Source organism: Acinetobacter sp. ANC 5045, from assembly GCF_004331005.1.
In the GTDB taxonomy this organism is placed as follows: domain Bacteria; phylum Pseudomonadota; class Gammaproteobacteria; order Pseudomonadales; family Moraxellaceae; genus Acinetobacter; species Acinetobacter towneri.
The window spans coordinates 1-115343 of sequence record NZ_SJNS01000004.1 but is presented as its reverse complement, the minus strand read 5'-3'; the positions used below and the strand labels follow the sequence as shown (position 1 = coordinate 115343).

Annotated in this window: 111 protein-coding genes and 3 tRNA genes (1 of these 114 running past the window's edge); 65 read left to right on the top strand and 49 right to left on the bottom strand. The window is 42.6% G+C overall.

Translation table 11 applies throughout. The annotated features are described in order from the left end of the window. On the bottom strand, window positions 1-90 hold the beginning of the coding sequence (locus E0H79_RS05405) for a hypothetical protein (protein ID WP_104852982.1). 1044 nt of this gene lie to the left of the window's left edge; 90 of the gene's 1134 nt are visible here — the first part of the coding sequence; it begins with the start codon at window positions 88-90; its stop codon lies beyond the left edge, outside the window. A 408-nt stretch (window positions 91-498) separates the two neighbouring features. After that, the gene (locus E0H79_RS05400; RefSeq protein ID WP_004975965.1) at window positions 499-2211 is read right to left on the bottom strand and encodes an electron transfer flavoprotein-ubiquinone oxidoreductase; all 1713 of its coding nucleotides are present in this window, start codon (window positions 2209-2211) and stop codon (window positions 499-501) included. 195 nt (window positions 2212-2406) lie between these two features. On the opposite strand from E0H79_RS05400, the gene E0H79_RS05395 reads away from it, so the two are divergent. The 5 genes from E0H79_RS05395 to E0H79_RS05375 all read left to right on the top strand — a co-directional run bounded on the left by E0H79_RS05395 (window position 2407) and on the right by E0H79_RS05375 (window position 6797). Next, entirely contained in the window at window positions 2407-3018 is a 612-nt protein-coding gene (locus E0H79_RS05395; RefSeq protein WP_004975967.1) for a DUF1285 domain-containing protein, read from the top strand. 46 nt (window positions 3019-3064) lie between these two features. Then, window positions 3065-3940 (top strand): glutamate racemase, encoded by an 876-nt coding sequence (gene murI / locus E0H79_RS05390; protein WP_131261086.1) that lies wholly within the window; start codon window positions 3065-3067, stop codon window positions 3938-3940. Between the two features lie 86 nt (window positions 3941-4026). Next, the gene (locus E0H79_RS05385; RefSeq protein WP_096901324.1) at window positions 4027-5055 is read left to right on the top strand and encodes a DUF4062 domain-containing protein; all 1029 of its coding nucleotides are present in this window, start codon (window positions 4027-4029) and stop codon (window positions 5053-5055) included. Window positions 5056-5120: 65 nt separating this feature from the next. Beyond that, the gene (gene hemH / locus E0H79_RS05380) at window positions 5121-6134 is read left to right on the top strand and encodes a ferrochelatase (RefSeq protein ID WP_104852985.1); all 1014 of its coding nucleotides are present in this window, start codon (window positions 5121-5123) and stop codon (window positions 6132-6134) included. An 18-nt stretch (window positions 6135-6152) separates the two neighbouring features. After that, window positions 6153-6797, top strand: a complete 645-nt coding sequence (locus E0H79_RS05375; RefSeq protein ID WP_131261085.1) for an MBL fold metallo-hydrolase — start codon at window positions 6153-6155, stop codon at window positions 6795-6797. A 61-nt stretch (window positions 6798-6858) separates the two neighbouring features. Here the strand turns inward: E0H79_RS05375 and E0H79_RS05370 are convergent, their stop codons facing one another. Next, on the bottom strand, window positions 6859-7038 hold the full coding sequence (locus E0H79_RS05370) for a hypothetical protein (RefSeq protein WP_131261084.1): 180 nt from the start codon (window positions 7036-7038) through the stop codon (window positions 6859-6861). Window positions 7039-7241: 203 nt separating this feature from the next. Next, entirely contained in the window at window positions 7242-7415 is a 174-nt protein-coding gene (locus E0H79_RS05365) for a DNA gyrase inhibitor YacG (RefSeq protein ID WP_004975985.1), read from the bottom strand. Window positions 7416-7501: 86 nt separating this feature from the next. On the opposite strand from E0H79_RS05365, the gene E0H79_RS05360 reads away from it, so the two are divergent. Both E0H79_RS05360 and E0H79_RS05355 read left to right on the top strand, forming a co-directional pair. Next, window positions 7502-8194 carry a tRNA (guanine-N(7)-)-methyltransferase gene (locus E0H79_RS05360; protein WP_228258772.1) on the top strand — a complete coding sequence of 231 codons (693 nt, stop codon included), beginning with the start codon at window positions 7502-7504 and terminating at the stop codon, window positions 8192-8194. 6 nt (window positions 8195-8200) lie between these two features. Then, the gene (locus E0H79_RS05355; protein ID WP_131261082.1) at window positions 8201-9403 is read left to right on the top strand and encodes a TIGR03862 family flavoprotein; all 1203 of its coding nucleotides are present in this window, start codon (window positions 8201-8203) and stop codon (window positions 9401-9403) included. Between the two features lie 6 nt (window positions 9404-9409). On the opposite strand, the gene E0H79_RS05350 is transcribed toward E0H79_RS05355, so the two are convergent. Beyond that, complete coding sequence (locus E0H79_RS05350) at window positions 9410-9964, bottom strand: hypothetical protein (protein ID WP_096901318.1); 555 nt, start codon at window positions 9962-9964, stop codon at window positions 9410-9412. A 14-nt stretch (window positions 9965-9978) separates the two neighbouring features. Then, window positions 9979-10755 (bottom strand): class I SAM-dependent methyltransferase, encoded by a 777-nt coding sequence (locus E0H79_RS05345; protein ID WP_131261081.1) that lies wholly within the window; start codon window positions 10753-10755, stop codon window positions 9979-9981. Between the two features lie 120 nt (window positions 10756-10875). Here E0H79_RS05345 and E0H79_RS05340 point away from each other — a divergent pair, with 120 nt between their 5' ends. Next, window positions 10876-12144 (top strand): hypothetical protein, encoded by a 1269-nt coding sequence (locus E0H79_RS05340; protein ID WP_131261080.1) that lies wholly within the window; start codon window positions 10876-10878, stop codon window positions 12142-12144. Window positions 12145-12262: 118 nt separating this feature from the next. Beyond that, the gene (locus tag E0H79_RS05335; RefSeq protein ID WP_131261079.1) at window positions 12263-12463 is read left to right on the top strand and encodes a hypothetical protein; all 201 of its coding nucleotides are present in this window, start codon (window positions 12263-12265) and stop codon (window positions 12461-12463) included. Between the two features lie 66 nt (window positions 12464-12529). Here the strand turns inward: E0H79_RS05335 and E0H79_RS05330 are convergent, their stop codons facing one another. Beyond that, entirely contained in the window at window positions 12530-13045 is a 516-nt protein-coding gene (locus E0H79_RS05330; RefSeq protein WP_131261078.1) for a hypothetical protein, read from the bottom strand. 342 nt (window positions 13046-13387) lie between these two features. Then, the gene (locus E0H79_RS05325) at window positions 13388-13777 is read right to left on the bottom strand and encodes a hypothetical protein (RefSeq protein WP_131261077.1); all 390 of its coding nucleotides are present in this window, start codon (window positions 13775-13777) and stop codon (window positions 13388-13390) included. Between the two features lie 112 nt (window positions 13778-13889). On the opposite strand from E0H79_RS05325, the gene E0H79_RS05320 reads away from it, so the two are divergent. After that, entirely contained in the window at window positions 13890-14840 is a 951-nt protein-coding gene (locus E0H79_RS05320) for a hypothetical protein (protein ID WP_131261076.1), read from the top strand. Window positions 14841-14861: 21 nt separating this feature from the next. On the opposite strand, the gene glyS is transcribed toward E0H79_RS05320, so the two are convergent. Both glyS and glyQ read right to left on the bottom strand, forming a co-directional pair. Then, window positions 14862-16931 carry a glycine--tRNA ligase subunit beta gene (gene glyS / locus E0H79_RS05315; RefSeq protein WP_131261075.1) on the bottom strand — a complete coding sequence of 690 codons (2070 nt, stop codon included), beginning with the start codon at window positions 16929-16931 and terminating at the stop codon, window positions 14862-14864. After that, entirely contained in the window at window positions 16931-17917 is a 987-nt protein-coding gene (glyQ, locus tag E0H79_RS05310) for a glycine--tRNA ligase subunit alpha (protein ID WP_004976017.1), read from the bottom strand. The genes glyS and glyQ overlap by 1 nt, the downstream gene beginning before the upstream one ends. 201 nt (window positions 17918-18118) lie before the next feature. On the opposite strand from glyQ, the gene E0H79_RS05305 reads away from it, so the two are divergent. Further along, window positions 18119-19222 carry an HPP family protein gene (locus tag E0H79_RS05305; RefSeq protein ID WP_131261074.1) on the top strand — a complete coding sequence of 368 codons (1104 nt, stop codon included), beginning with the start codon at window positions 18119-18121 and terminating at the stop codon, window positions 19220-19222. A 228-nt stretch (window positions 19223-19450) separates the two neighbouring features. On the opposite strand, the gene E0H79_RS05300 is transcribed toward E0H79_RS05305, so the two are convergent. Further along, window positions 19451-19717, bottom strand: a complete 267-nt coding sequence (locus E0H79_RS05300; RefSeq protein ID WP_131261073.1) for a PspC domain-containing protein — start codon at window positions 19715-19717, stop codon at window positions 19451-19453. Window positions 19718-20035: 318 nt separating this feature from the next. Here E0H79_RS05300 and E0H79_RS05295 point away from each other — a divergent pair, with 318 nt between their 5' ends. Next, entirely contained in the window at window positions 20036-20608 is a 573-nt protein-coding gene (locus tag E0H79_RS05295) for a hypothetical protein (RefSeq protein ID WP_131261072.1), read from the top strand. A 261-nt stretch (window positions 20609-20869) separates the two neighbouring features. Here E0H79_RS05295 and E0H79_RS05290 read toward each other — a convergent pair. From E0H79_RS05290 to E0H79_RS05270, 5 genes are all read right to left on the bottom strand, one after another. Beyond that, a tRNA-Lys gene (locus E0H79_RS05290) sits at window positions 20870-20945 on the bottom strand. A gap of 52 nt (window positions 20946-20997) precedes the next feature. Continuing rightward, window positions 20998-21073: transfer RNA gene (locus E0H79_RS05285), tRNA-Lys, on the bottom strand. Between the two features lie 21 nt (window positions 21074-21094). Next, a tRNA-Lys gene (locus E0H79_RS05280) sits at window positions 21095-21170 on the bottom strand. 194 nt (window positions 21171-21364) lie between these two features. Then, on the bottom strand, window positions 21365-23206 hold the full coding sequence (locus tag E0H79_RS05275; protein WP_131261071.1) for a long-chain-acyl-CoA synthetase: 1842 nt from the start codon (window positions 23204-23206) through the stop codon (window positions 21365-21367). 258 nt (window positions 23207-23464) lie between these two features. Next, on the bottom strand, window positions 23465-26893 hold the full coding sequence (locus tag E0H79_RS05270) for an Rne/Rng family ribonuclease (RefSeq protein ID WP_131261070.1): 3429 nt from the start codon (window positions 26891-26893) through the stop codon (window positions 23465-23467). 762 nt (window positions 26894-27655) lie between these two features. Here E0H79_RS05270 and E0H79_RS05260 point away from each other — a divergent pair. The 7 genes from E0H79_RS05260 (at window position 27656) to E0H79_RS05230 (ending at window position 35657) form a co-directional block, all read left to right on the top strand. Then, window positions 27656-28618 carry an RluA family pseudouridine synthase gene (locus tag E0H79_RS05260; RefSeq protein WP_131261069.1) on the top strand — a complete coding sequence of 321 codons (963 nt, stop codon included), beginning with the start codon at window positions 27656-27658 and terminating at the stop codon, window positions 28616-28618. Between the two features lie 353 nt (window positions 28619-28971). Next, window positions 28972-29640: an HAD-IA family hydrolase gene (locus E0H79_RS05255; protein ID WP_131261068.1), complete on the top strand. Its 669-nt coding sequence runs from the start codon at window positions 28972-28974 to the stop codon at window positions 29638-29640. A gap of 429 nt (window positions 29641-30069) precedes the next feature. Beyond that, complete coding sequence (locus E0H79_RS05250; protein WP_004976036.1) at window positions 30070-30867, top strand: 2-keto-4-pentenoate hydratase; 798 nt, start codon at window positions 30070-30072, stop codon at window positions 30865-30867. 25 nt (window positions 30868-30892) lie between these two features. Then, a complete protein-coding gene (locus E0H79_RS05245) occupies window positions 30893-31789 on the top strand; it encodes an acetaldehyde dehydrogenase (acetylating) (protein WP_131261067.1) in 897 nt (298 codons plus the stop codon). 11 nt (window positions 31790-31800) lie between these two features. Then, window positions 31801-32820, top strand: coding sequence for a 4-hydroxy-2-oxovalerate aldolase (gene dmpG, locus E0H79_RS05240; RefSeq protein WP_131261066.1), 1020 nt, complete (start codon window positions 31801-31803; stop codon window positions 32818-32820). 426 nt (window positions 32821-33246) lie between these two features. Further along, the gene (locus E0H79_RS05235) at window positions 33247-34518 is read left to right on the top strand and encodes an OprD family outer membrane porin (protein ID WP_131261065.1); all 1272 of its coding nucleotides are present in this window, start codon (window positions 33247-33249) and stop codon (window positions 34516-34518) included. A gap of 278 nt (window positions 34519-34796) precedes the next feature. After that, entirely contained in the window at window positions 34797-35657 is an 861-nt protein-coding gene (locus tag E0H79_RS05230; RefSeq protein WP_004976044.1) for an alpha/beta fold hydrolase, read from the top strand. A 65-nt stretch (window positions 35658-35722) separates the two neighbouring features. Here the strand turns inward: E0H79_RS05230 and E0H79_RS05225 are convergent, their stop codons facing one another. Both E0H79_RS05225 and hcaR read right to left on the bottom strand, forming a co-directional pair. Beyond that, window positions 35723-36400 carry a DUF1345 domain-containing protein gene (locus E0H79_RS05225; RefSeq protein WP_096901303.1) on the bottom strand — a complete coding sequence of 226 codons (678 nt, stop codon included), beginning with the start codon at window positions 36398-36400 and terminating at the stop codon, window positions 35723-35725. Window positions 36401-36731: 331 nt separating this feature from the next. Continuing rightward, entirely contained in the window at window positions 36732-37634 is a 903-nt protein-coding gene (gene hcaR, locus E0H79_RS05220) for a DNA-binding transcriptional regulator HcaR (protein WP_004976051.1), read from the bottom strand. A 281-nt stretch (window positions 37635-37915) separates the two neighbouring features. Between hcaR and hcaE the strand changes: the two genes are divergently transcribed. The 8 genes from hcaE (at window position 37916) to E0H79_RS05180 (ending at window position 45507) form a co-directional block, all read left to right on the top strand. Continuing rightward, entirely contained in the window at window positions 37916-39283 is a 1368-nt protein-coding gene (gene hcaE / locus E0H79_RS05215) for a 3-phenylpropionate/cinnamic acid dioxygenase subunit alpha (RefSeq protein ID WP_004976053.1), read from the top strand. Next, on the top strand, window positions 39280-39798 hold the full coding sequence (gene hcaF / locus E0H79_RS05210) for a 3-phenylpropionate/cinnamic acid dioxygenase subunit beta (RefSeq protein ID WP_004976055.1): 519 nt from the start codon (window positions 39280-39282) through the stop codon (window positions 39796-39798). Before hcaE ends, hcaF begins: the two co-directional genes overlap by 4 nt. Continuing rightward, window positions 39798-40124 (top strand): 3-phenylpropionate/cinnamic acid dioxygenase ferredoxin subunit, encoded by a 327-nt coding sequence (hcaC, locus tag E0H79_RS05205; RefSeq protein WP_004976057.1) that lies wholly within the window; start codon window positions 39798-39800, stop codon window positions 40122-40124. The genes hcaF and hcaC overlap by 1 nt, the downstream gene beginning before the upstream one ends. Before the next feature lie 2 nt (window positions 40125-40126). After that, window positions 40127-40942: a 3-phenylpropionate-dihydrodiol/cinnamic acid-dihydrodiol dehydrogenase gene (gene hcaB / locus E0H79_RS05200; RefSeq protein ID WP_131261064.1), complete on the top strand. Its 816-nt coding sequence runs from the start codon at window positions 40127-40129 to the stop codon at window positions 40940-40942. A gap of 71 nt (window positions 40943-41013) precedes the next feature. Continuing rightward, a complete protein-coding gene (locus tag E0H79_RS05195) occupies window positions 41014-41979 on the top strand; it encodes a 3-carboxyethylcatechol 2,3-dioxygenase (protein ID WP_131261063.1) in 966 nt (321 codons plus the stop codon). Between the two features lie 4 nt (window positions 41980-41983). Then, entirely contained in the window at window positions 41984-43210 is a 1227-nt protein-coding gene (gene hcaD, locus E0H79_RS05190) for a 3-phenylpropionate/cinnamic acid dioxygenase ferredoxin--NAD(+) reductase subunit (RefSeq protein ID WP_131261062.1), read from the top strand. An 88-nt stretch (window positions 43211-43298) separates the two neighbouring features. Next, window positions 43299-44207: a DMT family transporter gene (locus tag E0H79_RS05185; RefSeq protein ID WP_096902690.1), complete on the top strand. Its 909-nt coding sequence runs from the start codon at window positions 43299-43301 to the stop codon at window positions 44205-44207. A 247-nt stretch (window positions 44208-44454) separates the two neighbouring features. Beyond that, entirely contained in the window at window positions 44455-45507 is a 1053-nt protein-coding gene (locus E0H79_RS05180) for an MBL fold metallo-hydrolase (RefSeq protein ID WP_131261061.1), read from the top strand. A 163-nt stretch (window positions 45508-45670) separates the two neighbouring features. Here E0H79_RS05180 and E0H79_RS05175 read toward each other — a convergent pair whose 3' ends face one another. Both E0H79_RS05175 and E0H79_RS05170 read right to left on the bottom strand, forming a co-directional pair. After that, a complete protein-coding gene (locus E0H79_RS05175) occupies window positions 45671-47191 on the bottom strand; it encodes a catalase (protein ID WP_096902685.1) in 1521 nt (506 codons plus the stop codon). 268 nt (window positions 47192-47459) lie between these two features. Further along, the gene (locus E0H79_RS05170; RefSeq protein ID WP_131261060.1) at window positions 47460-48092 is read right to left on the bottom strand and encodes a TetR/AcrR family transcriptional regulator; all 633 of its coding nucleotides are present in this window, start codon (window positions 48090-48092) and stop codon (window positions 47460-47462) included. Window positions 48093-48173: 81 nt separating this feature from the next. Here E0H79_RS05170 and E0H79_RS05165 point away from each other — a divergent pair, with 81 nt between their 5' ends. Next, window positions 48174-49826 (top strand): acyl-CoA dehydrogenase family protein, encoded by a 1653-nt coding sequence (locus tag E0H79_RS05165; RefSeq protein WP_131261059.1) that lies wholly within the window; start codon window positions 48174-48176, stop codon window positions 49824-49826. Between the two features lie 135 nt (window positions 49827-49961). Here the strand turns inward: E0H79_RS05165 and E0H79_RS05160 are convergent, their stop codons facing one another. After that, window positions 49962-50453, bottom strand: coding sequence for a macro domain-containing protein (locus E0H79_RS05160; protein WP_004976080.1), 492 nt, complete (start codon window positions 50451-50453; stop codon window positions 49962-49964). Window positions 50454-50895: 442 nt separating this feature from the next. On the opposite strand from E0H79_RS05160, the gene E0H79_RS05155 reads away from it, so the two are divergent. Further along, window positions 50896-51087 (top strand): hypothetical protein, encoded by a 192-nt coding sequence (locus E0H79_RS05155; RefSeq protein WP_004976081.1) that lies wholly within the window; start codon window positions 50896-50898, stop codon window positions 51085-51087. Window positions 51088-51102: 15 nt separating this feature from the next. Here the strand turns inward: E0H79_RS05155 and ptsP are convergent, their stop codons facing one another. Next, window positions 51103-53400 (bottom strand): phosphoenolpyruvate--protein phosphotransferase, encoded by a 2298-nt coding sequence (gene ptsP / locus E0H79_RS05150; protein WP_004976082.1) that lies wholly within the window; start codon window positions 53398-53400, stop codon window positions 51103-51105. Window positions 53401-53499: 99 nt separating this feature from the next. Beyond that, the gene (locus tag E0H79_RS05145) at window positions 53500-53982 is read right to left on the bottom strand and encodes an RNA pyrophosphohydrolase (protein ID WP_004976084.1); all 483 of its coding nucleotides are present in this window, start codon (window positions 53980-53982) and stop codon (window positions 53500-53502) included. Between the two features lie 183 nt (window positions 53983-54165). Between E0H79_RS05145 and E0H79_RS05140 the strand changes: the two genes are divergently transcribed. After that, window positions 54166-54816, top strand: a complete 651-nt coding sequence (locus tag E0H79_RS05140) for an HAD family hydrolase (protein ID WP_131261058.1) — start codon at window positions 54166-54168, stop codon at window positions 54814-54816. Window positions 54817-54969: 153 nt separating this feature from the next. Further along, window positions 54970-55215: a DUF2789 family protein gene (locus E0H79_RS05135; protein ID WP_004976087.1), complete on the top strand. Its 246-nt coding sequence runs from the start codon at window positions 54970-54972 to the stop codon at window positions 55213-55215. A 94-nt stretch (window positions 55216-55309) separates the two neighbouring features. Here E0H79_RS05135 and E0H79_RS05130 read toward each other — a convergent pair whose 3' ends face one another. Together E0H79_RS05130 and E0H79_RS05125 are read right to left on the bottom strand one after the other, a co-directional pair. After that, window positions 55310-56170, bottom strand: a complete 861-nt coding sequence (locus E0H79_RS05130) for a LysR family transcriptional regulator (RefSeq protein ID WP_004976089.1) — start codon at window positions 56168-56170, stop codon at window positions 55310-55312. Between the two features lie 208 nt (window positions 56171-56378). Beyond that, window positions 56379-56615: a DUF2061 domain-containing protein gene (locus E0H79_RS05125; RefSeq protein ID WP_131261057.1), complete on the bottom strand. Its 237-nt coding sequence runs from the start codon at window positions 56613-56615 to the stop codon at window positions 56379-56381. A 319-nt stretch (window positions 56616-56934) separates the two neighbouring features. On the opposite strand from E0H79_RS05125, the gene leuC reads away from it, so the two are divergent. The 4 genes from leuC to leuB all read left to right on the top strand — a co-directional run bounded on the left by leuC (window position 56935) and on the right by leuB (window position 60916). Continuing rightward, on the top strand, window positions 56935-58383 hold the full coding sequence (gene leuC / locus E0H79_RS05120) for a 3-isopropylmalate dehydratase large subunit (protein WP_004976092.1): 1449 nt from the start codon (window positions 56935-56937) through the stop codon (window positions 58381-58383). A 97-nt stretch (window positions 58384-58480) separates the two neighbouring features. After that, a complete protein-coding gene (leuD, locus tag E0H79_RS05115) occupies window positions 58481-59131 on the top strand; it encodes a 3-isopropylmalate dehydratase small subunit (RefSeq protein ID WP_131261056.1) in 651 nt (216 codons plus the stop codon). Between the two features lie 102 nt (window positions 59132-59233). Beyond that, entirely contained in the window at window positions 59234-59797 is a 564-nt protein-coding gene (locus tag E0H79_RS05110) for a hypothetical protein (RefSeq protein WP_131261055.1), read from the top strand. Between the two features lie 39 nt (window positions 59798-59836). Continuing rightward, on the top strand, window positions 59837-60916 hold the full coding sequence (gene leuB / locus E0H79_RS05105) for a 3-isopropylmalate dehydrogenase (RefSeq protein WP_004976098.1): 1080 nt from the start codon (window positions 59837-59839) through the stop codon (window positions 60914-60916). Between the two features lie 114 nt (window positions 60917-61030). Here leuB and E0H79_RS05100 read toward each other — a convergent pair whose 3' ends face one another. After that, window positions 61031-61438 (bottom strand): hypothetical protein, encoded by a 408-nt coding sequence (locus E0H79_RS05100; protein ID WP_004976100.1) that lies wholly within the window; start codon window positions 61436-61438, stop codon window positions 61031-61033. Window positions 61439-61596: 158 nt separating this feature from the next. Then, complete coding sequence (gene infA, locus E0H79_RS05095; RefSeq protein ID WP_001284370.1) at window positions 61597-61818, bottom strand: translation initiation factor IF-1; 222 nt, start codon at window positions 61816-61818, stop codon at window positions 61597-61599. A 230-nt stretch (window positions 61819-62048) separates the two neighbouring features. Between infA and E0H79_RS05090 the strand changes: the two genes are divergently transcribed. Further along, window positions 62049-63056, top strand: coding sequence for an AraC family transcriptional regulator (locus E0H79_RS05090; RefSeq protein WP_131261054.1), 1008 nt, complete (start codon window positions 62049-62051; stop codon window positions 63054-63056). A gap of 132 nt (window positions 63057-63188) precedes the next feature. On the opposite strand, the gene truA is transcribed toward E0H79_RS05090, so the two are convergent. From truA to asd, 5 genes are all read right to left on the bottom strand, one after another. After that, window positions 63189-63986, bottom strand: a complete 798-nt coding sequence (gene truA, locus E0H79_RS05085) for a tRNA pseudouridine(38-40) synthase TruA (RefSeq protein ID WP_131261053.1) — start codon at window positions 63984-63986, stop codon at window positions 63189-63191. Window positions 63987-63998: 12 nt separating this feature from the next. Further along, window positions 63999-64979 (bottom strand): asparaginase, encoded by a 981-nt coding sequence (locus tag E0H79_RS05080; protein ID WP_131261103.1) that lies wholly within the window; start codon window positions 64977-64979, stop codon window positions 63999-64001. A 46-nt stretch (window positions 64980-65025) separates the two neighbouring features. Beyond that, the gene (locus E0H79_RS05075; RefSeq protein ID WP_131261052.1) at window positions 65026-66375 is read right to left on the bottom strand and encodes a fimbrial protein FimV; all 1350 of its coding nucleotides are present in this window, start codon (window positions 66373-66375) and stop codon (window positions 65026-65028) included. Between the two features lie 66 nt (window positions 66376-66441). Beyond that, window positions 66442-67860 (bottom strand): FimV family protein, encoded by a 1419-nt coding sequence (locus E0H79_RS05070; protein ID WP_225555799.1) that lies wholly within the window; start codon window positions 67858-67860, stop codon window positions 66442-66444. Between the two features lie 169 nt (window positions 67861-68029). Beyond that, window positions 68030-69148: an aspartate-semialdehyde dehydrogenase gene (gene asd / locus E0H79_RS05065; RefSeq protein ID WP_004976115.1), complete on the bottom strand. Its 1119-nt coding sequence runs from the start codon at window positions 69146-69148 to the stop codon at window positions 68030-68032. A 189-nt stretch (window positions 69149-69337) separates the two neighbouring features. On the opposite strand from asd, the gene E0H79_RS05060 reads away from it, so the two are divergent. Then, window positions 69338-70465, top strand: a complete 1128-nt coding sequence (locus E0H79_RS05060) for an endonuclease/exonuclease/phosphatase family protein (protein WP_104853024.1) — start codon at window positions 69338-69340, stop codon at window positions 70463-70465. 345 nt (window positions 70466-70810) lie between these two features. On the opposite strand, the gene E0H79_RS05055 is transcribed toward E0H79_RS05060, so the two are convergent. The 3 genes from E0H79_RS05055 to E0H79_RS05045 form a co-directional block, all read right to left on the bottom strand. After that, a complete protein-coding gene (locus E0H79_RS05055; protein WP_131261050.1) occupies window positions 70811-71923 on the bottom strand; it encodes a glycosyltransferase family 4 protein in 1113 nt (370 codons plus the stop codon). A 24-nt stretch (window positions 71924-71947) separates the two neighbouring features. Further along, complete coding sequence (locus E0H79_RS05050; protein WP_104853025.1) at window positions 71948-72883, bottom strand: lauroyl acyltransferase; 936 nt, start codon at window positions 72881-72883, stop codon at window positions 71948-71950. A gap of 141 nt (window positions 72884-73024) precedes the next feature. Then, window positions 73025-74932: an ATP-binding cassette domain-containing protein gene (locus E0H79_RS05045; protein WP_004976119.1), complete on the bottom strand. Its 1908-nt coding sequence runs from the start codon at window positions 74930-74932 to the stop codon at window positions 73025-73027. A 35-nt stretch (window positions 74933-74967) separates the two neighbouring features. Here E0H79_RS05045 and E0H79_RS05040 point away from each other — a divergent pair, with 35 nt between their 5' ends. From E0H79_RS05040 to E0H79_RS04995, 10 genes are all read left to right on the top strand, one after another. Further along, a complete protein-coding gene (locus E0H79_RS05040; RefSeq protein ID WP_004976120.1) occupies window positions 74968-75210 on the top strand; it encodes a SlyX family protein in 243 nt (80 codons plus the stop codon). A 127-nt stretch (window positions 75211-75337) separates the two neighbouring features. Next, window positions 75338-76303 (top strand): hypothetical protein, encoded by a 966-nt coding sequence (locus E0H79_RS05035; RefSeq protein ID WP_131261049.1) that lies wholly within the window; start codon window positions 75338-75340, stop codon window positions 76301-76303. Window positions 76304-76564: 261 nt separating this feature from the next. Beyond that, on the top strand, window positions 76565-77014 hold the full coding sequence (locus E0H79_RS05030) for an ammonium transporter (protein ID WP_004976129.1): 450 nt from the start codon (window positions 76565-76567) through the stop codon (window positions 77012-77014). 34 nt (window positions 77015-77048) lie between these two features. Then, window positions 77049-79688 carry a type I DNA topoisomerase gene (topA, locus tag E0H79_RS05025; protein ID WP_131261048.1) on the top strand — a complete coding sequence of 880 codons (2640 nt, stop codon included), beginning with the start codon at window positions 77049-77051 and terminating at the stop codon, window positions 79686-79688. Between the two features lie 11 nt (window positions 79689-79699). Further along, window positions 79700-80668: an NYN domain-containing protein gene (locus E0H79_RS05020; RefSeq protein ID WP_131261047.1), complete on the top strand. Its 969-nt coding sequence runs from the start codon at window positions 79700-79702 to the stop codon at window positions 80666-80668. Window positions 80669-80682: 14 nt separating this feature from the next. After that, window positions 80683-81438, top strand: a complete 756-nt coding sequence (locus E0H79_RS05015; protein WP_131261045.1) for a hypothetical protein — start codon at window positions 80683-80685, stop codon at window positions 81436-81438. Between the two features lie 145 nt (window positions 81439-81583). Beyond that, complete coding sequence (locus E0H79_RS05010) at window positions 81584-83572, top strand: ATP-dependent helicase (RefSeq protein ID WP_131261043.1); 1989 nt, start codon at window positions 81584-81586, stop codon at window positions 83570-83572. A 79-nt stretch (window positions 83573-83651) separates the two neighbouring features. Continuing rightward, window positions 83652-83906, top strand: coding sequence for an RNA recognition motif domain-containing protein (locus tag E0H79_RS05005; RefSeq protein ID WP_004976139.1), 255 nt, complete (start codon window positions 83652-83654; stop codon window positions 83904-83906). A 176-nt stretch (window positions 83907-84082) separates the two neighbouring features. Further along, complete coding sequence (locus E0H79_RS05000) at window positions 84083-84586, top strand: DUF6586 family protein (protein ID WP_131261041.1); 504 nt, start codon at window positions 84083-84085, stop codon at window positions 84584-84586. A gap of 103 nt (window positions 84587-84689) precedes the next feature. Further along, complete coding sequence (locus E0H79_RS04995; protein WP_131261040.1) at window positions 84690-84968, top strand: hypothetical protein; 279 nt, start codon at window positions 84690-84692, stop codon at window positions 84966-84968. A gap of 190 nt (window positions 84969-85158) precedes the next feature. Here the strand turns inward: E0H79_RS04995 and E0H79_RS04990 are convergent, their stop codons facing one another. The 4 genes from E0H79_RS04990 to E0H79_RS04975 form a co-directional block, all read right to left on the bottom strand. After that, window positions 85159-86874 (bottom strand): cation:proton antiporter, encoded by a 1716-nt coding sequence (locus tag E0H79_RS04990; protein WP_131261038.1) that lies wholly within the window; start codon window positions 86872-86874, stop codon window positions 85159-85161. A 158-nt stretch (window positions 86875-87032) separates the two neighbouring features. Further along, window positions 87033-87188, bottom strand: coding sequence for a 50S ribosomal protein L33 (rpmG, locus tag E0H79_RS04985; RefSeq protein ID WP_004976146.1), 156 nt, complete (start codon window positions 87186-87188; stop codon window positions 87033-87035). A gap of 16 nt (window positions 87189-87204) precedes the next feature. Continuing rightward, window positions 87205-87441, bottom strand: a complete 237-nt coding sequence (gene rpmB, locus E0H79_RS04980; RefSeq protein WP_004976147.1) for a 50S ribosomal protein L28 — start codon at window positions 87439-87441, stop codon at window positions 87205-87207. Between the two features lie 163 nt (window positions 87442-87604). Then, window positions 87605-89053: a coniferyl aldehyde dehydrogenase gene (locus tag E0H79_RS04975; protein WP_004976148.1), complete on the bottom strand. Its 1449-nt coding sequence runs from the start codon at window positions 89051-89053 to the stop codon at window positions 87605-87607. Between the two features lie 117 nt (window positions 89054-89170). Here E0H79_RS04975 and E0H79_RS04970 point away from each other — a divergent pair, with 117 nt between their 5' ends. The 6 genes from E0H79_RS04970 to E0H79_RS04945 all read left to right on the top strand — a co-directional run bounded on the left by E0H79_RS04970 (window position 89171) and on the right by E0H79_RS04945 (window position 94036). After that, window positions 89171-89872, top strand: coding sequence for a TetR/AcrR family transcriptional regulator (locus E0H79_RS04970; RefSeq protein ID WP_004976150.1), 702 nt, complete (start codon window positions 89171-89173; stop codon window positions 89870-89872). 91 nt (window positions 89873-89963) lie between these two features. Next, on the top strand, window positions 89964-90830 hold the full coding sequence (gene purU, locus E0H79_RS04965) for a formyltetrahydrofolate deformylase (RefSeq protein WP_004976151.1): 867 nt from the start codon (window positions 89964-89966) through the stop codon (window positions 90828-90830). 261 nt (window positions 90831-91091) lie between these two features. Beyond that, window positions 91092-91883 carry an energy transducer TonB family protein gene (locus E0H79_RS04960; RefSeq protein WP_104853035.1) on the top strand — a complete coding sequence of 264 codons (792 nt, stop codon included), beginning with the start codon at window positions 91092-91094 and terminating at the stop codon, window positions 91881-91883. Between the two features lie 20 nt (window positions 91884-91903). Next, the gene (locus E0H79_RS04955) at window positions 91904-92527 is read left to right on the top strand and encodes a MotA/TolQ/ExbB proton channel family protein (RefSeq protein WP_096901723.1); all 624 of its coding nucleotides are present in this window, start codon (window positions 91904-91906) and stop codon (window positions 92525-92527) included. After that, window positions 92527-92931, top strand: coding sequence for an ExbD/TolR family protein (locus tag E0H79_RS04950; RefSeq protein ID WP_004976158.1), 405 nt, complete (start codon window positions 92527-92529; stop codon window positions 92929-92931). The genes E0H79_RS04955 and E0H79_RS04950 overlap by 1 nt, the downstream gene beginning before the upstream one ends. A 166-nt stretch (window positions 92932-93097) precedes the next feature. Further along, complete coding sequence (locus tag E0H79_RS04945; protein ID WP_131261036.1) at window positions 93098-94036, top strand: DMT family transporter; 939 nt, start codon at window positions 93098-93100, stop codon at window positions 94034-94036. A gap of 146 nt (window positions 94037-94182) precedes the next feature. On the opposite strand, the gene E0H79_RS04940 is transcribed toward E0H79_RS04945, so the two are convergent. Beyond that, window positions 94183-95430 (bottom strand): YihY family inner membrane protein, encoded by a 1248-nt coding sequence (locus E0H79_RS04940; RefSeq protein ID WP_131261034.1) that lies wholly within the window; start codon window positions 95428-95430, stop codon window positions 94183-94185. Between the two features lie 114 nt (window positions 95431-95544). On the opposite strand from E0H79_RS04940, the gene wrbA reads away from it, so the two are divergent. Both wrbA and E0H79_RS04930 read left to right on the top strand, forming a co-directional pair. Continuing rightward, window positions 95545-96141 carry an NAD(P)H:quinone oxidoreductase gene (gene wrbA / locus E0H79_RS04935; protein ID WP_026438329.1) on the top strand — a complete coding sequence of 199 codons (597 nt, stop codon included), beginning with the start codon at window positions 95545-95547 and terminating at the stop codon, window positions 96139-96141. Between the two features lie 410 nt (window positions 96142-96551). Further along, the gene (locus tag E0H79_RS04930; RefSeq protein ID WP_131261032.1) at window positions 96552-96743 is read left to right on the top strand and encodes a hypothetical protein; all 192 of its coding nucleotides are present in this window, start codon (window positions 96552-96554) and stop codon (window positions 96741-96743) included. Between the two features lie 65 nt (window positions 96744-96808). Here the strand turns inward: E0H79_RS04930 and E0H79_RS04925 are convergent, their stop codons facing one another. From E0H79_RS04925 to E0H79_RS04910, 4 genes are all read right to left on the bottom strand, one after another. After that, the gene (locus E0H79_RS04925; protein ID WP_131261030.1) at window positions 96809-97207 is read right to left on the bottom strand and encodes a hypothetical protein; all 399 of its coding nucleotides are present in this window, start codon (window positions 97205-97207) and stop codon (window positions 96809-96811) included. Between the two features lie 260 nt (window positions 97208-97467). After that, window positions 97468-98043 carry a xanthine phosphoribosyltransferase gene (locus E0H79_RS04920; RefSeq protein WP_004976172.1) on the bottom strand — a complete coding sequence of 192 codons (576 nt, stop codon included), beginning with the start codon at window positions 98041-98043 and terminating at the stop codon, window positions 97468-97470. Between the two features lie 128 nt (window positions 98044-98171). Next, complete coding sequence (locus tag E0H79_RS04915; protein ID WP_004976176.1) at window positions 98172-98885, bottom strand: DUF3108 domain-containing protein; 714 nt, start codon at window positions 98883-98885, stop codon at window positions 98172-98174. 145 nt (window positions 98886-99030) lie between these two features. Next, the gene (locus tag E0H79_RS04910) at window positions 99031-99705 is read right to left on the bottom strand and encodes a hypothetical protein (protein WP_004976182.1); all 675 of its coding nucleotides are present in this window, start codon (window positions 99703-99705) and stop codon (window positions 99031-99033) included. A 275-nt stretch (window positions 99706-99980) separates the two neighbouring features. On the opposite strand from E0H79_RS04910, the gene E0H79_RS04905 reads away from it, so the two are divergent. Next, on the top strand, window positions 99981-100838 hold the full coding sequence (locus tag E0H79_RS04905; RefSeq protein ID WP_171062604.1) for an energy transducer TonB: 858 nt from the start codon (window positions 99981-99983) through the stop codon (window positions 100836-100838). 212 nt (window positions 100839-101050) lie between these two features. On the opposite strand, the gene ybeY is transcribed toward E0H79_RS04905, so the two are convergent. The 3 genes from ybeY to miaB are packed head-to-tail and all read right to left on the bottom strand — an operon-like array spanning window position 101051 to window position 104144. After that, a complete protein-coding gene (ybeY, locus tag E0H79_RS04900) occupies window positions 101051-101533 on the bottom strand; it encodes an rRNA maturation RNase YbeY (protein WP_004976192.1) in 483 nt (160 codons plus the stop codon). Between the two features lie 43 nt (window positions 101534-101576). After that, window positions 101577-102650, bottom strand: coding sequence for a PhoH family protein (locus E0H79_RS04895; RefSeq protein WP_131261028.1), 1074 nt, complete (start codon window positions 102648-102650; stop codon window positions 101577-101579). Between the two features lie 39 nt (window positions 102651-102689). Next, window positions 102690-104144, bottom strand: coding sequence for a tRNA (N6-isopentenyl adenosine(37)-C2)-methylthiotransferase MiaB (gene miaB / locus E0H79_RS04890; protein ID WP_131261026.1), 1455 nt, complete (start codon window positions 104142-104144; stop codon window positions 102690-102692). A 358-nt stretch (window positions 104145-104502) separates the two neighbouring features. Here miaB and E0H79_RS04885 point away from each other — a divergent pair, with 358 nt between their 5' ends. The 6 genes from E0H79_RS04885 (at window position 104503) to E0H79_RS04860 (ending at window position 110662) form a co-directional block, all read left to right on the top strand. After that, window positions 104503-106389: a lytic transglycosylase domain-containing protein gene (locus tag E0H79_RS04885; protein ID WP_171458208.1), complete on the top strand. Its 1887-nt coding sequence runs from the start codon at window positions 104503-104505 to the stop codon at window positions 106387-106389. A 106-nt stretch (window positions 106390-106495) separates the two neighbouring features. After that, window positions 106496-107143, top strand: a complete 648-nt coding sequence (locus tag E0H79_RS04880) for a ribonuclease T2 family protein (RefSeq protein WP_131261023.1) — start codon at window positions 106496-106498, stop codon at window positions 107141-107143. Between the two features lie 204 nt (window positions 107144-107347). Beyond that, window positions 107348-108334 (top strand): malate dehydrogenase, encoded by a 987-nt coding sequence (locus tag E0H79_RS04875; protein ID WP_019836931.1) that lies wholly within the window; start codon window positions 107348-107350, stop codon window positions 108332-108334. Window positions 108335-108574: 240 nt separating this feature from the next. Continuing rightward, window positions 108575-109786, top strand: coding sequence for a YeeE/YedE family protein (locus E0H79_RS04870; protein ID WP_131261021.1), 1212 nt, complete (start codon window positions 108575-108577; stop codon window positions 109784-109786). 205 nt (window positions 109787-109991) lie between these two features. Next, a complete protein-coding gene (locus E0H79_RS04865) occupies window positions 109992-110240 on the top strand; it encodes a DUF2789 family protein (protein WP_096901745.1) in 249 nt (82 codons plus the stop codon). A 164-nt stretch (window positions 110241-110404) separates the two neighbouring features. Further along, window positions 110405-110662, top strand: a complete 258-nt coding sequence (locus E0H79_RS04860) for a DUF2789 family protein (protein WP_026438086.1) — start codon at window positions 110405-110407, stop codon at window positions 110660-110662. Window positions 110663-110724: 62 nt separating this feature from the next. Here E0H79_RS04860 and E0H79_RS04855 read toward each other — a convergent pair whose 3' ends face one another. Both E0H79_RS04855 and E0H79_RS04850 read right to left on the bottom strand, forming a co-directional pair. Next, a complete protein-coding gene (locus tag E0H79_RS04855) occupies window positions 110725-111252 on the bottom strand; it encodes a hypothetical protein (RefSeq protein ID WP_131261019.1) in 528 nt (175 codons plus the stop codon). A gap of 96 nt (window positions 111253-111348) precedes the next feature. Further along, window positions 111349-111951, bottom strand: coding sequence for a 2OG-Fe(II) oxygenase (locus E0H79_RS04850; RefSeq protein WP_131261017.1), 603 nt, complete (start codon window positions 111949-111951; stop codon window positions 111349-111351). 116 nt (window positions 111952-112067) lie between these two features. Between E0H79_RS04850 and E0H79_RS04845 the strand changes: the two genes are divergently transcribed. The 3 genes from E0H79_RS04845 to E0H79_RS04835 are packed head-to-tail and all read left to right on the top strand — an operon-like array spanning window position 112068 to window position 114916. Further along, window positions 112068-112925, top strand: coding sequence for a 23S rRNA (adenine(2030)-N(6))-methyltransferase RlmJ (locus tag E0H79_RS04845; RefSeq protein ID WP_026438537.1), 858 nt, complete (start codon window positions 112068-112070; stop codon window positions 112923-112925). Between the two features lie 43 nt (window positions 112926-112968). Then, the gene (gene pssA, locus E0H79_RS04840; protein WP_004976213.1) at window positions 112969-113793 is read left to right on the top strand and encodes a CDP-diacylglycerol--serine O-phosphatidyltransferase; all 825 of its coding nucleotides are present in this window, start codon (window positions 112969-112971) and stop codon (window positions 113791-113793) included. A gap of 40 nt (window positions 113794-113833) precedes the next feature. Next, window positions 113834-114916, top strand: a complete 1083-nt coding sequence (locus E0H79_RS04835) for a DUF6670 family protein (RefSeq protein WP_104853049.1) — start codon at window positions 113834-113836, stop codon at window positions 114914-114916. Window positions 114917-115343 lie beyond the last annotated feature (427 nt).

The following is a 115343-nucleotide window of genomic DNA, read 5'->3' as shown; positions in this document are numbered from 1 at the left end:
AAAGGTACGATGTGTGGGTAGAAATAAGCTGACTGCAGGTTGTGCCTGCACATTTTTAAGTTGGTTGAGGGTGTCTGTTAAATTAAGCATGTTGGAATTCCTCTTCTAATGAAAATAAGAAGAACAACCAAATGCTTGAGCAAGATAAAACTCAAAGTACTGCTTTATACTCCACTCAAGTCAGTTTTAGTCAGCATCTACAACATTTTGCTACCGTGCTAAGTGCTGCATAAAATGCCGAATAGCATTGTATAAAAGCTGACAAAACAACATTTTCGGTTGTTCAAGTCTGAAAAAAACGAAATAAAAAACTAAAAATAGAAAAGATAAAAAATAAGCAAAAACAGCATAACAAGGAAAGTTATTCAATCGCCTGCTTTTGAATAGAGAAATACCTGAAAAATGTAAGGGATTATGAGACCTTGGTAATTTTGTAAACTGTGTATAAAAAAGCAGTGCCGAGGCACTGCTTTTGGGTTTCTCAATTGCGATTCGCAATTACATATTCGGGTAATTCGGACCACCGCCACCTTCAGGTGTTACCCAAGTGATGTTCTGTGATGGGTCTTTAATGTCACAAGTCTTACAGTGAACACAGTTGGCTGCGTTAATCTGGAAGCGTTTTGAACCATCATCATTTTCCATGATTTCATAAACACCCGCAGGGCAGTAGCGCTGTGCAGGCTCATCCCATTTAGGTAAGTTTACGTTCACTGGAATAGAGGTATCTGTCAACTTTAAGTGTGCTGGCTGATTTTCTTCATGTACGGTATTCGATACAAACACTGAAGATAAACGGTCAAAAGTCAGCTTGCCATCTGGTTTTGGATAGTTCGGTTTAAAGCTGGTTGCATCTACAGTTTTGAGTGCGCTGAAATCAGGCACTAAATCATGCAAAGTAAATGGTACTTTAAACACGTTCTGGTCGATAAAGTTAAACGCACCACCCATCCATTGACCAAACTTATGCATTGCAGGGCCAAAGTTACGTGCGCTATAAAGTTCTTCTTTCAGCCAGCTGTTGTTGAATTTTTCAGTGTAAGCCGTTAGCTCTTTCACAAAGAAATCTTCGCCTTCAGTTACGCGAGCAATCGCCAAGTCACCGCCTTTTGCGACACCTGCAGCAATCGCTTCAAATACTGCTTCACCGCAAAGCATGCCAGACTTCATGGCGGTATGAGAGCCTTTGATTTTGGCAAAGTTTAAGAAGCCTGCATCATCACCAATTAAAGAACCACCTGGGAAGGTGAATTTTGGCAATGAGTTAAAGCCACCTTTGGTCACAGCACGTGCACCATAAGAAATACGCTTGCCGCCTTCTAGATACTGTTTAATTAGAGGGTGAGTTTTCCAGCGCTGCATTTCCATAAATGGATACATGTGTGGGTTGGTATACGACAAGTCCACAATCATACCCAAAGTCACTTGGTTGTTTTCTGCGTGGTATAACCACCAACCGCCTGAAGAACCTGTTTCACTTAATGGCCAGCCTGCACCGTGCATGACTAAACCTGGTTTGTGTTTTGCAGGGTCAATTTCCCAAAGTTCTTTAATACCAATCCCGTAGTGTTGCGGATCGGCATCTTTATCCAAATTGAATTGCTGGATTAAACGCTTACCTAAATGACCACGACAGCCTTCTGCGAAAATGGTGTATTTGGCATGTAGTTCATAACCCGGTGTGAAGTTATGCGTTGGCTCGCCATCTTTACCAATGCCCATGTCACCAGTTTGGATGCCTTTAACCGTACCATCGGCATGGTAAAGAATTTCAGATGCCGCAAAGCCAGGGAAAATAGAAACTTCTAATTCTTCGGCTTTTTGACCTAACCAACGCACCACGTTGCCTAACGAGATCACGTAGTTACCATCGTTATGCATGGTTTTAGGCACCATCCAATGCGGTGCTTGCTGAGCTTTTTCAGGTGACATCAAGAAGAAAGTTTTATCTTCAGTCACAGGCACATTTAAAGGCGCACCTTCTTCTTTCCAGTTAGGAAATAACTCGTTGATGGCGCGAGGCTCAAGAATTGCACCCGAAAGGATATGCGCACCAACTTCAGAGCCTTTTTCGACCACACAAACGGACAGATCATTTAAATTGTTTTCAATTGCAAGTTGACGAATTTTGATCGCAGCAGAAAGACCCGCAGGGCCTGCGCCTACGATGACTACGTCAAACTCCATCGATTCACGTTCGATGTGTTCCATGTAGGACTCCTCATATAATTGAAGGTGGCAACCGCATCAAGCAACGGTGCTGCCATGAGTATTTTTAGTTGCCAGACACAAATTTAATCGTGTCTTTTACAGTATGGGTAAGTATTGTGAGCTAGTATAGTTTTAAACCGAGTCTTAGCCAATTGGCTGAATCGTATTATTTTTCCGTCAGTAAGGTACTGCAGCATGAAGCATGACGATAATTCAATCAAACCGACAGAAAATGTAGCTACGGCTGATAATAAAAATTTAATGCACATTGCACAATATATAAAAACTGGACAGTCAGGTCACAAAAGATCAATCCCTCCTTTGGAGCAATGGCATCCAAAGCATTGTGGAGCAATGGATTTGCTGGTCAAAGCCAATGGAGAATGGTGGCACGAAGGTCAATTGATCAAACGTCAGGCATTGGTTGATCTGTTTTCTAGTGTGTTATGGAAAGAGCAGGGCAAGTTTTATTTAAAAACCCCAGTGGAACAAATTGAAATCCAGGTAGAAGATGAGCCTTTGTTCATCAATCAGGTTGATGTGGTCGAAATCGGACAGCAAAATTATATTCAACTTATCACTACACATCAGGATATTGTGATTGTTGATGCCGAGCATCCTATTTTTATGCGTGAATATGCAGGTGAGCTGCGTCCTTATGTGCATGTGCGTTTTGGTATTAATGCCCTGATTCAGCGTGCGGCTTTTTTACATTTGGTGGAATTGGGCGAGCTGAGTGAAAATGCGCAGGGCGAAACGATTTTATCGTTGAAAAGTGGTGATTTGCACTTGCATTTAAGCAGCTGAGGTTTAAGCTTTATTCATCCCATTTTGTATTGCTGAATCTCTTGCTATGACAGCCATTCATCCTGTTTCTCCCTTAAATCAAGCCATGCCAAAAGCACAAGCCAGTGCGCCAATTGGTATTTTTGATTCGGGCATAGGAGGCTTGTCAGTTGCCATTGAAATTGCAGAATATTTGCCCAATGAGCGCATCCTTTATTATGCCGATACTGCACATGTGCCGTATGGCCCACGTGATGATCAAAATATTCGAGAACTCACTGCAGCTGCAATCGAATGGTTATATCGACAAGGTTGTAAAGTTGCGGTCGTGGCGTGTAATACTGCTTCTGCTTTTAGTCTAGATTATCTGCGCGATCATTACGGCGAAGATTTTCCCATTATTGGTTTAGTGCCTGCTTTAAAGCCTGCCGTATTAAATAGCCAAAGCAAAACTGTGGCTGTACTTGCGACGCCTGCGACTTTTCGCGGACAACTTATTAAAGATGTGATGCAGCGTTTTGCGATTCCTGCTCAAGTGCAAGTCTTGAATGTCACCAATCTAGATTTAGTGCCTTTTGTTGAGCAAGGGGCGCAAATGAGTGAGGCATGTTTAAGTTCCTTACAGCAGAGTTTGCAACCTGTGGTCGATCAGGGCGCGGACTATTTGGTGCTCGGTTGTACCCATTATCCTTTCCTAAAACCTGCGATTGAGTCCATTTTTGGTCAGAAACTGACATTAATTGACTCAGGAATTGCCGTTGCGCGTCAAACTTCCCGCATTTTAATTAAAAATGAGTTATTATTTGAACAAAGTTTGGCAGATACTTTACAAATTGCGTGTTATGTCAGCGGGAACAATGCAGAACAATTAAAGCCCGTGTTGCAGCATCTTATTCCAGGCAATATTTCTTGGAGTATCGTAAATGTGAGTACTGTGGACTGACTTTAAGATAATTTTTTTATGATTGGGGAAAGGCATTACAAGTAGACGGTGACCGACTTGTAATGGCAATAGGAGAGGGGAAACCAATGCTCGATAAGCGCTATCAGGTCTTTATCTCGACGTCTGGGGCAGATATGCAGCCAGAACGAGTGATCTTGGCACAAACATTGGTGGGAATGGGTTTTTTTTCGTGGGGTTTAGAACAACGTACCCCACTCAGCACTGCATTTGCACGCCGTCAAATTGATGATTGTGATTATGTGGTGATTCTATTGGGCAGCCAGTACGGTGAGCAATCGGTGTCGGGCGTGGGGTATATGCATTTAGAGTATATTTATGCAGTCACCAAGCAAAAGCCGATCATTGTATTTATGCACGAAGACCCAGATTCACGTGATTCATCTTTACATGATGAAAAACCTGAATTGCGTGAAAAATTCAAAGAGTTCCGTAAATTATTACAACAAGAAGTCGATCAGGTGTTTAGCTACCGCACTCTGCGTGATTTAGAGCTTGCTGTCCGCTTTAATATGTCGCAAATGCTAGAGCGTTATCCGACTTCTGGTTGGGTGCGCCCGCAAAATACACAAGCTTTGCATGATGAAATTGAACGTTTAAAAAGTAAGTTACGTCAGCTGGAAACCGATGTGGGACAGCGCGAAGCAGACCCGTTTCTAAGCGTATCTAAAGTGTCGATGAATGAATCATATCGTTTTGAATATCGCATGCATGCCTATCAGGATGGTAACTTTAGAGAGCTGAAAGTTGAGCGAAGTTTAAGTTGGGCGCAGTTGTTGGCAATTTTAGGCAATACTTTTATTCATCCAACCCCTGAAGAATATTTTTCGAAACGCATGAATGAATATTTGAATGAAACTGGTTTGGAGGATGCACGTCGGATCATGCCACGTGCGCATGCAGTTGCACGTGCCCAAATCAATATTCGGGCCTTGCATCAGATTAAAATGCAAATGCGTCAAAATGACTGGATTGTGCAGGCGGGGCGTGATGATCGTCAGCGGATGTTGTGGCAAACCACGGCAAAAGCGCAAAAACTTTTAGAGAGCAATTTGCTAGATACCGATCGGGTTTATTCATTTAAAACACCGTATTAATCTCTCAATACAGAGTGAAAAAACTGTTAAAGTAGTCGGGCTCAATCATCAGACACGAGGGCTGAATGTTGTCTACAGCAAAACCCAAAGTAACCGTTCTTTTAGCCAATTTAGGTACGCCTGATGAACCGACTGCAGCAGCGGTTCGCCGTTTTTTAAAGCAGTTTTTATCCGATCAACGGGTGATTGAAATTCCCAAACCGATTTGGCAAATCATTTTGAACTTATTCATTTTGCCATTTCGTCCTAAGCGTGTTGCACATGCTTATGCCATGGTCTGGCAGCAAGATTCACCGATGCGGGAAATTTTGTTGCAACAGGTTGATGCTTTAAAACAGCAGTTATTGCCGCTATATCCTGAGTTTGAATTGAATATTCTACCGGTAATGACCTATGGCAATCCGGGTATTCAACAGGCTTTGGCAGCTTTGAGTCAAAATCCTCAAGATCACGTGATTTTGTTCCCTTTATTTCCACAATATTCGGCAACTTCGACTGCACCTTTATATGATGCCGTTGCCAAATGGGTGCCACAGCAGCGTAATTTGCCGGGCTTATCCATCATTCGTGATTATTATCAGCATCCTTTATACATTCAGGCGTTGGCGCAAAGTGTGCGTGAATTTCAAGCCGAGCATGGTGTGGCAGAAAAATTATTGATGTCGTTTCATGGCATTCCACAGCCGTATGCCGATAAGGGTGATCCGTATGCAGAGCGTTGTCGGATCACGGCCAAATTGCTTGCCGATGCTTTAAATTTAAATGATGATCAGTGGGCAATTAGCTTCCAGTCACGTTTTGGCAAACAAGAATGGGTCAAACCCTATACCGATGTCTTACTTGAAGAATGGGGACAGCAGGGCGTGAAGTCGGTGCAAATTATGAGTCCTGCTTTTTCTGCAGATTGTTTGGAAACGCTAGAAGAATTGGCAATTCAAAACGCAGAATTGTTTTTACAAGCAGGTGGCAAAGAATATGCCTATATTCCTGCACTGAATACCCGTGCCGATCATTTGGATTTGCTCAAACATTTACTTCAAGCTAATCTTGATGCTGTAAAGCTTAACCTAAGCCATTAATTTTTGAGGTTCGCCACCATGTTGCAAGTCAAAATTGTTCCCGTCACCGCTTTTCAGCAAAACTGCTCGATTGTGTGGGATGCAGAAAGCAAAGAAGCAATTTTGATTGATGCAGGCGGTGAGCCTGAAAAGCTGAAAGCCGAAGTTGAAGCGTTGGGTTTAACGGTGAAAGCTTTGTGGCTCACTCATGGACATTTAGACCATGCGGGGGCTGTTGGTGCGTTGCAACATTACTGGAATGTTCCTGTGATTGGTCCACAGAAAGAAGATGCTTTTTGGTTAGATCAACTGCAAGAAGTGTCTGCACGTTATGGTTTTCCTATCCCTGAACAAGTCACGGTTACACAGTGGTTAGAGGGTGGTGAAGTGCTGCAATTGGGTCAAGAAAGCTTTGAAGTGCGTTATGCACCAGGGCATACCCCAGGCCATGTGATGTTTTATAATGCAAAATATGGCGTCTTGTGGACAGGCGATGTGCTATTTAAAGGCTCGATTGGACGCACCGATTTTCCACGTGGGAATCATCAACAATTGCTAGATTCAATTCAGCGCGAATGTTTTAGTTTGCCCGATGACACTCAGTTTATTTCGGGGCATGGTCCCATCAGTACCATTGGATTTGAAAAACAGAACAACCCTTTTGTGGCGGGGCAAGCAGGTTAAGTCTTGTGCTGTAATCTAATAGTAAAAGATCACCTAAAATTCAGTTTATACTGACTTTTTTTTATTTGCGGAAAGGGTTTCCTAAGACTTGTCTGCTTTCAAGAGCAAATAGCATGGCGAAGAATGCAAATAAAATACCAATACTGAGCATTAAAAGATCATGTGTATAAAGACCTAAACCCAAGCTGCTGGTGGCGAGTAAAATACTGAGCATTAAAATTCCTTTAAGAAATGCTTCCATGGTGTTGTGTTCCTAAAATTTTTGTTGTTGTTTAATTTTTATTCAATGCCGTATGTTCTACACGCGGCACGATTATAAAGTGCAGCTTATCTTTTTTAAGCCATTATTAAGCAACAAAATTTTGAACAATTTTTGCAAAAATGTGAAAAATTCCATGAAACTGTGTGTAGTTTTAGGCAATATTTGGCGTGGAAATTTATTGCTTATTCCTCAGAGTTTTCTGCTTGCGGAGCATCTTGGGTGGGTAAACGATACTCGTCATTTGCCCATGCGCCTAAATCAATGAGCTTGCAACGCTCAGAACAAAAAGGACGAAATGGATTGTTTTCCCATTGCGAAGGTTCACCACAACGAGGGCAAGGAAAAGTGCGTGGCATGATCAACTCCAAATGAAAAATGCAGGATTGGATTAGGCAAATAGCACCTGACTTGATAGACTTGTGCCGAATTTTGTAAGTTTGATCTGATTATGCCAATTCGTCAATTTCAAGCCCAGCGTATGCATGCCCCTCGTGATTTTCAAGCCATTGCCAATGAATCGATTTGTGTTGAAATTGGTGCGGGAAAAGGCAAGCATGCTTTATTATTTAGTGGGCAACATCCCGATAAAAAATTAATTGCAATTGAGCGCACCCGTGAAAAATTTTTGGCGATGCAAAAACAGCATCAGCTTGAAGGTCAGCAGAACTTACAGATTGTTCATGCCGATGCGATTCCATGGATTGTGCATGCTTTATTTCCTGCTCAAGTCGAGCAATTCTTTATTTTATATCCGAATCCAGAACCGCATAATGCCACCCAGCGTTGGTTGAATATGCCGTTTTTTGAGTTTTTATTGTCACGCTTAAAAGCAGGTGGCAGCATTACTTTGGTGAGTAATATTCCTGAATATATTGCAGAAGCACAGCAACAGCTGATTGAAGTGTGGAAGTTGCCATTTATTCAGCAGGATGTTCCAGTAGATTCAGCACGCACTCACTTTGAAATCAAATATTTAGCACGTGGCGAGCGTTGTCAGGAACTGTTGATCACCAAACCAGTAGCTTATACAACCCGTTTTGATGATTTTCAGCCTTTGCAAGGACAGCAGCCAACTTTAACACCTGCTGCAGTTGAGGCGAAAGCGCTTGCAGATTCAAGTGCAACAACTGAGTAAACAGGCATGAAACAGCGCATTGCAATTATAGGAGCAGGGCCAGCAGGGTTAATGGCTGCCGAAGTGCTGAGCCAGTATGCCTATGATGTGCATGTTTATGAGCAGAAACCTTCAGCGGCACGTAAGTTTTTGATGGCGGGTAAAACAGGTCTGAATATTTCACATGCCGAACCGATTGCACAATTTGTTCAGCGTTATGATCAGACGGAATGGTTGGCGCCGTGGATTCAACAATGGGATGCGGCTTGGATTCAAAACTGGATGCAGAGTTTAGGGATTCAGTCTTATGTAGGTTCATCGGGGCGGATTTTCCCACAAGAAATGAAAGCCGCACCTTTGCTGCGCGCATGGTTAAAACGCTTGGTTGATGCAGGCGTGCAGTTTCATTATCGGCATCAGGTATGTGATTTAAATAATAATCAACTCAGTATTCAAAATCTAAGTACAGGTCACATTGAACAACAGCAATTTGCCGCCATTGTGATGGCATGTGGGGCAGTGTCGTGGTCGAAATTGGGTAGTGATGGTGCATGGCAGCGTTGGTTATCTGCCAATGAAATTCAGCCTTTCCAAGCCAGCAATGCAGGGGTGGAATGTCACTGGTCTAACTATATGCAGCCAGTTTTTGGACAACCTTTAAAACGTGTGCAAGCATGGGTGAAAGGCGCTGAAGCGAGCATGGGCGATATTGTGATTAGCCATTATGGTTTGGAAAGTGGCTTAATTTATAAGCAAGGGCGAGCATTGCGACAGTTGCAGCACGCTCAACAACCGCTGCAGTTACAACTCGATTTGCTACCCGATTTAACCGTTGAGCAACTCTACCAAAAGTTGCAACCTTCCAAAAAACAGTCTGTAAGCAATATTTGGCGTAAGGCAGGTTTGGATGCCGTGAAGTCTGCAGTCGTGCGTGAGTTGGTGGATAAAGCCCTTTGGCAGCAACCTATGCAATTGGCGCAGCAGATTAAAAATTTAACGGTGCCTTTAAAGGGTTTTCGTCCTATTGAAGAAGCAATTAGCTGTGCGGGCGGAGTCAAACGTGAGGTTTTATCTGCACAATTGCAGTTAAATTCCAATCCACACGTTTTTCTCTGTGGTGAAATGCTGGATTGGGATGCGCCAACGGGCGGCTATTTGCTGACAGCCTGTTTTGCTACAGGACGCGCTGCCGCTGAAGGAGTGCATCAGTATTTACAGCAGCGTCCGTAAAACACGTTATTCATCAAGTTGTGGATATTGCCCACGCCAATGTTCTAGTTGTTGCTGCGCCTGTAGCAAGTCTGCTAAGCCTTGCTGACGTTGTTCTTTACTGACAGGATAAGGTGCAGAAGTTGTATTTTGAGTTGCTAGATATTGCGCTTGCTGTTCCCAATAATGACTCATTAGGCCTTGAATATAACGCCCTTGCGGTGTCTTTAAATCCAGTTCTTTGAGCATACTCAAGGCAGATTGAATGTTGTCCTGCAGGCGATTTTGTGCAAATGCAGCATCGAGTTGTTGGCTTTCATGCAAGCGTTCTAACTCATCTTCCAAATCATTGCTCATTTGGTCATGGCGTTGTTCATAATCCATCAGCAATTGAATATCATGCGGGTCATCCGCAGTCATTTCAAAGGGCTGAATCGCGGCTTGCTCGACCTGAGTTTGCATGATTTGATCTTCAGGGCTGAGTTTGTCTGCATGTTCTACTTTGCTGCGCTCGCAAGCGCTGAGGGAGAACGCCAAAAAAATTGTTAAGGGAGCAATCGCGTGTTTAAAGGTTATTTGCATTTATTTGCTCCCTCTCATTCAACTTTTTGATAGACATACAAATGTGTGCAATAGGGAAATTCAATTTCATCTTGCACATGCTTATTCGTATATTCTAATACTAATTGTTCAAATTGTGTTTTGAGTTGTTGTTGCTGTTCAGTTGGCATTGCAGCAATGAAACTGGTCGAAAGCAAACGCTTAGACACGACTTGTTCAACTGTACCAACATGCGTGTGATGAAATTTCTGCTCGTGAGTAAGTTGGAATAAATCTGTATCGGCAAATACCTGACGCCAGTCCTGATTGTGAAAACGCGGTGTATCGCCCTCAAAAGGCAAAATCATCTTTGCCAGTGCATTGACCCAATTGACTGAAATATCACGTTGATTCCAAATTAACAGCAAATGACCTTGCGGTTTTAAGATTCGGTGAATTTCCTTTAAACTTTGCAGATTGGCAAACCAATGAAAAGATTGCGCACAGCTCACCAAATCTGCACATTGATCGTGCAGTGGTAATTGCTCACTTCGTGCTTGAATTGTCTTAACTTGTGGGTAAAGTTGTTCTAATTCGGCTAACATGCTGGCAATCGGATCTACCGCTATAAGCTGAGTTGTCAGTTTGAGCAAATGTGGCAGGAACTTTCCTGTGCCAGAACCCAAGTCTACAATATTGCTATTAAGTGGAACTTGGAGCTGATCTTGCAGGAAAACATTGACTTCTTGCGGGTAACTGGGACGAACTTGTTGATATAGGTTTGCCCCTAAAGCAAAACCTTGTTGTGCGGCAGGATGTAGAGATTGTGTCATATTTTGCGATTTTTAATCTGCTGTGCATCTATAAAATAACATATTCACTTTTGGACTTGCGTACAGGGTATTCAAGTTTAAAGTAACGGTTTAATTCAGCGCCTTGGCGCCGGTGTGGGAATGGACAAACACATAATTTTTGAAGACGGACATATCCGCGCTATTTTCATGAAAGGCTCATCTCAGGAGCTGATTTTTTCTTTTGGCGATTTAATTACACGGGCCAAAGGAACGTCTATTAATGCCGAAAAATCACTGGAAAAGTTTCATTTTAATGTGATTGGGGTCATGCCTAAGGAAAAATCATGGTTTCCTGAAGCTTCTATGCGTGCCATGTTGGCAGCCATTCAAGACCTGATTGCTCCGTTTAAAATTCGCGTGGGCTATGGCGGCTCAATGGGTGGCTATGCGGCAATTAAATATTCCAATTTGCTGGATTTAAACCGCATTGTGGCTTTGGTGCCGCAATATTCAATTGACCCTGAAGATATTCATGACCCACGCTATAACATGTTTTATCATGCAGACTTAAATGCCAATATGCGCATTCAAGCGCAAGATGTATCGGCACAGCGTGAATATATTGTGGTCTATGACCAATATTATGCTGAAGATCGTGGGCATTATTTAAAAATTCAGCCTTTAATTCCGCATTTACATACCTTACATTTGCCATTTACAGGGCATGATGCAATTGCAATTTTAGCCAACTCTGAATTACTGAATGACTTTTTAACCCATCCTTTTGATGCGCCGTTCTTTTACCAAAAAATTCGCAAGGTGAAAAAGAACAGCAAGTTTTACTATCGTAAAGTGATTGAAAATGTCTTGCCGAACCATCGCTGGTCTTTAGGTCGTATTTTAAAATACAATAACTTACAGCTAGACAGTAACTTTTTTGATGCCAAGTTGAAACAAAACCTGATTCGCTCCTTGCTTAGCAATAAACAGGTCGATCAGCACGATTTAAACAAACTTGGCTTACAAATTCAGTTACCGTATGAAAATCGTAATGTCTTGCTCGACCATTTTGGTCATGGTTTGGTGTTTAACATCATCAGCCAAAAAATTGAGAGCTATGCCGCACATGCAATTGCCTTAAACCATAAATTCCTGATTCCTATTTATGCAAAGGGCAGTGGTTTGGTGCAAATTTATCTGAATGATGAACGCTATTTAATTAGTATGAATGATCGTCATGTCATGAAACTATGCAAGGAACAAGATGCACTTGCTGCAGGCATGCACCCACTAATATTGAAAAAATATAGCGACTATTTTGTGTTGAGCTATAAAGATTTGAACCTGAGCAGTGATGAGTTTGGCGGCAATGACTTTGTGGAAGATTTGCCAGATACTGCCAAATTTACCCTAGAACTGGAACAGTAAGCTGCAAAGTTTGATCCATTATTTAGATGGTTTAAACTTTAGACACTTGTATTGTTTTGCCATTGGGCTAAGATGATCTTAAAACATGGTTTTGTTGATCATTCCAAGGGTAGTATGTATGACCAAGTTGTTGATGCCTGCTGTGCTTGTTTTGCTGTCCAGTTTCATTTTATCTGCGACTTTGTTTGCAGATGCGCCTGAGCCGAAGGCTTATCTATTTTTTGCTTTAGGTTTGTTGGTATTGTTGGGATTAGGCGCTTATGTATTCCGACAAATTCAAAAATCGATACGCTATCACATGAATAAGCCTGCAGATTAAATGCAGGCTTTTTTATTTGCACTGAGTTGTTTTTATAATTTTGAGCAAACCAATAAATCAAAAAAATTATAGCTTAATCACTTTAATTTCTTCTTCAGCCTCTGTACTTGGTGCAGCCTGAGTCTGTGCTTCTTGAGTAGGTGCGGCAATGGTGGCTGCAGGGGCGATATTCTGCGAAGGCGCGCTTAATGGTGCTTGATAGATAGGCACGGCATGATCACTTTGTCCTGTAATCACTTCTTTGGTTTCCTGAATTTTAGTATTTACATTGTTGGCAAGTTGCTGCCCAGTATGTTTGGCTTGAGCCGCACCCTGACTGCCCAATTGTTTGGCGTTGTCTAAAGCTTGATGTGCCGATGGGCGAATTTTTTCAATACTTTTTTCGGTTACTTCACCGACTTTTTGTGCTGCCTGAATCACACCTTCCTGAGTTTTATATGCCCAAACATGCAAAAGGTTTGGATTGTCTGCATAAGGCTGAATTGGTTTATTGCTTTGAATTTGCGCATCACTATTTTGTGCCCACACCGAAGCACTACTGAGTAATAGTCCAATACAAATGCTGACATTGATCTTTTTCATTGTGCTGCGCCTCTTAGGATGCCGAATACTGGTCGTTGAAAGGTTTTGAATAAAATGTACTGCATTGTATAAAGCCTAGATGAACTGCAGTGTTTATTTTTCATAAGTATGATGTGTTTTTAGGTGAAATTTAAAGTGTTTAAAATCATAGCAGCATTGCAAGCTTAAAGAAAAAGACCCACATAAAATTGTGGGTCTTGTTACTCTGGAGAGTTTTTAAAGCAGGGCAATAATGGCTACACTGCTTTTATCATCTTAGTTTGAAATATCAAGCGATGCTGTATTTATATTGAAAGTCCAACAATCTTGCTACATCATGATACATTCTAGGCAGTTTATAGTTTAGTTGCATTGTGCAAGTGCATCTTTATGGAAGTGACTGCGCAAGCTAATGAAGTTTTTTTGTACCGTAGCATCGTGCAAGTCAAAATTCTCTGCAGTGCTGGTCCCATCTTGTGCAAATGTTGCAGAACCTGCTGAAATTAAGCTATTGCCTTTAAATGCCCATTGTTCAATAGAACGACCTGCTTGCAGCGTGCCTGTAAATTCGATCACGCATTTATCAATAAATTTTGTGAGTTTGGCGCTGTTATTGACAGTGTCTGGGTAAACTTCAATATTTTTCACTTCTTGTAAAACACCTGCAGTGAGCTGTGGAATGACAGGTGCAGAAGTACACGCACTAAGAGAAAGGCAAGTTAAACCCGATAAAATGAGTGTTTTAAGTTTCATAAGCTCGTTTTCTTGTTGAGTGTTGTTAGATTGAGTATAGGCAATTCAGATGAAATTGCCTATGATTTGGAAACTAATTTTTTAACAAGACTATCCTCGCATTGATATAAGTATGGATCACTTACTAGGTTCTTTAGATCAAATAGAAAATTTAGAAGATCAGCTGCGTGATCGTATTAATCGTGGGGTTCTTCATCACCAATTATTAAATGATAAACACAAGTGGTGGATGCTATGTAGTGCTTTAGATGTATTGGGAGATACTTCCATAGCCTTTAAGGATTATTTTCAAACAGAATTTCCTAAAGAAACAGGGCTGAAATACATTTATTGTTATGGAATTTTGCAATGTTTTATTCTTCAACAAGATAGTTTGAAACATCTATATGACGTATTCGAAGTTCAGTGGGAAACAACTAGTGAGCTGAAAAAGATTCGTAAGGTTAGGAATGCTTCGATTGGTCATACAATTCTGAATAATGAAGGAGGACGAAGCGAGAAAGATAAGAACGAATTTAACAATTTTATTTCTCGTATTACTATTAATAAATTGGGCTTTGACTTACTGAGATATTCAAAAAAAGCAGAAGATACTGTTTATGAAGAAATTTCTATTCATAAATTACTTAAGAAGCAACTAGATGAAGTAATTGTTCTGTTGAAAAGACTAAATAAAGAAATAATTGTTATGGAAAATGAAGTTAAAAAGAAATTTGAAAATGAAAAATTAGTTGATTTGCTGCCGATTTCTTATTGGTACGAAAAAATTCATAGTATTTATGATGAGCAGAATAAGCTCTTTGCTTATACGGCTTTAGACAATATTCATAAGCAATATCTAGAGTTAAAACAGTCTTTAGAAAATAGATTATTGCAGGATGAAGACTGGTTTAATGAAATTGAAGATTATCTAGTCGCAATTGAATTAATGAGAAAATCAATGCTGGAGAATGATGAGCGTACAGCACGTATATGCAATTTTTATCTTGATGAAAAAAATGACTATTTCAAAACAATAATGGTAGAAATTGATGAAAAGTATGAAATAAAAAACCCGCTTTAAAGCGGGTTTTTCAATCATAACTTAGTGCTGAAGTACTGAAATATCTGCAACACGTGTAAACAAATCACGTAACTGCGCAAGTAAACGTAAGCGGTTGGCTTTCAACTCTGCATCATCTGCCATCACCATGACACTGTCAAAGAAAGCATCAATAGGCGCACGCAATGCAGCCAATTGAGAGAGTGCGGTGGTGTAGTCTTTTGCTGCCAATAATGGCTCCACCACAGGTGTGATTTTCGCAAGTTCCGCGAATAATGCTTTTTCTGCATCTTCCACCAAGTTAGCTTCAATGACGCTTCCTTCAGGTGCGGTTTCTTTGGCTAAAATGTTGGCAACACGCTTGTTTGCAGCAGCCAATGCAGCCGCTTCAGGCAAGGCACGGAAGTGATTTACCGCATTGACACGTTTATCAAAATCTAGTGGAGATTTTGGTGATAAAGCTTGAACGGCTTGAATCACATCTACTGCAACGCCTTGGTCTTCGTATTTCGCACGGTAACGACCTTCAAGGAATGCAACAGCATCTGCCAAAGTCTTGTCGTGATCTTTTAATACATCGCCATAAGCAGCCAATGCCAGCTTAATTAAGTCTTCAATTGAAACATCTAAACCGTTTTCTGTTACAAGGCGCAAAATACCAATCGCAGAACGACGCAATGCAAATGGGTCTTTAGAACCTGTCGGCGCTTGACCAATACCAAAAATACCTGTGAGCGTGTCTAAACGGTCTGCAAGGGCAATCGTTGTACCCGTTTTGGTTTTAGGCAGAACGTCACCCGCGAATTTAGGTAAATATTGCTCACCTAAAGATTCAGCCACTTCATCATTTTCACCTTCAAGACGTGCGTAGTAAGTACCCGCGATGCCTTGAAGTTCTGGGAATTCACCTACTAACTCAGAAGTTAAGTCGCATTTTGCAAGCAGGGCAGCTTTTTCAGCATCTTCAGCTTTTGCACCCGTAATCGGAGCAAGTGCGACAGCCAGTTTAGCAATACGTTCAGACTTGTTCCACAAAGTACCCAGTTGTGCCTGGAATACCATGTTGGCCAGTTTCTCTTTACGAGAAGCTAATGGCTGTTTCTGGTCTTGCAGGAAGAAGAACTCAGCATCTGACAGACGTGGACGAACCACTTTCTCATTACCTTCAATAATTTGAGTCGGATCTTTAGACTCAATGTTTGAAACGGTAATGAAGTAAGGCTGTAATTTGTTTTCAGCATTCACCAGACAGAAATACTTCTGGTTATCTTGCATGGTAGTGATCAGGGCTTCTTGAGGAACGGCAAGGAAGCGTTCTTCAAAGCTGGCACGTAAAGCTACCGGCCATTCAACCAGTGCAGTGACTTCGTCACGTAGATCCGCAGGAACAATTGCAATCGCATTCACTTCATCCGCTAATGCTTTTACTTGTTGGTCGATGATAGCTTGACGCTCTTCAAACGACGCTACAACGTAAGCAGCTTTTAACTTCGCTAAGTATTCATCGGCATGCGTTAAAGTGATAGCTTCAGGTGCATGGAAACGGTGTCCATAAGTGACATTACCTGCCTGATGATCTTGAATCGTTGCTTCAATTACTTGATGATCTTTAAGTAAAACGACCCATTTAACTGGACGCACAAATTCAGTACGGCTCGCAGCAGAGCGCATGCGTTTTGCAATTGGCAGGTTGTCCAAAGCAGTTTGTAGAATTTGTGGCAACAATGCATCAAGACTTTGACCTTTCACATCTTTTAGGTAGCAGACTTTTTCAACTTTACCTGCTTGGAAAGTAGAGACTTGATCTACCGTAATACCTTGACCCCGCATAAAGCCTTCAAGGGCTTTGGTTGGTTTGCCTTCAGCATCATAGGCGGCTTGAACAGCAGGACCATCAAAACGTTTTTGGGTGTCTGCTTGCGCACCATCTACATTGACAATTTTAAGTGCCAAGCGACGTGGTGCTGCATAGGCTTCAATTGCATCAAAAGCCAAGCCTACATCTTTTAAACCTTTTTCAGTTTCTGCAAGTAGTGCATCACGTAAGGTTTTTAAGCTTTTCGGTGGGAGTTCTTCGCAACCGAGTTCAAATAAAACTGTATGTTTAGACATTATTTGCTTTCCTCAGTATTTTGCGCTTTGGCTTCCGCTTCAACCTGTGCTTTTAATTGTGCCAAGACTTCATCACGTAAATGTGGTTCAGCCATTGGGAAGCCTAATTTTGCACGTGCAGCCACATAACTTTGTGCAATAGAACGTGCCAAAGTACGGACACGTAAAATATAACGCTGACGCTCAGTCACAGAAATTGCACCGCGCGCATCCAAGAGGTTAAAGCAGTGAGATGCTTTAATCACTTGCTCATAAGCAGGTAGCGGTAATTCTGCTGCAATTAAACGGCTCGCTTCTACTTCATAGAAGTCAAACAGTTCAAACATTTTTTCTACAGGTGCGTATTCAAAGTTATAGGTCGATTGTTCAACTTCGTTTTGATGGAACACATCGCCATACGTTACAGTACCAAACTGTCCTTTAGTCCAAACCAAGTCGTAAACTGAGTCTACACCTTGCAAGTACATTGCCAGACGTTCAAGACCGTAGGTGATTTCGCCTGTTACAGGGTAGCACTCAACACCACCGACTTGCTGGAAGTAAGTAAACTGAGTCACTTCCATGCCGTTTAGCCATACTTCCCAACCCAAGCCCCAAGCGCCAAGAGTTGGAGATTCCCAGTTATCTTCTACAAAGCGAATGTCATGCACCAATGGGTCAATTCCAATTGCTTTTAAAGAATCTAAATACAACTGTTGAATGTTGTCTGGGTTTGGTTTCAGCACCACCTGAAATTGATAGTAGTGTTGTAAGCGGTTCGGGTTTTCGCCATAACGACCATCTTTAGGACGACGAGATGGTTGTACATACGCCGCGTTCCATGTTTCTGGACCTAAAGCACGTAGGAAAGTGGCAGTGTGGAATGTCCCTGCACCCATTTCCATATCGTAAGGTTGTAAAACGACGCAGCCCTGCTCCGCCCAGTAGTTTTGTAAGGCAAGAATTAAGCCTTGAAAGGTATCAATATGCGATATGGCGCGACTCATGGTCATCCACTTAAAATTAGAGAAAAATTGTGCTCAATTATAAGGATTTTGCGGGGTGCTGGCAAAGGTTAAAGCACAACTAGCGGTTGGTTGTTTGGGGTTTTACAAATTCACTGATAAATGAAAGATATAAAACAAATACATCTTACTGAATGATTGCCTTATAATCTTGTCCAATTGTCACCACTGGATTGCCTGCCCGTGTTTCATTCACAACTTGATTGGCTGAATACGCTGAAACCCAATTTTAAAGTATTGCCGTTAAAAGAACGCCTACTTTGTGGTTTGGGCGCATTATTGGGTTTGGCATTATCTTCCCTGATCAGTTGGTGGGTGTTGGGCGATATTAACGCATGGTATATCGCGCCAATGGGTGCATCTTCGGTATTGTTGTTTGCTGTGCCTGCCAGTCCTTTGGCGCAGCCGTGGAATATTGTAGTTGGGAACAGTATTGCAGCAATTATGGGCGTGAGCTGTGCTTTATATATTCCAAATTTAACCGAAGCCTTTAGTGTGGCTGTGGCTTTATCTATTTTCTTGATGATGACCACCGATTCGCTGCATCCACCGAGTGGAGCAGTGGCCATTACCGCAGTGCTTGGCGGAGATGCCGTGCGTGAGCTGGGTTATCACTTCATCTTTTATCCTGTGCTGCTTAATTCAGTTTTGCTGATGGTGATTGCAATTGTATTTAACCGCATGATTGGCAAGCCTTATCCTCAAACGCCACAGTTGAATCAACGTACCCAAGACCCAACGCCTACTCAAAAAGCCACTATTCAGCCGCAAGATATTCAAGATGTTTTAGATGCACAAACCCAGTTGCTAGATATTAGTGAATACGACTTACAAAAAATCATTTTAGAAGCGCAACACAAAGCCAGTGAACGACAAACTCAAGCACTGACTTGTGCCGATATTATGAGTAAAGATGTGGTCAGTTTGCAGCAAGATGAGGATATTCACAGTGCTTTAGAAAAATTCAAACACATGAATTTAATGAGTTTACCTGTCATTGATACAGAGCAACATTTGGTTGGAACTTTGGCGCTGTATGAAGTAGTGGAATGGTTTAAACACGCAACAGATTTGCCGTATAGCTGGAAACATCAAGTGAAACATATCATGTTACGCCAAGTGGTCACGGTGCAACCGCAACAAAGTATTCAAGACCTTGTGCCGTACTTTGTCGAGCGCTCTTTTAACTACATTCCTGTGGTAGAGCAGCAGCGTTTGGTGGGGATCATTAGCCGTGCCGATATGATTGCCGTCTTGAATCAACAGCTTGCTGTAAAGACCAATTAATAGACTCGCATTGTCGATGTGTATTCAACACGACTCAATCCTGAAATGCTGTGACTTTTAAAATATATTGCAGGTTGAAAGGCAAAAAAAAGCTACGATGCTTGGGGGAGCAATCGTAGCGAAAAAGAAGAAAGTTGTGTGAATAGGGTGGTGTCTACAAGTGAATCGGTAAATGATTCAAGCCTATGAATCTTTAAATATGGTCAGTCTTTAAAATTTCAATACCGTTTATCGGTCTTGATCAGGATTGACCGTGCGCACAGGTCTTGTGTAGCCCTGAGTATAGTTTGTTGTATTCGACTGGTTTTGTTTAGGGATCACCAACCACAACACCAAATACACCAAAATGCCAGGAAAGGCAGCGCTCATCACGGAAACAATCACAAAAATTAAGCGCAGTAAATTTGCGTTCCAACCAAAACGTTCAGCAATACCACCCATGACCCCAGCAATCATATTTGAGCGGTTAGAGCGATATAAACCAACATTGGCCATCTAATTCTCCTTAAGAGATCTAAAATTCAAAATAAATACATGCCGATGTTTAGCTTCACAGCACATCATCTGTATATAGAATAAAAATGGTGATGCACTTGGGTTTTTAAAGGGCGGTGAGCAAGGCAATTAGTAAAGTTATGTAACTTTTGGTGTTGCTTAAACCAGCATCCACCTAAAATATCAGAGAGAAGCGATGGGCAGAGTAAGCGCTTGACCACAAAGGATTGAGGAAAAGCATGCCTTACATTGAGCTGTCTATTCGGTGGTTTGAATAGGACTGAATACTCGGTCTGGTCACTCTATATGAGGGATAGTGTGTCGGCTAAATTAAATATTTGCGCAGTTTCTATATGGAGTGCAGTGGCATTGCTTGGATGCGATGATTCACAACTTGAGCAAGCTGCAGTGCAAAAATATACAGAACAGGTAGAAACCAAAAGACTGACTGAAGTAGCAGGGCAGGCAACCGCACCCATACAAACGGCTGCAACGGAACATCATATTCCCGAGAATCATCTAACTTATGTGGGACGCTATACCATTCAGATTAGCTGTGAAGATAAGTTTGTTATGTGCGAACGCGGAAAAGTCGATTATATTTTGACCTTATTGCCTGATGGGACAGCGCATCGTATTTTTGTCAATGCGGGGCAAATCAGTTACGACAATAAAAAAAAATACCGCAAAGATTTATGGTTCTATGATGAAGACGCGCATCAAATTGTGGTGGCACGCGCCTCTGGGGTGAACTTTTACTATAATGTTGATCAAGACCATAATTTAATTATGGATAAAAACAAAATTGCGATTGCAACAGAAAATAATCGTGAATACTTTAAAAGCAATCCCTTACCTTCGCAAAACTATCATTTAATCAGAGCAAGTTAATTATTCGCTCATTCAATTCTTAGCCCATTCGTGAAAAACTTTTGGGCTTTTGTTTTTTTACATCAAGTTTTTATTTGGGATGTGTAAAGTATGATTTATCAATGATGGCACATCGTCTACAACTGAATTGAGCAAGGTGTAGTGGATAAAAGTGTTAGTCAAACAGGGCAGAATACGGGAATTCTATAGTAAATTACGAAACTGCACGATCCACAGAACAGTGCTGTGATGACTGGTAATTTAAAGATTTTTTAGAAGGAATGGTGGGTCGTCCGCGATTCGAACGCGGGACCAACGGATTAAAAGTCCGCTGCTCTACCGACTGAGCTAACGACCCAGAGGAGTAAAAATGACGATGATCATTTTTAAAGTATCAACCTTGAAGAAGATGGTGGGTCGTCCGCGATTCGAACGCGGGACCAACGGATTAAAAGTCCGCTGCTCTACCGACTGAGCTAACGACCCATCTAAGGTTGATCAAGGAAATGGTGGGTCGTCCGCGATTCGAACGCGGGACCAACGGATTAAAAGTCCGCTGCTCTACCGACTGAGCTAACGACCCTGAACCAGCAATCAAGCAGGCTTGATTGTGAAGTGCAAGAAAAACCAGAGGGTTTTAAGCACCACTTCGTTTGATGGAGCGTATTGTAGCAAGATATGAAGCGAGCGCAAGTAAAAAATAAAAAAGTTGCCTATGTTTGATTATAAATGCAACAAATTTGTCGTATCTAATCAAAAAATAGGCAACATAGTGGCTTAGAAGCGATATTGATACTGTTGAATATTGTCGTAAATTTCTTGGGTCAGCTCGCAATAAGCAGATTGGTTTGGCAATAACACCAGAATTTTTTCATCACACTGTTTTAAATCAAAACCTTGAGTTTTCAGGGTGTTCTTCTGATATTTAAATGTACCTGTGGTTTGCATTTGCTTTTGAATGCGTAAAAAAACGGGTACTGCATAAGCGGGCATTGCTTTTTTAAACTCCACCAGCATTTGACGCAAGTCTTGTTCATCTAACTGGCAGCCTTCGTTTAAGGTAATCGCAGCCATACCTGCACGACCATTGGTATGTGGGATTTCAACGCCATACACGACAGCTTCAGCAATTTTTTCATAGTCACTGACAATGTTTTCTACTTCTGTGGTGGATACGTTCTCACCTTTCCAGCGGAAGGTATCACCTAAACGATCAACAAACTGGGCGTGACGGAAGCCAATGTCGCGGACTAAATCGCCCGTGTTAAAATAGGCATCGCCTTGTTTAAACACGTTTTGCATCATCACCGCCTTGTTTTTTTCAGGGTCGGTGTAGCCATCAAACGGTGAGCGACGGGTGATTTTTCCAATCAATAAGCCGACTTCGCCTTTTTTGACTTTCATGCATTTGCCTTTGGCATCGCGTACGGGTTCATTTTTTTCTTTATCAAACTGAATGACCGCATAAGGTGTCGGTGAAAAACCAACCGTGTTGTCAAAGTTAAACACATTGCTAAAGCCGACGTTGCCTTCGCTAGACGCATACAGTTCCAGAATTTCCTGAACGCCAAAGCGTGTTTTGAATTTGCTCCAAATATTAGGACGCATGCCATTGCCAATCATTTTGGTCACACGATGCCCACGCTCTAAATCAGAAGCAGGCGCATCCATTAAATAACGGCACAATTCGCCCACATAGCCAATCGCAGAGGCATTGAATTTGTGTACATCTTGCCAGAAGCATGAAGTGGAGTATTTTCTACGGATGGCAAAGGTGGCACTGCCTGCAATTACGCCACACCAGCACACCACAATACCTGTGGCATGGTACAGCGGCAGAGTGCAGTACATCACATCATCCTGATTTAAACCCAAGACATGACCATAGGTACCATAAGCCAACGTCCAACGGCTATTGGTGAAAATCACCGCTTTAGGCAAGCCTGTTGTACCTGAGGTATAGATATAAAACAGCCCATCTTTGCCCTGTACCGACTGTGTGGTGGCAGGATTAAAGCTTGGGAATGATGCAATGCATTGCGCTAAATTTTGAAAACCTTCAGGCGCAGTGCCGGCATCGGTACGGGTATTTTGATCTGCAAACCAATACAGACGATTTTCTGCAAGCTCAAGTTCTTGGCGAATATCGGCAATGGCTTGGCGACATTCTTCCCCCACAATCACGGCAATTGGTTTGACTAAATTGATGCTGTGCGCCAAAACTTTGGCGACTTGTGCGGTATTGACCAAAGCCGCGATAACGCCAATTTTTGCCAAGCCAATGACACTGGCAATTAATTCAGGGCGATTTTCCAACATCACCGCAATGACATCACCTTTGCGTGCGCCAATGCTTAAATAGTAATGTGCAATTTGGTTAGCCCATGCGTTGAGCTGCAAATAGCTGTACTGCTGATCTTCAAACATCAAGGCACAACCATGCGGGTTACGATGCACGGCTTTTTCAAACGCAAGACCTAAGCCTGCAGGCGTATTGGGTGTGCGTAAATAGGCTTGCTTTAACCCTGTGATCAGGTGGGGCACTTTAGTCATAAACTGCGGAATTTTTGCCGCAACATCCGTTAAGCCAATTAAATCGCTTTTTGTCATCTGGTACATAAGAATCCTGTTTTTGTCATCATCCGTTGCATCTGCAAAGCATCGCGTCTTATTGTTTTGTAATCCCTTAGTCCTAGTGCAATCAACCTAATTTTTAGCTTTGACTGATGTTTTTATAAAAGCTGTTAAAAATCAAAAACACCTAACACCAAATTAACTTGCTTAAATTTAAGTCACCACTGCATTTGCTCTAAAGTAGCAAAAAAAATCCAGTCATTAAAATGACTGGATTTTTTTATTCCGCTGCAAAAGTGCGAATTAAGACTCAGTTGGCGGAGTTACTTTTTTAGGTGGACGACCACGTGGGCGACGCGGACGTGCAGTTTTCTCTTTTTCTGCTTTGTCCTGTTCAGATTCAGCAGTTTCGACTGGGTCATCTACTGCTAATTCCACTTGTACAGGTGCGACCACTTCAACGGCAGTTTCTTCTTGCGCTGCTGCAGTTTCAGTGACAGTTTGTGCAAGGTCGTCTTGCGCGTTCAACTCTGGCTGAGTAACTTCAGTTGTAGCCTCTACTTCAGGGTTTACTTCTGTAGTTGCTTCGACTTCTGTGCTTAGCGCTACAGACGTTTCTGCAGTAGAGTTTGCTTCTACAGATGCGTCGGTAGTTGCCACAACGTCAGTCGTTGGCTCTGCTGCAGGTGTGCTTTCCGCTTCAGCCTTTTCTACTGCCTGTGCTTGCTTGGCTTGTTCCAAGGCTTGCTCAGCAGCTTGTTTGGCTAAACGACGACGCTCACGCGGATCGTTGGCAACACGCTTATCTGACACAGGTTTTGGTGGTGTCAGATCTAACACAGGTGCAGGTTCTGCTTCTGGTGCAGCTTTCGCAACTTCCACATCACGTGTGACAGGTTTTTTCTCTGCCACAGGCGTAGCTGTTGCAAGCGTTGCCGCATATTCATCGGTGAACTTTTGCAAAGCACGATTGAACGTTGGAATTAAACCAAACTGTTCAATCAGGACTGAACAATCTTCGCCATAGACGTGGCGAATCAGGCTACCAATGCTGTATTGCGCTAAAGTTGGCACCTGTGAAGGTGTTAACTTTGGTGCAGCTGCTTGCTGTGCTTGAGCTTCACGTTGCTGACGACGACGCTGACGCGGGTCATTGCTGGCACGTCTTGCAGGTTCAGTTGGCTGTGCTTGTACTTCCGCAGGTGCAGCTGTTTTTTCTGCAACAACAGGAGCAGCCTCTACCACAGCAACAGCTTGAGTCGGTTCAGCAACCGTTTCAAGCACAGTTGCTTCTACTGCTGTCACTGATTCAGCCGCTACTGGCGCAGCATTCAATGCCACAATTTCAGTTTGAGCTTGATCGACATTCACTACCAAAGCCGTCGTGTTGAACTCTTGACGCGGTGCATCAATTAAGTCCACTTTTGGCTGATTAGAAGCCACTGCGGTAGGTGCTTGCTCATTCAATACGCTTGGGTCGCGGTGACGATTTGGGCGTTCTGGACGAGGCTGGTTACGACGGTCACGACGTGGCACGGCATTTTGCTGCTCATTGTTATTTTGAGCTTCTTGCTGCTGCGGTGCTTGGTCATTGCTGTGCTGACGACGAGAATTGCGTTTGTTTTCACGCGCTTCCTGACGTTGCTCCTGACGCGACATCTGAACCACTTCTTCATGCACTTGATGTTGTTGATTGTCGTGCTGAGTTTGCGGCTCACGTTGCTCTTTGTGCTTGTTATTGTTGTTGCTGTGACGCGGCTTTTTGTTGTTGTGACGCGGAGCCGGTTTGTCTTCACGTTCAGCAGATTTATCTGCAGAGTCACGTTCAGTTTTTTGTGCCACTGTCGATGGTGCAAGGTACACATTTTGACTGCTTGCAGCAGGGGCAGTAGACGCAGTTGCAATTTGACCAAACTGACCACGGCTCACAGCACCGCTATTTACCATTTGCTCAATGGCTGCTGCAGCATTGTTGGCACTACGTGCTTGATCAATGGTGCTGGCTTGCTTTTGAACAAACAGGTTTTCTAACCAGGCACATGGGCTTGCAGTAGTTGTTGCTGCCGCAGGTGCAGGCTGCTGTTGTGCAGATGCTTTATTTTGCTGTGCTGCTTGTGGTTTTCTTGCAGAGGTTTTTTCAGCCGCAGGTGCAGCAGCGTGGCTGTGCGATTGATCGGCTTCTTCTAAATGCCATTCAGAAGATTCATAACCCAACTCTTTTTCGCTTGAACGGGTTGCTTCAGTACGTTCATAGCTGGTTGGTGCAAAACCTTCAGGATTATACGAAATTTCGTAATGTGGGGTTTCTAAGTGTGGGTGAGGTAATACAGTCACACGCACATTTGAAGTTTGCTCAAGGTAAACCAGACTGTGACGCTTTTCATTCAGTAAGAATGCTGCAATTTCAACAGGTACTTCGACTTGAACTTCACCATGACGTTCACGCAGGGCAATTTCTTCCACTTTACGCATAATAGAAAGTGAAAGAGAGCGTAGGTCACGCACCATGCCTGTGCCATGACAGCGTGGGCAAACGTAGCCAGTCGCTTCTTCAAGTGATGGACGTAAGCGCTGACGGCTCATTTCCATTAAACCAAAACGGGATAATTGACCAAATTGAATGCGTGCGCGGTCACTTTGTGTCGCTTCACGAAGTTTGGCTTCAACCATACGTTGGTTGCGATCTTTGGACATGTCGATAAAGTCGATGACCACCAAACCACCGATGTCGCGTAAACGCAATTGACGCGCAATTTCTTCGGCAGCTTCAAGGTTGGTATTAAGCGCAGTATCTTCAACATCTTGACCACGGGTAGACTTAGCCGAGTTGATGTCAATTGAAACTAATGCTTCAGTTTGGTCAATGACAATTGAGCCGCCTGAAGGCAATTTAACTTCACGCTCATAAGCTGTTTGAATTTGGCTTTCGATACCAAAATGCGCGAATAGCGGCTCATTTAAAGTATAGGTTTTTAGCTTGTCTAACTGACGTGGCATCACGGCTTTTACGAAGTTATAGGCTTCGTTATAAGCTTGTTCTGAGTCAATTAAAATTTCGGCAACATCATCACGTAAGTAGTCACGAATCGCACGTGTCACCACACCTGCTTCTTGGTGTACCAACATTGGCGATGGGCCAGAGCTTGCGGTGTTTTGAATTTGCGCCCAAAGGTCAAGCAAGTGTTGTAAATCAAGCTGTAATTCTTCTTGTGAACGACCAATGCCCGCAGTACGTACAATCACGCTCATGCCGCGTGGCACGTTTAAAGATGCCAACATTTCTTTGAGTTCTTCACGCACAGAACCTGAAATTTGACGACTGATACCGCCACCTTTCGGGTTATTTGGCATAAGCACTAAATAACGACCAGCCAAAGAAATGAAGGTAGAGAGCGCAGCACCTTTGTTGCCACGTTCTTCTTTTTCTACCTGTACCAAAAGCTCAGTGCCTTCAGTGATCAGTTCACGAATATTAGAAGTTTGGCGAGGGTCGGCTTTGTAATAAGAGTTTGCGATTTCACGCATCGACAGGAAGCCTTGGCGACCTGCACCGTATTCAACAAATACGGCTTCTAAAGAAGGTTCTACACGGGTCACATGACCTTTGTAGATATTCGATTTTTTTTGTTCACGGGTACGATTTTCTAAATCGAAATCGTAAAGACGCTGACCAGTGACAAGTGCAACGCGAATTTCTTCGGCATGTGTTGCATTAATCAACATACGTTTCATGGGTGTAACACCTAATAGTGATACACAGCAAAAAATCGCTAGACACGTAGCGAACATCAAGCATCACGGATCAACTGCTCAGATCTCAAAAAAACCAATTGTGGTCTGAGCTTTTTTTACCGGCCTTTTTGTGTGGGGCTGCGGTGTATGATTCACGTATTGATGATGGCAATACGGCTTTAACCTTTAAACGGATAAAGTCACCTGATCGCTTCACTGGCGGACGAGCGGTGTATTGGATGTGTGTAACTTTCACTGTCACATTGCTCGAAGATCATCTCTTCTTTCATAGATAGAGTGTCTTGATACGGAATTATCGTCGTATCTTTACAAATTGTGCAGATCCAATACATCAAACGCTTTAGCCTGAAGTGGTTTTCAGGGTGCGACTAATCTGATGTGTATCAGTTTACGTTTAAAAACCAACTGGAGTTGGCGACATATTTTTTCAGGCAAACTGATTTATGTACCTGAGGTACAATTAAACGCAACAGTTTGCTTTTTTGCCGATATAATAAGCCTTCGGCGTCGGCATAATTCTTTTGGGACCTGCTCGTATGTAGTGGGATGTTGGTTGATTGCTCTATTTCAGAAAAACCTGAAAAGATTCAACGTGAACCCACTGACGATGGTTTCCGTGCGCTGACTATATCAAACCTTGCATCATCTGCCTATGGGCTAAGTTTATGTTTCTTGTGTAAAGCATAGCCTAAATGATCAGTTTTTAATCAATTTTAGTATTTTATTAGGTCTCTTAACTGTATGAATTCTACCCAACAATGGCAAAGTGTCACTTGGTTTGAAGTGGATGAGCATCAAGCGGGTCAACGCATCGATAATTTTTTGTTTAGTCGTTTAAAAGGGGTGCCTAAAAGTCGCATCTATCGTTTGATTCGTGAAGGGCAGGTGCGGGTCAATAAAAAGCGCATTAAAGCAGAAACCAAACTGAATATTGGCGATCAAATTCGTGTGGCGCCGATTCGCTATGAACAAAAAGACGACAGTGCTGCTCCAATTTCAGACAAGGTGGCACAGGGTTTATTGAGCCGTGTGGTTTATGAAGATGAAGGCTTGATGGTGGTGAATAAACCTTCGGGCATTGCAGTCCATGGCGGCAGTGGCGTTGCCTACGGGTTGATTGAAGGCTTACGTGCTGCGACAGGTAAAAAATATTTGGAATTGATTCACCGTATTGACCGTGATACTTCAGGCTTGGTGATGATTTCCAAAAAATGCAGTACCTTAAAAACCCTGCAAGATTTATTGCGCGAACATAAAATCCAAAAAACTTATGCTGCCATTGTCAAAGGGCAGGTGAGTTTGGATAAACAATTGATTGATGCGCCGTTACATCGTTATGAATTGGCGAATGGCGAACGTCGTGTACGTGTGTCTAAAGAAGGTAAAGAATCTAAAACCCAGTGGAATGTGGCAGAGCGTTTTATGCATGCAAGCTTGGTATATGCTTCGCCATTGTCTGGACGTACCCATCAAATTCGTGTGCATGGTTTAAGTATTGGGCATCCGCTAGTAGGTGATGATAAATATGGTCATCAAACTGAATATCGGGGTCCTGCGCCACGTCGTTTGTGCTTACATGCCATGCGTTTGGAAATTCCAGGCTATCCTGTGATTGAAGCGCCTTTACCTGAAGATATGCAGAGTTTGGTGGCGCAGTTGAGAGCGCAAAAGGCGGATAAGCCGACGGCGCCACCTGAGTTTTAATTTTTGTAACTCTCTGTTGTGCGATAGCAGCTTGCTTCTTTTTAAAGATGAGGAACATTGTTTCGCAACAAGGAGATGAGGTTTTTAGGGGTAATTCACAGCCACATTTTATAGTTTTTAATTTAAATTTTTGGTGTATAGGCTATGCCTTACTTTTCAAAGATGAAAAGTAACAAAAAACTTTTGTTTCGCTGATGGAACATCTCTGTGCCACAGCGAAACGGCGACATCCATGTCGCCCTTCGCGTATCGAATATTTGTTGTGATATATGTGCTGATTCTTGGTCGTTTATCCTTTTGAGTTAAGGTAAAGCGAGGGAATTTAAAAGCCGAATCAAATTTAGGAACCTAATATGAATAAACCTGTAGAACTCATCATTTTTGATTGGGATGGCACCTTATTTAATTCCGTCGGTCAAATTGTGGCGAGTTTGCAGTTCGCAGCACAACAATTTCAGCAACCCCTGACCGATGCTGCGGCTAAAAGTATTATTGGTTTGGGTTTGCCTGAAGTGGCACAGCGTTTATTTCCTGAAGTGCCAGAGCTGCATCAAGCGATTTTGCAGTGCTATTCAGAACACTATGTCGAACACTCAAAAACCGATGCTTGGTTTGAGGGTGTGGCAGATATGCTCAATGAGTTGTCAGGTTTGGGACTGAAATTGGCAGTGGCAACAGGCAAAAGCCGTAAAGGTTTAGACCGAGTGTTGGCGCAAACCCAAAGTCAGGATTTGTTTGTGGCGACACGTGCTGCAAGTGAAACCAAATCTAAACCTGATCCTTTAATGCTGCAGGAAATTTTGAGCAGTACCGATGTGCAGGTCGGGCAAGCGATTATGGTGGGTGACACTTCTTACGATTTAGAAATGGCACAAAATATTGCTATGCCGCGTGTAGGCGTGAGTTATGGCGTGCATAGTGTAGAGGTGTTGCAGCGTTATCAGCCTTTAACCATTGCAGATGATGTGCCGAGTTTGCATGATTTTTTAGTGCAGCAATATCGTTTACGTCAGGCGAGTTAAACCCAGTAAAACAATTTAGATGAATTTGAAATTAGAGTAACTTGAAAAATTTCAGGTTGCTCTTTTTTTATGTACTTTTGGGAGCGTCATAAAAAGGCTTAGCTTTTAGTCTAAAGTTAGGATTAAGACATTTTAAGATTGCTGCGAATTGCCGAGTCAATGACTCGGAAAATAATGTCATAGCCTACAGACAACTGTTTTGCTTGCTTTTTATAAAAATAGATTAATAGCTAATAGCTATTGAAAAAAAGAAAATAAGTATTGGCATAAACCCGCCATTTTTCCGATTCTTAATCAGTTTACATACCTCTGAGCTGGATAGCTTGTCCTGAGAATGGACAAGATCGGGGTCATCATCCCTATTTTCTATTATTACCTTTCCAACATCTCGGGGTATATGCCCAATTTTTGCAGTTTAAGGAAACATTGATGTCGAATTCTGCTGTTGTTGAATCAGTTGCGCAAGCATTACGTACTGCCGAACTCTCTCAAACTGCGATTGCGCCAATCCGCCCAGAACTTGGTGGTGAAAGTGCTGACGTAGATATTGCCTATGCCGTTCAAGAAGTGAATACCGAACGTGCCTTAAAAGAAGGTCGTCGTTTGGTGGGGCGTAAAATTGGTTTGACCTCTAAAGTGGTTCAAGCACAACTGGGTGTAGATCAGCCTGACTTTGGCATGTTGTTTGCCGATATGGCTTATGGTGATGGTGAAGCGATTCCTGCAGGTTTGCTGATTCAGCCAAAAGTAGAAGCAGAAATTGCATTGGTGATTAACCAAGATCTAACCAAAGAAAAACACACGTATGCGGATATTATCAGCGCGACTGAATATGCCTTGCCTGCCATTGAAGTGGTCGATAGCCGTATTGAAAACTGGAAAATTAGTTTGATTGATACCGTGGCCGATAACGCATCTTCTGCTGCATTCGTTCTAGGTTCAAAACCAGTCAAGCTAGAAAATCTGGATTTGGTGAACTGCAAAATGGTGATGACCCGTGGTGAAGAAGTAGTTTCTCAAGGCGTGGGTAAAGCTTGTTTAGCAAATCCATTAAACGCTGCCGTGTGGTTAGCCGATGAAATGGTGCGCCGTGGTCGTCCATTGTTAAAAGGCGACATCATCTTAACTGGTGCTTTAGGTCCTATGGTTGTTGCACAGCCAGGTGAAGAATTTAAAGTCGAAATTGAAGGCTTTGGTTCAGTGACAGCTGCGTTTGCTGCGGAATAAATCGAGATTCTAAGAGAGTACATGCATGAAAAAGATTAAATGTGCAATGATCGGTCCAGGTAATATTGGTACAGATTTGCTTTATAAATTACAACGCAGTGAATGGTTAGAGCCTGTGTGGATGGTGGGAATTGACCCAACCTCTGAAGGTCTAGCTCGTGCGGCAAAAATGGGTTTAAAAACCACAAGTGACGGTGTAGATGGTCTTCTTCCTCACGTACTTGAAGATGACATTAAAATTGCTTTTGATGCAACTTCTGCTTATGTGCATGCAGAAAATAGCCGCAAACTGAATGAGCTTGGCGTGTTGATGATTGACTTAACGCCTGCGGCAATTGGCCCATTCTGCGTACCGCCAGTGAACCTTGAAGCATTGCTTGAAGCGGGCGAAGTGCCAAACGTCAACATGGTGACTTGTGGTGGTCAGGCAACAATTCCTATGGTGGCTGCAGTTTCTCGCGTTCAACCTGTGGAATACGGTGAAATTATTGCAACGGTATCAACTAAATCTGTGGGGCCGGGTACACGTAAAAACATTGATGAATTTACCCGTACCACTGCAGGCGCGATTGAAGAAGTTGGCGGTGCAAAACAAGGTAAAGCCATCATCATCATTAACCCAGCTGAGCCACCTTTAATGATGCGTGATACCGTTCACTGCTTGGTAGAAGGTAAGCCAGATCAGGCAGCGATTACAGAATCTGTGCATGCCATGATTAAAGAAGTGCAAAAATATGTACCAGGTTACAAACTTGTAAACGGCCCTGTTTTTGATGGCAACCGTGTTTCAATTTTCTTGGAGGTTGAAGGTTTGGGTGATTACTTGCCTAAATACGCAGGTAACCTAGACATTATGACTGCAGCGGCTGCACGTACTGCAGAAATGTTTGCAGAACACGTTTTCAAAACTGCTGAAGCTTAAGGAATACCAAAATGTCTAAGATTATTATTAATGATATGACTTTACGTGATGGTATGCACCCAATGCGCCATCAAACCACGCCAGAGCAAATGGTTGCGATTGCCACTGCTTTGGATGATGCAGGTGTGCCTTTAATTGAAGTCACACACGGTGATGGCTTAGGTGGTAACTCTGTGAACTATGGTTTTGCAGCCGCTACTGATGAAGAATATCTGAAAGCAGTGATTCCAAACCTGAAACAGGCAAAAGTTTCTGCACTATTACTGCCAGGTATTGGAACAGTTGATCATTTGAGAATGGCGCATGATGTAGGCGTGGCAACCATTCGTGTGGCGACACATTCGACTGAAGCAGACGTTTCTGAACAGCACATTACTGCAGCACGTAAACTGGGTATGGACACTGTGGGCTTCTTGATGATGGCGCACATGGCTTCTCCAGAAAAATTGCTCGAAGAAGCACAAAAAATGGTGTCTTACGGTGCAAACTGTATCTATGTAACAGATTCTGCAGGCTATATGTTGCCTCAAGATGTGACTGATCGCGTAGGTATTTTACGTGCCAACCTCGCCTCAGACATCGAAATTGGTTTCCATGGTCACCATAACTTGGGCATGGGCGTTGCGAACTCTGTATCGGCTGTGACCGCGGGTGCAACCCGTGTTGACTTGGCTTCGGCTGGTTTAGGTGCAGGCGCAGGTAATACACCACTTGAATTGTTTGTAGCGGTCGCAAACCGTATGCAAATGGAAACAGGTGTGGACTTGTTTAAAGTGCAGGATATTGCTGAAGACTTGATCATTCCAATGATGACGCATCAAATTCGTGCAGACCGTGATGCAGCAACTTTAGGTTATGCAGGTGTTTACTCATCGTTCCTATTGTTCGCAAAACGTGCCGAAGCAAAATATGGAGTATCTGCGCGTGAAATTCTACTTGAGCTTGGTCGTCGCGGTACGGTGGGCGGTCAGGAAGATATGATTGAAGACTTGGCATTGACTATGTCTAAAGCACGTGAAATGCAAGCCTAAGTTTTTAATATAAAGCAGACTTGAATTAAGCACTCCAAATGCGTTTGGGGTGCTTTTTTATGCTGTGAAAGATGTAAAATGTGCTGAATTTTGTGCTGATTAAAATGTTTTTCTTATAAGTTGGGTTTATAGAAAATAACGCTAACACATGGGTTTAAAGTTAAAAAAGATTAATCCTTCACATGATGCAAAAAATAACAGCGTTTTTCGCCTAAATTAAGCAGTGAATTCAAATAAAAATTCATTTAGTGAGGATTTTGAGCTTAATTTTTTATCGTTAAAAAGAATTAAAAAACTTGGAAAAAAGCTGCTCGATACAGAAAGTGCTGAATTTGTAGAAAAGCTTAATACTGTGGTCGGATTTTTTTCATGACAAGAGTTTTGCATGATGCCCAGATTCGCTTATTGGATGAATAGGAAAAACGCATGCATCGTCACAATTTATGGATAGCACTTTTTGCTGCGACAGCAACTTTAGGGACAGCTGCAACTCAGGCAGATTTTATTGACGACAGCAATGTTCAACTTAAATTTAAGAATTTTTATTTAGATCGTCAAATTAAAGACAACCCTGCGGGGAACTTTGGTTCATGGTCACAAGCAGTCACCTTGGATGCTAAATCGGGTTATCACGATTTAGGCGTAATTCAGGTGGGTGCTGATCTTCTGGTTCAACACGCAGTAAAACTCAATGGTCGTGATAAAAATGCAGACTGGGTTTTGCCGCATGATGGTAAAGAGTCAAAAGATCATTTTGGTAAGGTCGGTGCAACTCTAAAAGTTAAATTTTCTGAAACTGAATTAAAAGTAGGTGACTTATTACCAATGTCACCTGTGGTGTTTTTTGACCCATCGCGTCAATTGTTAACGACTTATAGCGGTGCATGGTTAGAATCAAAGGATTTAAAAGATACTAAATTAACTTTGGCTTATTTAGACGGTATTAATGCACGTTATGATAACCAATACCAAGATTTTACGTTGTTCCCTCAAAATAATTTTTCTGCTGCTGAAGCGAATAAATTAAGCACAGACGATGGCATGTATCTTGTGGGAGTAGATCATCAATTTACCCCTAAAGTAGGTGGAAGTTATTGGTATGCGGATGTAACCAACATCTATCAACAACATTATGTCGCTGCAAACTATAAAACGACTTTGGCTGAAAAAACTAAGCTGGATACCCATGTACGCTATTTTGACAACAGCGAATCGGGTGACAAGCTGTATGGCAATATTGACAGCCAGGCCGTGTCTGCGGGTGCAAAAATCAACAATGGGATGCACACTGTACAGTTAGGTTATCAACAAATGTTTGGTGAGCACGGTACAAAAGCCCCAATGTTCCCGACCTTGGGCGGGTGGGTGCCGCAGCCTTACTTAGACAACTGGTCTGTGGCGAGCTTCATTCGTAAAGATGAGCGTTCTTGGAGTTTGGGTTATACCTATAATTTTGCTGATGTGGGTGTTCCTGGTTTAACAGCGACAGTACGTCATTTCCGCGGTGACAATATCGATCTGGGCGCAGGCAAGCCAGAAGGTAAAGAAAACGAAAATAACGTCATTGTGAACTATGTTGTGCCAGAAGGTAAGCTTAAAGGTTTAGGCTTTAATTATATGTTCATCGATACCAATTTTAACTTTGCGAATGACTTAGAAGAACACCGTATCGCCACGACTTACACTTATAAATTCTAAAGCTAGATAAAAATTAGAGCGGCTTTTTATAGTCGCTCTTTTTTTAATATTTACTGAATAAATACCTTATATAAATTAAGACTTTTATTTTATTAAATTTATAAAATTCAAAGAGTTGTTTAATCGTTTTTTTGTAGGTTGTGATCGTAAATTTGTATCAGTTGATGCCGTGTGAACAGGTAATATAAGCCTGTAAAAGTAATGTTGAATGAGTCCACTTGACGTCAAATTCTATACCTAGAGCCAAACGCAAGCTAAAGACTGTACGAGGAGTATATATGAGCACTGTTCAAATCCCTGACTATACAACAGATCCATTCTTTGGCTTAGAAGATAAATGGATTGAAACAGCAGAAGGCGAATTAACGCATTATCATGAAGTGGGTGAAGGTACACCTATTCTATTTTTACACGGTTCAGGTACAGGCGTATCGGCTGCTGCAAACTGGTGGTTAAACTTGCCACAAATTGGTGAGCAAGCACGTTGTATCGCCATTGATACCATCGGCTATGGTCAAACTGTGGTTGCACCGGGCACACAATATGGCATCCGTGCATGGGTAGATCATGCTGTACGTACTTTAGATGCATTGGGCATTGAAAAAACTTGGTTGGTGGGTAACTCGTTGGGTGGCTGGTTGGCATTCCAGTTGGCATTGGATTACCCAGAGCGTGTTCTTGGTATTATCTCAATGGGTACAGGCGGTGCAAAACAGACTGCAGCCCTCAAAGCGCATGCAAATCCTGTATTGACTGAAGAAGGCATTAAAAAGACGCTTTCAATGTTCGTGGTAAATAAAGACTTGATTACAGATGAGTTGGTCAAAGTCCGTTTTGCTTCTGCAAAAAATGACTATGCTTCAGACCGTTTAATGGATGTTGTGGGCGCGCGTGACCGTGACCGTTTCGAGTTCCCACTCGACTTTGACAAAATGAAAGACATCACTGTGCCTGTATTGCTGATTCACGGTACGCAAGATGTGGTGATTCCAGTATCGCGTACATGGGATATTTTAAATATTGTGCCACATGCCGATGCACACATTTTCAGCCAATGTGGTCACTGGTCACAGGTTGAAAAAGCGGAAGAATTTAACACTGTGATTAAAAACTACTTAACTGCACGTGGCGTAAATTAAGCGCAGTGAGGTAAAAAAGGATGGCAATTTGCCATCCTTTTTTATGGATGTTTTATGTACCCAATTTAGTGCTGAATAAAGCTCGCGACCAAGTTAATGCAAATTGCCAAAATAGTGGTATTAAAGCTATAAGCCAAAATAATATGTAGCGTGTTCAGTACCCGCATGGGTTGTGAGCTAATCGAGACATCGGCGGTTTGTGCAGATGTACCAATCACATAGCTGAAATATAAAAAGTCAGGATAGGTTGGATGCGACGTCTTGGGAAAATCCAAACCACCTTCTTGCTGCTGTTGCAGTGCCAAATAATAGTCATGCGCATAGTGAATCGCAAAAATGGTGTGCATAAAAAACCAAGCACATAAAATAGTGGTAATGGATAAAATAAAATGTCCCATGCGCACAAACTCACTTTGTGCAAATAAATTCACCTCGACAATGATCGCAATAAAGCACATCACTAAGGTTAGAAATACCAAGAATAAAATCAGCCATTTGCTGGCATCTTGTTGTTGGGCACGTTGTAAAATATGTGCATGATCGCTGTGCCACAAACTGCGCATGGTTAAAACCAAATAGCAGGAAATCGCGATATTCCAGCTAATCAATAAACAGCTTGACCATGACCATGCAGTGAGGGTCTGAAAAATAGCATACAGCACAATGGTAATCACAAAACTGATAAAAAAATAAGGACGATATTGAATCCCTGTTTTCATTCTGCTGAAGGGTGTTTTTATCATTCTTGATCCTTTCTGGATGTGCAATCTAAAGGTGTTACTGCCTGTTATCATCGGCTTAATTTTAGAAAATAGCGATGGGGTGCCTATTTTAACTTATTAGACTTAAGTTGTAATTTGCAGGAAATGTGGTAGCGAAGCGAGGAAAAAGCAGACTGCAAAAATGCGAATGTTTGAGTGTAAGAATGAGCAGTAGTTCAGAAAAAGATTAAAAAAATAAGTTTAGACTTAAGTCTAAAGCTTTGTTTTAGCATTTAGGATGCACAAAAAAAGTGCTTACTACATCAAGCAGCAAGCACTTTTGAAAGGTTGAAAAACGCGAGTGGTTTTAGAATTATTGTTCGCGGTTGATGTCCAAATAGAACACACGTGTGAGCAGTTCCATAAATTTCTGTACCGCAGCGGAATGGCTGTTTTTGCCGTAGCTGACGTACAAATCTAAATGCGGAAGTTCTACATCAAGTGGGCGGATGACGGTATTTTCCATGGTTAGCGGAGCAACATAGCCCGGTAAAATGGTGCAACCCAAGCCCATACCAATCGAGTTGATATTAAATAAAATGTTGTCAGCTTTTTGCACAATGTTTAGTTCAATGTTGTGCTGTTTGGCAAAATCGACAATCAGGTGATGCAGATTATACGAAGCTTCTGCCGAAGGAATAATAAAATCAATACCATTCAATGCTTTGACAGGAATGCGTTCGTATTTTGCTAACGGATGATCTTTGGGCAAAATAAAAATTAACGGTTCACGCAGTACAAACTGGCTCTCAATTTCATCACTGTTGATATTGTGGCGGGTAAAGGTGATATCGAGTTCACCTTTTTTAATCATTTTCATTTGCTCAGTGTTGTTCAAACTTAGCAATTCAATTTTTAATTCTGGGTTTTGTACTCGTAAATTAGGCAGTACAAAAGGGAAAATTTTCATTTCTGCCACAGGAACAAAGCCAATACGCAGCATTTTCTGTTTGGCTTGTGACACCTGACGTGCCATGGCAACCGCTTTGTCGGCTTGCGCCAAAGTCAGACGCGCCTGTTCTAAAAATACAGCACCTTCTTCGGTTAGCTCGACTTTACGTTTGGTACGGTTGAGTAGCTTAACGCCGACATCTTCTTCTAAATCTTTAATTTGCTGACTCAGCGAAGGTTGCGCCGTATAAAGTTTAAGTGCGGCTTTACTGAAGTTGAGTTCTTCAGCAACGGTAATGAAGTAGCGAAGGTGACGTAATTCCATACAACCATTCCAAAGATTAATTCAAAATATGTCTAATTATAGATTAATAAAAGAATGATCTATAAACAACTATTCGGTGAGAATTATTGTGTCATTCGCGAAGTAAATAGGGTTTCATCATTATGCAACGATTTAAATGCAAAATATAATGTTGGATTAATCTATAAAAACTATTAATTGAAACAAAAAAAATATTTCACTAAACGTCCCTAAAAAACCATTATCCATCAGAAGTTGAGTCTATTTACTTTGTGCCGTTGTTGGTCACAGGAGAGCTTTTCATGAGTGGAAAAATTGATGTGCGCGAAATCGACGCTTTGGTCGATGCACAAAATGGACGTATCACTCCATCTATTTATACAGATCCAGATATCTACGAATTAGAACTTGAACGTGTGTTCGGCCGTACGTGGTTGTTCCTGTGTCATGAAAGCCAAATTCCTAAAGCTGGCGACTTCTTCAACACCTACATGGGTGAAGATCCAATTATTGTGGCACGTCAAAAAGACGGTTCAATCAAAGCATTTTTAAACCAGTGCCGTCACCGTTCTATGCGTGTGAGCTTTGCAGACTGTGGTAATACCCGTGCATTTACTTGCCCATATCACGGTTGGTCTTACGGTATTGATGGTTCACTCAAAGATATTCCTTTAGAAGAACGTGCGTATCCACAAGGTGCTTGTAAAGAGCAATGGGGCTTGGTGGAAGTGAACCGTGTGAAGTCTTACAAAGGCTTGATCTTTGGTTGCTGGGATGAAACTACTCCAGATCTAGAAGAATACATGGGCGACATCGCTTGGTACTTAGATGGCGTGATTGACCGTCGTCCGGGTGGTACTGAAATTATTGGTGGTGTACACAAGTGGGAAATTGACTGTAACTGGAAATTTGCTGCAGAACAGTTTGCTTCTGACCAATATCACGCTTTGTTCTCACACGCCTCTGCGATTCAGGTACTTGGTGCAAAACCAGATGATGACAGCAGCAAACAATTAGGTGCAGCGCAAACAGCTCGTCCTGTTTGGGAAACTGCCAAAGATGCGATTCAGTATGGTTCACGTGGTCATGGTTCAGGTTTCTTCTTTACAGAAAAACCAGATGCAAACGTTTGGGTTGATGGTGAAGTTGCCAACTACTTCCGTGAAACTTACGAAGAAGTGAAAGAGCGTTTAGGCGAAGTACGTGCCTTACGTCTTGCAGGTCACAACACCATGTTCCCAACACTGTCTTGGTTGAACGGTACTGCAACACTGCGCGTATGGCATCCACGTGGTCCAAATAAAACTGAAGTATGGGCATTCTGTATTGCCGATGCTGAAGCACCTCAAGACGTGAAAGAAGCATTTGAGCGTTCTGCAACACGTGCTTTCGGTCCTGCAGGTTTCTTAGAGCAAGATGACTCTGAGAACTGGATTGAAATTCAAAAAGTATTGCGCGGCTATAAAGCACGTCAAAACAAGCTCATTGTAGAAATGGGTAAAGGCAACGAAAAAGTACGTGAAGATGGTATTCCAGGAATCACCAACTACATTTTCTCTGAAACTGCAGCACGTGGTATGTACCGCCGTTGGGCAGACTTGCTGATCCATGAAAAATGGGAAGACGTTGAAAAAGCAGCTGACGAATACGAGAAGGAGTTAATGAAATGAGTCAAATCAGTTTAGAACTTCAACATGAAGTGAGCCAATTCTTGTATCGCGAAGCAAAATTGCTAGACGACTGGAAATTCCGTGAGTGGTTAGATCTCATGGCAGAAGACATTTCTTATACCTTGCGTACTACACCAAATGCACAAACTCGTGACCGTCGTCGTTCAGTTGAACCGCCAACAACGTGGGTGTTCAACGACAACAAACACTTGCTTGAGCGCCGTGTTGCACGTCTGGAAACTGGTATGGCGTGGGCTGAAGAACCTCCGTCACGTACAACGCACATGGTCAGCAACGTGATTGTTGAAGCGACAGAGGTAGCAGGCGAATACGACGTACACGTGACTTACTTGTTGTACCGTACTCAAAAAGAGAAAGACGTGACTATTTACTGTGGTAAGCGCCATGACAAAATCCGTCGTGTTGAAGGTGGCTTAGGCTTCCAGATCTTCAACCGTAAGATTGTACTTGACCAAGTAACCTATAACTCACACAACCTGAGTGTATTCTTCTAATGAATAAAATCTTTGTTTGCCAAGTTGACGAATTAGACGAAGGCGAAGCGTTAAAAGTGGATTGCGGTGTGAACGGTATTGAAGCACTGGCAGTATTCAACAACGGTGGTGAGTTCTTTGCCATGAATGACCGTTGTTCACACGGCAATGCCTCAATGTCTGAAGGTTATCTTGAAGATGATGGCACAGTTGAATGCCCACTGCATTCTGCACGTTTCTGTTTAAAGACTGGTCAAGCATTATGCTTGCCAGCTACCGACCCGATTCAAACTTTCCCTGTGGTGGTTGAAGACGGCGCGTTATATGTAGAAATGGCAGGAGAGTAAGCATGGGTTGGCTAAAAGGCGAAGTGGCACTGATTACAGGTGGCGGTTCTGGTTTAGGTTGGGCTTTGGTAGAGCGCTTTCTTGAAGAAGGTGCGCATGTGGGCGTGTTACAGCGTTCACAATCTAAAGTCGATGCCTTAAAAGAGCGTTTTGGTGATCAAATTGTGGCAGTCGCTGGTGATGTTGCCAACTATGCAGACAATGTCCGTGCTGTGCAGGCCACTGTGGAGCGTTTTGGAAAGCTAGATTGCTTTATTGGCAATGCAGGGATTTGGGATCACTACGCAGATATCGTCAATACGTCTGGTGAGCAGCTTGAAAAAGCCTTTGATGAAATCATGGGCATTAATTCCAAGGCGTTAATCTTGGGAGCAAAAGCAGCACTGGATGAATTGGTGAAATCTGAAGGTTCCATCATCTTAACCTTATCCAATTCTGCGCTGTATTCTTCAGGCGGTGGCCCTGTTTACACTGCATCTAAACATGCAGGTGTTGGCATCATGAAAGAGTTGGCTTATGAATTGGCACCCAAAGTACGTGTCAATGCCGTTGCGCCTTCAGCGATGAATGTCAATATTAAGGGTGCAGCATCTTTAGGTCAGGAAAACCTAGGCTTACTCGATGCACGTGACCCTGAAAAAATTGCACGCGGTATGCCGCTGAATTTCTTGCCTGAGCCAGAAGACATGACCGGTTCTTATGTGCTCTTGGCATCGCGTCAAAATAACCGTGCGCTGACTGGCGTTCTGATCAATGCAGAATGTGGTTTGGGTATTCGTGGTTTGCGTCAACCACGTGCAGGTTTTTTTGACGAATAAAATTGAGTCTAAATTCAATAGACGAATCGGCAGCCTTTCTCTGGGCTGCCTTCCTTATTTAGGAGTCTTTCATGGCCGTTAAACTCATTTGTGCATCGCACAGTCCTTTAATGGAATTTGCAACACCGCAAGATCAATCTAAAGAACAAAAAGTTCGTGCTGCCTTTGAGCAACTTTCTGCCGAAGTCAAAGCATACGATCCAACCCTGATCATTACCTTTGGGCCAGACCATTTCAACGGTTTCTTTTATGATTTGATGCCAAGTTTCTGTGTCGGTATTCGTGCTACGGCTGCGGGTGACTGGGACTACGGCAAAGACAACAACCGTATTGATGTGCCTGAAGACAAAGCCTTGGCAATGGTGCGCCGTGTGTTGGATGAAGGTGTAGATGTTGCATACTCGTATCGCATGCAGGCCGACCATGGGGTGACTCAGCCATTACACTTTTTGTGTGAAGGGCAGCTAGATCGTTATCCAACCATTCCCGTGTTTATTAATGGCGCTGCAGCGCCGATGCCAACCACCAAGCGTACCATTGCTTTGGGGCGTGCTGTGGGTCAATTTATCAAGTCGTTGAATCTTGAAAATGAACGTGTACTTGTATTGGGTACAGGTGGTTTGTCTCATGATCCACCAACACCTCAAATGGGTTCAGTGCCTCCAGAAGTTGAAGAATTTTTAATTGCTGGTCGTAATCCAACTGAAGAAGCACGTAATGCGCGTCAAGCGAAAATTATTGCAGTTGGTCAGAAACTCGCTGCTGGAGATACATCAGTTGCAGTACCGCTCAGCCCTGAGTGGGATATTGCCTTGCTTGAAAAATTCAAACAGGCAGACTTTGTGGCTATGGAAGCCATGACCGAAGCTGAAATTCGTCGTGATGGTGGTCGTGGTGGTCAGGAAGTCCGTTCGTGGATGGCTGCTTTTGCTGCGTTAGATGAACTGGGTGCGTATGAAATGACCACGCATTGCTATGAAGATATTAGTGAGTGGATTGCGGGCTTTGGCATCGTATCTGCCGAGTTAAAAGGTTAAGCCCATGAGCGTAGAAACAATTGTGATTGTGGGTGCAGGTCAGGCAGGGGCGAGCGCCATTCTTGAGCTGCGCGGCAATCAATATGCAGGCAATATCATCTTAATTGGTGATGAAACACATTTGCCTTATGAGCGTCCACCGTTGTCTAAAGATGTGATTTTGCGTCCTGAAGAAACCAAAATCGAGATTCTGTCGGAAGAAAAATTGGCAGAACTAGGTGTGACCACTATTCGTGGCAATGGCGTGAGCAAAATCAATGCCGAAGCACATACGGTTGAATTGCAAAATGGTGAGGTTATTGCCTACGACAAGTTGTTACTTGCCACAGGCGGTGCTGCACGTCGCTTGCCAAATTTTGATGCCTTAGGTAAACACGTTTACACGTTGCGTAATCTTGAAGACTCGCAAGCCTTAGTCCCTGTATTACAAGCGGGTCGTCGCATCATCTTAATTGGTGGTGGTGTGATTGGTTTAGAGTTGGCATCTTCAGCACGCTTTAAAGACTGTCAGGTAACCGTCATTGAAATGGGACCAATGGTGATGGGACGTTCATCACCACTCATCTTGAGTGAGTTTTTGCTGCAACAGCAGTTATTGGCAGGTGTTGATGTACGTCTGTCTACGCAAATTGCAGACTGCAAGCTAGATGGTGAAGAAATTGTTGTGACCCTAGAAGGTGGCGAAGAACTACGTGCCGATGCGGTGATTTACGGTATTGGGATTATTCCAAACGCACAATTGGCAGTTGAAGCAGGTTTAGATGCAGACTTTGCCGTGCATGTGAATGAAAACTGTCAAACTTCAAACCCAGACATTTATGCCGCGGGTGATGTCGCGTCACAACTGCGTGAATGTGGCAATCATCGCCGTGTAGAAACTTGGGAAAATGCTAACCTGCAAGCAGGTATCTTCGCGCGTCATGTGATGGGCGTTGAACATCCTGTAGCCAATCCCGCTTGGTTCTGGACTGATCAACTCGACATTAACTACCAATTTGTAGGAGATATGTCAGCAGCAGAATGGCATGTGCGTGGTGAGATGGATGCTTCCAAACGCAGTGAGTCTTCATTCGTATTGTTTGGTGTGACCGATGGCGTGATTGTCGGCGGAATTACCGTCAACTCAGCCAAAGATATGCGTCACTTGAAAAAGCTGATTGCTAAACAAGCTGCTTTTGAAGCAGACAAATATTTAGATGTGAGCCAAGACCTTCGCAAATTGGTGAAGTAAGCTTGAACTGATGAAAAACAGACCTGAGGCAACTTGGGTCTGTTTTTTATCTGCCGAAGAAAAGTGTCCATTTTATGTTGAGCAAGCGATGAATACGAATACATCTCCTGTTGTGGTAACCGCCAGTATTTATGCCTTATTGGTATTAATCTGGGCGACCACGCCATTGGCGATTGTCTGGAGTGTGCAGGAAATTCATCCAATGTGGGTTTTGATTATCCGCTACTTTGGGGCTTCCGTGATTGCGCTGTGCGTGCTTAAACTCATGCGCGATCCACTGCCTTTTGATCACACCTCAATGAAAAGCTATTTGGCGGGTAGTCTGAATTTAATTGGTGCACAGCTATTTATTTACTTGGCCGCCAATTATTTAACTTCAGGCTTAATGGCACTGATTTTTGGTTTTTCTCCTTTAATCGCAGGCTTGATTGGTCATGTGATTTTACGCACACAAAAATTGATTGCCTTACAGTGGACAGGTATGGCAATTGCGATTGCAGGACTCAGCTTTGTCTTTGCAGACTCTGCCGACAGCAAAGTGAATCCATGGGGCGTGGTGTTGATGTTTATCAGTATGCTGTCCTATATCAGCTCAATTTTTTGGGTCAAACAAATCAATGCTCCTTTAAAGCCGATGTCACAAGCCACAGGTTCTTTATTGGTATCATCGGCAGGGTCATTGTTATTAATTCCCTTTATTTGGTCGCATTTCCCGACTCAAATGCCAAGCAGCCAAGCCATGATTGGTTTTGTATTTACCATGATCATGTCGTCTATTGTCGCCATGCTGTGTTATTTCTGGCTGATTCGTCGTTTAAATGCCTCAACCGTATCTTTAAGTAATGTGATGACTCCCATCATCGCGTTAATTTTAGGTGCGACCTTAAATAATGAACACATCAGCATGAATGCGTTTATTGGCATTGCCGTGGTGATGTTCGGGATTGTGATGTATTTCTGGAAAGAATGGCGCGAACAATATTTTGCTAAACGCTAAGCCCGCATTGCTATACCCGTGTTTAGGTTTTTCTAAAGCCTCGTTTATCTGAGGTGTAAATTTCCGATCATTAACCCGCTGTCGATACGACTTTTTTCTCAAAACAACAAAAACATAAAGGAAATTGCCTGCTTGATTTCGCTACTATGCGTGATAGAGTCAACACATGAACCAAAGCTGTGTTTTTTTCTGAACAGATCAGGATAAAAAGCATCATGGTAGATGCGCTATATATTATTGGGCTTACATGAACAACGTGGAACAAAAGCATTTTCAACTGCCAACGGAAGCCTGTTGGTCGCATACTTGGCGTAAACCCAAGCTGCAGTTTTTGCCTTCAAATCATTATGATGGAGCGCAGTTTTTTAATCCGATTGCGTGTCCTGAGGGGCGCAGCCAAACTGATTTATTGAAATGGTTGCTAAAACGCAAATCGAACAGTTGGAATGTCAATCCGCAACAAGAAGCACAGCAATTTTTTACAGCGCCAAGTGCTTTGCCACAATTACGTCCACACGCCAGTTTGGATGATTGGCAAGTTTGGTTTGTGGGGCATGCAACGGTGCTGATTCAAATTGGACCGTATAACTTTTTAACCGATCCAGTCTGGGCAGAGCATGCCAGTCCGAAACAGGGGCGAGGGCCTAAACGTGCCTGTCCTGCAGGGATTGCACTGGAAGATTTACCGACCATTCATGCCGTCTTCTTGAGCCATAACCATTATGACCACATGGATTTAGCCACCTTAAAATGGCTGAATCATCAATTTGCCATGCCTATTTATACAGGTTTGGGCAATGCTTGGTATTTGCCGCCTGATTTGCATGTGATTGAAATGGACTGGTGGCAATCGGCTTTATTTAAAGAAGTGAAAATTGTCTACACCCCTGCACAACATGGTTCAGGACGTGGCGCACGTGATCAGAACATGGCGTTATGGGGCGGTTTTTCTATTTTGCATGGGCAAGATCATTGCTTCTTTGCGGGCGATACAGGTTACTCGCCACACTTTAAAGAAATTCAAACCCGTATGGGCGCACCACGTGTGGCACTTTTACCTATAGGTTCTTACGAGCCACGGAATCTGATGCGTTATATGCATATGAACCCTGAAGATGCCTTTCAGGCCCATAAAGATTTACATTCCAAATGTTCATTGGCAATTCACTATCGAACCTTTGAATTGACCGATGAAGGACGTGATCAGCCTGAGGCGGATTTGCATCAAGCCATGAAGCGTTCCTCTAAACTGATGAACCCATTTTATTGTATTCGTGAAGGTAAGAAATTAATTGTTTAATCTTTTAAAAACTTGACCTTAAATAAAAGTGACACGCTACTTTTCACGCTACTGAAAAGTGGCAATGATAGATATAGAACACAAAGCCCCTATCGAAATAGGGGCTTTGTTTTGGTGTTTAAAGTCTTGCTGTTTAGACTGACTTGATCTTTAACTACAAAGATTACAGTACGCCAGGCTGACCAAGTGCAGGGTCACTGGCACGTGCTGCTTGCGCATCGGCAACGGTCATGCCTAAAGCCGCTGCAACGCCTTCGCCATAAGCAGGGTCACATGCATAACAGTTACGAATATGACGATACTTAATAAAGTCTAAAGCATCACCCATTGCACGTGCCGTGTTATCAAACAGTGCTTGTTTTTGCTCAGGGTTCATTAAATTGAACAAGGCACGCGGCTGGCTAAAATAGTTGCTATCATCTTCACGATAATCCCAGAAATCTGCATCGCCACGAATTTTTAGCGGTGGTTCGCGGTATTGTGGTTGCTCTTGCCATTGATGGAAGCTGTTTGGCTCATAGTGTGGCAAGCTGCCATAGTTGCCATCCATACGACCCTGACCATCACGACGGTTTGAGTGCACAGGGCAGCGTGCAGCATTCACTGGAATTTGTGAATGGTTCACACCAACACGGTAACGTGCAGCATCGGCATAGTTGACCAAACGCGCTTGTAACATGCGATCTGGCGAGTAGCTAATTCCTGGTACAAGGTTGCTTGGTGCAAAGGCAGCCTGTTCAACATCTTGGAAGTAGTTTTCAGGGTTACGGTTCAGTTCAAATTCACCCACTTCAATCAGTGGATAATCACCTTTCGGCCAAACTTTGGTGAGGTCAAATGGGTGATAAGGGACTTTTTCTGCATCCAGTTCAGGCATGATTTGCACGAACAGCGTCCATTTCGGGAAATCACCGCGTTCAATGGCATTGTAAAGGTCAGTCTGGCTGCTTTCACGGTCACGACCAATCAATTCTGCTGCTTCTGCATCGGTCAGGTTTTGAATGCCTTGTTGAGTGCGGAAGTGGAATTTCACCCAGAAACGCTCATTATTGGCATTAATAAAACTATAGGTGTGGCTACCAAAACCATGCATGTGACGATAACCCACAGGAATACCACGATCCGACATCACAATGGTGACTTGGTGCAGTGCTTCTGGCAGCAAAGTCCAGAAATCCCAGTTATTGGTCGCATTACGCAGGTTGGTGCGTGGGTCACGCTTTACCGCTTTATTCAGGTCAGGGAATTGACGTGGGTCGCGGAAAAAGAACACTGGTGTGTTGTTACCGACTAAATCCCAGTTGCCTTCTTCAGTATAGAATTTTAAGGCAAAACCACGAATGTCACGTTCTGCATCGGCAGCGCCACGCTCACCTGCAACGGTAGAGAAACGAGCAAACATTTCAGTTTTTTTGCCAACTTCAGAGAAAATTTTGGCACGGGTATATTGGCTGATGTCGTGCGTGACCGTAAACGTACCAAACGCACCTGAACCTTTGGCATGCATACGACGCTCAGGAATTACTTCACGTACAAAGTTTGCCAACTTTTCATTGAGCCATAAATCTTGAGTAAGGAGTGGGCCACGTGCGCCCGCAGTCATACTATTTTGGTTATCTACAACAGGTGCGCCTGCATCGGTGGTTAAATGCGTTACAGGGCATTTTTTTATCTCTTGGCTCATCGTTGTTCTCCATTATTGTGATCATCATGTGGTGGGCTGTATTAGAAATTTAGCTTCTAAAACAAGCGGCCATGAACCGTTTTGTTTGTTTAAAAAATCAACTACAACACCACAATACCATGCAGATCGGGCTTTGTAGATGAAAGCTTTTCAAATCTCACCATTTTAATGTAAAACGATTTTTATAATTTTACAAATAGATAAATTTATTGTTTATGATTGGTGTATTCGATAGATCTTTGTAAACTAAATAATCAGTTTTGCTGCACTAAATGTCTGAAACTGCTGCTAAAAATGGTTGAATCGCCAATGAAATATCGGTGTGCAAGGCATCCCAATCTTGATAATGTGGATTGATTAATAAACTTTGCGAAATAAAACCATAACTGATGCGATGCAGATTCAAAGCAAGGCGCAGTTGTTGTTCGGCATTGTGTATGACAGGTGCGAAAATCTGTTGCCACATCTGTAGCATCATGCTGTAACTTTTTTGGTAAGTTTCAATGTGTGATACCTGCCGTTCCAGTAAAAAAGTCTGCGCCCAAAGCCATTGTTGTGCCTGAATTTGCTGAAGCTGAAACTGAATGATGGTTGCAATATAGCGGTTTATTTCAACAACTGTGGATAACTCAAGTTGCTGTTGGGCATAACTTTTTAAGTGTTCTGCATGCTGTTTGACTTGCAGGTGAATCGTCAATGCCAGTAAATCTTCTTTCTTGGCAAAGTATTCATAAAAAGTGCCTAAACCGACACCTGCCAAATTAGTAATTTCGCGAATGGTAATTTCAGCTGCCGAGCGTTCATGCAAAAGCCGAACAAAACTTTCTTGTAAAGCCTCTTGAGTCAGTTTAGCCCTTGATTGGCGCGGCTTACGGCGCACTTGAACCTCAGAATTTTTCATAAATAAAGCCGAACACCTGAGCGCATATTTTTCTCTATACTGAATGCAATGATAGCACCGCGTTTATCTAGGAGTGACACAATGCAGACATGGATGACCCATCAAATTCAAAATCAGTTTGATGAATTACAAGACTATAACTTATTTGAAACCGATACGGTTTTACAAGAAATTTTAACCCGTTATGGCAGTCAAGATCAGACCCGACTGAGTGAATTGGGGCACATTGCAGCATCGGCAGAATATTATCATTATGCCGATTTAGCCAATCGGCATACGCCTATTTTACATGCCTTCGATGCACGTGGACGTCGTAAAGATGTAGTGGAGTTTCATCCTGCGTGGCATCACTGGATGGCGCTGAATCGTAAGTTTGACACGCATGCACATCCATTTAAGCAACCGCAATCTACGGCAAAATGGGTCGATTGGGCCAGTCGTTTTTATTTGGCAGGACAGGTTGAGTGCGGTAATTTATGCCCAAATTCTATGACTTTAGGCAGCATTCCGCTCATTCAGCGTGAACCTGAGTTGTGGGCAAGCATGGGCGAAAAACTGTTATCGCATGAATATGACCCGCGTGATGTGCCGATTTCACAAAAGAAATCTATTTGGTTGGGCATGGGCATGACCGAAAAGCAGGGTGGTTCAGATGTACGTGCCAACCAAACGCTTGCCATTCCAGTCGCAGCAACAGGGCGTGGGCAAGCCTATTTGCTCACAGGTCATAAATGGTTTTTCTCTGCACCAATGTGTGATGCACATTTGGTGGTCGCCAATACCGAACAAGATGGTTTGGCTTGTTTCTTTGTACCGCGTTGGTTAGAAGATGGCAGAAAAAATAATATTCAGGTACAGCGTTTAAAAGACAAAGTGGGAAATCGGAGTAACTCCAGTTCTGAAGTCGAATTTCAGCAGGCGTGGGGCATCATGATTGGCGAAGCAGGGCGCGGTATTCCCACCATTATTGAAATGGCGAACTACACTCGTTTAACCTGTGCTGTGGGCAGTAGTGCCATGCTGCGTCAAGCCTTGGTGCAATGCCTTGCCTATACTCGACAACGTCAAGCATTTGGACAGACTTTGGCGAATCAGCCATTAATGCAGGCAGTCTTGGCAGATTTGGCTTTGGAAACTGAAGCTGCGGTACAGCTCAGTTTTCATTTGGCACATTGTTATGAAAGCGATGATGCTGTGTCTTTGGCATGGAAGCGTTTAATGACCCCTGCTGCAAAGTTCTGGATTTGCAAACGCGCGGTGGAACTTACAGGTGAGATGATGGAAGTTTTTGGTGGCAATGGTTATGTCGATAACAGCATCATGGCACGTATTTTCAAAGAAGCACCTGTAAATACCATTTGGGAAGGTTCAGGCAATGTCATGTGTCTGGATGTACTACGCGCTATGCAGCGAGAACCTGAGCTGATTCAGGTGTTATTGCAGGATTTTGCTCGCACTGCCGTTACTCATCCTATTTTGGGCAGTGAATTAGATGGTTTGCAGCAGTTATTGCAGACCACGAACAGCAACGATTTACAATTTATGGCACGTGCTTTGGTGAGCCGTTTGGTGATTTTGGCACAAGCGGTTTTGTTGTTGCGTTATGCGCCAAGTTTTGTGGCAGAAGGTTTTATTCAGTCGCGTTATAGTGCATTGCATGGGCAAGTGGTGGGTATGCTTAAACCTAAACAGGTCGATGTTGCATCCATCTTGCAGCGTGCATTTTCAGCATAGCATCCCTTGCTACTTGATTCTGCACAAAAAATTCACCCGCTTGGTAAAACCAAACGGGTGAATTGAACCGTATATTGCAGTCGAGTCGTGATCAATCACGCTCGCTTGTAGCAAAGCTGATTGCTTCAGCGAAACTTATTTCGCAGGCTCTTCAGCTTTTACACCTTTTTGATATAGAGTGTAGATGTAAATTGGAATATCCAAATCTTCTAAGTGTTTGTAGATGAGTGGACGTACATCTTCCCAATCTAAACCGCCTACACCTGTTGCAAGACGCGGTAACGCCAAGCTTTCAATTTTCTCTTCTTCAATCAACTGTTTTAAGTTTTTCAAAGTGCGGTTGACGTATTCTGTCGATGCTTTACCTGGTTTTGAACCGTTGTCATAAGCCGCTTCCTGAGTCATCAGGTTGACGATGCGTTGACCTTCGGCATTGACCCAAGTCCATTGCTCACCCGCTTTAGGATGGTAAATATGACAATAGTTGCGGAAGTCTTTATATAGCGCAGGCCAGTGCTCACGCAGACTTAAAGCCAAACCTGTTGCAAAGTTATCGTTAGGGGCAACACCGTGAGCAATCGCACGTGCTTCGCTCAGTAAAATATCTCCAGAAACTTCATAAATCATGAATTTGACTCCTGTTTTTAATGGTCTTGTTAAACTGATCTTCTATATTCATATTAGCCAATCATTGCAGTTTTTCTAGTGGATTTTATAACTAATAAGTCTTTGAAAAGTAATAAAATTTTTTAGAATTTTATGCTATAATTGTATGGGTAAAGCCGCTGAGTGTTCTTTAAAATAGCCTTCAAAAATAACCGTCAGAAAAATCTGATAAAGTGGCGGCAATAATTTATTTCCCCTTCTTTTTATCTTAGCACTATTGAGTGAAAATCGCTTGTAAAATGTACAAAAAAGCGTATGATCGGCTTCCCAATTTAATATGGAACATTGGTGAGAGAATAGTCACGTTATGCAGAAGCAATTGGCTTGAATTTTCCCTCAACATCTCCATCTAAAAGAGTAGCGACACTGCTCATTTCCATGATCAACCGAAAGGAACAGCGTAATGGCAAAGAAAAAACAGCCTGAGCTTATTCAGCATAACTTTGTGGCCAAGCACATGCACGAGGTCAACAAAAGTCAGGTTTTTGTAGACCGTAAGAAAAATGCCAAACGAGGCTATAGCAAACACAAACAAGGGCGATATTCCGATGATTATCGCCCTTGTTGTTTTTGGAGTGAATGGTGTGTTGCTTGAGGCTTAAACTAAGTTTTATGGAGATACGATACGTGTCGCTAGTTTCACCATATCGCCCAAGCCATGGGTTTTAAAATAATATTCCATCAGACTTTTCACCATCAGCGGATTATTCATTTTTAACGCCTGATCTAATAAATGTTGCGCATCGGTCATCGGTACATGACAAATTGCTTTACGCACCCGCAAGATATTACTTGAACTCATCGACAGGGTATTAAAGCCCATTGCCATCAGAATTACCGCAGACAGCGGATCTCCTGCCATTTCGCCACAAACGCTCACAGGCTTGTCATATTTATGACATTCTTTCACCAAGCGGGTTAAGGCGCGCAGTACTGCAGGATGAAAGTGTGAATAGACGTTGGCCACACGCGGATTGTTACGATCCACTGCCAATAAATACTGGGTTAAATCGTTTGATCCTACCGAGAAAAAATCCACCAACGGGGCAAATTCATCAATTTGCAGCAGCACACTCGGTACTTCTACCATAATGCCAATTTTCGGTTTGGTGATTTTAACCTGTTCTTCTTCCTGCACTGCTTGCAAGTCACGATCTAGCAAATACAAGGCTTCTTCAACCTCGCTGACACTGGTGATCATTGGCAGCAAAATATGCAGATTATTCAAACCAATACTGGCTTTGAGCATGGCACGAATTTGCGAAGAAAAAATTTCAGGATGATCTAGCGTGAAGCGAATCCCGCGCCAACCTAAGGCTGAGTTTTCTTCTTCAATTGAGAAGTATGGTAAGTCCTTGTCTGCGCCAATATCTAGCGTACGCATCACCACAGGTTTGTTGGCAAAGTGACTGAGCTGTTGGCGGTAAATGGCACGCTGTTCTTCTTCGCCAGGGAAACGGTCACGCAGCATAAATGGAATTTCAGAACGATATAAACCAACACCTTTAGCACCGCGTTGTACGCCACGCACCACGTCAATCATCAAGCCTGTATTGACATACAATTTTACCGCTACGCCGTCAGGGGTAATGGCATCTTTGGTTTCATATTGCTTGAGGTCTTTGGCAATCTGTTCTTCTTCTTTTTGAATTTCTTTATAGCGTGTCCGCATGCGACGTGGCGGGTTGATAAACACCCGACCTTGGTGCGCATCTACAATCATTTCCACATCGTCTAGGCTGTTGATCGGCAACTCAGTTACGCCAACTACGGTTGGAATACCCAAAGCACGTGCCACAATGACCATGTGAGAATTCATTGCGCCTTCGGTGGTGACAATTGCTGCAATTTTATCGACAGGTAGTTCTACCAAAGCTGCTGTGGAAATTTCTTCGCCAATTAAAATACTTTCATCGGTCAGTTCACGGTGACTGGCATCGGCTTCTTGTAAAGAGGCGAGAATACGACGCCCTAAATCTTTCAGGTCAGAAACACGTTCGCGTAAATAGTCATCTTCCATTTGTGAAAATAGGGCAATGTGATTGTCAATCACAATACGCACCGCACCTTGCGCCCAGTTACCTTCACGAATCAGTTCTTTAATTTCTGCAGGCAGGGCATTTTCATCTAGCATGCGTAGGAACACACTGAATAAAGCGCGTTCTTCTGCCATTAAGGCATCCTGCATTTTGTCATCTAGTGCCTGAATTTCTTGACGCACTGCATCTAGTGCGTTGTCTAGTAATTCTAACTCTTCACTAATGTCTTCAGCTTCACGATCAGGCACAGCCGCCAAATCTGCAGGGGGATACAGAATTACCGCACGACCCAGTGCAATCCCACCTGAACCCGATACGCCCTGAAAGGTTTTGTAGGCAGGCAGGTTGTTGGGTTTGCGGAATACATCAATATTGCCCACGGCATGCGCATGCGCAATGACACCAGAAAGCTGGGCGCAGAGCGTCACTAAAAAGGATTCTGCCGCTTCAGAAAAGTCTTGTTTATCCTTGTTTTGCACCACAAGAACGCCCATCACTTTACGACGATACATGACAGGCACGCCAAGGAAGGAATTATAAATTTCTTCGCCTGTTTCGGGTAAATACATGAAGCGTTCGTGTTTGGGCGCATCGTTTAGGTTGACAATTTCTTCACGTTGTCCGACTAAACCGACCAAACCTTCACTGGTATGTAATGACACATGCCCCACGGACTCAGGATTTAAACCCTTTGATGCCATGAGCAAGTAGCGTTGATTGCGTTCATCTAACAGGTAAATAGAGCAGACATCCACATGCATGGCTTCTGCGACCTGATTGACCATAATATCGAGTGATTCATGCAAACTGGTGGACGCATTGATTTCTTGTACAATGCGTCTAAGGGTATCCAGTTGCATGTTCGACATACGCGCTACTCCATATTCCAATCAATGATTTGAGGTCAGTTTTACACCACAGATGACCCTATAACAATAAGCTAAAAAATCTACATCTTCATGCAAATTTTAAGGTTTTTTCAGGGGCAATTGATTGCACAACTCCACCATCGCTTTACGGTAGACGTCACGTTTAAAATTGACGACCTGACCAAGCGGATACCAGTAACTGACCCATTGCCATTGATCAAATTCGGGTGGATCTGACAAATTCAGCCGAATATGATGCGCTGACGCTGTCAGTTGCAATAAAAACCACTTCTGTTTTTGACCAATACATACGGGATCCGAATCCGTGCGTATATACCGATGTGGCAAACGATAACGCAGCCAACCTTTAGTTTGCGCGATAACTTGGACGTGTTCGGGCAGTAAGCCAACTTCTTCTCTCAGCTCACGATAAAGTGCCTGTTCAGGGGTTTCTCCATATTGGATACCTCCTTGCGGAAATTGCCATGCATTGTGACCAATGCGTTTTGCCCATAAAACTTGTCCAAACTCGTTTGCCAAAATGATCCCGACATTGGGTCGGAAACCTTCTGAGTCGATCATTTGGCTACCTAAATATTGTTTAATTTATGACTTTGCACTCGGGGATGATGATTTCTTTTCTCCAACTCGAAAACGCAAAGTGTAAATAATGTTAAAATTGCTATGATCTTAACGAATTTCTATCGACTAGCGGAGATAGATTTACAATTTTTTTCTTAAATTTCAGTTTTTACGAGTATTTTCATGAAATTGGCGCTATTTGATCTCGATCACACCTTGTTAAATACTGATTCAGATCATTCTTGGGGTGAGTTTTTGGTAAGTGAAGGCTTGGTCGATCCTGTTCGCCATCGCGCCATGAACGACAAGTTTTATGAAGACTACAAAGCAGGGCAACTCGACCCAATTGCATATAACGAATTTGTATTTGAGTTTTTAACCCAGCACGACAATCAGTACCTCACAGATTTGCATGAATTATTTATGCAAAAGGTGATTCGTCCACAAATGCGCCCTGAAGGGTTTAAAGCTATTCAGCGTCATCAAGAATTAGGGCATGAATTGGTGGGGATTACAGCAACATCTGACTTTATTACTGCACCTATTTTCCGTGAGTTTGGTATTAGTGAAATTATTGCCACCAATGCCGAAGTGGTCGATGGTAAATATACAGGCAAAGTCATTAATACTGCGTGTTATCAACAAGGCAAGTTGGTGCGTTTGGAGCAATGGCTAGAAGGCCGCGATGTGACTGAGTCTTGGGCGTATTCAGATTCCATTAACGACCGTTTCTTGCTGGAATATGCCGATCATGCCATTGCGGTAAACCCAGATGCACGTTTACAGGCTTTGGCGGAAGAGCAAGGGTGGGATGTGCAGGACTGGTCAATTTAAAGCTTAGATTAGTGCAATTGTTGCTGTATCAGGTGTAACTAGTCGCTTGTTTCTGTTTTGTTTTTATTTGCTGCAATGTTGGATTATGTCATTCATTTTTAGAATAGGCATGCTAAGGTAAGACAAGAATTAAAAATGATCAGGAGTGAAAAAATGAGTGGTGTACGCCCAAGAATGACACATTTATTTGAACAACTGGGTTTGGATGCCAGTGAAGCTGCGATTCAGCAATTTATTGAAACGCATCAATTGAATGCAGAAACAACAATTGCCGAGGCAGAATTTTGGACGGAAGCACAGCGTCAGTTTATCGTCGAAAAAATGAAATCGGATGGTTCATGGGCAATTGTGGTAGACCAATTGAATGAATCTTTGCATGAAGATTCGGTGAGTCGTTAAGACTTCACTTGTGTCCAAGTTGAGCCAATAAAAAAACACCCTCAGTACAATCGTGTCTGAGGGTGTTTTTCATTCAAAAGAAAGGATGAATCTTCTAGTGTTTCATCATCTCAATCAATTCTAAAACAGCGCGTGATTGCGTTCGTCCCGGATGCCATACCATGCCTAATTGACGGTTCATTTCTAAGTCAATATCTAACTGTTGTAAGTCTTGATTGACCAAAGTTTTAGGTAAAACAGACCATCCCAAACCAATTGACACCAACATCCGAATAGATTCTAGCGGATTATTGCTCATGGTGACTTTAGGTTTAACACCTTGCTTTTCAAACTCTGCCAAAGTGATTTGACTGGTATAGGTTTGCGCGGCAGGCAACAAACTAGGGTAGGCGAGTAAATCGGTCAATTGCAGGTTTTTCTGATGTGCAAGCGGATGAAAAGATGCGACCACAAACACCAATGGATCATTCCAAATGGTGACATAAGACAGACGTTCATCTAATTTGGGCGGTAAGGTCAGAAAAGCCAGTTCTAAATCGCCTGCCAAAACTTGTTCATGTGCCTGTTCTGAGTCGACAAAATGCACATCTAACGTGACGTTGGGAAATTCCTGTACATATTCACGTAAATGATTGGGTAAATGGTGCAAACCAATATGGTGACTGGTGCCGATTTTCAGTTTGCCTTGAACCTGTCCTTGCTCATGACTGAGAGTGTGGTGAATATCGCCCAGTTCATTCAGCCAGTTTTTGACTTTGGGTAATAATGAATGTGCTGCATGCGTGGCTTGCACTCCACGACCTGCTGATTCAAACAGTTTCACGCCAAAATAGTCTTCTAGGCTGTGAATACGTTTGGTCACCGCAGGTTGGGTAATAAATAACTGATCTGCTGCCAAAGAAATAGAACCTGTTTCCATGACTTTAACAAAGGCTTCAAAGGCTGCAAGATTCATTTGCACCATCCATAAAGATTTTTTATTACTGTGCTTATTATTTAGAAAAAATTAGAATTAATCAAAACAAATTCTACTTATTTTGAAACTATGCGTTTGGGATGATCTTGTGGAGATACAGTAGAGATAAAAAAAAGATCATCGTGGGCTGCAACCAAGATGATCTCAAACTGAAATGGAATATTCACAAGCAGAATCTATAAAACCATTAAGCGATAATTTTAGAATCTTGCGTTTGTGCTTTCTTTTCCCAAATCCGCTCGTGAATGAAATACGCAACAGCTTGTACTGTCGGTTCGACCAAACTTAAGGTAATGGCCATCCAAATATTGCCTGTGACTATATAACCGACCACCATCGCCACGGTGATGTGCATGATGTAGTAGCTTAAAGTTTTTTTGAACATGCGTTGATTGTTGGCGACAAATTTTTGAATATAGCTCATGTGAATACTCCTTCTGCTGCTTTGACCGTTTTCTGTGTGGATAGCTAAAGGATAATTATTCTTATTTAATTTGTAAAAACGAATAATTTTGTAATTTTGATTGGAAAATTAGATTTTAATAGAAAGATTATAAGGTCAAAATTTTAAGCATCTATTTGTTTTTGCTTATAGGCAGGTCGTGATGAATCAATAAAAATTATTTTGCTAGAAATTCCTAAAAGTTTTTAAATTAATAAAAATGATAAATTAGATTTATACAAATTCGCGGTTATAATCAAATTAATGAAAAAATTACCCAGTCCAGTGGAGTAGATCTGACATGGCAGGCGAAAACCAACAAGCACAAAATCCAGCTGCAAAAACTTTGTACGACAAATTGTGGGATGATCACTTGGTCACTCAACGTGATGATGGCTCGGCTTTATTGTATATCGACCGTCATTTATTGCATGAAGTGACTTCTCCACAAGCCTTTGAAGGTTTGCAACTTGCAGGACGTAAGCCGTGGCGTTTAAGTGCCAACGTGGCAACGCCTGACCATAACGTACCAACGTCTAAGAAAGAACGTGCAGACGGTATTGCAGGTATTGAAGATGATACCTCACGTATTCAGGTACAAACTTTAGATGACAACTGTAAAACCTTTAACGTGGTGCAGTTTGACATCAACGACATCCGTCAGGGGATTGCGCACGTGGTTGGGCCTGAGCAGGGCTTAACTTTGCCAGGTATGACCGTAGTTTGTGGTGACTCACATACAGCGACTCACGGTGCATTTGGGTGTTTAGCGCATGGTATTGGGACGTCTGAAGTTGAACACGTATTGGCAACCCAATGCTTAGTTCAAAAGAAAATGAAAAACATGCTAGTGCGTGTAGATGGCAAATTAGGTCAAGGTGTTACACCGAAAGATGTCGTTTTAGCGATCATTGGTAAAATTGGTACTGCAGGCGGTACAGGTCACGCGATTGAGTTCGGTGGTCAAGTGTTCCGCGATATGTCGATTGAAGGCCGTATGACAGTATGTAACATGGCGATTGAAGCAGGCGCGCGCGTGGGTATGGTTGCTGTGGATGACAAAACCATTGAATACGTGAAAGGTCGTAACTATGCACCAAAAGGCGAGCAATGGGATGCTGCAGTTGCTTACTGGAATACTTTACATTCAGACGAAGGTGCACACTTTGACACCGTAGTGGTATTACAAGGTGAAGAAATTGAGCCGCAAGTGTCTTGGGGAACTTCACCTGAAATGGTGATTCCAGTGTCACAAGCCGTACCAACTTTAGAACAGGCGAAAGATGACGTACAGCGCAATGACTGGACGCGTGCTTATCAATATATGGGCTTAACTGCAGGTCAGTCTTTGGCAGATATTCAATTAGACCGCGTATTTATTGGCTCATGCACCAACTCGCGTATTGAAGATATTCGTGCAGCCGCTGAAGTGATTAAAGGTCGTAAAGTTGCAGCAAGCATTAAACAGGCGATGGTGGTTCCGGGTTCTGGTTTAGTTAAGCAACAAGCGGAACAAGAAGGCTTAGACAAAGTGTTTGTAGAAGCAGGCTTTGAATGGCGTGAACCAGGTTGTTCAATGTGCTTGGCAATGAACGCAGACAAATTGCAACCGGGTGAACACTGTGCATCGACTTCAAACCGTAACTTTGAGGGCCGTCAAGGTAACGGTGGTCGTACCCATTTGGTGAGTCCAGCAATGGCAGCTGCGGCAGCAATCGCAGGTCATTTTGTAGACGTACGTTCATTCTAAGTTATGCCTTCATCCCAGCCTTCTCTCAGAGAGATGGCGTTCCCTCTCGCTATAGCAGAGGGCAAGGGAGAGGTTACGGATTCAGTGAGAATTAAACATGAAAAAATATACCGTTGAACAAGGTATCGTTGCACCATTAGACCGTGCCAATGTCGATACAGACTTAATCATTCCAAAACAGTTTTTGAAATCTATCAAACGTACAGGTTTTGGCGATAACTTATTTGATGAATTGCGTTATTTAGATGAAGGTTATCCGGGTCAGGACAACTCAAAACGTCCGATTAATACTGAGTTTGTATTGAATCAGCCGCGTTATCAGGGTGCTTCAATCTTAATTTCACGTGCCAACTTTGGTTGTGGTTCAAGCCGTGAGCACGCACCTTGGGCATTGAATGAATATGGTTTCCGTACCGTTATTGCACCAAGCTTTGCCGATATTTTCTTCAATAACTGCTTTAAAAACGGCATGTTGCCTGTGATCTTGTCTGAAGAGCAGGTCGAGCAATTATTTAAAGAGTGTGCGGTGACTGAAGGCTATCAATTAACCATCGACTTGGACGCACAAGAAGTACGTACACCAAGCGGTACGGCATTTAAATTTGAAGTAGATCCATTCCGTAAACACTGTTTATTGAATGGTTTGGATGATATTGGCTTAACATTACAAGCAGCCGATGACATTCGTGCTTATGAAGAGAAAACTAAGCAGTCGCGTCCATGGGTTTTTGCCGAAATTCAGGCATAAATTCGCTGAAATTTGTCATAGCATCGCTGCCTAACTCTTGCTAACATCGGCACATAATAATTTTTATATTTTGTATCTAACAGGTGAGGTTGGGCGCGAACAATGACTAAAATTTTCGGTCGGCTTGCTGTCATTGGATTATGTATCACCATGCTAAGCGCATGCCAAACGTGGAATACAGCACGCATTAAACAGGTGAAAGAAACTGAACAAAGCAAATCCAATGCACTGATTTACTGTGCGGGTACAGATGATTGTGAGTTTGAGCGTTTAAATACGGTCACAATTGTCGATGCAGAAAAACATCGTGTTACACGTGCTGCCATTCAGGAGGGTTTAGTGCGTTTACAGGAATCATGCTTAAATAAATCCAATGCCTTGTATTTATCTGTACCGCCTAAACAACATGAATTGGTGATTCGCTTTTATCCCATTTCTAAAGATCGTGCAGAAAAACTGCATGTAATTCATAAGTTTAATGCCAAGCAAAAATATACCTTTAGAATGTATCGTGATCGAAGTCGTACTAAAGGCAGCTTATTAAATGTGTCTGCGCCAGATCCTTTATGTGTAGATTTGGTGCAAAACAACAAAACCATTCGACGTTTTTGCAAACCCTACAATGTCTTAAATGGCTTGGGTGAGTTTGTAGAACAAAAAATTTAATCCCACAGTCTTTGACTGTCATGAACAATGGAAACTCTCATGTCAAAACATATTTTGATTTTAGCTGGTGACGGCATTGGTCCAGAAATTGTGAAAGCTGCTGAACAAGTGCTGACACGTGTCAATGAAAAATTCAATTTGGGTTTGACTTGGGAACAAGGTTTATTGGGTGGTTCTGCAATTGATGCACATGGCGAACCGTACCCAGCAGTGACATCTGAGCAAGCGAAAAAAGCCGATGCAATTTTATTGGGTGCAGTTGGTGGTCCAAAATGGGACAACATTGAGCGTTCAATCCGTCCAGAGCGTGGTTTGTTAAAATTGCGTTCAGAACTCAATTTATTTGCGAACTTACGTCCTGCAATTTTGTATCCACAATTGGCAGATGCTTCAAGCTTAAAACCTGAAATTGTATCGGGCTTAGATATCTTAATCGTGCGTGAATTGACGGGTGGTATCTATTTCGGTCAGCCACGTGGTATTCGTGAATTAGAAAACGGTGAAAAACAAGGTTTTAACACCGACGTATATGCTGAGTCAGAAATCAAACGCATTGCAAAAGTAGCGTTTGAAATGGCGAAATTGCGTGGTGGTAAAGTATGTTCGGTAGATAAAGCCAACGTACTGGAAGTGACTGAATTGTGGAAGCAAACTGTGACTCAGTTACATGCAGAGCAGTACCCAGAAATCAACTTGTCGCACATGTATGTCGATAACGCAGCGATGCAATTGGTACGCGCGCCAAAACAATTTGACGTATTGGTGACAGGTAACTTGTTTGGTGACATCTTGTCTGATGAAGCGGCGATGTTGACAGGTTCTATTGGTATGTTGCCATCTGCATCTTTAGACGAAAATGGCAAAGGTATGTATGAGCCTTGCCATGGTTCAGCGCCAGATATCGCAGGTCAAAACTTGGCAAACCCATTGGCAACCATTCTTTCTGTGGCAATGATGTTACGTTACACCTTCCGCGAAGAAGCGGCAGCAAAAGCCATTGAAGATGCAGTAGGCAATGTATTAGATCAAGGTTTACGTACTGCCGATATTATGTCTGAAGGCATGAATAAAGTTGGTACTGTTGAAATGGGTCAAGCAGTCGTTACGGCACTCAACTAAAAATTTAAGCGATTTAACCTATCGCTTACAGCTCAAAATCAAATCATTAAACGCAGTCTTCGGGCTGCGTTTTTTTATTGGTTTTGTACTTTCAGAGTGTTTTAGCTAGGAGACTTAACAGCGTTGTCCCGAAACATACACTGCGGTAGCAATACCCTGCTGTAGGCGAAAATACAAATCACAAGTCAGTGCAACATCGTAACTTTCATGACTCGGGATACCGATATTTAACGGAACAGCACCAATACCTGTAGTGGGATGCTGCGCCATAGGGATCGGAACACGTACAGGACGAATGATACGGTAATGTAGCAATTGAGGGGTAGCTTGAGCTGTACCAAGCTGTTGATAGCCAATTTGGCTTAATTGCAAATGGGTCAGGATATATTGGCTAGATTGACCAATAAATTGCTGTAAATACGCATCGCGGTTTAAAGTGGAATGCGGTGGATTACTACTACACGCCACTAAACTGAGCGCAAAAAGACCTGTTATACAAGCAACGCAGGATCGAAATAACATGCTTTTTCTCCCTTGCTCAAAACTTTATTGTAGAAGGCAATGCAAGAAAAGAATGTGGTGATTCGATAAGCGGCGGGGACGAATTAAAGGCTAAACAGAATTTTTTTAAGTGAACGTAAAAAAGCCACTCCGAAAGTGGCTTTAGCTTACTCTAAAACTTAGCGTGCGCGGTAAGTGATGCGACCCTTGGTTAAGTCGTAAGGTGTCATTTCAACTTTCACACTGTCGCCTGTTAAAATACGAATATAGTGTTTACGCATTTTACCAGAAATGTGAGCAATCACTTCATGACCGTTTTCTAAACGTACACGAAACATAGTATTAGGAAGCGTTTCGGTGACAACGCCTTCGAACTCGATGAGTTCCTCTTTATTGGCCATAGCCTACCTGAGTATCAAATTGGAAAGGCGCAAATTATAGGCAATTTTTCTGAAAAAAACAAGATGCTTTACCCTATACACAGCGCATCTGTTAGTAAAATAAGCGAATCATCGGTTTATACTTTTTCTGTAAAAATGGGCTTGGGTAGGTTGTCAGTTCGGTCAATCGCAGTTAATCTAATTTCAATCTTTTTAAGTATAAATGAAGTACATACAAGGAAGGTTTTTGCGTGGGTCAGCTAACTGATGCATCGGTTGTATTGCGTTTAGGCTACCAAGCGATTCGTCGTGCGGGGTTGCCAGCCGAAGATATTTTAACAAAAGCAGGTGTGGCCTTAAATCAGGTCGAAGCCAATGAACGTACGCCTTTAAATGCACAATATGCGTTTTGGGTTGCGGCTGAGGAAGTCAGTAAAGACCCTGATATTGGTTTACATCTGGGGGAGCATTTGCCACTTTATCGCGGGCAAGTGATTGAACATTTGTTTATTTCTTCAGAAAACTTTGGTGAAGGCCTAAAACGTGCTTTGGCTTATCAACGCCTGATTAGTGATGCTTTTGATGCCAAATTGGTGGTGGAAGATGGACGCTGCTATTTAACCAATGGCGTGCAGCCGTGGTCAGAAAATATCGTCAATCGTCATTTTTCTGAATGCGCCATGTCGGGTGTTTTACGCTTCTTTAAATTCATTACCGAAGGTCGTTTTCAGCCTATTTATATTGACTTTAACTTTAGTGATGGTGCTGCAGATGATGAATATTTCCGTGTCTTTGAATGTCCTGTGAGTTTGGGGCAGAAAGAAACGCGTTTGTATTTTGATCCGAGTATTTTGGATTATCCACTATGGCAGGCAGAACCTGAGTTATTGCAATTACACGAACAGTTGGCATTGGAAAAGCTGCAGGAGCTGGCGCGTTATGACTTGGTTGGTGAAGTACGCCGTGCCATTGGTTCAACTTTAGAAAGCGGTGAAACGACATTGGAAACAGTAGCGGCGCAATTGAATATCACGCCACGCCGTTTGCGTACCCAATTGAGCGAAGCCAATACCAGTTTTCAGCAAATTCTGTCCGATTATCGATGTCGTTTGGCTAAACGATTATTATCGAATACCAATGAAAGCGTGGAGCGGATTGTGTACTTAACGGGTTTTTCAGAGCCAAGTACTTTTTATCGTGCTTTTAAACGCTGGACCAATGAAACTCCAGTGGAATATAGAAAACGTAAACAGCGTTAAGTTTGAAAATTTAAAACCTTTCCTAAACAGAATCCTCCCTAAATCCCCCTTTTTCAAAGGGGGGGACTTTCGTTTTTAACGCCTCGAAATGGAGCTCCTCTCTTTGGAAAAGGGAGGTAGGGAGGGATTAAATTATTCCAGCATGTTTAACCAATGTGGCCCTAAAGGAACTTTCGGTAAATCATACTGTTCAGGATAATGTGCCTGAATAAAATACAAGCCATCTGGCGGGGCAGTAATTCCTGCTGCTTTACGGTCTTGAGCTGCAAAAATTTGGTCAATATGTGCAATGTCATACAAACCTTGCCCGATCTCCAATAGACAACCCATGATATTGCGAACCATGTGATGCAAAAAACCATCGGCTTGAATATCTAACACTAAATAATTGCCGTGACGAATTAAGCGACAATGACTGACATGACGGACAGGCTGATTGGACTGACACGCTGCAGCACGAAAGCTTTCAAAATTATGTGTCCCTTCAAATTTCTGCGCAGCTGCAATCATTTTATCGACATCTAAAGGATAATAAGCGTGGGTGACTTGTTTGTGCAGCAAGGCAGGGCGTTGTGGATTGTTATACACGACATAGCGATAACGCCGTGCCTGAGCCTTAAAACGAGCATGGAAGTCCATATCCATCGTTTTAATCCATTGAATTGCAATGTCTTTGGGTAGTTGGCTGTTGGCACCCATCAACCAACCGCGTTCAGGGCGAATGGCATGCGTATCAAAATGTGCCACCATATTGGTTGCATGCACGCCTGCATCGGTACGTCCTGCACCATGTAAAATAATGGGTTCATCGGCAATTTTGCTCAGAACTTTTTCAATGGTTTCCTGCACACTAGGTACGCCTGCTTGCTGGGTTTGCCAACCCCGATACCGAATGCCACAAAACTCAATTCCGATTGCAAAACGCTGCATAATCACCTCAAATCACACTGAAGACTGCCAATGCGCATACCACTGTGCAAGGCTGTCGTATTGTAAATACATTTTTAAGGCTTTGGCATAAAGATCTGCGTGACTTTGGCAATCACTGATTAAAATTTTACTGTCCTGTAACCACTGGCTGATCGCATAGCGTTGTTGCATGCCACCAAAAGTGACTTGGGTGGTGAGAATCACGGCACATTGTTGAGCTTGTAAGGCCTGAATTAACTCAATCACTTCGGCATTGACGGCCATATTGCCTGTACCATAACTCTGTAAAATGAGGCAGTGTGGTGGCTGTTGCTGTAAGGCTTTTAAATTATCGACCAAAGCGGAAATGGCAATTGGCTGTAACATCCAGTTCAGGCAGTTAAAGTGCTGGGCTTTTTCAATATGTTGAGTGCTAATGTTGAATGCTGGCTCATTCTGCGATTTGTTCTCCGTGTAAACCAAAGCAGACTGACCTGTAAATGCATTTAACTCGGTGGTGTGTTGTTTCAGTGCCGTTGCGGCATGAATCAGTTGCTGATGGAAGGCCAGATATACTCCCTGAGTCACTTGATGAATCTGTTGTAAAGCAAAATTTAGGTTGTCCAAGGCATCACTAAATTCACGGGTATCTGTGCCTTGTGCATTGAGTAAGGGATATTGGCTACCCGTGAGAATGACATGGGTACTTTGCGCTAAAAAACGTGCCAAGACTGCGCTGGCATAGCTGAGGGTGTCGGTCCCATGTAAAATGACGAAATGTTGAAAATTATCTTGTTGTAATTTTTGAATATATTGAATGAGCTGTAACCAGTCTGCTGCTGTGCAGGCACTACTGTCTTTAATGACAGGGGCAACAAAACATTCAATCTCTAAATTTAGGGGCAAGACCTGTGCCAAGCGTGGCAGGAATTGCTCGGCAGGCATTGGGCTTAGTGGTTCACCGACACAGCCAAAAGTGCCGCCCATATAGATTAACGCAATTTTTTTCATCATAAAAAAAGCAGTCAAGAATGACTGCTTTATCTTAATCTGATTTGAATTAAGAAGCGATTTGATTCAGTAACTGATCGGCACGTTGGCGTTGTTCAGCAGAATAATTTGCGCCTTGTTCGCTAAGTAAAGCTTTCGCAGCATCATAAGCGCCTAACTCTACATATTGGCTCGCTAAGTCTAAGTTCAACTGAATTTCATCCACTTGAGATAAGTCTGGGAATGATTTCACCAATGGATCATTCAGATCAACATCTGTGCTGACAACGGTTGCAGCAGGTTCAAGTGCAATACTTGGTGCAGCAATGATTTCTGGTTCAGTTGTAGGTTGAAGATTGGTTTCCGCAGCAGGCGTATTGTCAAATGTGAAATTAAAATCAGGTGTTGCAGGTTCAGTTTTTGCTTCAACAGTCGCAGGGGTTTCTGTTGTTGAAAAGTCAAAGTCTAAACTTGGGGCTTCAGTTGTAGCAGGTGCATTTGCTGGTGTTTCAGATGCTACTATTTCAGTTTTATTCGGTTCTAAATCAAAAGAAAACTCAAGCGGTTGGGCTGCTTCTGTAGCACTTGTACTTGGCTCAGGAGTAATTGCGGGTGTTTCAGTTTTCTCTGTTGCTGGTGCAGTATCTACAGAAAAATTAAAGTCTAAAGCAGCAGGTTCTGCTTTTACTTCAGGCTCAGCTGCTTTTTCTACAGGTGCAGCAGCAGGGCTGAAATTTAACGATGAGGTATCAAATTCTAAAGCTGCTTCAGGTGCTGCTGTTTTATTTGAAGTTAGTTCGTGCTGTAACTGGTCAAAAGAAGAGCTATCAGAAGAGATATCATCTTTTGATTGTATGAGGGCATCAAAATCAGCAGTTGATTTTTGTTCAACAGGAGCCGATTCTAAATCCGCTGGAGTCGTTGGTTGAAAATCAATCCCATCAATTGCTTTGTTGTTTTGCTCATCAAATACTTGTTTTTGAGCTTCTGCTTGAACCAAAATATCATCAAGGCCCAAAGCGCGTATATGATTGAGTAATTGATCAATCGCAAACTCATCTTTTTGCTGTAAATGAATATCAAGCAATAACAAATACAAACCATGCAATGAGTTATCACGTTTTAATGCTTGGTTAATTTGCGCTTCTGCAGCAAAGAAATTACGCTCTTTGATCAGGTTTTCAATGTTAGTTTGGATTTTTACAGGGACAGGGGTAGAGTGTTGTGGAGTTGGAACAACCTCTTCAACCACCACCGATTTCTGGGCAACTTTTTTGGTAGTTGTGGTTTTCTTGCCACTGGTTTTGGCTGGCGCTGCTGTTTTCTTGTTGCTTGGTTCGGCTTCTTTACTTGCTTCACGCTTTTTCAAGAAAATTGCGATCACCAGTAATAAAATAAACGGAATCACATAAATCAGCATGTTTATACCCCTTGAGGATGTGGTCCCTGTTTGACCTTATCCCAAAAAAATCATTGTGTGTAACATTTAGTGTTTTGGCTTATTTGCGGCTTGTTGTTTTTGCAATTGTTGTTGCAGTTCGGCAAGGCGCGCGTTGAGTAATTGAATTCTGTGATCCTTCTGACGTAATGCCAATTCTAATTCTGTTACGTTTCTCTGTAATTTAACGGTTTTCTCGCGGGATGTCATAACTTTTAATGACAAGTCACCCGAAGTTTGTGTGGATTGTGTGTTCTTCTTGGCAGAACCGTGGGTCGAGTCTTGTTGATTCTCTGCCACAAGGCTCATTTCTGCTTGATTTAAACGATATTTGGCTTTGCCTGATTGTGGTGCACTGGCCGTTTCTGGTTTTGGAATTGCGGCTTTTTTCTCTGGTTTAGAGTTAGCTTGTGCATGTAAGTTTAAGGTCGCACCACGACGTAAACGATTGGCATCGCCTTGAATAAAAGCATGCTCATTATTGGCTTTAATTTGTTGCATCACTTCGGCAACAGGGCGATTGTTTTCGCCCGCAATGCGTGAGGCAATGGCCCATAATGATTCATTCGATTGCACTACATGTTGAGTATTGACCGTAGGCTTCGCTGTTACAGGGCTTGGTTTAGCTTGTGTAGCCGCTATTTGTGCAGGCTTTTTCGTTGCAGCAGCAGGCTGAGTTTGTGCTAGTTGCTTCGTACGTTGCTGTTCAGCAAATTTTTGTACCAATGGATCAGCCGATTGTTGTGCGGTGACTGAAGTGGTGGCTGTAGATGCTGTCGGTGTTGGGTTGTTATTTGTCTGTGCTGGCGCTACTTTTGGGGCAATCACAGTCGTATTTTCACTTGCTGCGCTACGGCTTGGTGCAGTTTGAACCACCGTCACTGTTTGATGGTTTAATGCAGGTGGTGTATTACGTTTAATGGTTAACGGTGCTTCAAAAGTTTGTTGTTCAATTGCTTTAGGCGTTTCAACCTGATAGTTCGCACTTACGGGTAAATTTAAAGCAATGTCTTGCTCATTGACAATCATGACAGGCGTTAAAGCTTGTTCATTACTGCGTTGCATAGCGGCCAATGGCGCAGGTGCACTGCGTTTTAATGGTGTACGAATATGTTGCAGGCGGGTTGCATTGCCTTCTTTAATTTTGACCACAATATTCAACTCAGACTCGGTTAACGGTCGAGATGAGGTAATGGTGATAACCCCTGTACCATTGCTGTTACGACGTGTAAAAAAGTTAAGATGACCAGGCGGACGGTGACTCGCACCAATCGACATCAGATCTTCTGCCGTAGCTAAACTGACATCAATCGCTTCATTCACATTCGATTGACGAAAGTTGATTTCGGCATAGAGCAATTCCCCAGTTGTTGACTGAATTTGAATCGGGTCAACATTCATTGCATACATTTGCTGTGAAGCCAAAATAGATAAAATGGCGATCTTTAATTTGTTATATACAGTCATCTTAATTGTTAGCTCGGTCATTTATCGCAAGGCGAAAAGGATAGAGTAGCGAGTTGTATGTCGATTGTAAAATATTAACACGTTGATTACATAAAAAAGCCAGTCAAATTTGACTGGCTTGTTGAGTTTGATCACAGAATCCAAAATGATTCAGTGCTCAAGACGAGGCTTAAGCATTTTTGTAATCAATTAAGATGCGTAACATGCGACGTAATGGCTCTGCTGCACCCCAAAGTAATTGGTCACCTACAGTGAATGCACCAAGGTACTCTTTACCCATGTTCATTTTGCGTAAACGACCAACAGGTACTGTTAAAGTCCCTGTAACTGCAACTGGGGTAAGATCGGTCATTGATGCTTCGCGTGTATTTGGTACCACTTTTGCCCATTGGCTTGATTGACGAATCATATCTTCAATTTCGTTCAATGGAACGTCTTTTTTCAGCTTCAACGTGATTGCCTGAGAGTGACAACGCATTGCACCAATACGTACACAGTGACCATCAATAGGAACAATCTGCTGATTGCCTAAAATTTTGTTGGTTTCAACCTGACCTTTCCATTCTTCTTTTGACTGACCGCTTTCAAGCTGTTTGTCGATATATGGAATGAGAGAACCCGCTAAAGGCACACCAAAGTTTGCCGATGGGAAACCTTCGCCGCGTTGTAATTCGGCAATTTTAGAGTCGATGTCTAAAATTGGTGAACGTGGGTCATCCAACAAGTCTTTGGTGTTGTTATACAAGTAGCCCATGCCTGTGATCAGCTCACGCATGTTTTGCGCACCTGCACCAGAAGCTGCTTGATAGGTCATTGAAGTTGCCCATTCCACCAAATTGTTTTGGAATAATGAACCCAAGCCCATCAACATGAGTGAAACAGTACAGTTACCGCCCACAAATGTTTTGGTGCCATTCACCAAGCCATCTTTAATGACATTCATGTTGACTGGATCAAGTACGATAATCGCTTCATCATCCATACGTAGGGTAGATGCAGCATCAATCCAGTAACCATTCCATCCTTCAGCTTTAAGCTTCGGGAAAACGGCAGAAGTGTAATCACCACCTTGACAGGTAATAATGACATCCATTTGCTTCAGACTTTCAATATCTGTTGCATCCATAAGTGCTGGGGCAGTCTTACCACCAAACGCTGGTGCTTCACCGCCAGCATTACTGGTAGAGAAATAGAATGGCTCAAAATGAGCAAAATCATTTTCTTCAACCATACGTTGCATAAGGACGGAACCCACCATCCCGCGCCAACCGACCAGACCTACTTTCATGTCACTTTGCCTCGGTGCGTTAAAAAACAATAAAGGAATATAAGTCTATCAAAAGGGGACGCAACTGCAAGCATTACATGAACAAAACATGAGTATTATTGAGTGAAATCTCTTGTTTGTGTTACATACAAAATTGATAACTTTGGTTTTCATGTAAAAACGACAAAAAATACAAAAGAGTAAAGCAAGATGATTTGGGTAGAAGGGCTTGCAATATTAGTCATTTGGTTAAGTTTTTGGTCACTGATTCCGCGTGATGAATGGTGGATTCGGGGCGCAGATTTTCCACGTTTACAGATCTTGGTTTTGGGCATCATTGCCTTTGTTTTGCTCCTAATTTGGGAGCAGACGTGGGATGTGTCTAGCCAAGTGATTTTAATTGGGTTGATTGCGGCTTTGGCTTATCAGCTCAAAATGGTCTTGCCCTACACCTTGCTGTGGAAAAAACAGGTCAAACAAGTTCGTCCAGAACAGCTAAATCCTGAAAAACAGATTTCATTAATCGTGTCCAATGTCCTGACACCAAATCAAAAATATCATCTTTTAATTGAACATATTCAAGCCTTAAAACCAGATTTGGTGTTGACCCTAGAATCTGATTTGGCTTGGCAGAAAGCCTTGTCTGTGATTGAAGCCGATTATCCTTATCGGGTCGCTGCACCTTTAGATAATTTATATGGCATGCATTTGTATAGCCGTTTGCCATTAAAAGACAGTGAGATCAAATTTATTCTCAGCGATGAAATTCCATCCATTCATACCAGTGTGATTTTGCCTTCGGGGCAGCCTGTACAGTTGTATTGTTTGCATCCTAAACCACCAAGTCCTACCGAAGCCAAAGATTCAGTTTTAAGAGATGCCGAATTGTTGATTGTAGGCGATCAAATCAAAGATTTAGATGAAAGCTGTATCGTAATGGGTGATTTAAACGATGTGGCATGGTCGCGGACTACGCGCTTGTTTCAAAGAATCAGTGGCTTGCTCGACCCGCGCGTAGGGCGGCACTATATCAATACCTTTCATGCCGATTATCCTTTACTGCGTTGGTCATTAGACCATGTATTTCATAGTACAGATTTTGCATTGGTAGATATGCAGCGTTTAGCACATATTGGTTCAGATCATTTTCCTGTGTATGTGGTATTGCAAACTGGGCGGGTGTTTGATCGAATTCAGGAAGAACTGCCGCAAACCGATGCCGATGAGCAGGAAGCACAACAGGCGATTCAGGATGGGATTGAAAAAGCAGAGCAAGAAGAAAAACTGGTGACCGATGAAATTGCACAACCGTATAAAGCACAGGATAAATCGGTTTAGAAATTAAACGAAAAGTGTACGAAATGGCTTACACGGATTTAGGCACATGACGCATGGTTTATTCTGACTGATCTGGTTAAGATTAATTCATCAGCACAAGGACTCGGGAACGGAATATCCCATTAAGGAAGACGACGCTGAGGGATAAACATCAAGGATATGATGTCGGTAAGGAACGCCACACAACAAAATAACAATAAGTTTTGAAAGCACAACCTCATGAGCCCGAGTTTTACAGGATGTAGAACTCGGGCGATGATTTTTTGGGGACTTATTTTTTTCACTCTCATAGTTTTTAAAAAAAATTAAACTTCAATCAGCTCGATTCAGTTCTATGGTTTGGTTTTAGGCGTATTTTGACTGCAAAACTTGCTGATATAAATCTAAGGTTTGATGACACATATCTGCCAAGCTGAACAATTCAACAGGGGCGACACTTTGCGGTGTTTCCAGATGCAATTGCACTGCATTGAATAAAGCGACTTGGTCATCTACCGCGATGAGTCCTTGCGGATACAGTTGTGATAGAATTTCAGCCACACCACCACGGTTCCAGCCAATCACAGGTGTTCCTAACGATAAAGCCTCGAGCGCAGTGCGTCCAAAGGTTTCCGCCTGATTGGAAAGTGAAAGTACAATATCGCTAAACGCAAGCCACTCGCGAATGTCAGAACGGTGTCCAACAAAGGTTATCGCTTCGGTCAGATGTTTATCCCGAATATTGCGTTCCAGTTCCTGTAAATAAGCTGCTTTTTTAACATCTGCACCGCCTACAACAACAGCATGAATCTGTGGATACTGGGTTTTTAATTTCGCAATTAGATCAATCAATGTTTCATGACCTTTTAAGCGGGTGATACGTCCCGGCAAACAAATTAAAAACTTATGTTCAAGTTCTGGGAAATCTTGATAGGTTTGTTGCATCCATTGTGCCGAAGGTTGATACCCGTGCGGAAATGCAGCAGGGTCAATTCCACGATAAATACGGACAATATCTTCAGGTGGACAGTTTTGATAATGATCACGAATGTATTTGACTACACTGTCAGAAACTGCGATCACTTTTTCCGCTTGGGTCATAATTTGGCTGTAACGGTTAACTGAATAAAAACCATGTACAGTTGAAATTAAGTGTGGACGTTTTTCGGCTGGAATACCTTTTAGGGAAAAATGAGTTAGCCATGCAGGTACGCGGGAACGTACATGCACAATATCAGGTTGATGTTGCATAATCAGTTGGCGTAAAGGACGGATTTGCCACAAGCTTGATAATGATTTTTTGTGGATGGCTAACTTTAAATGAGTGGAACCTTCAGCTTCGAGTTGGTTAACCATCCGTCCGCCATTCGACACCACCAATGACGTATGTCCTTGAGCGACCAAGGCTCGGGCGATTTCGAGCGTACCGCGTTCTACACCGCCACTGTTTAATTCGGGTAATAACTGCATGACTTTCATGAATCTTTCCTTCTGCCGTACAGATTAGTAAATACTGTCATAACCTTCGGGGCGGCTCTTAAACCGACGATGAAACCACATATATTGGGTAGGAGCGATCCGTAATTGCTGCTCAATAATGAAATTGGTGCGCGTTGCATCTGCAACTTCATCTGCGCTTGGGAAATCCAGCAGTTCAGGTTCAATCAAGACTTTATATTGAGGGTTGGAAAGCTCACCTGTACGGTAAAAATATAACGGAATTGCTGCGGCTTTGGTCATTTTAAGTAAACGACGATGCGCTGTAACTGTCGCAGCAGGCACGCCAAAAAATGGCGCCATAACACCTTGTTTTAAACCAAAGTCCTGATCTGGGCTATACCAAATGGCACGACCATTTTTTAAGTGGCGGATTAAACCACGCATGTCATCGTGGTCAATTTGATGACCGTAAATGGTGGCGCGACAACGGTAAATCAGCATGTCCAGTAAGGGATTGTTTTGTGGACGATAGACCACATCGGGGTCAAAATATTGTGCACAGACATAGCCACCTGCATCTAGCAGAGTAGAATGTGTGCCTAACAATAAAACCCCGCGACCATCTGCTTGGGCTTGCTGAATATGTTCCAAACCTTCAACCTGAGTGCGTCCTTTAAACCACTGTGGACAGTACCATGCATTTAAGGTTTCAAATACGCCCAGCATTTGATCAACAAAGACTTGGCGAGCATTTTCATGTACTTCAGCCTCGCTCCATTCAGGAAAACACACTTCCAAATTGCGTAACGTAGTTACGCGACGTGACTTCATGCTGTTAAAGGCAAGATTGCCTAAAAGCTGCGCCAAACGATACTGAATCGCCCACGGCAAAATGGCTAAAATCATCAGGCAGACAATGCCAATCCAGATGCCCCAATATTTTGGCAACAGGAAAGACCATTGAAATTCGCCTGGTTGATATTCAGTGTGTTGACTCATAATGACCGTGTAAAGTGTTGTATCGTTGCAGTTTAGCACGAACCGATTTTAAAATTTAAAAGCATCTGTCCAATGGGAAAGATGCTTAAAACGGTTTTGCGAAGTCTTTCAGGACAAGCGTAGACGAAGTGTCAATAGACCCTAGTTACCATTCGCCAAGTTTTCCAGTTCGTCCCAACGCTCCAGTTTTTCCAGCAGTTCTTCATCAATTTCAGCCAAACGCTGTGAGGCTTTGGTGGCTGCATTGGCATCTGTTACAAACCAAGAACCATCCGCCAGTTTTTCAGCCAATTCGGTTTGTTCCTGTTCCAGTGCTTCAATTTCACCTGGCAACTGCTCTAAAGCACGTTGATCTTTGTAGCTCAATTTTACTTTTTTAGCCGTTGGTGCTGCTGCAGCCGCTTCGGCTTTGGCAACGGCTTTTTTAACATCACTTTTTTGATCAACCACAGTTTGGTCTGGGCGTTGCTGCAAATAGTCCTGATAGCCGCCAATATATTCATCAATATTGCCTTTGCCATCAAATACCCAAGTTGAAGTCACCACGTTGTCCATAAAGGCACGGTCGTGTGAAATCAGCAATAAGGTGCCTTTATAGTCGCTGAGCATTTCCTCAAGCAATTCTAAAGTGACCATATCCAAGTCGTTGGTCGGCTCATCCATCACTATCAGGTTAGATGGTTTGAGTAATAATTTTGCCAGTAAAATACGGTTGCGTTCACCGCCAGACAAGGCTTTAACAGGCGTGCGCGCACGTTCTGGTGAGAATAAAAAGTCTTGTAAATAACTATAGATATGACGACGTTGTCCGTTCACATCAACAAAATCTGAACCTTCAGACACGTTATCTTTGACCGACTTTTCCAAATCCAAGACGTTACGCAATTGGTCAAAATAGGCAATTTCCAGTTGTGTTCCTGTTTTGACAGAGCCGCCATGCTCAATTTCACCTAAAATGGCTTTAATCAGAGTGGTTTTACCGACACCGTTATCACCAACTAAACCAATACGGTCGCCACGTAATACCAATGTTGAAAAGTCTTTGATAATTGGAGCTTGATTGCCAAAGGCCACTTGTAAATGTTCAATATCAAAGACCAGTTTACCTGAGCGATTGGCTTCCTGCGCTGCCATATTGACTTTGCCTTGTTGGAAGCGACGTGCTTTGGATTCTTCACGTAAGGCTTTTAAAGCACGCACACGTCCTTCGTTGCGGGTACGACGTGCTTTAATGCCTTGACGAATCCATGCTTCTTCTTCGGCCAGTTTTTTATCAAACAGCGCATTTTGTTTTTCTTCAGCTTCAAGTTGCTGCGCTTTTAAATCTAAATAACGCGAATAGTTGCCTTCGTAGCTGCGTAATACACCACGATCTAACTCGACAATGCGGGTGGCGATACTATCGACAAAAGCACGGTCATGCGAAATAAACAGTAGAGTTAAATTATTTTGATCGAGTAAAAATTTTTCTAGCCATTCAATACTTTCCACATCTAAGTGGTTGGTCGGCTCATCTAGCAACAATACGTCAGGTTGGGTGAGTAGGGCACGTGCCAACAACACACGACGTTTACGTCCACCCGATAAATCGGCCAAGTCGGCATTTGGATCAAGTCCCATTTTACTTAAAATGGCATTGACCTTATTTTCTAGCGCCCAGCCATCAAGCTGATCTAGCTTGTGTTGCAAGTTCCCCATACGGTCACAGGCATCCATATCGCCCAATACACAGGCATCACTGGCTTCGTGATAGGCTTTTAATACTGCAGCAGCTTCGCCTGCACCATCAGCAACAATATCGGCGACTTTGCCTGAATCCATGGGCACATCTTGCGCCAACATGGCAATGGTGATGCCATTTTGAATAGACACTTCACCTGCATCGGGCAGTAAACTTCCTTCAATCAGTTTAAGTAGAGTAGACTTACCTTCTCCATTACGGCCAATCAAACACACTCGTTCGCCACGTTCTAGGTTAAAATTCGCGCCGTCGAGCAAGGCAGGTCCACCAAATGCAAGTTGGACATCCCTTAAAGTAATATAGGCCATAGTGTTTCCTAAAAAATCTCAAATGAGGATTTGAAATGACTAAACAAAGTATAGATGATCAGGCGTCATTTTCCGCACCCATTGAAGATTTGCAAGTGCGAATTGCATTTTTGGACGATTTAGTTGAGCAATTGAATGAACAAGTGGTTCATCAAAGTCTGGAAATTGCTGATTTAAAGAAACAAATGCAGTTGTTATATCAGCGGGTAGAGTCGGCAGATTTGTCGGATGGGATTGCACCATTTGACCCGATGACCAATCGCCCACCACACTATTAATCAATCGTACTTAATCAACGGTATTGGTTTCCGTGCTGATTTTAATTTGACCTTTGCTGTACTTCCCGCTGTAATGCTCGGCTGCTGTGCCTGAATCTTTTAAACCCTATTGTGTCCGCTAAAGTTTATGTCCTTTAAAGTTGTGTTACTTGACCTTGAAAACAACCAGCCTACCGCGACTTTGTTGCGAGAAATTATTGAGCATCATCCGAGTGTGTATCTGTTTAATTGTGCAGGAAAATTTGAATATAACTTGCAGGATTTAACTGAACTCGCTGGCTGGATCAGTACGGGTCAACTTATGATTTTAGACAGCCCGCGCGCAGAGTTTAAAGAGTTTGAATATGCGGTGGTGGTGGGGCAACTGATGGCACTGCTAGAGCCAGAAACACAAGTTGAAGTGATTTCTGCGGCTGATAGTATTCAGATTTTAATGGAAATGTTGCAAGCATCTGAAATTGCCTGTCACCTGATTCATATTCAGCCTGAAACGCAGTCTGGGAAAAGCAAAAATCGTTTACCAAGCCCAATGGCAATTCGCAACAAACCTGAATTGCTGTTGGTAAAAAAGTATTGTGATGCGTTGGCAAAAATGTCAGGCAAGCCAACCAACGTAGAGGCTTTAAAAAACTCGATTGCCAATATTTTGCAACTTGAGGCAGACAAAGTGCAGCATGTGGTTGGCATGTTGATGAACCTGAAAATTGTAAAGCGAGTGGATGATCAAATTAGCTTTCGTAAAAAAGTACTGAAGCAGTGGGTACAACTTGACCTAGATGTCGTGGAAGAATCTACGCAAGAGGCGACAGTCACTTCTACAATCGTGGCGCAAACTGAAGCCGTAGAGCCACATCCTCAGCACAGTTTATTTAAAAACTTTAGCCAAATTGACCCTGTGCAATGGGAAGTTGCCAAAAAGTTACGTGAGCTAAAAGGTGAAAAACCAAAAGATATTTATGAATTGCGTGATTTGCTGGAACGGTTATTTCCAAAATCTGATATTCGTTTATTGCTCAAAGAACTGATTGAAAAAGGCTATATTTATTGGAATGGACATGAAGTGCTATATAGTCATGAGATGTTTTTAAGCTAAGTTTTAGAATTTTTCGATTAATGGCATGAGTCGATTTAAAACCCATCTGCAAGATAGTTTTTTATCGATACGACTGATTTAAGTCATCATTTATCAACCATTTAAAGTTTTGAAAATGATGCCTTTTCACGTAAGACGATTTTAAGCTGTTTGTAGGCAGATAGACTAAAACACTTGAAATAAATAAATCACAGCTTATTTTAATCTTGCGTTTTATATTGTGCTTATGCAACTCTAATATAAGAATAGAAAGGTTGTACTATGGAAAATACTGGAATTTGGGTTGCCGTTGCCATCATTATATTTGTGATGGGCTCTATTTTTGGTCTGCGTGTCAGCCCAAGAGAAAAAGCTTTAGGATTGATGCGTGAAAAAGCCCGAAAAATGGGACTACACCCTCGTTTGGTGGTTGCGCCTGACTGGACAAAAATCCCGAAAGCCACGGAATCACGTGCCAGTATGGTGGCGTATTACAGTGTACTCATTGCCGATGCACGTTTACCGTTAATGCGTGCTTTAGTGACAGACCAAAAGCTAGAACTGTTGCATGGCGATGAGAAATTCCAAGGCTTACCCATTGCATTAAAGGGCATTTATGCTATTGATATGCAGGCAAACTGTGTAGGAATCTATTGGGATGAAGAAGCCGATCTTCGCGCAACTCAATTAGATGAGATGAAAGCCTTTTTACATAGCTTGGCTGAACGTTAATTTTTAAACCATTAAATAGGAAATACGGTTACTTATGGCGAACGCTCCTCGGTCCACATCCAAAAGCACTGCAGCCAAATCTGAAGCTGGTCACAAACGTGCCTTAGTGATTGTGGAGTCGCCTGCAAAAGCGAAAACAATCAATAAATATCTTGGTTCGGACTACATTGTGAAGTCTTCGGTCGGTCACGTGCGTGATTTGCCAACCAGTGGTGGCGCAAAAACCACAGAAAAGAAAACCACCACCCGAACCAAACTGACCGAGGCTCAGAAAGCTGAAAAAGCTCAACAAGCATTAGTCAACCGTATGGGGGTTGATCCTGAACATGACTGGAAAGCACACTATGAAGTGCTGCCAGGCAAAGAAAATGTAGTCGCTGAATTAAAAAAACTGGCATCGCAGGTCGATGAAGTCTATCTCGCAACGGACTTGGACCGTGAAGGGGAAGCGATTGCGTGGCACTTAAAAGAAGTCATTGGTGGAGATGACTCACGTTATCAACGTGTCGTGTTTAACGAAATTACCAAAAATGCGATTCAAGAAGCCTTTAAGCATCCTGCGCGTTTAGATACCAACAAAGTCAATGCCCAACAGGCACGTCGTTTCTTAGATCGCGTGGTGGGTTTTATGATTTCGCCACTGCTCTGGGAAAAAATTGCCCGTGGTTTATCGGCAGGACGAGTGCAGTCAGTTGCGGTGAAGCTGGTTGTGGAGCGCGAGCGTGAAATTCGCGCCTTTGTACCCGAAGAATATTGGCAAGTCTTTGCAGATACTAAATCTGAAAAAGATGACATTCGTCTAGAAGCGGTTAAGCAAGCGGGTAAAACCCTCAAGTTACGCAACAAAGCTGAAACCGATGCTTTACTGAACTTGATTAAAGATGCGCAATACACCGTATCTGCACGTGAAGATAAGCCGACCAAAGTCAACCCAAGTGCGCCGTATATCACGTCAACGCTGCAACAGGCTGCGAGTACCCGTCTTGGTTTTTCAGTCAAGAAAACCATGATGCTAGCACAGCGTTTGTATGAGGCAGGTTTTATCACCTATATGCGTACAGACTCGACCTTCCTGAGTGATGACGCGGTCAATATGGTGCGTACGCATATTGAAGCGGAGTTTGGTCAAAAATATCTGCCTGCTAAACCAAATCGTTATGGCAATAAAGCAGGCGCACAAGAAGCGCACGAAGCGATTCGTCCATCTAATGTTGCGCTTAAAGGCGACAGTTTGGTGGGTGTAGAGCGCGATGCACAGCGTTTATATGATCTGATTTGGCGTCAGTTCGTCGCTTGCCAAATGACACCAGCCGAATATTTATCATCGACCATTTTGGTTGATGCCAATGGTGTCGAGTTAAAAGCCAAAGGTCGTACGCTAGTTTTTGATGGCTTTACCAAAGTGCGTGGGCAAAACAAATCGGATGATGATGTGTTACTGCCTGCAGTTAAAGTCGGTGAAATTCTTAAATTAGAGAAGCTTGATCCATCACAACACTTTACCAAACCGCCTGCGCGTTTTACCGAAGCCTCTTTGGTGAAAGAGCTTGAGAAAAAAGGTATTGGACGTCCATCGACCTATGCTGCGATTATTTCAACTATTCAAGACCGTGGTTATGTCAAACTGGAAAACCGTCGTCTGTTTGCCGAAAAAATGGGTGAGATTGTTACAGATCGTCTGGATGAAAGTTTTAATAACCTGATGAACTACGATTTTACAGCAGACTTGGAAGGTCAGCTGGATAAAGTTGCAGATGGAGAACGTAACTGGAAAGACTTACTCAACAGTTTTTATGGTGACTTCAAGCAGCGTTTGACCAATGCACAGGGCGAACAAGGCATGCGCCGTAATCTACCTGTAGAGGTTGATGCAGTACATTGTAAAGAATGTTCACGTCCAATGCAGATTCGTACAGGTACAACAGGCGTATTCTTAGGCTGCTCAGGCTATAACTTGCCGCCAAAAGAGCGTTGTAAGGGAACGCTGAACCTGACACCTGTAGAATCACTTGCCGCCTTATCCGATGATGATGCCGCTGAAACCGCAGATTTGATGTCTAAAAAGCGCTGTCCAATTTGTGAAACAGCCATGGACAGTTATGTAATTGATGGCGGTCGTAAACTGCACATTTGTGGGAATAACCCAGACTGTTCAGGTTTTGAGCTTGAAGAAGGCGAGTTCAAAATTAAAGGCTATGATGGTCCAACCATTCCTTGTGACAAGTGTGATGGCGAAATGCAGCTGAAAACAGGTCGTTTTGGCCCTTATTTTGCCTGCACCAGTTGTGAAAACACGCGTAAAGTGCTCAAGAATGGTCAACCTGCGCCACCGCGCGTTGATCCAATTAAAATGGAGCATTTACGCTCGACCAAACACGATGACTTTTTTGTACTACGTGATGGTGCAGCAGGTTTATTCTTGGCAGCTAGCAAGTTCCCGAAAGTGCGTGAAACCCGTGCCCCGAAAGTGGCTGAGTTGCGTACGGTGGCAGAACAGCTTGATCCAAAATATCAGTTTATTTTGCAAGCACCTGATGCAGACCCAGAAGGTAATCCAACCTTGGTGAAATTCAGCCGTAAGAATCAAGCGCAATATATTGGTTCGGAAACGCCTGAAGGCAAACAAACCAAATGGTCATTGGTTTACCAAGATGGTAAGTGGGTTGAGGCTTAACACGATCTGTTATGGAGTTGAAGCCAAAAAAATTCGCCATTTTAATCGATGCAGATAACTCATCGGTCAACTCGATTGAGTCTGTATTGGAAGAAGTGGCGAAGTATGGCATCGCCAGTGTAAAGCGCGTGTATGGTGACTGGAGCAGCGAAAGTCTAAAAAAATGGCGTGATGTACTTTTACCGCACGCCATTACGCCTGTACAGCAATTTGCTTATACCAAAAGCAAAGATGCCACCGATATGATTTTAATTATCGATGCCATGGATTTGTTGTATAGCGGTGCTTTAGATGGTTTTTGTATTGTATCTAGCGACAGTGATTTCACGCCTTTAGCCTCTCGCATTCGTGAAAGTGGTTTAATCGTTTATGGTTTTGGGCGTAGTAATACGCCTGAAGCTTTTCGTAAAGCCTGCGATAAATTTATTTATGTAGAAAACTTGGTGTCCGAAGCTGAAAAAGCTGCGGTAGCAGAAGAATCTGATCAGAAAGGGAAAAATAATAAAGTTACCGATGTTGCACTCAGCATAGATAAATACACCTTGAACCTGATTTATAAAGCGGTCAAAGAAAATGCCGATGATAGTGGTTGGGCTTATTTAGGGGCAATTGGTACGTATATCAGCTCGGTCAAGCCCGACTTTGACACCCGAAACTATGGTTACGATAAACTCTCTGGTTTAATTAAAGCCTTGGGTTTATTTGAAACCAAATTACAGGGCAGTCAGATGTATTTGAGAAAGCGTAGTTTTAGTACGTTTGTCAAACTTGTCCAAAAAACCATTCAGCAACTTGCAGATCAGGCAGGTTGGGCAAAAATTTCCGAGATTATTCAACATATCGAACAAAATGATCCCTACTTTAATATTCAAAATCAGGGATTTGAAAATACACAGTCAGCTATACTTTCAATACACAGTGGTTGGTTGGAATTTTCCAGTGATCACAATCGTGTTAAAGTCGGCAAGCTGATGTCTTAATGTTGTCCTAATTCATGTGGAAAAAAATCCGAATTTTATGCTTATTGCTGGTTTTGCTGGTCGTTGCAGTCAATGCTTGGCGTGATCAGAGCCAAGACTGGAATAAGCCCATCATCGTATTGTTACACCCAATCAATGCCGATGGACGATCAAACACCCAAAACTATATCAATACATTAAATATCAATAATTTAAATTCTGCTCAAGACTATCTAAAACAAGCTTCTTTGCAGTATCGTGGGCAACCGCTTGCGCTCTATTTCAAGCAGGGGCGAGAATTAAAGCAGTTGCCACCGAAAGTGCCTGAGCAGGCATCGCTGCTTAGCACTGTACTTTGGAGTTTAAAGTTCCGCTTTTACGCTTGGCAGCAACGACAAAGCAGTGATGGTACAGCAACAGTGACGCTGTACCTGAATTATTATGATCCGAGTCAAACTCAAATTTTGAAGCATTCCACCGCTTTGCAAAAAGGCAAAATTGGCTCGGTGAATTTATTTGCTTCTGCTGCGCACAGTCAGCGTAATACGATGGTGATGGTGCATGAATTACTGCATACCTTTGGTGCCACAGATAAATACGATTTGAGCACAGGTCAGCCGATTTATCCGATTGGTTATGCAGACCCAAATCAGCAACCGTTATATCCACAACGACAGGCTGAACTGATGGCAGCTTATGTGCCACTTTCGCAAAACAAAAGTAAGATGCCTGACTCGCTACAACAGACGCGTATTAACGAAATGACTGCCATAGAATTGGGTTGGAAATAATGTGGATAAGCATGTACTTATCCACATCTCTAATAGAGCCTGTGTAAAAGTATGTGCTTGAGTATGAACCGAGCCATTTATATTCATGGGTTTATTCCTAAACCGATCTGTTAAACTATTCATCCACCCAGTACGATGAGTCACTATGAGTTTAGCCAGCCTAATTGATGAATTGAATCCCCAGCAAAAACAAGCAGCCACGACAGCACATCAACATAGTCTGGTCTTGGCTGGCGCAGGCTGTGGCAAAACCAAAACCATTGTGGCACGTGCAGCGTACTTGATTGATCAGGGTATTCCAGCCAATCAAATTCAAATTTTGACCTTTACCCGCCGTGCGGCGAGTGAAATTGTCGCACGGGTGGAGTTGGCACTGGGCGAGCAAGCCAAAGGCTTACGTGCTTCGACCTTTCATACTTTTTGTATGTACTTGTTACGACGTATTCCTAAAGCTTTTGGCTTAGAGCAGTTTTCAATTATTGATCGTGATGATCAGTTGATGATGTTTCGCCTCATTCGCGGAAAAGATGATAAGAAAAATCCAAGTCAGTTGCCCAAGCCTCAAGAATTATGTGATTTATATTCTTTTGCACGGAATACCCGTCAAAAACTGAGTGTGGCTTTAGAAAAACAACAGCCTGAATATTTGGCACTGAAAGATCAAATTGCTGAAATTATGCAGGAATATGAAAGCCGTAAACGCGCACGTGGCTTTCTCGATTATGACGATATTTTGGCTGTGGTGGCATCGGCATTGGCGCAGTCGGAAGGTCTGGTCGATTATGTCGCGTCAATTTGTCAGCATCTTCTGGTCGATGAAATGCAGGACACCAATCCTTTGCAATGGGCTTTGCTTGAGCCTTTAAAAGATCGGGTCGGTTTGTTTTGTGTGGGCGATGATGCACAATCGATTTATGGTTTCCGTGGTGCAGATTTTGAAAATATTCATCATTTCACAGAGCGCGTACCCAATGCTCAAATTTTCAAATTAGAGCAAAATTACCGTTCTACGCAGGAAATTTTAGACCTGTCCAATTGGTTGTTAGATCAAAGTGAGATTCGCTATAACAAACGGTTGCAGGCGCATCGTGGTGATGGCATCAAACCCAAAATGCATATTTTCCCGAATGAATTTGATGAAGCCAAATGGATTGCGATTGATATTAAAGAGCGACATTTCTTGCAAGGCGCGCCGTGGTCAGATCACATGGTCTTGGTGCGTTCGAGTTTTGCAGCGCGACATATTGAAGCCGCGTGTATTGCGGCAAGTGTGCCGTATCGTTTTATTGGCGGCATGAAGCTCTTGGAAACTGCGCATGTGAAAGACTTACTTAGTTTATTGCGCGTTATTGCCAATCCTTTAGATGATATTGCATGGATGCGTTTTCTCACTTTATGGAATGGCGTGGGTGATGTCGGTGCGAGTAAGTTGGCGCAGCAATTGTTACTTGAACCCACAATGGATAAGGTGATTGAAAAGCTGGAAAAATTTGGACGCTTGCCAGAAAAAACTTTATTGATCATGAAGCAAATGGATGTCTTACGCCATGAAGTTGCGGCTTGCGTCGGTTTAGGCATTGAAGCGATTCAGGAACAATTGACTGATAACTATAAAAAAGACTGGAATCGTCGTCAGGGTGATTTTCAGTTGGTGCAACAATTGGCGGGCAAGCATGCACAGTTAAGTGAGTTTTTAGAAGAATACGTGCTTGATCCTGTGTCTATTTCTGAAATTGAACGCCAGTCTGATACCGATGTGGTCACTTTAATCACCATTCATTCTGCCAAAGGGACTGAGCAAAAAGTCTGTTATGTGGCGAATGTGACAGCAGGACAGTACCCCCATGCACGGGCGCAGGGCAGTTTTGATGATATTGAAGAAGAACGTCGAGTGTTGTACGTGGCTTTGACCCGTGCCCAAAATGAACTGATTTTAACCAAGCAAAATTTTAATTTATGGGCGCGTGATACGGTAGATGAACAAGGGCGCAAACTGGACAGTTATTTTTTGAGTGATCAGACACGGCAGTTATGTACGATGGAAACTCATCACCGTACCCGTCAGCAAACTGTGAAAAGTGCCTTGGTGGAACGCCAAGCGATTAATTTAGATTTTGGTATAGATCTCGATTAAACTATGCCACATGGTTTCCTGCAAAAAGTAGAGTAGGCGAGTGCTTTTTGATGTTTTTTGCCTATTTTAAGGTTGTAAGATGAAAATTTTAGTTCGTAGTTTAGAGCGTACTGTTACTGAAGAAGAATTGTTAAAACTTTTTCAGGAATATGGCACTGTAGAATCTTGTAATTTGGTGTTGGATGCTGCAACAGGAAAATCTAAAGGTTTTGCATTTGTAGAAATGCCACATGCACGTGAGGCAGTAAAAGCCATTAAAGCGCTGAATACTTTGCGTCTGCATGGTCATGGAATACGTGTCAAAGCAGCAGAAGATAAGCCTGCATCAAAATAGTTCAAAGGGAGCAAAAAATGCTCCTTTTTTGTGCGTGAATTTTAGTAAAAATACGAGATGAGCACTGCTTTGGTGCGCGATTTTATCGCAGTAAAAATAGTGTATTTTTTTATTGGGCGTTGCAGGAAAATCGGTTTAATCTAAGCTTCTTAGAACGCTAAATTGAGGAAATGCTCATGTCCCGTATTGCTCGTTTTCATGCAGATCGTACCAATCAGAAATTATATTTCGCCCGTCTTTCATGTCAACAGGCAGAGCAAACCGAGTATGTTCAGCAAGCGCAGGCGCATCGGGAAGCTGCGGTGTTTCATTTAAATGGTGCCGTACTGGCTTTTTTGCAGGAATTGGTACGGTATTATCGTTTAAATGACAGTAATCCAACCCTTAAATCAATTGAAGAATTGATGGCAGCCAAAGGGCAGATTTCCCCTGAAGTGGCAATTTTGCAGCAACTGAGCAAATCGGGTTTTATTGCAGAATTAAAGCGCGCTTATCGTTTATGTCAGTACACGCCCGAGCCAAGTGCACCAGAACCTGAACAGGAAACGTCATCCAATTTGATTATTAAAGTCACGCAATCTCCGCAAGCATGGCTACCAGATACGAAAATTTTGCGCGAATGGCATCGTGACTTAACCCAGTTGATTGATGGTTTTCGTAATGAAATGGTGGAATTTTAAGCCGACCAAACGCCCTTGAAAAAAATCTGATCAGCCCGATATAAATATTCTGAACGATGCAAAGTGCAAGCGCCTTTGCCGCCATGTCGAGCATGGAGGATATATGTCTATAGAGCAATTGAAAGAATTATTTGGTAATCAGGAAGCAATTTTAGAGCTGGTTCAGCTTGAAGGTGGCGAGTTGGCATTGCGTAATGCAGGCTCAGAGAAAGAGCCATTGGTCAAAATCCAGTTCAATGACGAAGTCAAAGCCATATTGGGCGATCAGACGGCTGTTGTGGCACAGCACATGATTCAGGCGGCATTATTTGGCTTGTTGGAAAAGCAGGTCAATGAATGGCATGCCGAAATTGTGGATGAACAGCCGCAATTTATGAGTTAATCCGAAAAGGTCTTTCGGTGATGAGCTATCTTTAATGAATAGATTGTCTATCTGCTTTGGTTAAAATCATGGACAGTATTAGATAGTTTTTCATCAACACAGTGAAAGCCAATCTATACGTCAACAAAAAAGCGCAGCTTAAACGGTGCGCTTTTTGTGATTTTGGCTATGGGTTTTAGATGAATGATGCTCAATGCGTTGGTGGCTGATGATGGGCAATTTCAATTTGATTTAAAATATAATTGCTCATATTTTTCGCCATTTCTTCTTTGGCAAAATACACTTCACCAATGTTGTCTTTACGAATTACTTCCGCTTCGGCTTTGCTTTCTGCACACACCAAAACCTGAATTTCAGGGTTTAGGGTTTTGGCAATATCCACAATTTTATGAATATCCAGAATGTCCATAGGCGAGAGAACGAGTAGTCGTGCATGTTGAATATGTGCCTGAATCAGTACACCCGCTTCTGTGGCAATGCCGCTGACTGCAGCAATGCCTTTTTCGCGTAAGTCTTCGACAATTTCACGGTTTTCTTCTGCAATCACGACCTTAATATTTTCAGCCATTAAATTTTGAGTAATGCGGCGTCCGACTTCACCATGTCCAACAATCACCACCTGATCACGTAAATAATCTTGAGAAACTTCATCGGGCAGCATGGCTAAAGGGTCATTGCTGCGTTCAAGCAAACGCGCCAAATAAGAGCGTTCCCGAATCCAGTTTTGCACAGGCTCAATCGCAGAAAAAACAAAGGAATTGAGGGTAATTGAAATGAGTGCGCCTGCTAAAATCAGGTTTTGTCCTTCTAGTGACAGCAGTTGTAAAGATACACCTAGCGTTGCCAAAATAAAGGAAAACTCACCAATTTGTGCCAAGCTCGCGCCTACGGTCAAGGCTGTATTGAGTGGATAGCGGAAGAACAAGACCAATGCCATGGCTGCAATGGTTTTACCCACCATGATAATGCCGACGACAGCTAAAACATGCAGTGGTTCTTCTATCAGAATACGCGGGTCAAACAGCATGCCCACAGCAACGAAAAACAGGATGGAGAAAATTTCACGTAAGGGTAAAGTTTCTTCTTCGGCGCGATGACTAAAATCAGATTCTTTGACCACCATCCCCGCAAAGAACGCCCCAAGTGCCATCGACACGCCAAAGATTTTATAAGCACCGAAAGCAATTGATACGGCAGCAGCGACTACCGTTAGAGTAAACAGTTCCCGTGAACCTAAGCGTGCCACAATTTGCATAATGAAGGGCACAAGGCGTTTGCCAACAATGAGCATAAAGGCAATAAAGCCTGAAACTTTCAGTAAAGTCAGTCCGAGTGTTAGCCAAATATTTTCATCATTGGTACTTTCTAAGGCTTGTCCACCCAGTAATACGGCTGTGGCAGGCAAAAGCACCAATGCCAAGACCATCACCAAGTCTTCAACTAGCAACCAACCAACTGCAATTTTACCGTTCACGGAGTCGAGCAGGCCACGATCACCCAATGCTTTTAAGAGCACAACGGTACTGGCACAAGACAGACTCAAGCCAAAAATTAAGGCAGAACCAAAACTCCAACCCCACATCATCGACACGCCTACACCGAGCAGGGTCGCCACGGCGATCTGCAATACTGCACCAGGCAAAGCAATGCGTCGTACCTGCATTAAATCATTTAGCGAGAAATGCATGCCAACACCGAACATGAGGAACATGACCCCAAGTTCTGCCAATTGGTTGGCAAGATGAATATCTGCCACAATGCCCGGTGTGTTGGGACTAATGATGACACCTGCAATCAGATAGCCCATAAGCGGTGGAAGGCGTAAGCGCGCAGCGATATAGCCAAATACCAGTGCCAAGCTAAAACCAACGGCAAGTAAGATGATGAGTTCTACATCATGAGGCACGAGAAACTCCTAAGCCATGGTGAAGGTGCGGTCAAAAGACTGAAATAAGACAAGCACAAATAGTGCCAAAAAAGAAAACGAGGAAATTTTAACAAGTGAGGCAAAAAAAGTGCAAAAAAAAACGACCTGAATAAGGTCGTTTTTTAAAAAAGCTAAAATTATTTGATTTTAGCTTCTTTGAAAACTACGTGTTGACGGATTTTTGGATCAAATTTTTTGATTTCCATTTTTTCCGGCATAGTACGTTTGTTTTTAGTAGTGGTATAGAAATAACCTGTACCAGCTGTAGAAACTAAGCGAATCTTATCACGCATTGTCCTGACTCCTTACTTAGATCTTTTGACCTTGAGCACGAAGGTCAGCAACAACCTTTTCAATGCCCAATTTGTCGATAATACGCATACCTTTAGTGGTTAAACGAAGACGTACGAAACGTTTTTCGCTTTCTAACCAGAAACGGTGGTTGTGCAGGTTCGGCTCGAACCGGCGCTTAGTTTTGTTGTTGGCGTGTGAGACGTTGTTACCAACGACTGGACGCTTGCCGGTAACTTGGCAAACCTTAGACATGGTGTAACTCCATTGATTTAGCCAACAGCAAATCTGTATGGCCAGTCAAAAATAAACGGATGAATTCATTCAAGGGGCGTTTTATATCAAAAATACGCTTAAAAGACAAGCGATTTTCTTCAAAAACAGCATGAGCGTGTTTGATAGCTCATGCCTTGATCAGTTAACGAAGAAGCGTCTTCGAAATCAATCGATGAATCGGCTTATCAAATGGGGGGAGAATGAACTTCAAGCTGTAAAGCTTCGGATTAGACATTACCGACCGTTCATGTGACAAGCTGAAAAAACCTTCTGGACCGTGATATTTCCCCATGCCCGATGCACCAACACCACCAAATGGTAAGTCATCTTGTGCAACGTGGGTCAATACAGTATTGAGTCCGAAATGCCCTGAATGGGTTCGCTGTGCGACATAGTCGGCACGCGCCTGATCAAAGTCGAAATAGTATAAAGCAAGAGGACGCGGTCGGCTATTAATAAACTCGATTACATCATCAATTTGTTCATATTCTAAGATTGGCAGGACTGGACCAAAGATCTCATTTTGCATAATTTGCATGTCTGGACTGACATTGGTCAGTACCGTTGGTGCCATTTTACGGGTTGCAGCCACATTTTCACTTTGCGGATTAATTTCAATAATATTTGCACCTCGCTCACGTGCATCTTCTAAATAGCCCTGTAAGCGACGATATTGTTTGTCATTAATAATAGAAGTGTAGTCTTGGTTATCACGAATATGCGGATACATTTCGGTCACAAATTGCTCGAAATGCTCCATAAATTCGGCAGTTTTGCCTTTAGGCAAGAACATATAGTCGGGTGCAACACAGGTTTGTCCAGCATTCCAGAGTTTACCTACCGCAATACGCTGCGCTACATCGACCATATCGCTAGATGGATGCACCAAAACAGGGGATTTTCCACCTAGTTCTAAAATGACAGGCACAAGGTTTTGTGACGCGGCAGCCATTACAGTTTTGCCGACTTCGGTAGAGCCTGTGAAAATAATTTTGTCAAAAGGCAAATGACAGAACGCATCGGAAATAATACCGCCGCCATTAATTACTGCCACCAATTCCTGTGGAAATGCTTCGCTCATGGCGTTTTCCAGTACTTTACCAAAATGCGCAGAAGCACTGGAAATTTTGATCATGGCATGGTTGCCTGCAGCCAAAGCACAGATCAGTGGGCCTAAAGACAACAGCAGCGGATAGTTCCAAGGTGCAATAATGCCAATTACCCCTAAAGGTTGATACTGTACCCATGCTTTTGCAGGTTGGTGGATAATACCAACCTGACGTTTAGATGGCTTCATCCAGTCGGTCAGGTTTTTGCTGTAATATTTGATATGTTCCAAGCAGGTAAGTAATTCACCAATTTTGGTTTCTGCAATGGCGCGGTTGCCATAGTCACGGTTAATGGCTTCGGCAAATTGATCCTGATATTTCACAATCACACGTTTTAAGCGGGCTAAGCGTTCAATGCGTTCTTTGGCACTTGGGACAGGATGACGCTGATAGGCATATTTCTGCAATGCCAAAATATCATCCAGACGTTGTAAATCGGGTGAATGTGGGGTCATTGAAGTTGTTTTTGTTTGACTGTTCATGGCATGTTACCATTCAATAAAAGCAATATAAGTTAATTTTTAGAGTATTTACTCTAATCAGTCAAGTGACTTTATGTTTTCATGCCCCCCAAATTTTAAAGAATGGTTGTTTTTAGGATGTCTCAAACCAAAACGTTGAAAACCAAAGAACGTATTTTGCAATTGAGTTTGCAATTGTTTAACGAGCGTGGTGAGCGTTCGGTAACAACCAATCATATTGCGGCAGAACTGGGCATGAGCCCAGGAAACTTGTATTACCACTTCCGCAATAAGAACGAAATTATTAAAGAGCTGATGGAACAATATCAGCAAGAAACTTTAGAAATGCTGGCTTTGCCTGAAAATCGTGGCTTAGATGCCAATGACAAAATTCGTTATTTTCAGGTTCTCAGTAGTCAGCTGTGGGCTTATCGTTTTTTGCATCGTGATGTCTATCATTTGGTCGAAACCAATGAAGATTTCCGCAAAATGTATCCACGTTTTGCAGGACAGGTCATGCAGCAGGGACAAAAAATTTATCAGGCCTTTGTGGATGCGGGTCTGATGCAAATGACTGAGTCAGAAATTGAAGCCTTGATTATCAATATTTGGATTGTGCTGACCAACTGGACGAACTTCTTATATATGTCGGGTCACATTACCGATTCAAACCATTTGGAAGAAAAATGGATTTGGCAGGCTTTACGTCAAATGCTGTTCCTTGAAGGGGCATATTTACGGGGTGAAAGTCGTGCAACCTATGAGCGTTTACTAGAAACACTAGGCACATCTGAACTGTTTGAGAGTTTATCATCCAGTAAAAATACTCAAGCCGACTAAGAGACTGAGAATGGCTATTTAGAATGTCTGAGAAACGCGCTAGAATACTCGGCTTGTTTTTCAATTTAACCAAGTAGTGACTAAAAACAACATGAATATGACGACTGCGAATACTGCACGTTTACTGATTACCTGTGAAGATAAGCCAGGTATTGTGCAGGCTGTATCGAGCTTTTTGTATCATCAAGGAGCCAACATTACCGCGCTTGATCAATACGCAACAGAAGCTCAGGGCGGGCGTTATTTCATGCGGGTTGAGTTTGAACTGGATCACTTGCAAAGCCGTAAAGAAAGCTTATTGCAAACCTTTGCTTCTAACGTGGCAGAGCGTTATGAAATGCAATGGCGTTTGGCTTTGGTCAGCGATGTGAAAAAAGTCGGCATTTTGGTGTCTAAAGTTGATCATGCTTTGCTCGAACTATTATGGCGTCATTCACGTGGTGGTTTACCATGTGAAATTACCAAAGTGGTGTCGAACCATGACACCTTGCGTGAAGCGGTAGAAAACTTTGGTATTCCGTTTGAAGTAGTGCCTGTTAATAAAGAAAATAAACGTGAAGCTTACGCTAAAATTGATGAATTGATGCAAGGCAATGATTTGTTGGTATTGGCGCGTTATATGCAAATTTTGGATGAAGAGTTTGTCTCTAAGTGGGAAATGAAAGTGATCAATATTCACCATTCATTCCTGCCTGCTTTCGTAGGCGCAAATCCATATAAACAAGCTTATGAAAAAGGCGTAAAACTGATTGGTGCAACTGCACACTATGTAACAGCAGACCTAGATCAAGGTCCGATCATTGAGCAAGATGTAGAGCGTGTAAACCACGACTTTACGGTAGATCAACTGCGTGAATTGGGTCAGGATGTGGAACGTAATGTACTGGCACGTGCAGTTAAATGGCATTTGGAAGACCGTATTATTGTAGATGGCAACAAAACTGTTGTATTTCAATAGGGTAAAAGCTATCTAAAAATCGAATTAAAACATGCCGACATGGCATGTTTTTTTATGCTAAAATTGTAATGTTATAACATTTATTTAAACTGTTTTTAAAATAGCAAATTTATTGGATGATTCACGTTTGTTATTAAAAAATAGTTGCAAATGAAAACACTTCTCATTTATTATTGCGTTACTTTAATTGTGCTAACCGATCAGTTTGATCGTTCGGAACTGTGATGGTTTGGCAATTGCTTTTGAAGGTCGCTGACTTTAATGAACCAATCTCCCAACGCTATGCTACAAATGCCCAATGCCATGAAAAAGAAAGTTGTGACGGCTTTAGCTGTGGTTGCATTAGGTCATGTCGGTGTGTTGTGGGCATTGGGGCAAATGCAAACTCCGACCTTAAAGCCCATAGAAAAAGAACCTTTAAAAGTACGCTTTGTAAAAATTCAAGAACAGCCTAAACCGTTGCCACCGCAACCTAAGGCTGAACCACAGCCTGAAAAACCCAAGCCTCAGCCTGTAAAAGAAGTGCCTGTGGTAGAAAAACCGTTGCCACCGCCACCGAAAAAAGTAGAAAAAGTACAGCAAGTTAAAAAAGCAGAAGCCCCTAAACCCGTGGCGAAGCCCGTAGAAAAACCAGTCGAACGTGTGGTGCAACCTGCACCTGTAGCAACGGTGACTGAAACTAAAGTGGTACAGCCTGCACCGAAACCGACAGTTGCACCTGTTGCGCCAGCACCTGCTCCTGTCGCACCTTCTGCTCCAAAAACAGTGTCGATTGGCGGCTCAGGCGTGCAATGGAGTCGTTCTCCAAAACCTTCTTATACTAATCGTGATTTACAGGGAGAAACCCGTAACGTGGTGGTTCGGATTGAAGCCAATGAAAAAGGCGTGATCACCGATGCTCAAATTACGCGTTCTAGTGGTGTACCTGCTTTAGATCAAAAGATTTTACGCGCAGTGCGTAGTGCAAAATTCAAACCGTACAAAGAAAATGGCGTGGCTTATCCAATTCGTGCTGAGCAGCCTTTTGAATTGACATTGAACCCTAACGGCTAACCTTCAACAGGAGTTCGAGTATGAACTTTTCCGTCTATTGGCAACACGCAGATGCAGTCAGCAAAACGCTGTATTTCGTGTTATTGGCGATGTCGATTGCGACATGGACCATCTTCGCATTACGTTTGATAGGCACGCGCCAATTGAAGCAACAAGCTTATGCTCAACTGTCACAGGCTTTAAATCAGCTTAAAGCAAAACTGGTGCCCTTAAATTTTGAGCAGCGTAAAGCGGTTGCTGAGCAAGCCTTATTGCGTCAAATTTCGGTAGAAAAAGCATCGGCAGAAAAAGGCGTATCGGTACTGGGTACAATTGCGTCATTAGCACCGTTTGTGGGTTTGTTTGGTACAGTTTGGGGTATTTTCCATGCACTCGTTGCGGTTGGAAAAAGCGGTCAGGCGGGATTGGCTCAAGTGGCAACGCCTGTTGGTGAAGCGTTGATTATGACGGGCTTCGGTTTGGCGGTGGCGATTCCTGCCGTGATTGCTTACAACATTTGTTCGCGTGTGAACCGTACCTTATCTACAAATTTGCAAGATCATGCACATAGTTTGTTGATTGACACCATGTTGCAACAAGATTCTTCTGTTCAAAGAACTGAAGTGAATGCAACACAACAAAGTTTAGTGGGAGGTCAGGTTTAATGGCTTTTCAATTGGGTGAAGACAACGATTCAGGCATGAATGAGATGAACCTTATTCCCCTGATCGACATTATGTTGGTATTGATGATCATCTTTTTGGTGACAGCGACCGTTGCCAACCCATCTATACCATTAACCTTACCGCAAACCAGCGCAGAAATTGTTGATTTACCGCCTGAGCAAATTCAGGTCAGTATCAATGCCAATGGTGAAGTGGCGTGGGATGATCAAATCATTAGTTTAGATGAGTTGCAAACCCGCTTTAATGATGCTAGTCAGCAAGCTCAACAGCCAACCGTGGTGTTAAGAGCAGATAAAGATGCGCGTTATGATACTGTGGCGCAAGTGATGTCACGTGCGAGTGAAGCCGGACTCAGTGATATTGCTTTCGCAACAGATGATTAAGTTAATCCTTAAAAATTAGCGATCTATTTAGGTCGCTTTTTTTATGCAAAGTCGCGCATAATGCCAAAACTCCTCAAGTACTCAATGATGTTGAATATCCAAAAGATTTAGGTTGAGTCCGCTGCTTACTTTAAAGTCTATTTTTTATCTCAGATCAGGTTCAGCCATGAGTTCACGCCAAGCACTTGATGCAAAAGCCAGCAGTATGATGCTAATTTTGTGTGTTTTTTGGGGTCTGCAACAAGTGGTGCTAAAAGTTGCTGCGGCAGATATTTCACCCTTGATGCAATTGGCACTGCGTTCAGGCTTGTCTGCTGTGATGGTGTTGCCTTTGTTATTGCTTGCAAGAAATACACAATGGGCTTCGACTGAATATCTGCCTGCAGGCATATTGGTGGGTATTTTATTTGCCGCAGAATTTTTTATGTTAGGGCAGGCGATTCAATATACTTCTGCGTCGCATGTGGTGGTTTTACTATATACCGCGCCTATTTTTGTGGCTTTAGCGTTGCATTGGAAACTACCTGCAGAGCGTTTATCTCGCTTGCAATGGGGCGGGATTCTGTTGTCTTTTGCTGGCATAGCGGTGACTTTTTTATGGCGTGATACTGTGCAACAAGAGAGCCACCAAAACTTCAGCCAGATGCTTTTTGGCGATTTACTTGCGCTGAGTGCAGGCATACTTTGGGCAGCCACAACTGTTGCGGTACGTCTAAGTCGTTTATCGGAAGCCCCTGCAACACAAACTTTGTTTTACCAATTGATGGGTGGTTTTTTGATTTTACTGCCGATGGCATGGTGGATGGGACAGGCTGAAATTTATTGGACAGCCTTAGCCATAGGCAGTTTGATTTTTCATGCGGTATTGATTTCGTTTATTAGCTATCTCGCTTGGTTTTGGTTGCTGAAACAATATTTAGCATCCAGTTTAGGCGTGTTTTCATTTTTAACGCCATTATTTGGCGTATTGTTTGGTGTATGGTTGTTGAATGAAAGCTTGAGCCAAAGTTTTATGATTGGGGCTGTTTTGGTCATGCTGGGGGTGTTGATGGTGAATGCTCAATGTTGGTTTAAACATAAAACCCAAGTACTAAAAAGAAAATAAGTATTTGCAGCTTTTCCATGAACTTGAGCAAGACTCAACATCAGCAATGTTGTCATGTAAAAATCATCTTCAAATAACCTAGTAGCTCAATACGGGTTTAAATTTGAAGATGGGTGATATTTAAAATCTAGCGAGCGCGTACAAGATTATTTTTCTTCAAAAATCTTAGAGAGCGGAATCGACAATTTGGCAGCCAAATAGTCATCGGTTTCACTGAGTACGGGGCCAAGTTTTTGCATCCATTCATCATCAGGATAGACATTGGCCAAGTCCTGACGACGTGGCAATGAATACGGTAGCTGTGAATAAAAACTCCAAAAATCTACCTGAGATAAATTGCGCACCAAAACAAATTCATCATTTTCAGTACGTTTAATTAAATTTTGTTGTTCTAGCATCAGCACATAAGACGGCCAGCGCCCAATTTCATTACGTCCCAATACATCTAAGGCTTCAGCTTCAGTGACACTTTCTCCGCGCATTTGTTTTTTGTAAAACAATTCCAGTAAGTCCAATAGCATGAGCAGCGGATGGCATTTTTTTTCGCGACTGGCTTCAAAAGCGGTCAAGGCATAACTAATTTCAACACCTAACAGCACAATATTCCAAGACAGGAAAATCCACAGTAAGAAAATAGGTACGGCAGCAAAAGCACCATAAATAATTTCATAACTGGTGAAGTTGGACATAATAAAACCAAACAGGTTTTTCAAAAATTCAAATACAACAGCACTGAAAACCCCCGCAATTAATGCGGCTTTAATAGGTACACTGCGGTTGGGAATGGTCCAATTCAGAATAAAAAAACCTAAAATGGTTAGGGCAAATGAAATCAGCCATAAAATAAATGCGCCATTGAGTTCATAACCTGCAAAGTTATTACTCAGCACATTCATAGATGCCAAAGTTGAGGAAATGACAAAAGCACTGCCCAGTAAAATAGGGCCTAATGAGATAATGGTCCAGTAACGCATAAAACCCATAATGCCGCCACGGGTTTCCTTAACCCGCCAAATTCGGTTAAACACAGTTTCAATACTGGTCAGCATCATCACCGTGGTCACGAATAAAAACAAAATCCCGATGACGGTTAAGTTGCTAGATTTGTCGGTAAAGGCATTTAAGGCTTTATCAAAGGCGATGGTGGTTTTAGGTAAAAAGTTGCTGTAAATCAGTTGTTGTAATTGTTGCCGTGCAGGTTCGAGTGCCTTAATGGATGAGATGATCACCAAAAATACGGTGAGCATAGGTACAACGGCAAACAGGGTAGTGTAGGTTAAAGAGCCTGCTTGTTCACGGCAGCGATCTGCTTCAAAGCGACGCAGCACAAATAAGACAAATTGAAACCATTGTTTGTCATAAAAAGGCAGTTTCTTTAAATACTCAACGATCATACAGTGGCTGTCTCAACTTTTTTAATCATCTTTATCTGTTTTCATGGTTAAGCTTAACCAAAAAAGCAGCAAAATACCGTATAGTTTTCATTTTTAGTCTGATTTCTTAGCATGATGCAAGCATATATTCTGGTTTTGTACTTTAGTAAATATGGTTCTACCAAAGAAATGGCACATTTAATTGCCAACGGGGTAGAGGCTAGTGGCATGCCCGTTAAAATTAGAACTGTGCCAAATATCTCGACCGTGGTGCAACAAGCCGAGCCAAGTATTCCTGCCGAAGGTGATATTTATTGTACTTTGGATGACTTGGCCAATTGTGCAGGTTTGGCTTTAGGTTCACCTACACGTTTTGGCAATATGGCATCTGAAATGAAATATTTCTGGGATCAAACCACTAGTCTGTGGCTGAATGGCGCATTGCACAATAAACCTGCCTGCGTTTTTACCTCATCGGGTTCGATGCATGGTGGACAGGAAAGTACCTTATTGACCATGTTGCCGCCATTGTTTCACCACGGAATGATGATTATGGGATTGCATAATGCGCATCCTGCTTTATCAAATACCAAAACGGGCGGTACGCCGTATGGTGCAACGCATGTGAGCGGCCCGCGCCACGATCAGGCTTTGAGTCAGGATGAAAAAATCCTTTGTGAAGCGCAAGGACAACGCCTAGGTGAAATGGTAAAAAAATTACAGGGCATGTGAGATTCTTTCTTTAATTAAGATGAAGCGTAAAATGTGGATATCGTTTTACGCTTTTATCTTTTGTACTTGAATTCGATTGGCTTATGTAGCATTGAGCGTGCTAAAAAATAAGTTCACTTTTCACCTAAAATCACCATTTGCAGTGATATTCAGTTTTTCTCTTTTCACGTCTAATAACCGCTTTAAAAGCAGAGTTTTCTGTCACGGTTCACGCAGCATATTTTTTGCTGCTATTGCGTTATGTGCCAGTCATTTAGAATGACTAAATTTCCTGTCCCATGCCTTATATCAGCTAAAAAACCTTGCGAGATATATCTCTCATGCCGCAAACATAGACGAATTGTCAACAGACCCTAATGTATTGAGCACAATGGACTGCTGTAAAAATGAGAGATTGAGGAAAAGTGAAAATGAATAAGTGGATGCTGATTGGGTTAAGTCTATTGAGTTTAGGATATTCATTGTCGAGTGTTGCAGCGACTGAAATTGTGCATAGTCTGAGCTTTCCAGAAGAACAACATATTGAAAAACAACCTGCGGAAGCACAGTATTTAGCGGCACAAAAGCCTGTGATGACTTCTGCAAGCAGTACTGCAAAATAAAAAAAGATGTAATCAAAAAAGTGCTGCCATGTGCAGCACTTTTTTTGAAATTGATTTAGGGCTATTTAGAGCTGCTTGGCTGTTTCAACTTTTTCTTTAAAGCGGTGTTTGCACTTGAGGCATTGAAAATCTAGAAAAATATTCTGATCGACAATTACACCTGCTTTTTTACCAAAGCGATGCCCAAGAAAACCGCCTGTGATTCCCACACTAATTGCTCCGACAAACGTGCCAATCGTTCCGCCCATAATTACGCCCAATGGTCCTGCGGCAGTACCGATTGCCGCACCAATAGAAGCTCCTGAAGCTGCGCCGCCTACTGTACCTGCTGCCGTTCCTGCAGAGCCTAATAACACGCCACCAATTTTTTGTAAGTTTTGTTCATGGTTGCGTTTTTCAACTTGAGTTGAACCACATTTCGGACAGACTATACTGTGGTCCATCAACGGATTGTCTTGTGTCATGACTGTAAATTGCCTTATGCTCATGCCGCATGCATCAATGCACGCAGACGATCTAAAAAAGTGCTGTCTAGAGCTGCAATCAGAAAAACTAGACTGCTGAATCACTGTTATTTCAAGTGCAGAATGGCGTAGCGCGGCTATTTTGTAAATAAAATATATGTAAATGAGTTGTTTAAGTTTAAAAAAAGCATAAAAAAGAGCGCCTCAGCACTCTTTGATCACAGGACAAAATGATGAAACAACATCAGTTTTCATCGACCTTAATCGCGTACAAATTCAACTGTACCGTTTGCCAAAGACTTTACCCGTGCCAATGATTCAACACGATAGCCTTTTTCAAGCAATAATTCACGACCCGGTTGGAATGATTTTTCAATCACAATCCCAATACCCACGACTTCTGCATTCGCTTGATGGATTAAATCTGCCAAACCAAGTGCAGCTTGACCATTTGCCAAAAAGTCATCAATCACCAAGACTTTGTCGCTCGCGCTGATATGTTTGTTTGAAATGGCAATCGTGCTTTCAGTTTGCTTGGTAAATGAAAATACTTTAGAGCGGTATAAATCATCTTTTAAGGTTAAAGATTGATATTTACGTGCAAAAATTACAGGTACGCCAAGCTCTAAACCTGCCATCACAGCTGGTGCAATGCCAGAAGCTTCGATGGTAATAATTTTGGTGATGCCTGCATCTTTAAACAAACGCGCAAATTCTTGACCAATTTGCTGCATCATCACAGGGTCAATTTGATGGTTTAAGAAAGAGTCGACTTTTAGAACCGCTTCAGATAGAACGATACCTTCGGCTAAAATTTTCTGTTCTAGTGCATGCACGGGAGAATCCTCAAGAGCAGGTGCTTTTCAAAGCAAAAGCGTATTTTAAAAAGCACCTGAAAAAATGCAAGAACAATTTACCAAATGGTGAATAACTGCCAAGCTTTGCTCAGTAGTTATATTCTAAATTAGTTGGTCGGGCCTTTATAGCCTGTGAGTAATAATCCATAAGACTTGTCTTTGTCTTGGTGGGTAACTTTGACAGGCAAGTAGTCAAGTTTTGGTGCCAACCAGAAAATCGTATCACGGTTTGGTTTGTTGTGTTTCAGCACCACTTTAATGGTATCAAAAGTACCATAACTGGTTTTGATTTTTTCTGAACCTTGCTTAATAAAGCGACGTGATTCCACCTCTTTATTATCGGCAATATAGTAGCTCGATTTTAAACCGCCACTTTTTAAGTCTTCACGGATTTGCAGTTCCGCATTCAACTCATCCAACACGCCCGCTTTCCACGCAAAAGAACGGGTGTCGCTGTCCTTTTTGGTGTTAATGGTTTTCGCCGAAGGATTGAAGTTAATACTCATGGTGTTGTTATGCACCAAAATCTTACTGCTGCGGCTAAAGCTAGATGAGCCAATTTTGCCATTATTAAAACTAAAACGGCTAGTTTCTGTAGCAGAGGCAATCACGCCTGCTTTGGCAGCAAACACATAACTCCATTGGTTACCTGTTTGGCTTAAAGTACGTGTTGCAGAACCTAAGTTTTTACCATTGTAGTTAAATTGATAACTGGCTTGGAAAGGACTCATGGCAAATGTTTGGCTAGAGAAACCAGCCAAAAACAGTGCTGTAGACACACCGGCTGCCATACCCATTTTTTTCAATACATGATTTGCCATTGCTGAGATATTTCCTCTGTATGTAGGGAGATGCAATTTGCTTGCTTGTTGCCATTATACGCGTTGAATATGAAGAGAAAATTAGGAATTATGCGGCTTGTGTAGTTTTCCTGTATGTATTCTCTTCTAAAGTTTCAGCTTAGCTTTATTTTTGTTTCAGCGGTGTGACTTGCGTATCTGCAAGAGATTCTTCCACATCTTCTAGTCTTTCTTCAGACATTTTGCGGAACAACGCCGTTAAATTGACGTTGCCAGTGAGCACCAATTCCGCTTCACGTAATACCGCATGATTCACATGAACTTTGCTGAGTGTGTCAATGATAGAGCGGCTTTTGCCCAACCAGCGATTTAAATCTAAATGCAGCAAATCATCTTTGACTTTAATGACTTTGAGTTTTTCTAAAATCATGCCTAAAGGGTCATCATTGCGTATTTTTTGATAGTAAAATAAAGCGCACTTCACAGCGATTTTATGCAAAAAACTTGGATAACTTGCTTCAATCACCTGTGTGTCACTAATTTGTTCAAACACAATCAGCTGAGTATCTTTATTCAATTCCATCTGTACTAATTTTAAATCGACAGACAGAGTGATGTTCAAGCCGTTGTAATCTAGGGTTGCATAAAGACGTAACCAGTCGTCGTGTAAGTCTGCGTGCAGATCTTGCAACATTTTCACATTATCGGTCACAAAGCGCTGAAAAGTCGCATTTAAGAAGACCTGAGATAATGGAAATTCACGTTCATCCTCAATAAATCCTTCCGCTTTTTGGTACACTTGACGGATACGTTGAGAGATATTGGTGATCAGGGTTTGCATACGGCCGTCCAAGTCGTTCATTCATTCTTTACAGATACAAATATTTTGTCGAATTGTATTAAAAATACAGGCATAGAAGCTTGCAGTTTAGCAAAATAAGTTGCACCATTTTTAAGATTTTAAGGCTCAGTAGTCAGCTTTTTGATGAACTTCGCAGTTTTGCAGAAAAGCAAAAACTGAGCAAAGTAATATGCTCTTTAGTTTATACCGCATTTGGCGGCTTGGGGAATCAGACGTTTTGTCGGATTAATGTGATGCTAAAAAAAATTCAATTGATGCCTTCTACGCAAGATTGGTGGAAAGATCCTATTTTTGCTGCAGCGTTGCTGGTGGCTGCTGTATTGCACGCATTAATTTTGGCCGTGCAGTTTGCTGCACCGCAACAAAGCGATGCTGCGGTCAAAGAGATTGCGGTATCGGTACGCATGAGCGATGCAAAAGTTGAAGATGCAGATTTCTTAGCCCAAGCCGATCAGCAAGGTTCAGGTACGTTCCGTGAAGAACATCGCATGTCGAGTGATATGCCTGCACCCATGACTGAACAAAGTGCAGGGGAGCAGCAATTGGAAAGTTTAGAGCGTATGCAGCAACAGCGTGAATTAAACTTTGAAGAAAAAGTATTGATGACCACGCTCAGTTGGCAAAAACAGGCTGCAGAAAATCAGCGCAAAAAAGCCATGCAGGAGTTGAATAGCCAATTCCAAGCTAAGGCTGCCATGGTCGCCAGTATTGAAGCGCAATATTTACAACGCCAACAAAATTTTAGCCGTCAGCAAAAAATTAAAACCATCGATGGGATTCAGGCCAAGCAAGACAACACCGCTGGTTATATGGAAAAATTCCGTCAAAAAGTCGAATTTTATGGTAACCGTTATTATCCAGAACAAGCCAAAGCACAGAATTTGGCAGGCGAAGTACGTTTAATGGTGATTTTGAACAACAATGGTGGGATTCGTGCCATTCGTTTAATTGAAAGTTCAGGACATGCCATGCTAGATGAAGCAGCCAAAGCTTCGGTGCGTAAAGCCGCACCTTTTGGTGCATTTGATGCCAAAATGAAAGATATTTCTGAATTGCGGATTGTACGGACGTGGCGTTTTGACCCTGCTGAAGCTGAGTTTGAGGTGCGCTAGTTTTTCCCTCTCTCTGGCTCTCTCCCAAAGGGAGAGAGGACTTTGTGGACAAGTAACAAGAATCTACTCTCTGCTTTACGCAGCAATGTTCTTCTGGTATTTAGCAATCATGGGACTCTAATGAATGTTCTCCCTCCCATTGGGAGGGAGTAGTTTTAAACAAAAAAGCGAGCCTTAGCCCGCTATTTTTATGATTTTCTAAAACTTAAAATTCAATCTCTTTCCATGTATGGATTATCCAAACCCAACTTGGCAAGAATCTCAACTTCTAAAGCTTCCATTTCTTCGGCATCCTCATCTGAGGTTTCATGATCATAGCCCATAAGGTGCAGCGTGCCATGTACTAGCATGTGAGTGAAATGCGCTAATGGTGTTTTGGCTTGTTCTGCAGCTTCCTGTAAAACCACAGGAATACAAATTACCAAATCCCCAATAGGGAAGCTCGGCAAAACTTGTGCCATTTCATCGGGTAAATCGCTTGGGAAAGACAAGACGTTGGTAGATTTGTCTTTTTTGCGATATTCCAGATTGAGCTTGTGACTTTCGGCATGATCGACACAGGCAATTCCAATTTCACAATCACTTTGGGTGTCTATATGTCTTAAAGTGGTTTCGACTACTTTTTTCAGATAGGCACGTTTTAACACCAGCTCAGGCGCTTGAATGTCCTGTTGCAGGCTGAGACTTAATTTCAAAATGAATCCTTAATACTTCAGTAGGTTGCAGAGCGCACAGCGATTAGTGCTGTGCATCTGCTGCGGCATCATTTTCCGTAATTAATGCTTCCTGGCGCGCTTTACGTTCTGCACGCGCTTCGGCACTTAAACGCTGTTGCTCACTGTCCCAGCCTTCATAGGCTTCAACAATTTTCTGAACCAGCTGGTGACGCACGACATCACGAGAATGGAAACGAGTAATATGAATTTCAGGGATTTTATCAATCACACGTAAGGCATGTGCCAGACCAGACTGCTGACCACGTGGTAAATCCACCTGAGTCACATCACCGGTAATCACTGCACGTGAACCAAACCCTAAACGGGTCAGGAACATCTTCATCTGTTCAGGCGTGGTGTTCTGGGCTTCATCCAAAATCACAAAAGAGTGGTTGAGGGTACGACCACGCATATACGCCAGTGGTGCAACTTCAATCACTTGACGTTCAATCAGCTTAGCAACTTTTTCAAAGCCGAGCATTTCATACAGGGCATCATAAAGGGGACGCAAATACGGGTCAATTTTCTGGGTTAAATCACCCGGTAAGAAGCCCAGTTTTTCACCCGCTTCAACCGCAGGGCGCACCAATAGAATCCGCTGGATTTCATTGCGTTCCAACATATCTACGGCAGCGGCAACAGCCAAATAGGTTTTACCCGTACCTGCAGGGCCAATACCAAATGAAATATCACTTTGCAAAATACGTTGCACATAACGCTTTTGGTTGGCACCGCGTGGATTAATGCGCCCTTTGCGGGTTTGCAACCAAACAGCATCCAATCCAGTATGCTCTTGCCCATCATCCGATTGTAATTCACGGTCAGTCTGACTGCCCTGAATCATCATGTGGAGCGTGTCTGCACTAATTTGTGCAGAGCTTTCCGCTTCTTCATGCAGGCGTTGCAAGAGCGTTTCGGCTCGTTCAACTGCATCAATTTCCCCATCTATAAAAAAGGCGTCACCACGATGAGAAATTTGGACGTCTAGACGTTGTTCGATTTGTTTCAAATGTCCGTTATAAGCACCGAGCATGCTTTTTAGACGTTCCATTGAAATGCCAGGAAAAGTTACTGTACGTCGAATCGCTGCAGTCAAGAGAATTCCTTAATCTGTTATTGGACTTTAGCTCCTACATTACGCCACGTCAGGCTCAAGATTCAAGAGTTCACCGTAAACTAAATTCAAAGTTTTAATCTCGGTAATCTCAATCTCCGCAAAGCGTCCGACCCAAGCAGGGTCACCAATAAATGTTACTAAACGTGTATTGTCGGCCGTACCCACTAAAATGTTCGGGTCTTTGTCGGAAACATTTTCAATTAGGACACGTTGTACCGTCCCAAGCATGGCATCGGTCTTATCAATACTAGATTGTTTGATCCATTGCTGAACTTTGACCAAACGCTCTTTTTTAACATCTTCAGGGGTGGTGTCTTCGAGTTCCGATGCAGGTGTTCCCGGACGTTTTGAGTAGATAAAACTATAAGAATGGTCAAAATCCATATCTTGAATAAACTGATAAGTTTCTTCAAAGTTTTGATCGGTTTCACCCGGGAAGCCAATAATAAAGTCGCTAGATAAGTGCATGTCTGGGCGTACTTTACGTAACTTGGCAATCTTGTCGATATACACATCAATGGTGTGGTTACGTTTCATGGCTTGTAACACATCATTCGAACCACTTTGCACAGGCAAGTGTAAATGCGACACCATTTGCGGTAAATCACGGTAGCATTGAATCAAATCATCATTAAATTCAAGCGGGTGTGATGTGGTGTAGCGAATTCGTCCAATGCCAGGTACTTCGGCAACCAAACGCAGTAAATCGGAAAAAGTACAAATTTTACCGTCAAAAGTTTCACCGCGATAGCCATTTACGTTTTGACCGAGCAAGCTAATTTCACGCACGCCTTTTTCGGCCAAAGTCGCAATTTCAGCTAAGACATCATCTAAAGGACGTGAAACTTCTTCACCGCGCGTGTAAGGCACTACGCAGAAAGAACAGTATTTTGAACAGCCTTCCATAATCGACACAAAAGCTTTAAACCCTTCAACACGCGGTTCAGGTAAAAAGTCGAATTTTTCGATGTCTGGGAAAGAAATATCCACCAGTTTGATTTTTTCTTTCTTTGGTTTTTCAACTTGATCGTGGTGCTGATCAAGCATTTGTGGCAAACGGTGCAAGGTTTGTGGGCCAAAAATCATATCCACATACGGTGCGCGTTTTTGAATGTTGTCGCCTTCTTGAGAAGCCACGCAACCGCCTACACCAATGACCAAATCAGGATTTTTTTCTTTAAGCTTGCGCCAACGTCCTAATTCAGAAAATACTTTTTCTTGGGCTTTTTCACGAATTGAACAGGTGTTCATGAGCAAAATATCGGCATCGGCAGGGTTGCTGGTCAGCACATAGCCGTGCGAGTCGCCCAAAAGGTCTGCCATACGGTGACTGTCATACTCATTCATCTGACACCCTTGCGTTTCGATATACAGTTTTTTAACTGAACCGTCGGCTGGGGTGTGCTGTGGCTGGGTAACAGTGTTTTCTGAGGCAGCTTGGGCACCATTGGGGATGAAGGTTTGAACCGTCATGTAGGCTCCTAAGAGATAGTTCACTAAATCGTTTAAAAAAATAAACGTCATTAGACAAAAGAAAGGCGCATATTTTAGCAGGAATTCACGCTAAACTGACAGCCTTAAATCAGCACAACAGCTGATTGAAATATGAAGAAATTTGTTTGAACATGAGTTCTAAGATTAATAGTGTCTAATCAGAAGGTTACATAACAGAACACAACTGCGGTTCTAGACTAATTAAACTAAACCTAAAGATGAGATGCGGACCTCGAGGCGGAAGTAAATGACCGAAAGCAAGCGAATGCTGCAAATGATGAAACAAAATAATAATTTAGCTAAAAAGCTTGCTTTGAGCCTTGTTTCGTTTGCAGTCATGGCAAGTACGCATGCGGCAAATGAACAGTTCAATGATGCGTTACGTGCCGCCAATTCAGGTGATGTCGATTTATTGCAGCAGTATCAATATGCCATGCAAAATGATGTTTTGGGCTACTATCCTGAATACTGGGCATTGAACACCAATTTGGGCATGCAACCTGCCAGTGCAATTGTTCAGTTTGCACAGCGCCATCCACAATCAGCGATGGCAGAAAAACTCGCAGCCGATTACATCGAAGAAAAAGTGAAACAGGCCGATTTTAGCAGTGCACAACCTGTGCTTGCCTATGTGAGTAATGCTGATCAGGCCGAAAGCTGTGCCATGGCACAAGTTCGTACCCGTTCGGGTGATCCTTTGGTGGTCGCGGAATTTAAAGATGTTTGGTTGACCACGAACTCACAACCTGAATCTTGTACAGGTCTAGGTCGAATGATGCTCTCTAGTCCAATTATGACTCAGCAAGACAAGCAGCAGCGTTTGTGGGGACAACTGCGTGCAGGGCAGTCCGGGCAAGCTTTGGCGACTGCGCAAAGTTTAGGTATGAATCTGAGTTTGGCACAACTGAACAGTATTCAGGCCAATCCACTGAATTATTTATGGTCGGCCCCAAAAGCCAGCAATGAAGATCACGCTTATTTAATTTATGCCATAGGTCGTTTGGCTGACAGTGATCTGGATTCGGCCTTGTCTTCACTAAAACGGAGCGCAGAGGGTACACCCGATGCCGTACAAAAATCGTTGCACCGTGCAGTAGGCTATATTGGTGGCACCACGGTGATGAAAAATAATTTCAACCGTGAAGTGTTAAGCGCCTTAGATGCCAGTTATGGCTTGCCATTTAGCCCCGAAGAAGCAGAAATCTATGCCCGACAGGCCATCCGCTTTGGTGCATGGGAAAGTGTGATTCGTGCAGTAGACAGCATGAGTGTGACTCAGAAACAAGAAGACCGTTGGCAATACTGGTTGGCTCGTGCCTCAGAACAACGTGGTGATGCAGCATCGAAACGCAGCGCGCAAAATATTTATAAACAGTTGGCACAGGGCGATGATTATCACAACTTATTAGCAAAAGATCGTCTTGGGCAGCGTTACAATGCCATTCCAGTAAATAGCCAGCCGACAACCAATGATTTACAGCGTTTAAATCAGGATATTCACTTTAACCGTGCCTTTGCCTTGCGTGAAATTAATGCACCTGCCAATTATATCAACCGTGAATGGAACTGGGCGGTACGTCAGGCGTATTTAAGACAGGATGATGGTTTGATTTTAGCAGCGGCTAAGCGTGCGACCGATATGGGTTGGTATGATCGTGCCATTTATGCAGCAGATCGTACTGTGAATAAGCACAACTATAGTTACCGTTATGCTATGCCACATCGTAATTATGTGGTGAGCCACAGTCAAAATGCAGGTATCGATCCTGCTTGGGCTTATGGACTGATGCGTCAGGAAAGCCGTTTTAATACCACTGCGCGTTCGCATGTCGGCGCAGGTGGGCTCATGCAAATCATGCCCGATACAGCGCGTCTGGTTGCACGACAAATGGGTGAAACTTATAATCCTGCCGCGTTAAGTGATATGAATACCAATATTCGTTATGGCACATTTTATTTGTCGACCATTCACAGACAATTAAGCAATAGTCCAGTACTCGCTACAGCGGGTTATAACGCAGGCCCGAACCGTGCACGCCGTTGGCAGCCCGAGTTTCAGCAAATTGCGGCAGACCAATATACTGAAAGCATTCCTTTGTTGGAAACACGTGACTATGTCAAGCATGTCATGACCAATGCCACGCACTATGGTGTGCTGTTGGGGCAGGGTGGACAATCAATGAGTAGCCGTATGCAACATATTCCATCTCGGAATACACCTTAGGAAAATGTTACAAGTGATACAGTTAGATGATCATGCGTGTTGATATATAGATGCGTGAGTCATTGGGTGTATAAGAATTTAGGGGGCTGAAGCATTGAAAATGTGGATGAGTACAGTTTTACAGCCAATTCAAGTTACATTGCTCGGTTTGAGTGGTACAGCTTTGGTTTTGTGTACGCAAAATACATTTTCTGCCCCCGTGCAAGGCTATGTGATGTCCGTGCAAATGACGCCCGCCGTGTGTTTAATCGATTCGAGCAAAAGCAAAAAGCGTAAATGTTTAGAAGGCTACTCACTGAATATTGAAGGCTTATATCCTGAAGTTGCTGCGCGTGAGTGCAGCACTCAGTCATCGGCAAAGTTACCGCCGCTACAAGCGAAGGTAGTGGCGCGAGTCATGCCTGATGAAGCTGCACGGATACAATTGTGGCAAGGTATTGGCGGCTGTGTGCCCATGAATGCCAGTCAGTATTTTCGCATGATTATTAATAATGCAGATCGGATGAACGTGCCTTCGGTATTGACAGGCCAAGACACGCAGACGGTGCAATTGTCACAACTACGGAGTTTGTTTCTCAAGTCCAATTCAGGTATGTCATCAAAAAGCGTGCATTTTCAGTGCTCTAACCATCAAGGTAAAAGTTATTTAACTGAAATCAAAATTTGTTATAACACCGCAGGACGCTATAAGCAGTGCGGTGCAGCGATTGAATCAAATTGCCCGAATCAGTTTGTCATTAAAGGTTCTTACTAGTTTGCTAGGTGACTGTAATTTCTGAATTTTAAGCTTTTTGAGAAATTTTATTCATATTTTCTATCAGACTTTTGTGGAATTTGATGCGCTTTTGCATGCATCCGCTGAATGATTGGAGTACAATCTTTCGCGTTTATGATTATTAAGATTAGATAGAACAGCTATTTAATCGCATTGACTATCCTCTCAATTGGAGATAATTACATGAAGCAACCTGTTCGCGTTGCCGTTACTGGCGCTGCTGGTCAAATTGGTTACAGCCTATTATTCCGTATCGCTAGCGGTGAAATGTTGGGTAAAGACCAACCAGTTATCCTTCAATTATTAGAAGTTCCTTTTGAGAAAGCTCAAGCTGCGCTTAAAGGCGTAATGATGGAACTTGACGACTGTGCTTTCCCATTATTGGCTGGCATGATCGGTACTGATGATCCTAAAGTGGCATTTAAAGATGCTGACTACGCGTTATTGGTTGGTTCTCGTCCACGTGGTCCTGGTATGGAGCGTGCTGACCTTCTTAAAGTAAACGGTGAAATCTTTATTGGTCAAGGTCAAGCACTTAACGAAGTTGCTAGCCGTGATGTTAAAGTTCTAGTTGTTGGTAACCCAGCGAACACGAATGCTTACATCGCAATGAAATCTGCTCCAGATCTTCCAGCGAAAAACTTCACAGCAATGTTACGTCTTGACCACAACCGCGCGTTAACTCAACTTGCTCAAAAAGCTGGCGTTGCTGTTTCTGACATCAAAACAATGACAGTTTGGGGTAACCACTCTCCAACAATGTATGCTGATTACCGTTTTGCAACTGCAAATGGAGAAAGCTTAAAAGACAAAATCAACGATGCTGAATGGAACAAAGACGTATTCCTTCCTACAGTTGGTAAGCGTGGCGCTGCGATCATCGAAGCACGTGGTTTATCTTCTGCTGCATCTGCTGCAAACGCTGCAATTGACCACATGCGTGATTGGGCGCTTGGCACAAACGGCGAATGGGTAACTATGGGTATTCCTTCTGACGGTTCTTACGGTATTCCTGAAGGCGTAATGTTCGGTTTCCCTGTAACTTGCGAAAATGGCGAATACAAAATCGTTCAAGGTCTTGAAATCGACGAGTTCAGCCGTGAGCGTATCAACTTCACGTTAAACGAACTTGAAGAAGAACGCGCAGCAATTGCTGACATGATTAAATAATTTAATCTGCTAGATTAAGTTAAAACTCCTTCGGGAGTGATGCCAGTCAACCTAAAAGTTGACTGGCATTTTTTTGCGCTTGATTTTATCTTTGCAATTAAAAGCCTATCATCAGCTAAGCTCATATTGCTTATCAAATATCAGAATGGATAAGCGACTATAAAATAGGTCGATTGACCTGCACGGTAGGGGAAATTGCTTAGAATACGCGGGTTTCCTTTTTCAAATCTTCTCTCTGTCATGTCAGTTATTGTTGCAAGTGCCCATAGATCGAATGTTTCGGTTTGGGTGGCTTTTATCTTACTTGTTGTCGGTACTATCGGCGCCTATCAAATCGTGGGTCTAAATCAAGCACTGTTATTTTTAATTGGTGGTGCTTTGGGGATGACGTTGTATCACGCCTCTTTTGGTTTTACTTCTAGCTGGCGTGTGTTTATTAAAGAACGTCGTGGTCGTGGTTTGCGGGCTCAAATGATTATGCTGGGCTTGGCGGTGTTGTTGTTCTTTCCTGCTTTAGGTGCAGGTGAGTTGTTTGGCAATCCCGTCAAGGGCAATGTCAATCCTGTGTCGATGTCGGTCATGATTGGTGCTTTTATTTTTGGTATTGGCATGCAGTTGGGGGGTGGCTGTGCATCGGGTACGCTATACACGGTAGGCGGTGGCAGTGCGCGTATGTTGGTTACGCTATTTTTCTTCTGCTTAGGTTCACTGATTGCCACTTCGCATTTAGATTGGTGGTTTAATCTGCCGCATTTGGCGCCAATCTCGATTGTCGAAAGTTTTGGGGTGATTCCTGCTCTTATTCTAAGCTTTGTTATTTTTGCTGTGATTGCTGCCGCAACCGTGTTTTTTGAAAAGAAACGTCATGGCAGTTTAGAAGTCGAGCCGCAAAGTCAGTACCATGGTTGGAAGCGTTTCCTCAAAGGTCCTTGGCCGTTAATTTGGGGTGGGCTTATTTTAACGCTGCTGAATTTTGCTACCTTGGTATTGGCTGGTCGTCCGTGGGGCGTGACTTCTGCGCTTGCAGTTTGGGCTGCAAAAGTTGCTGTTTTTGCGGGTGTAGATGTAAGCGCTTGGGATTATTGGCAGCAGTCAGGCAATGCTAAAGCATTGGCAAATTCATTGTGGCATGACATCACCTCTATGATGAATTTTGGCATTATGTTGGGTGCATTGCTTGCTGCAAGTTTGGCTGGAAAATTTGCCCCGAACTTTAATATTCCACGCCGTTCACTGGTTGCGGCTGTTATAGGTGGCTTATTACTTGGTTATGGTGCACGTTTGGCCTACGGTTGTAACATTGGCGCATACTTTAGCGGAATTGCTTCGGGCAGTGTGCATGGTTGGTTATGGCTAGTATTTGCATTTATGGGGAATGCCATTGGTGTGAAATTGCGCCCAATCTTCTTTCCAAATGAAAAGCCACAGCCTGAAAAACTAACAGGTTGCTAACTTTTAATTTAAGTAGATGAAAGCCAGTCGGTTTACATTGACTGGCTTTTTTGTTGCCTGTCATCGTGTTAAGAATATTGAGTGGGATGCTTTAGGTATATCGCATCGTACAAAAAATAACATGCTGCAACTCGGCTGCTGCTGAATTGTGGCTCAAAGCAGGTTAAGGTCATTAAAAGTACAAGACGAATCAAAGGAGGATGCCATGTTTGACCAACAACCGACTTTAGAACTGTTATTTCAACAATTGGGTCTGGATGCAGACGATGCAGCAATTGATCAATTTATTCGTGAGCATCAATTACCTGCAGAAACCAAATTACACTGTGCTGAGTTTTGGACGGAAGGGCAGCGCCAATTTTTGCAAAGTCACTGGAAAAAAGATGATGATTGGGCCATTGTGATTGAAACCTTAAATGAGCAATTGCATAGTGATCAACACCCGAGTGTTTAATCGGTATTTAAGTTAAATCAAATACTTTTCATCTAAAAAGAGCCAGTAAACTGCGTGCTCACAAAAAGATACAACAAACCCAGTCGGAAGACTGGGTTTTTTATACAAAGTGTTATAAGTTGGTTGAATAAGGAATTACAACGAAACTAATAAAAGGGGGCAAGGTGCTCATGCAAAATACTCCATCATTAGCCATGTTATTCAGCCAACTCGGTTTAGCCAGCAGCCCTGCAGCCATTGAACTGTATGTACGTACGCATCAATTACCTGCACATATTAATTTACATGAAGCGCCGTTTTGGAATAAATCACAACGTGAATTTTTAATCAGTCATTTGGTACAAGACGATGATTGGGCCATTTGGATTGATGAACTCAATCAACAATTGCATTTAGATGCTTATCGTTTACAAGCTGTTTAGGTTTAAGTCATCGTCATATTTAATATGTTTTCATTAAAAACGCCTCAGAACGAGGCGTTTTTTTAATGCATTCTGCTTTTGAGAATTTGTTTAAACCAGACTTCGGTTTGATAGGCGTTAAAGGCAGGGTGAATTTGTAAGAGTTCCAAATCAAATTCGGCAGTTTTACTGTACTTGCCTAACCAGTGGCGACACAGTGCACTTTCATTTTTACTGGCGCTGGCATAAGCCAAGAAAAAGAAAATATCTCCATGTGCATAATGAGTCATGGCTTTTAAAATTTGTTGGGTAATTAAGGCGTATTTTGCATCGCGGGTCAGCTCAAAATACATCATATAGGCTTTGGCCAAATGCAAAGACAAATTGATATATAACGTCACTGGCATTTCTTCAAATTCAATCCGACCTTGTTCCAACAGCACAATGGCTTCTTGCAAAAAGTAAATCTGTTCTTGGCGTAACTCGCTCAAACTCACCAATTGTAAGCGTAAATCGGCACGTTCTAATGCCAATTCAGGCGTATTGCCTTGTAAAAAAAGTTGGTCGGTTTCACCAATACGTTGAATAAGTTGTTGAGTCGAATGGCGCATTGGTGAATTCCTTGTTGCAATATGGGCTATACATCGGGGCAGATTTGAGCTTTTAAAGCCAAAGCACTGGAAAAACTGCAAGCATTTCTAGCAAATTTACCAAAGCGCATTGCCACTGCGTAACCACGCTGTGATAGACAAGCGTTGTTGCTTGGCAGGCAAAACCTCATGCAATAAATCACTTTGAAAAATGGCTAAACGGTTCGGTGATGGTTCAATAATATGCCATTGGTCGTGTTTATCTTGCAGGCGGAGCTGACCACCCCAGTCAGGCTGCCATTCACTGTGCAAATAATAAACGGCAGAAATCACCCGATCATTTTTCTGTTGAGGGTTGTCACGGTGCAAGGCGTAAAAGGACCCAGTTTGATAACTGGCAAAATGTGCTTCGACTTCACGAATACCCAAATAAAATGCCTGATTGAATTGCTCGGCTAAGGCTAAAAGCGTTTGGGTATGTTGATGGGCTGTGCTTAAGTTTTCATGAATCCATAAAATATGATCGCTACGAATATTGCTGACCACACCATTTTGAATGGCGGCTTCACGAAACTGATCTAAATTTTGACTACACTCTAGCAGCAATTGTTGTTGATATTCGGGTGAATAAGCATCATCAATTATTGCAAAACCATGTTGATCCAAATCTTCAAGAATTCGATCAACATTCCAGGACTTTGGGAGAAGTGTAGCGTCCATATAAAATACTCAGAAAAAGATGAAATTGAGAGTTGGTTATTTTAGAGGAATACAAGCTCCTGAATGAAACTTTTTTTCATGCTAAAATAGCGGTTGATTTTAGGAATGAACCAAACATGAATTATCGTCACCATTTCCATGCAGGCAACTTTGCCGATGTCATGAAGCACGTCTTATTGCTGCAAATTCTGACGCGTTTAAATGCCAAAGATAAACCTTATCGTTATGTCGATACACATGGCGGTGCGGGTAAATATGACTTATCTTTAGCACCTGCACAAAAATCGGGCGAATTTTTAAATGGTATTCATCGTTTAGTGAAACTAGATGATTCAATCAAACGTCAGGCACCAGAAGGCGTACAGCAGTATTTAAAACTGGTTGAAGCAATGCGTGAAACGGATGGGCAAGGTGCATATCCTGGTTCGCCATGGTTTGCTTTACAAGGTATGCGTGACATCGACAAAGCAACTATTTTTGAAATGCAGCGCGATGTATTCCAGCAATTGCGTCATAACATTCGTGACAAACGCGCAGGTTTACATGAGCGTGATGCTTACGAAGGTTTATTGGGCGTCATTCCACCAAAAGAAAAACGCGGTTTGGTGATGATTGATCCACCGTATGAATTGGAACGTAAAGATTTCCCTCAGTTGGTTGAATTATTGGCAGCTGCACATAAAAAATGGCCAACAGGCGTATTTGCGGTGTGGTATCCAATTAAAGACCGCGCCATGATTGAACGTTTTGAAAAGAAAATGTTTAAAACAGGTATTCGCCGTCAACTCATTTGTGAAATTTGTGTGTGGCCTGACGATACTCCTGTGGGCTTAAACGGTTGTGGTTTATTGGTGATTAATCCACCATGGAAATTCTCTGAAGATGCAGATGAAGCCCTGCAATGGTTGTTCCCGCACTTGCGTATGCAAGAACATGGTGGACATGCTGCAGTGCGTTGGTTAGTTGGCGAATAAAAAATTTAAATAGACGTTCAGGTTACAGTTAGGACACAAAATAATGACAAACACATCCAAACCCGAAGGAGAATATAGTTCCCGTGATCTTGAGCATGACGGAATTACATTTGAAGTGGTGGAAGAAGAACATACCCGTGAAGGGCAAAAGGTGAAACGTCGTGGTATCTATCTGTGGCCAAACCTGATTACCACGGCAGCCTTGCTGTCGGGTTTTTACTCCATTATTGCCAGTATGAATGGCGAATTTAGCCAAGCGATTTATGCCATTTTTCTAGCAGCATTGTTTGATGGTTTAGATGGTCGTGTGGCACGTGCGATTGGTGCGCAAAGTCCATTTGGCGAACAGTTTGATTCATTATCCGATATGCTCGCCTTTGGTGTTGCACCTGCGATTTTGATGTATAGCTGGAGTTTGCATGATTTAGGTCGTATCGGCTTGGCGGCTTGCTTTGTTTATACGGCTTGTGCCGCATTCCGTTTGGCGCGTTTTAATGTGCAAATTGGTGTGGTCGATAAACGCTACTTTATTGGTGTTGCAAGTCCTTTGGCTGCGCTGATTATCGTGTCGCTGGTTTGGGTAGGACGGGATTTTCCTGAACTGTATGATATTCGTGAAATTGGTCTACAAATCCTCAATGCTGTGATTATTATTGCAGTAGGATTGTTGATGATTTCCAATATTAAATATTATTCATTTAAAACCTTTGATCGTAAGCGTGTGCCGTTTTTTGTATTGCCAATCGCAGTATTTATCCTTGCAGCCATGACTTATAATATTCCTGTTGGAATTTTAGTGATTTCAATTATTTATGCACTTTCAGGTTTTGTGACCACTTTTATGGCAAGAAAAAATGCAGTGAGTTAATTAAGCTTTCATAAAAGCATCAACTCACAAGGAGTTTGATATGCAGCTGTTTCAAGATTTTCTCGATCGTTCCAAACAACTCAATCAAACTCCTGCGGCAACCGCCAAACTGCCTTATCACGCCCCAAAACATCATTATAAATTTATCTATCAGGGCTTAATTCTTCCTAATTTGCCTGCACCCTTACATTATCTCAACTTTATTGGTTTATTGGGCAGCCTAAATACCGCAATGCTGCGCCCTGAAAATGTGATTACAACCTCAGCTTTAGACACAGCCAGTATTCTTTGTAGTAGCAGCCCACACATGGTGGGGCAGTCCAATCATTATTCAATACAACATGATTGCGTATTTACTGCAGAGTATTTTCAGTTTGCCAATAAAGAGCGCATTACTGGACACTTTCCGCAATTTCATATTCAACGTGAAGATAGCGAACTTAGCTTTGATTTAAAGATCACCACAAGCTCTACAATTTCATATTTCACTAAATTGCGAATGAATTTGGCAGAACATTGGTCTTTGCTGTGTCAGTGTCAGGGAAGTGTACGCTATAAAGATCAGCATTTTCAGATTGAGCAATTGGGTAGTTTTGAGTTTGCCCGCTCAATCCAGTTTCCTTATTTCGCTGTGGCATTTTTTTGCTATCAAGTGATTAATCTGAATCATCAGCAACAAATGATATTGCTACAAAGTCGTGATGTGTTGAATCGAATTTTGCAATCTCGAATCTATCTGCGAAATGCGAACACGGAGCAAACTCGGGTATTTGATGGGCAAGTACAATTTAATATTCAACGGGTTTATCCAAAAGTAAAAACGCCAACAGGTCAGTGTATGTATTTGCCACGTGAGTTTGAATGGCGTTATCAAGATGAAGATGGCACCTCAATTCATTTACAGGCGCAGAGTCGTGGTGATTTTAAATTTGGGGCTGCAGCAGGTTATGTCGGAAGTTTTCAATATCAGTTGGCTATAAATGGAGATCAACAACAAGGAGAAGGAGGCTATTGTGAATATATCGACTGCCGCGCACTGAAATGGCAGGAACATGATCAGCCAGAAAAAATGCCAGATGTAGTTATGAATCCTGAACCTTTTATGATCAAGAAAAAGAAATAAACAGTATTTTGTGGAAAAGTGAAGTATTTTGCTGAATAATTAACCGTTTGGATTAAAAAACTGATAAAACTTAAAAAGAGGGGTTGCAAGGCGAAATATTTCACCTATAATGCACATCCATCGGCGGTGATGAAGATTAAAACTTCTGGTAAAACAATGACTTGATTGAAATCGACTGGGTTGGGTTTTAGAAAGAAAGTTTAAAATAATTTAAATTACCAGTTGACACTTTAGAAATAAAGCGTAATATAGCCGACCTAGCTTGATGCTGACGAAGCATTGAGAAGATCATTAAGAGATTATGAAGAACAACTTGTGTGGATTTTTACTGATTGATTGATCGAAGATATTTCATTGATTGATTGGTTTAAATTACTCGAAGTTTATTTGAGCGAAATTTAAGTCAGAAAATTGATGAGCCAGATTT

Coding starts and splice junctions, on each gene's coding strand:
- E0H79_RS05400 (WP_004975965.1), bottom strand. CDS start 2,211: ATGGAACACATCGAACGTGAATCGATGGAGTTTGACGTAGTCATCGTA.
- E0H79_RS05395 (WP_004975967.1), top strand. CDS start 2,407: ATGAAGCATGACGATAATTCAATCAAACCGACAGAAAATGTAGCTACG.
- murI (WP_131261086.1), top strand. CDS start 3,065: ATGACAGCCATTCATCCTGTTTCTCCCTTAAATCAAGCCATGCCAAAA.
- E0H79_RS05385 (WP_096901324.1), top strand. CDS start 4,027: ATGCTCGATAAGCGCTATCAGGTCTTTATCTCGACGTCTGGGGCAGAT.
- hemH (WP_104852985.1), top strand. CDS start 5,121: ATGTTGTCTACAGCAAAACCCAAAGTAACCGTTCTTTTAGCCAATTTA.
- E0H79_RS05375 (WP_131261085.1), top strand. CDS start 6,153: ATGTTGCAAGTCAAAATTGTTCCCGTCACCGCTTTTCAGCAAAACTGC.
- E0H79_RS05370 (WP_131261084.1), bottom strand. CDS start 7,038: ATGGAAGCATTTCTTAAAGGAATTTTAATGCTCAGTATTTTACTCGCC.
- E0H79_RS05365 (WP_004975985.1), bottom strand. CDS start 7,415: ATGCCACGCACTTTTCCTTGCCCTCGTTGTGGTGAACCTTCGCAATGG.
- E0H79_RS05355 (WP_131261082.1), top strand. CDS start 8,201: ATGAAACAGCGCATTGCAATTATAGGAGCAGGGCCAGCAGGGTTAATG.
- E0H79_RS05350 (WP_096901318.1), bottom strand. CDS start 9,964: ATGCAAATAACCTTTAAACACGCGATTGCTCCCTTAACAATTTTTTTG.
- E0H79_RS05345 (WP_131261081.1), bottom strand. CDS start 10,755: ATGACACAATCTCTACATCCTGCCGCACAACAAGGTTTTGCTTTAGGG.
- E0H79_RS05340 (WP_131261080.1), top strand. CDS start 10,876: ATGGACAAACACATAATTTTTGAAGACGGACATATCCGCGCTATTTTC.
- E0H79_RS05335 (WP_131261079.1), top strand. CDS start 12,263: ATGACCAAGTTGTTGATGCCTGCTGTGCTTGTTTTGCTGTCCAGTTTC.
- E0H79_RS05330 (WP_131261078.1), bottom strand. CDS start 13,045: ATGAAAAAGATCAATGTCAGCATTTGTATTGGACTATTACTCAGTAGT.
- E0H79_RS05325 (WP_131261077.1), bottom strand. CDS start 13,777: ATGAAACTTAAAACACTCATTTTATCGGGTTTAACTTGCCTTTCTCTT.
- E0H79_RS05320 (WP_131261076.1), top strand. CDS start 13,890: ATGGATCACTTACTAGGTTCTTTAGATCAAATAGAAAATTTAGAAGAT.
- glyS (WP_131261075.1), bottom strand. CDS start 16,931: ATGTCTAAACATACAGTTTTATTTGAACTCGGTTGCGAAGAACTCCCA.
- glyQ (WP_004976017.1), bottom strand. CDS start 17,917: ATGAGTCGCGCCATATCGCATATTGATACCTTTCAAGGCTTAATTCTT.
- E0H79_RS05300 (WP_131261073.1), bottom strand. CDS start 19,717: ATGGCCAATGTTGGTTTATATCGCTCTAACCGCTCAAATATGATTGCT.
- E0H79_RS05275 (WP_131261071.1), bottom strand. CDS start 23,206: ATGTACCAGATGACAAAAAGCGATTTAATTGGCTTAACGGATGTTGCG.
- E0H79_RS05270 (WP_131261070.1), bottom strand. CDS start 26,893: ATGAAACGTATGTTGATTAATGCAACACATGCCGAAGAAATTCGCGTT.
- E0H79_RS05260 (WP_131261069.1), top strand. CDS start 27,656: ATGAATTCTACCCAACAATGGCAAAGTGTCACTTGGTTTGAAGTGGAT.
- E0H79_RS05255 (WP_131261068.1), top strand. CDS start 28,972: ATGAATAAACCTGTAGAACTCATCATTTTTGATTGGGATGGCACCTTA.
- E0H79_RS05250 (WP_004976036.1), top strand. CDS start 30,070: ATGTCGAATTCTGCTGTTGTTGAATCAGTTGCGCAAGCATTACGTACT.
- E0H79_RS05245 (WP_131261067.1), top strand. CDS start 30,893: ATGAAAAAGATTAAATGTGCAATGATCGGTCCAGGTAATATTGGTACA.
- dmpG (WP_131261066.1), top strand. CDS start 31,801: ATGTCTAAGATTATTATTAATGATATGACTTTACGTGATGGTATGCAC.
- E0H79_RS05235 (WP_131261065.1), top strand. CDS start 33,247: ATGCATCGTCACAATTTATGGATAGCACTTTTTGCTGCGACAGCAACT.
- E0H79_RS05230 (WP_004976044.1), top strand. CDS start 34,797: ATGAGCACTGTTCAAATCCCTGACTATACAACAGATCCATTCTTTGGC.
- E0H79_RS05225 (WP_096901303.1), bottom strand. CDS start 36,400: ATGATAAAAACACCCTTCAGCAGAATGAAAACAGGGATTCAATATCGT.
- hcaR (WP_004976051.1), bottom strand. CDS start 37,634: ATGGAATTACGTCACCTTCGCTACTTCATTACCGTTGCTGAAGAACTC.
- hcaE (WP_004976053.1), top strand. CDS start 37,916: ATGAGTGGAAAAATTGATGTGCGCGAAATCGACGCTTTGGTCGATGCA.
- hcaF (WP_004976055.1), top strand. CDS start 39,280: ATGAGTCAAATCAGTTTAGAACTTCAACATGAAGTGAGCCAATTCTTG.
- hcaC (WP_004976057.1), top strand. CDS start 39,798: ATGAATAAAATCTTTGTTTGCCAAGTTGACGAATTAGACGAAGGCGAA.
- hcaB (WP_131261064.1), top strand. CDS start 40,127: ATGGGTTGGCTAAAAGGCGAAGTGGCACTGATTACAGGTGGCGGTTCT.
- E0H79_RS05195 (WP_131261063.1), top strand. CDS start 41,014: ATGGCCGTTAAACTCATTTGTGCATCGCACAGTCCTTTAATGGAATTT.
- hcaD (WP_131261062.1), top strand. CDS start 41,984: ATGAGCGTAGAAACAATTGTGATTGTGGGTGCAGGTCAGGCAGGGGCG.
- E0H79_RS05185 (WP_096902690.1), top strand. CDS start 43,299: ATGAATACGAATACATCTCCTGTTGTGGTAACCGCCAGTATTTATGCC.
- E0H79_RS05180 (WP_131261061.1), top strand. CDS start 44,455: ATGAACAACGTGGAACAAAAGCATTTTCAACTGCCAACGGAAGCCTGT.
- E0H79_RS05175 (WP_096902685.1), bottom strand. CDS start 47,191: ATGAGCCAAGAGATAAAAAAATGCCCTGTAACGCATTTAACCACCGAT.
- E0H79_RS05170 (WP_131261060.1), bottom strand. CDS start 48,092: ATGAAAAATTCTGAGGTTCAAGTGCGCCGTAAGCCGCGCCAATCAAGG.
- E0H79_RS05165 (WP_131261059.1), top strand. CDS start 48,174: ATGCAGACATGGATGACCCATCAAATTCAAAATCAGTTTGATGAATTA.
- E0H79_RS05160 (WP_004976080.1), bottom strand. CDS start 50,453: ATGATTTATGAAGTTTCTGGAGATATTTTACTGAGCGAAGCACGTGCG.
- E0H79_RS05155 (WP_004976081.1), top strand. CDS start 50,896: ATGGCAAAGAAAAAACAGCCTGAGCTTATTCAGCATAACTTTGTGGCC.
- ptsP (WP_004976082.1), bottom strand. CDS start 53,400: ATGTCGAACATGCAACTGGATACCCTTAGACGCATTGTACAAGAAATC.
- E0H79_RS05145 (WP_004976084.1), bottom strand. CDS start 53,982: ATGATCGACTCAGAAGGTTTCCGACCCAATGTCGGGATCATTTTGGCA.
- E0H79_RS05140 (WP_131261058.1), top strand. CDS start 54,166: ATGAAATTGGCGCTATTTGATCTCGATCACACCTTGTTAAATACTGAT.
- E0H79_RS05135 (WP_004976087.1), top strand. CDS start 54,970: ATGAGTGGTGTACGCCCAAGAATGACACATTTATTTGAACAACTGGGT.
- E0H79_RS05130 (WP_004976089.1), bottom strand. CDS start 56,170: ATGAATCTTGCAGCCTTTGAAGCCTTTGTTAAAGTCATGGAAACAGGT.
- E0H79_RS05125 (WP_131261057.1), bottom strand. CDS start 56,615: ATGAGCTATATTCAAAAATTTGTCGCCAACAATCAACGCATGTTCAAA.
- leuC (WP_004976092.1), top strand. CDS start 56,935: ATGGCAGGCGAAAACCAACAAGCACAAAATCCAGCTGCAAAAACTTTG.
- leuD (WP_131261056.1), top strand. CDS start 58,481: ATGAAAAAATATACCGTTGAACAAGGTATCGTTGCACCATTAGACCGT.
- E0H79_RS05110 (WP_131261055.1), top strand. CDS start 59,234: ATGACTAAAATTTTCGGTCGGCTTGCTGTCATTGGATTATGTATCACC.
- leuB (WP_004976098.1), top strand. CDS start 59,837: ATGTCAAAACATATTTTGATTTTAGCTGGTGACGGCATTGGTCCAGAA.
- E0H79_RS05100 (WP_004976100.1), bottom strand. CDS start 61,438: ATGTTATTTCGATCCTGCGTTGCTTGTATAACAGGTCTTTTTGCGCTC.
- infA (WP_001284370.1), bottom strand. CDS start 61,818: ATGGCCAATAAAGAGGAACTCATCGAGTTCGAAGGCGTTGTCACCGAA.
- truA (WP_131261053.1), bottom strand. CDS start 63,986: ATGCAGCGTTTTGCAATCGGAATTGAGTTTTGTGGCATTCGGTATCGG.
- E0H79_RS05080 (WP_131261103.1), bottom strand. CDS start 64,979: ATGATGAAAAAAATTGCGTTAATCTATATGGGCGGCACTTTTGGCTGT.
- E0H79_RS05075 (WP_131261052.1), bottom strand. CDS start 66,375: ATGCTGATTTATGTGATTCCGTTTATTTTATTACTGGTGATCGCAATT.
- E0H79_RS05070 (WP_225555799.1), bottom strand. CDS start 67,860: ATGACTGTATATAACAAATTAAAGATCGCCATTTTATCTATTTTGGCT.
- asd (WP_004976115.1), bottom strand. CDS start 69,148: ATGAAAGTAGGTCTGGTCGGTTGGCGCGGGATGGTGGGTTCCGTCCTT.
- E0H79_RS05060 (WP_104853024.1), top strand. CDS start 69,338: ATGATTTGGGTAGAAGGGCTTGCAATATTAGTCATTTGGTTAAGTTTT.
- E0H79_RS05055 (WP_131261050.1), bottom strand. CDS start 71,923: ATGAAAGTCATGCAGTTATTACCCGAATTAAACAGTGGCGGTGTAGAA.
- E0H79_RS05050 (WP_104853025.1), bottom strand. CDS start 72,883: ATGAGTCAACACACTGAATATCAACCAGGCGAATTTCAATGGTCTTTC.
- E0H79_RS05045 (WP_004976119.1), bottom strand. CDS start 74,932: ATGGCCTATATTACTTTAAGGGATGTCCAACTTGCATTTGGTGGACCT.
- E0H79_RS05040 (WP_004976120.1), top strand. CDS start 74,968: ATGACTAAACAAAGTATAGATGATCAGGCGTCATTTTCCGCACCCATT.
- E0H79_RS05035 (WP_131261049.1), top strand. CDS start 75,338: ATGTCCTTTAAAGTTGTGTTACTTGACCTTGAAAACAACCAGCCTACC.
- E0H79_RS05030 (WP_004976129.1), top strand. CDS start 76,565: ATGGAAAATACTGGAATTTGGGTTGCCGTTGCCATCATTATATTTGTG.
- topA (WP_131261048.1), top strand. CDS start 77,049: ATGGCGAACGCTCCTCGGTCCACATCCAAAAGCACTGCAGCCAAATCT.
- E0H79_RS05020 (WP_131261047.1), top strand. CDS start 79,700: ATGGAGTTGAAGCCAAAAAAATTCGCCATTTTAATCGATGCAGATAAC.
- E0H79_RS05015 (WP_131261045.1), top strand. CDS start 80,683: ATGTGGAAAAAAATCCGAATTTTATGCTTATTGCTGGTTTTGCTGGTC.
- E0H79_RS05010 (WP_131261043.1), top strand. CDS start 81,584: ATGAGTTTAGCCAGCCTAATTGATGAATTGAATCCCCAGCAAAAACAA.
- E0H79_RS05005 (WP_004976139.1), top strand. CDS start 83,652: ATGAAAATTTTAGTTCGTAGTTTAGAGCGTACTGTTACTGAAGAAGAA.
- E0H79_RS05000 (WP_131261041.1), top strand. CDS start 84,083: ATGTCCCGTATTGCTCGTTTTCATGCAGATCGTACCAATCAGAAATTA.
- E0H79_RS04995 (WP_131261040.1), top strand. CDS start 84,690: ATGTCTATAGAGCAATTGAAAGAATTATTTGGTAATCAGGAAGCAATT.
- rpmG (WP_004976146.1), bottom strand. CDS start 87,188: ATGCGTGATAAGATTCGCTTAGTTTCTACAGCTGGTACAGGTTATTTC.
- rpmB (WP_004976147.1), bottom strand. CDS start 87,441: ATGTCTAAGGTTTGCCAAGTTACCGGCAAGCGTCCAGTCGTTGGTAAC.
- E0H79_RS04975 (WP_004976148.1), bottom strand. CDS start 89,053: ATGAACAGTCAAACAAAAACAACTTCAATGACCCCACATTCACCCGAT.
- E0H79_RS04970 (WP_004976150.1), top strand. CDS start 89,171: ATGTCTCAAACCAAAACGTTGAAAACCAAAGAACGTATTTTGCAATTG.
- purU (WP_004976151.1), top strand. CDS start 89,964: ATGAATATGACGACTGCGAATACTGCACGTTTACTGATTACCTGTGAA.
- E0H79_RS04960 (WP_104853035.1), top strand. CDS start 91,092: ATGAACCAATCTCCCAACGCTATGCTACAAATGCCCAATGCCATGAAA.
- E0H79_RS04955 (WP_096901723.1), top strand. CDS start 91,904: ATGAACTTTTCCGTCTATTGGCAACACGCAGATGCAGTCAGCAAAACG.
- E0H79_RS04950 (WP_004976158.1), top strand. CDS start 92,527: ATGGCTTTTCAATTGGGTGAAGACAACGATTCAGGCATGAATGAGATG.
- E0H79_RS04945 (WP_131261036.1), top strand. CDS start 93,098: ATGAGTTCACGCCAAGCACTTGATGCAAAAGCCAGCAGTATGATGCTA.
- E0H79_RS04940 (WP_131261034.1), bottom strand. CDS start 95,430: ATGATCGTTGAGTATTTAAAGAAACTGCCTTTTTATGACAAACAATGG.
- wrbA (WP_026438329.1), top strand. CDS start 95,545: ATGCAAGCATATATTCTGGTTTTGTACTTTAGTAAATATGGTTCTACC.
- E0H79_RS04930 (WP_131261032.1), top strand. CDS start 96,552: ATGAATAAGTGGATGCTGATTGGGTTAAGTCTATTGAGTTTAGGATAT.
- E0H79_RS04925 (WP_131261030.1), bottom strand. CDS start 97,207: ATGACACAAGACAATCCGTTGATGGACCACAGTATAGTCTGTCCGAAA.
- E0H79_RS04915 (WP_004976176.1), bottom strand. CDS start 98,885: ATGGCAAATCATGTATTGAAAAAAATGGGTATGGCAGCCGGTGTGTCT.
- E0H79_RS04910 (WP_004976182.1), bottom strand. CDS start 99,705: ATGCAAACCCTGATCACCAATATCTCTCAACGTATCCGTCAAGTGTAC.
- E0H79_RS04905 (WP_171062604.1), top strand. CDS start 99,981: ATGCCTTCTACGCAAGATTGGTGGAAAGATCCTATTTTTGCTGCAGCG.
- miaB (WP_131261026.1), bottom strand. CDS start 104,144: ATGACGGTTCAAACCTTCATCCCCAATGGTGCCCAAGCTGCCTCAGAA.
- E0H79_RS04885 (WP_171458208.1), top strand. CDS start 104,503: ATGGCAAGTACGCATGCGGCAAATGAACAGTTCAATGATGCGTTACGT.
- E0H79_RS04880 (WP_131261023.1), top strand. CDS start 106,496: ATGAGTACAGTTTTACAGCCAATTCAAGTTACATTGCTCGGTTTGAGT.
- E0H79_RS04875 (WP_019836931.1), top strand. CDS start 107,348: ATGAAGCAACCTGTTCGCGTTGCCGTTACTGGCGCTGCTGGTCAAATT.
- E0H79_RS04870 (WP_131261021.1), top strand. CDS start 108,575: ATGTCAGTTATTGTTGCAAGTGCCCATAGATCGAATGTTTCGGTTTGG.
- E0H79_RS04865 (WP_096901745.1), top strand. CDS start 109,992: ATGTTTGACCAACAACCGACTTTAGAACTGTTATTTCAACAATTGGGT.
- E0H79_RS04855 (WP_131261019.1), bottom strand. CDS start 111,252: ATGCGCCATTCGACTCAACAACTTATTCAACGTATTGGTGAAACCGAC.
- E0H79_RS04850 (WP_131261017.1), bottom strand. CDS start 111,951: ATGGACGCTACACTTCTCCCAAAGTCCTGGAATGTTGATCGAATTCTT.
- E0H79_RS04845 (WP_026438537.1), top strand. CDS start 112,068: ATGAATTATCGTCACCATTTCCATGCAGGCAACTTTGCCGATGTCATG.
- pssA (WP_004976213.1), top strand. CDS start 112,969: ATGACAAACACATCCAAACCCGAAGGAGAATATAGTTCCCGTGATCTT.
- E0H79_RS04835 (WP_104853049.1), top strand. CDS start 113,834: ATGCAGCTGTTTCAAGATTTTCTCGATCGTTCCAAACAACTCAATCAA.